The organism is Actinomadura violacea, from assembly GCF_017573465.1.
Lineage (GTDB): Bacteria > Actinomycetota > Actinomycetes > Streptosporangiales > Streptosporangiaceae > Spirillospora > Spirillospora violacea.
Genome location: NZ_JAGEPF010000025.1, coordinates 1 through 113,098, shown reverse-complemented (window position 1 = coordinate 113,098; position 113,098 = coordinate 1). Strand labels below are relative to the sequence as shown.

The following is a 113,098-nucleotide window of genomic DNA, read 5'->3' as shown; positions in this document are numbered from 1 at the left end:
GTCCTTCGGGATGCATACTCGGTATTGCGTCATGGATACCGAGTATGCATACTCGTGATCATGTCCATACGTCACGGCCTGCTGGCCCTGCTGTCCCAGGGCCCCCGCTACGGCTACCAGCTGCGCGCCGAGTTCGAGGCGTCCACGGGGTCGTCCTGGCCGCTCAACATCGGCCAGGTGTACTCGACGCTGTCCCGGCTCGAGCGCGACGACCTGGTCACCCGCGTCGGCGCCGACGACGAGGGCCGGTTCGTCTACCGGATCACCGCGGCCGGCCGCGACGACGTGCTGGCGTGGTTCGCCACCCCGGTCGCCCGCGCCGACCGGCCCCGCGACGAGCTGGCGATCAAGCTCGCGATGGCCGTCACCACGCCCGGTGTGGACGTCCGGCAGGTCGTCCAGGCGCAGCGCACCGCCACCCTGCGCACCCTCCAGGACCTCACCCGGGTCAAGGCGGCGGCCCCGGCCGAGCCGTCCGACCAGGGCGACCGCGCCTGGCGGCTGGTCCTCGAGTCGATGATCTTCCAGGCGGAGGCCGAGGTCCGCTGGCTGGACCACTGCGAGGCGTTCGCCGTCCGCACCGCCCCCGCCGCGCCGCCCGGCGCTCCACAGGACGCCGCGCCGCAGGACGCCCCGATCGAGGAGACGAGCCGGTGAGCGTGCTCGCGATGCGGGACGTGTCCCGCGACCACGGGACCGGGGCCGGGCTCGTGCACGCCCTGCGGAACGTGACCCTGGACGTCGCGGAGGGCGAGTTCGTCGCCGTGATGGGCCCGTCGGGCTCCGGCAAGTCGACGCTGCTGACGCTGGCCGGCGGCCTCGACACGCCGACCTCCGGGCGGATCGCCGTCGCGGGCGCCGACGCCGGCGCGCTCGGGCCCGCCGCGCGGGCGGCGCTGCGCCGCCGCGCCGTCGGCTACGTCTTCCAGGACCTCAACCTCATCCCCGCGCTCACCGCCGTGGAGAACGTGATGCTGCCGCGCGAGCTCGACGGGGTCCGCGCGCGCCGCGCCCGGCGCGAGGCGCACCGGGCGCTGGAGGCGACCGGCATCGGCGACCTGGCCGAACGCTTCCCGGACGAGCTGTCGGGCGGCCAGCAGCAGCGCGTCGCGATCGCCCGCGCGCTCGTCGGCGACCGCCGGCTCCTGCTGGCCGACGAGCCGACCGGCGCCCTCGACAGCCACGCCGGCGAGGAGATCATGCGTGCGCTGCGGGCCCGCTGCGACGAGGGCGCCGCCTGCCTGATGGTCACGCACGAGTCGAGGCACGCCGCGTGGGCCGACCGGGTCGTGTTCCTGCGGGACGGCCGGATGGTCGACTCCACCCCCGGCCGCACCGGCCCCGAGACGCTGCTGGACGCGCGGTGAGCGGCCGCCGCGCCGCGCTGCGCCTCGCCCGCCGCGACGCGCTGCGCGCCAAGGGCCGCACCGCGCTCGTCGTCTGCATGATCGGCCTGCCGGTGATGGCGGTCGTCGCGCTCGCCGTGCTGTTCAAGACCGGCGACTGGTCGCCGCGCGAGTCGCTGCCGTACGAGATCGGCGCCGCCGACGCCCGGCTCACCGGCGCCGGCCGCGCCCCGGTCCAGCAGACCTTCGACGACCAGGGGTTCTCCAGCGCGCCGGGCACGTCCGGCGGGGACGCGGCGTCCGCCGACGACGCCGGGCGGCCCTGGACGACCCCGGAGATCACCCGGCGGGTCGCCGCGGCGTTCGGGCCGTCGGCGCGCGTCCGGCCGCTGGAGACCGGCGGGCGCGTCGCCCTCAAGACCGCCCGCGGCTACCGCGCCGCCGACCACATCGGCCTCGACCTGCGCGACCCGATGGCCCGCGGCATCCTCGAGATCACCGGCGGCCGGGCGCCCGCGAAGCCCGGCGAGGTGGCGCTCGCGCCCTCGCTCGGCTTCCCCGTCGGCGCGACCGTCCAGATCGACCGGGCGGGGACGACCGCGCAGGTGGTCGGGCACGTCCGGGACCCGCGCGAGCCCGGGAAGGCCGTCGCGCTCACCCTGCCCGGCGCGGTGCCGGGCGCGCCGTCGCCGCGCCCGCAATGGCTGGTCGCCGGGGCCGGCCCGGTGACCTGGGACGCGGTGACCGCGCTGAACAAGAGCGGGATCACCGTGCTGTCCCGCGCGGTCGTCTCCGACCCGCCGCCGCAGGCCCGGGCGGTGACCGAGGAGGGCGGGGGCCCGGACGGCGCCGCCGCCGCGACCGTCGCGATGGCCGTCGCCATCGTCGTGCTGGAGGTCGTGCTGCTCGCCGGGCCCGCGTTCGCGGTCGGCGTGCGGCGGCAGCGGCACCGGCTCGCGCTGGTCGCCGCGTGCGGCGGCGACGCCCGGCACCTGCGCACCATCGTGCTGGCGGGCGGCGTGGTCCTCGGGGGCGCCGCCGCGGTGGCCGGGGCGCTGCTCGGCCTGCTCGTGGTGGCCGCCGCGAAACCGCTGGCCAAAGCGTACTTCGGCGTCGTCCTCGGCCCGTACGAGGTGCCGTGGACGCTGGTCGGCCTGACGATGCTGCTCGGCGCGGGCAGCGGCGTCCTCGCCGCCCTCGTGCCCGCCCTGCAGGCCGCCCGGATGGACGTCGTCGCCGCGCTCGCCGGGCGCCGCGAGGCCGGGCGGGCGCGCCGCGGCTGGCCCGCCGCGGGCGCCGTCCTCGTGCTGGCCGGCATCGCCGCCTGCCTGTTCGGCACCGCCGCGCTGCACGAGCTCGGCGCCGCGCTGGGCGCCGCCGCGATCGTCCTCGGCTGCGTCATGGCCACGCCGTGGCTGGTCGGCGCGGCCGGCCGGGGCGCCCGGTGGCTCCCGCTGCCGCTGCGCCTCGCCGTCCGGGACGGGGCCCGCAACCGGGGCCGCGCCGCCCCGGTCGTCGCCGCGATCATGGCGGCGGTCGCCGGGATCACCGTGTTCGCGATCGGCGTCGCCAGCGACGCCCGGCAGGAGCGCCTCGACTACGAGGCCACGCTGCCGCTCGGCTCCGCGACGGTCAGCACGCCGCCGGGGCGGGCGGACGCCGTCAAGGCGGCGGTCGAGCGGGAACTGCCCGGCGTGCCGGTGCTCCCGCTGCGGGTGCTGCCGGGGGAGGGGGCGGTGTGCGGGCAGGCCGACACCGCTAAGTGCCCGGCCGTCGCGTTCGCGGCGGGCCCGGCGCCGACCCGGACGATCCGGTTCGACAACGTCGTGGGCGGCGCGCGGGAGGCCCGCATGCTCCTCGGCCGCGACGACCCCGCCGTGACGGCCGCGCTCGCCGCGGGCAAGGTCGTCGTCTTCGCGTCCCGGCCACTCCCCGGCGGCACCACGACCGCGGCCGTCACGTACTGGAAGGACGACCGGCAGCACACGCTGCGCAAGGTGCGCGGCATCCCGGCCGTCGCCGTGCCCGAGGACCCGCACGTCCAGGCGATCGTGCCGCCGTCGGCCGCGGCCCGGGTCGGGGTGCCCGCGCGGACCGAGGCGCTCGGCATCGACCGGGCCGACCACCGGGTCACCCGGGCGGAGCAGGCCCGGCTGGCCGAGGTGGTCGCCGGTTTCAGCGCCGACGGCGCCGTCTACGTCGAGCGCGGCCCGAGCCGGTCGCGGCCGCCGATGCTGCTCGCGCTCGCCGTCGCCGGAGCCGTCCTCGCCTTCGGCGGCACGATGATCGCCACCGGGCTCGCGGCCGCGGACGCCCGCCCCGACCTGGCGACGCTCGCCGCGATCGGCGCCCGCCCGCGCACCCGCCGCGCGCTGGCGATGGGCCAGGCCGGGTTCGTCGCCGTCCTCGGCTGCTGGCTCGGCATCGCGGCCGGGTTCGTGCCGGGCGTCGCGGTCGCCCGCCCGCTCACCGCGGTGGCGACGATCCCGGCCCGCCCGGACGGGACGCCCGCGGTGCCCGGTCACGGTCCGACCCTGGACGTGCCGTGGCCGATCCTGCTGATCGTCGGCGTGGCCGTCCCGCTGCTGGCGGTGCTGGCCGCCGCCGTGTTCACCAGGCGCGGCCTGCCCCTGACGCACCGGCCCGCCGACTGACGGCTGGGGGGCTGGTAGCGTCCGGCGCGTGGCGGAGGCGGGTGCGGTCGCGGTGCGGGAACCGGCGGACGGCGGCGGACGTACCGGCGTGCTGGCGCGGCGGCGCGCGTGGGCGCTCGCAGCGCTGGTCCTGGCGAGCGCCGCGCTCGACTCGGGGTACGCGCTGCTGCGCCTGCGCGCCTTCCGGGACAGCACCTACGACCTGGTGATCTTCGACCAGGCGGTCCGGTCCTACAGCCGGTTCGGGGCGCCGGTCGCGATCGTCAAGGGCGTCCACAACGGGTTCGGGCCGGGCTTCTCGGTGCTCGGCGACCACTTCTCGCCGATCCTCGCGGTGCTGGCGCCGCTGTACTGGATCCATGACGGCCCGGGGACGCTGCTGGTCGCGCAGGGCGTGCTGTTCGCGCTGGCTATCGTGCCGGTCTGGCGGTTCACCGAGCGGCGGCTCGGCGCGGGCGCCGCGTACTGCGCGGCGGCGGCGTACGCGCTGTCGTGGCCGGTCGCGGAGGCGCTGGCGTTCGACTTCCACGAGGTCGCGTTCGTCCCGCTGCTGTCGGCGGTGATGATCGAGCGGTACGACGCGGGGCGGCGCGGCCGGGCGGCGCTCGCCGCGTTCCTCCTGCTGCTGGTCAAGGAGGACATGGGGCTGCTGCTCGCGGGGTTCGGGCTGTACCTGCTGACGCGCCGCGGCGAGCGGCGCGCGGGCCTGGCCTACGTGGCGGCCGGCGCGGTCGCCACCGCGGTCTGCTCGAAGGTCGCCATCGCGGCCTTCGGCGGCGACAACGACTACTACTGGGCCTACACCTCGCTGGGGCGCGACCTCCCGCACGCCGCCCTGCACGTGCTGACGCATCCGTGGGACGCGGTCGCGGAGCTCGGGACCCCGCCCGCCAAGCTCGCCATGATGGGGCTGCTCGTCGTGCCGCTGCTGCTGCTCCCGCTGGCGTCGCCGCTGACGCTGGTCGTGCTGCCGCCGCTGGCCGAGCGGATGCTCGCCGACCGCTTCGCCAACTGGTGGGCGCCGCACTACCACTACAACGCGTTCATCGTCGCGGCGCTCGTCCTGGCCGCCGTGGACGGCGCCGCGCGCCTGCGCGGGAACCGGTGGCTGCGCGACCGCGTCCGGCGGGAGGGAGGGCTGCCGGCGAGGGTGCTGGGGCCGCGCTGGGTCCCGGCGGCGTGCCTGCTGGCCGCGGCGGTCCTCACCGTGCCGTTCTTCGCGTTCGGTGATCTCGCCGATCCCGCGATGTACCGGCGCAACGCGCGGGCGTCGGCCGCCGCCGCGGCGGCCGCGAAGGTCCCGGACGGGGCGCTGGTGGAGGTCGCCAACGGCGTCGGGCCGGGGCTCACCGCCCGGACCCGCGTGCTGCTGTGGGACTGGCAGCCGCGCAACGCGCCGTGGGTCGTCGCGGACGTGCTGCGGCCCACGTTCCCGTTCCCGTCGGTGGCCGAGCAGCAGCGGCGGGTCGCGCTGCTGACGGCGTCCGGGTACCGGGAGGTCTTCCACCGGGACGGCTACGTCGTGCTGCACCGGCCCGGCCGCGACCCCTGGTGAGGGCGGCGCCCGTCCAGGCCGGGAAAGGCCGCAGTCGTTTGGACGGATTGTCCAATGACCTTTGCGCGCGGAGGCGGTCAGAATGCCGGTGGAGATGGCCGCGAAGAGTACAAGAACCTATCCTTTTCGCCCACCTTGTCGGATACTTGAAGAAAGTCGCGACGGCCGTGGCCGGCGCGGGAGCCCCTGCGCGAACACTCACGTGACCACCGCCGGAGCGGCGTTGGGGCGCGTACATGAGTGGTGATCGGCTGTCAGGGACCGGCCCGGGGCGGCCGTCCGGGCGCGCGGCGCGATTCCTCACCGGCGCGGCAATGCCGCGGCCGGGAAAACGCCCGGCCCGCATTGGCGGTGACCGGCCCGGCAATGGCGCGGAGAGATGACGTGCGGGCGCGGGAGGACAACGGCGTCCGGCGCTTCGAGACGTGCGGGCGGGCCTGGATCGGCGTCCTGCGGCACGTCTGGACGGCCGGCGTCGCCGGCATGGAGGACGCGGGGCCCATCATCGAGGGGCCCCCGCTGCTGTTCGAGATCGACTCGCTGAGCTGGGAGGATCCGATCCTGCGCGAGCACGGCGACCGGGCGCTGATCGCGCACCGGGCCCGCGAGCGCGGCGCGGACGCGGCGGCCGGGCGCCGCCGCCCCCGGCTGCACGACCCCGCGGGCGCCGACCAGCTGCGCTGGGTCGCGGGCCTGCTGCGGGCCCGGCCGTGGACGACCAGCGCGTGGATCTCGCTGGCGCTGCCCGGCGGGGACCCCGCCGCGATGCCGTGCCTGACCGCGCTGTCGTTCCGCATCCGCGGCTACCGGCTGATCATGACCGGGATGTTCCGCTCGCAGGACGTCCACCGCGCCTACCTGGCCTACGTCCCGCTGCGCGAGGTCCAGCTGCACGTGGCCGAGGAGCTGGGGCTGCCGGCCGGGCCGCTGCGGGTCTTCGTGGACGTCCCGCACGTCCGGGTGGCCGACGCCGAGCGGGTCGCCGCCGTGCTGGCCGCGATGCCCGAGCCGAACGCCGCCTGACCGGACCCGGACGCCCCCGCGCCCGCGCCCGGCGTGATCCACAGGCCCCGGACCGGCCGGAGGTAAGGGCCGCGCGGGCGTGGCGGACACCGCGTAGTTACCGGCCGGTGTTTGCCTGTCGCGAACCCGGCCGCCCCCTGGGGGATAGACTCGCCGCCGGGGGCGAGGGCACGACGAGGTGACTCGCGCACTTCACCTGCACACCAGCCGAACATCCGACTTCCGAAGGACTGTTTCCTTGAGCAAGCCCGTCGTCCTCGTCGCAGAAGAGCTCTCCCCGGCCGGCATCGCCGTGCTGGAATCCGACTTCGAGGTCCGTCACGTCGACGGCAGCGACAAGTCCAAGCTGCTGCCCGCCGTCGCGGACGTCGACGCCCTGATCGTCCGCAGCGCCACCAAGGTCACCTCCGAGGTCTTCCAGCACGCCAAGAGGCTGCGCGTGGTCGCGCGCGCCGGCGTCGGCCTCGACAACGTCGACGTGGAGGCCGCCACCAAGGCCGGCGTCATGGTCGTCAACGCGCCGACCTCCAACATCGTCACCGCCGCCGAGCACGCGATCGCGCTGCTGCTCGCCACCGCCCGGAACGTTCCGCAGGGCCACTCCGCGCTCAAGCAGGGCGAGTGGAAGCGGTCCAAGTACACCGGCGTCGAGCTGCAGGGCAAGACCGTCGGCGTGCTCGGCCTCGGCCGCATCGGCGTGCTGGTCGCCCAGCGCCTCGCCGCGTTCGACATGAACGTGATCGCGTTCGACCCGTACGTGCAGGCGGCCCGCGCCGCGCAGCTCGGCGTGAAGCTCGTCACCCTCGACGAGCTGCTCGAGCAGAGCGACTTCATCACCGTCCACCTGCCGAAGACCCCCGAGACCCTCGGCCTCGTCGGCGACCGCGAGCTGCACCGGGTCAAGCCGAGCGTGCGGATCGTCAACGCCGCGCGCGGCGGGATCGTCGACGAGGAGGCGCTCGACCTCGCGCTGAAGGACGGCCGCGTCGCGGGCGCCGGCATCGACGTGTTCACCAGCGAGCCCTGCACCGACAGCCCGCTGTTCCACCACGACAACGTCGTGGTCACCCCGCACCTCGGCGCCAGCACCCACGAGGCGCAGGAGAAGGCGGGCACCCAGGTGGCCCGCTCGGTGAAGCTTGCGCTGTCCGGCGAGTTCGTGCCGGACGCGGTGAACGTCCAGGGCGGCGCGGTCGCCGAGGACGTCAAGCCGGGCCTGCCGCTGGCCGAGAAGCTCGGCCGGATCTTCACCGCGCTCGCCGGCGGCGTGCCCGTCCGGCTGGACGTGGTGGTGCGCGGCGAGATCGCCGAGCACGACGTGAAGGTGCTGGAGCTGGCCGCGCTCAAGGGCGTGTTCGCCGACGTGGTCGAGGAGTCGGTGACGTTCGTCAACGCGCCGCTGCTGGCCCGCGACCGCGGCGTCGAGGTCACCCTCACCACCAGCGAGGACAGCCCCGACTGGCGGAACGTGGTGCAGGTGCGCGGCACGATGGCCGACGGCGGCGTGGTGTCGGTGTCCGGCACGCTCACCGGCCCGAAGCACGCCGAGCGGATCATCGAGATCAACGGCTACAACATGGAGCTGGTGCCGACCGCGCACATGGCGTTCTTCTCCTACGTGGACCGCCCGGGCATCGTCGGCGCCGTCGGCAAGCTGCTCGGCGACGCCGGGGTGAACATCGCCGGCATGCAGGTCGGCCGCGACGCCAAGGGCGGCAAGGCGCTGATCGCGCTGACCGTCGACTCCGGCATCCCGCCGCAGCTCGTGGACGCGATCACCGCCGAGGTGGGCGCCGACATGGGCCGCCGCGCCGACTTGGACTGAGCGAGCGGAGACCGCTGTGGGCGGGTGTCCGGCTGGGGCCGGGCGCCCGCCCGTCGCGTTGGTGAGCACGGTCACGTCTCATATGTTGAGATTTTACGCCACGGGTCGGGACAGCCGCCCGGACCGCGGGTAGCGTTGAGGCATCATGCGGCGTTTCGTGGTAACCCTTCACCGCCGCAGCGGGGCCTGAACTCGGCAGGCCGGCACCGCTGCGGAGGTTCCGCCCGGCCATGAGCCCGATTCCGCGCCCGGACCCGTGCGAACCACGGTCCCGGCGGCCCTCCGGCACTCACGCCTCGGCGATTCGGAGCGATCATGAACGACACCACCCGGACCGGTACGCCCGCGGACGACGCCGCGGAGGAGGCGGCCCGCGCCCTGCAGACGGCGCTGGACCGCCGCGACAACGGCGGCCACCCCTCCCGGTAGCGCCCGCCCCTCACGTCCTGGGGCGGCCCGTGGCGAGCCGGTGCGGCATGGCAGGGTGAGCGCCATGCCGCCGCCGATGCCCGCCGGGGCCGGGGAGGTCGCGGACGCGCTGCGCGCCGCCGCCCGCCTCGGCCCGTACTTCGCGATCACCCTGGACGCCGACGGCCTCGGGGACGCGGGCCGTCCGCCCTCGGACGGCGCGGAACCGGCCGAGGAGGCCGACCGGGCGTGGCGGCCGCTGCCCGAGCGCGATCCCGGGCGGCTCGCCCGCCTCACCGACCTTTACGCCGGACGGCTCGGCACCCGCGAGCGGCGCGTCGCCGCGTCCATCCTGTTCCAGGGCCTCGCGTCGCGCCTGTGGTCGCCCGTCGTCGCGGCGGCGGCGCGGGGCGTCGTGCCCGACCTCTCCGGCCTGCACTGGCGCTGGGCGCCCGGAGCCCCCATCGCGCTCAGGCTGGCCGAGCCGCGGGGGCACCGCGCCGCCGGTCCCGCCGAGGCCGCCGGCCTCGTCCATGACCAGGTCGTCACCGGGCAGCTGGAACCGCTGCGCGAGACCATGCTGACCTTCGTCGGCCTCGCGGACGGCCTGCTCTGGGGCAACGCGGCGTCCGCCCTGGCCGGAAGCCTGAACGTGGGCCCGCGCGACGCCGTCCGCGCCGCGCTCGTCCGCGAACTGCTGGCCCGTCCGCCGCTCGCGGGCGCCGGGGCGTTCGGCCCGCACGGGTTCGTCCGGCGCAACTGCTGCCTGTACTACCGCGTGCCGCCCGGCGGCGAGATGTGCGGCGACTGCGGCCTGCGCCGTCCGCCGCGCCGCGGCGGGCCGCCGCCACGGTGACGTCCGTGGCGGCGGCCCGCCGGGATCAGGCGGGGACGGGGACCCGGCGGCGCGCCGCCGAGCGTTCCGTCAGGTAGCCGAACAGCAGCCCGATCGTGCCCCACAGGACCAGCTGGACGCCCAGGGACGCCAGCCGGAAGTCCCACAGGACCGTCGCCGGGAAGTGCGCGGGGACCGCGTCCGGCTTCGGCGTGAGCCGGTACACGACCGCGAGCAGGACGGCGTAGCCGACCGCGGTGACAGTGATCGCGTTCCAGGCGCCGAGCCGGGGGACGAGGCGGCGGCACACGATCACCGCCGCGGTCGTCGCCAGGATCCCCAGCGCCATCATGCAGAAGTACAGCGCCGTCCGGCTCCCGATCGTGGTCGGGTTGCCGACCGCCGGGGGAGTCGCGGGGTACTTCAGGAACGGGACCAGCTCGATCGCCACGAACCCCGCGAGGGCGACCAGGGCGGCGGTGGCGCGCGCGCCGAGCCGTCCGAGCCGTCCCGACGCGAAGGCGAACGCGATCGAGAACAGCCCGCCGAGCGCCGCCCCGTACACCGCCATCGCGGTGATCAGGCCGGCGGTCTTCTGCACGGTGCGGCTGACGACCTCGGGTTCGTGCCCGGCGTGCTCGGCGTGCGCCTTCGCCTCCTCGAACGCGATGGCGTGCCCGACCTGCGGTTCCCCGTACAGCCAGGCGACGACCAGCGCCAGGGCGGCCGCCGCCAGGCCCGCGAGCATCCCGCGGACCAGCAGTGCTCTCATCATCGGCTCGTGAACCCCCGGCCTAGTGGCAGGGGAAGCCGAGCAGGTGCCGGCCGTCGTGGGTGAACTCGTGCACCCAGGTGCCGCCGAAGATCGAGGTCGCGCCCTGCTCGGCGCCGACGAAGTAGATCAGGACGGCGGCCAGCACCACGGCCAGCACCGCCCACGGGACGATGTCGCGGATCGGCAGGCGCAGCGGCGCTGCGGACGGGTCGGCCTGCGGGGACGCGGCGGACGGTACGGCGGTCTCGGCCATGTCGGGTTCTCCTCACGGGGTGCACTCGCCCCGGTAGCGGGAGGACGACGGGTCAGTGTCCTGACTCCCAGATCGCCGTCTCCCCGCCGACCTTCCCGCCGGTGCGTCCGGCCGTGGTCGTGCGGTGGGGGGAGACTCCCTGGTCACAGTGGCGGGACCGTCCCGGACTCGCACCGGGTTCCTGCGCACCGTCGCCTCGATGTGAACTTGTCGGACAGAGCGTCTCCTCTCCCTTCGGGCGAGTCAACCCCGCGAAGCGTGACAAAGGTGACGTTCGCCGCCGCAGGCGCGCCCCCAGAGCGCCGACGGCGGCGAACGCCACGGCTCAGGCCGCCGGGCTCGCGGCGGGGGCGCGGCGCAGGTCGGGCGCGATCAGCGCGAGCATCACCGCGGAGACCGAGCGCAGCGCGGCCACCGCCCACAGCCGGCCGCGGCCGCCGCGCCAGGCGAGCGCCACGGCCGCCAGCGAGGCGGCGCCGAGGGCGGTGGCGGCGACGATCGCGGGGACCGGCGGACCCGGACCAGGCGGCCCGGCTGGTCGCCGAGTTGCGCGAGGAGACAGCCCCGGCCGTCGACGACATCCGCCGCCTGGTCTACGACCTGCGCCCGCCCGCGCTGGACGACCTCGGCCTGGCCGGGGCCGTCCGGCAGCGCGCCGGGCAGCTGGCCGTGCGGGGCGTGGCCGTCACGGTGGACGTGGCGCCGCCGCTGCCCGCCGCCGTGGAGGCCGCCGCGTACCGGATCGCGGTGGAGGGGATGGCGAACGCCGTCCGGCACTCGGGCGGCGCCCGGGTGGAGGTGCGGATCCGCGCGGACGGGCGGCTGCGGGTCGAGGTCGCCGACGACCATCCGGTGGTGCGCGGCGGGCTGCGCGCGCTGCTCGGGTACTTCGCGGCGCCGCCGCCGGCGGCCGAGCCGTTCCCGGAGCTGACCGCGCGGGAGCGGCAGGTGCTGGACCTGATCGCGGCGGGCCGGGCGAACGCGCAGATCGCGCGGGCGCTGGCGATCGCGCCGAAGACGGTGGCCGACCACATCTCGGCGATCTTCACCGAGCTGCGGGTGGCGGACCGGTCCGCGGTGATCGTCCGGGCCCGGCGGGCCGGGTTCGGCCTCGGCGGCGGGCCGCGGGGGCCGCGGGGGACGGTCCGGGACGTCCCGGACCGAGACACCGATACCGGGATGTGAGACGAAAGCCCAAGCAGTGAGACGTTTGCAGTACAGTACGCGCATGGCTTCCCGCAGCATTCGTCTGGCCGTCATCCCCGGTGACGGGATCGGCCCCGAGGTGGTCGCCGAGGGGCTGAAGGTCCTCGAGGCCGTCGCCCCGTCCGGTGACCTCGCGTTCGAGCAGACCTCCTACGACCTGGGCGCCGCCCGCTGGCACCGGACCGGGGAGACCCTGCCCGACTCGGTGCTGGAGGAGCTGCGCGGCCAGGACGTCATCCTGCTGGGCGCCGTCGGCGACCCGAGCGTGCCGAGCGGGACGCTGGAGCGCGGCCTGCTGCTGCGGACCCGGTTCGAGCTCGACCACTACGTCAACCTGCGCCCGGTCAAGCTCTTCCCGGGTGTGAAGACCCCGCTCGCCGACGTCACGCCCGAGGACATCGACATGGTCGTCGTCCGCGAGGGCACCGAGGGCCCCTACACCGGCGTCGGCGGCGTCCTGCGCAAGGGCACCGAGCACGAGGTCGCCACCCAGGAGAGCGTCAACACCGCCTTCGGTGTCGAGCGGGTCGTCCGGTACGCCTTCGAGGTCGCGGCGTCGCGGCCCCGCAAGAAGCTCACGCTGGTCCACAAGGACAACGTCCTCACCTTCGCCGGTGATCTCTACCAGCGCACCCTCAAGCGGGTCGGTGCGGAGTACCCGCAGGTCAGCACCGACTACTGCCATGTCGACGCGGCCACCATGTTCTTCGTCGGCCAGCCGCAGCGGTTCGACGTCGTCGTCACCGACAACCTGTTCGGCGACATCATCACCGACATCGGCGCGGCGATCGCCGGCGGCATCGGGCTCGCCGCGTCCGGGAACGTCAACCCGGACCGGACGGCGCCGTCGATGTTCGAGCCGGTGCACGGCAGCGCCCCCGACATCGCCGGGCAGGGCAAGGCCGACCCGACCGCCACGATCCTGTCGGTCGCGATGCTGCTCGACCACGTCGGCGCGGCCGAGGCCGCCCGCCGCGTCGAGCAGGCCGTCTCCGACGACCTGGCCGAGCGCGGCGCCCTCGGGGCGCGCTCGACCTCGCAGGTCGGCGACGCGATCGCCAAGCGAGTATCGGGCTGAGGGCGCGCCTCTCCGGCCACGAGCAGGAACACTCCGGGCGCGCCTCGCGGCGCGCCCGGTTTTCCGTATGCGCCGCGTGCGAGGAGTGGAGTCGAGGAACGAAGTACGACAATAGGGATTAAGAGCCGTCGAGCGGCAACGGGGCCGCAGCGGCGACCGGGAGAGGACGAACGGCGATGAGCGACACCCTGGACTTCGAGATCACGCTGACCGAGCGGCCCGCGGCGGCCGCCGAGCGCGAGCGCGTCCTGGCCGATCCGGGCTTCGGCCGGTACTTCACCGACCACATGATCACCATCCGGTACTCGGCGGACCGCGGCTGGCACGACGCGAAGCTCGAACCGTACGGGCCCATCCCGATGGACCCGGCCAGCCAGGTGTTCCACTACGCCCAGGAGCTGTTCGAGGGCCTCAAGGCCTACAAGCAGCCGGACGGCTCGATCGTCACCTTCAGGCCGTACATGAACGCGGCGCGGATGAACCGGTCCGCCAAGCGGATGGCCATGCCGCAGATCCCCGAGCAGCTGTTCGTCGACGCCGTCGAGCTGCTCGTCGCCACCGACAAGGCGTGGGTCCCCGACACCGAGGGCCACAGCCTCTACCTGCGGCCGTTCATGTTCGCCACCACCCGCGCGCTCGGCGTGAACAGCCCGGCGCACGAGTTCCTCTTCATGATCATCGCCTCCCCGTCCGGGCTGTACTACCCGCGCGGGATCAAGCCCGTCTCGGTGTGGCTGTCGCAGGACTACACCCGCGCGGCGCCCGGCGGCACCGGCGAGGCCAAGTTCGGCGGCAACTACGCCGCGTCCTTCGCCGGCCAGGCCGAGGCCGTCCAGCAGGGCTGCGACCAGGTCGTCTGGCTCGACGCGGTGGAGCACCGCTGGGTCGAGGAGGTCGGCTCGATGAACCTGATGTTCGTCTACGGGTCCGGCTCGCAGGCCCGGCTGCTCACCCCCGCGCTCACCGGCACCCTGCTCGCCGGCGTCACCCGCGACTCGATGCTCAAGCTCGCCCCCGACCTCGGCATCCCCGCCGAGGAGGGCAAGATCAGCATCGACGACTGGCAGGCCGGCTGCGCGTCCGGCGAGATCACCGAGGTGTTCGGCTGCGGCACCGCCGCGATCATCAGCCCGGTGGGCCGGGTCAAGGGCCGCGACCGCGAGTGGACGATCGGCGACGGCGAGCCCGGCGAGATCTCCATGAAGCTGCGGCAGGAGCTCGTCGGCATCCAGTACGGCACCCGTCCCGACCCCTACGGCTGGGTCCACAAGATCGTCTGATCGTGGAAGCGCCCGATGGCGCGCCCGTCCCCGGGTGCGCGCCATCGGGCGCCGTCATGCCCGGCCGTTTCGGCGGACGAGGCGGGACCGCCGCGTCAGCGGCCGGAAGGGGGCCCCGGCGTCAGTGCCCGAAGCGCACCGAGGTGGTGACCGCGGAACCGGCCGTCTTCGGGCTCACGCCCCGCGCGTCCGGGTTGATCGCGTAGTGGAACGCGAACCCGACGAAGGCCCGGCCGGGCCTCCCGCCGACCTGAACCGGGAAGGTGCAGGTGCCCGAGAGCGTGTAGACCTTGCGGACGCGGTGCGGCTTGACCGTGGAGTGCCAGACGTAGCCCACCGGGATCACGTGCCGGTCGTGGTAGCGGCCGTTCAGCCGGGTCGCGGTGCAGACCGCCCGGCCCCGCGCGATCGCCCGGAGCTTGCCGCTGGTGATCTGGAACGACCACGGCATCGGGTACTGCCGCGAGTGCCGCCCGGTCAGCCTCACCTGCGCGTGGAACGCGCCGATCCGGTCCCGGTGCGCGAAGCCCTGATGCCGTTTGGTGAAGACGAAGTAATGGGCCGCCGCGACGGGGGCGTGGTGCCCCGGACGGCTCGCCGCGGACGCGGCGCCGGCGGCGCCGAGCGCCATTGCCAGAGCCGTTCCGGAGATCACGGCCGTCCGGCCGAATGTGTGCATGCGCATGACAGGCATTCCCTTCGGAAATGGTCGCCGTCCGCCGGGACCGGCGGGCGGCCGTGCCGGGTCCGCCGCCGGGGTGCTCAGCTCCGGCCGGCCCGCCGCACGTCCAGCGCGCGGTAGGCGTAGCCGTCCTGCTCGGCTTCCTCCCAGGTGAACAGCACGCTCTCACCGGGATCCAGGGAGGCGAAGCCGCCGGGGGCGGTGCGGACGGCGGAGAAGTGCGCCCAGACCTCGCCCGGGACGTCCGGCGAGACGAGCACCCCCCAGCCGGTCTCGTCGTCCCAGGACGCGACCGTTCCGCGAACCGGATCACCGCTCATCGCAATCCCCTTCTACCGGCGGACAGCGCGATCCTCGGTCATTTGCCGAGCATTGCGCAAGCGCGTTTACGCGATGAAAACCTTACTTAACCTTGGGAGATCATTTCCCGCACTTCTATAAAGCGTTATCGCCTGAAATGACGGATGACTTCGCGATGTGTACCGGATGTATACCGGCGCGTCCTAGGCTGACCTGCCGTCCGGAACGAGCCGAAGGGAGGACGGTGGGCGATTCAGCGACCGCGCGCACGATCGAGCTGGAAGACGGGACGCTCGGCGCCGTCCGCGGCGAGCACTCCGGAGGGCGGTGGTCCTGGCGGTTCTCCGCCGGGGACGTCGACTTCGAGGACGACGGCCTCGCGGACCTGCCGGCGGACGTGCCGGAGGAGACCGTCCGCGAGCGGGTCGCCGAGCTCGCCGCGATCACGCGGCGGATCGCGGAGGCCGAGCCGCCGCTGCGGCGGTTCGCGGCCGAGCGGCTGCTCGACGCGGCGTACGACTGGACGCACGACGCCGCGGCCGAGGGGGCGTGCGGCCCGGAGGAGGTGGTGAACGAGCCGGCCGACATCGAGCGCCGCATCACGCTGACCTCGATGAGCTGGAACGCGGTGGAGGGGGAGGGCCGCCTCTGGTACGGCGACGACATGATCTTCCTGAACCACATCATCAACGTCGACTTCGCGTTCGCCGCGGACGGGACGCTCGTCCCGAAGGATGCGAACTTCCAGGGCTGACGTCTCAGCATCCGAGACGGGTGTCCCATGCACGAGGGGCGGTGTGGCAGACTGGGCCGCATCATGCGCCTCAGCCTCGTCATTATCGGCTGGCGCGCCGGCAACTAACGGGACACCGCCGGCGCGCAGACCTCTCACGTCCGTGAGGGGTCTTTTTTGTGCCCTGGCGCTGATCGCCCATCCCTGGGGGGACCCACACCATGCACGGCGACGACTTCCACGTCTACGACACCACGCTCCGCGACGGCTCGCAGCAGGAGGGGCTGAACCTCTCCGTGGCCGACAAGCTCGTCGTCGCCCGGCACCTCGACGACCTGGGCGTCGGCTTCATCGAGGGCGGCTGGCCCGGCGCCAACCCCAAGGACACCGAGTTCTTCAGGCGGGCTCGAACCGAGCTGGACCTGAGGCACGCGCGGCTCACCGCGTTCGGCGCGACCCGCCGGGCCGGTGTGAAGGCGGCCGACGACCCCCAGGTCGCCGCACTGCGCGAATCCGGCGCGTCCGTCGTGACCCTGGTCGCCAAGAGTCACGACAGGCACGTCGAACTGGCCCTCCGCACCACCCTGGAGGAGAACCTCGCGATGATCCGCGACACGGTCTCCCACCTGCGTGCGGAGGGCCAGCGAGTCTTCCTGGACGCCGAGCACTTCTTCGACGGCTACAAGGCCAACCGCGCCTACGCGCTGGAGGCCGTCCGGACCGCCGCCGAGGCGGGCGCCGACGTCGTCGCGCTCTGCGACACCAACGGCGGCATGCTGCCCGACGAGCTGGCCGACGTCGTCAACGAGGTCGTCGGGCTCGGCGTCCGCGTCGGCATCCACTGCCACGACGACTCCGGCTGCGCGGTCGCCAACTCGCTCGCCGCGGTGAAGGCCGGCGCGACCCACGTCCAGGGCTGCGCGAACGGCTACGGCGAGCGCAGCGGCAACGCCAACCTGTTCACCGTCATCGGGAACCTGCAGCTCAAGCGGGGTATGGACCTGGTGTCGGACGCGCAGCTGGGGGAGATGACCCGGATCGCGCACGCGGTCTCCGAGGTCACCAACGTCGCGCCCGGCTCGCAGCAGCCCTACGTCGGCCTGTCGGCGTTCGCGCACAAGGCGGGGCTGCACGCCTCCGCCGTCAAGGTCGACCCGGACCTCTACCAGCACATCGACCCGTCCGCCGTCGGCAACGACATGCGGATGCTGGTGTCGAGCATGGCGGGCCGCGCGTCCGTCGAGCTGAAGGGCCGCGAGCTCGGCTACGACCTGTCCGGCGACAAGGCCAAGGCCGTCGTGGACAAGGTCAAGGAGCTGGAGTCGACCGGCTACACCTTCGAGGCCGCGGACGCCTCGTTCGAGCTGCTGCTGCGCGAGGAGCTGACCGGCGTCCGCCAGCGGCACTTCGAGGTCGAGTCGTGGCGGTCGATCGTGGAGCGCCGCCCGGACGGGTCCATGGTCAGCGAGGCGACCGTCAAGCTGCACGCCAAGGGGGAGCGGATCATCGCGACGGGCGAGGGCAACGGCCCCGTCAACGCGCTGGACAACGCGCTGCGCATCGCGCTCGGCCGGCTCTACCCCGAGCTGGCGCGGCTGGAGCTCGTCGACTACAAGGTCCGCATCCTGGAGGGCGCGCACGGCACCGACGCCCGCACCCGGGTGCTGATCGAGTCGGCCGACGGCGAGCGCGAGTGGGGCACGGTCGGCGTCGAGGACAACGTCATCGCCGCGTCCTGGCAGGCGCTGGAGGAGGCCGTCACCTACTGCCTGCTGCACGCCGGGTACGAGGCGGGCTAATCCCTCTCCTGTCGGGCATGATCGGGGAATGAGCACCGAGATCACCGACAACGCCGGGGAAGGCCGCTACGAGATCCGGGTGGACGGCGGCCTCGCCGGGTTCGCCGAGTACGAGCGGCGCGACGGCGCGGTCGTGTTCACCCACACCGAGGTCGACCCCGCCTTCGAGGGCAAGGGCATCGGCAGCGCCCTCGCGCGGGGCGCGCTGGACGACGTCCGCGCCAAGGGCGACCCGGTCGTGCCGCTCTGCCCGTTCATCAAGAAGTGGATCGACAAGCACTCCGACTACCAGGACCTGGTGAAGGGGTGAGCACGTGACGAGCGCGGGCCCCGGCTGGGACCCGCGCTCGTCGCGTCCGGTCAGCCCTGCTTGGGGCCGGCGCTCTGGACGACCTCGAAGCCCCACAGCTCCGAGCCGGCCGCGGCGGGACCGCCGTGCCCGTGCCCGTGCCCGTGGCCATGGCCGTGGCCGGCCTCGCGGTCCTTGGCGGCCTCGGCGTGCCCGCGCTGGAAGGACTGGCTCTGCGTCCAGCGCTGGAAGTCCTCCTCGCTGCGCCACTTGGTGTAGACCAGGTACCTGTCCTGGCCCTCGACGGGACGCAGCAGCTCGAAGCCCTCGAAGCCCTCCGCGGACTCCACCAGCCCCGCCCGCCCGGCGAAGCGCTTCTCGATCTCCTCGCGCATCTCCGGGTTCACGGTGAGGACATTGATCTTCACGACGGACACGCCCGACCCCCTTCACGTCTTGTCGTGCCCACGGTACTCACCCCGCCCCGGGCCGCGCCGCGCACCCTCCGGCGGCACGTCGCGGCGGGCCCGGGCGTTCGCGTGGACGACCGACTTTTCACTCCTGACAGGGGCGTCTGGCAGAAATTTCAACAAAACCGGCTAAAGCGGTGGCGGATTTCGGGCGCCGGCGCCACCATGGGTCGCGCACGGCACGCGTGCCGCATCCGCGCGCCGTGGTCCCACAGCCGAACCACCGGAGTGATCGCATGCCTGTCCGACCCTGGAGTCCCGAGGACCTCGGGCGTCCCACGGACGGAACCTGGGCCGACGTCGCGTTCGGGCTGGGCGAGATCTACGAGTGCGAGGGCGACCTCGGCCAGGCCGCCGACTGGTTCCGGCGCGCCGCCGAGTCCGGGCACGCCGCGGCGGCGCTGCGGCTCGGCGCGGTGCTCGGCCGGATGGCCGACGACGGCGCCGACGGGTCCGCCGAGGACCTGCTCGCCGAGGCCACCCGCTGGCTCAGCGGCGCCCAGGACATCGCCACCCCGGACGCGATCGAGCTGATCACCGACATGCTCAACCGGCACCAGCGGCAGGCGGCCCGGCGCGGGCTGGAGCCCGCCGTCGCCACCGGCTGAACGCCACATTTCCGGCGTTTTTCCTGAACCTGATCGCTCCGCCCATCGTCGGACTCCATGTGACCGGCCGCAGGGAGGCGAGGAGTTGAGCGACGAGCCCGGCTACGTGCCTCCGGACCACACGACCACCGTCGAGTTCCCCCGTCCCGCCGGCGCCCCGGCCGAACCGGCCGGACCGGAGGACGCCGCCGCGGAGCCGTCCGCCACGGCCGTCGACGTGCCCGAGCCCGCGAGCGCCGACCCCGACGCCACGGCTCCCGACCTCGCCAGCGAGCCGGACGAGCCGACCGAACCGGACGAGCCGACCGAACCGGACGAGCCGGAGGCGCTGGTCGAGCCGGAGACGCCCGCTGAGCCAGAGGTGCCTGCGGAGCCGGAGGCGCCGGGGCCTGAGGAGCCCGTCGCGGCGGAGGAGCCGGTGTTCGCCGAACCGGGGCCGGCCCCGATGGCGGACCCGGTGGTCGCGGGATTCCGGGCGCAGCCGCCGTCCGCGACGCGCACCGCGCGGTCGCGGCTCCCCGCGCTGCTGATCCCCCTGGTCGGGGCTGTAGCGATCATGGCCCTGGCGCTGGGCGCCGTCTCGCTGCTCAGCGGAAGCGGCTCGGACGGGGACGACCCCGCGTCGCGCCCGACCGCCGCTCGCACGCCCGCGAGCAGGACGCCCGCCGGCGGAGCGGCGACGGGGCGTCCGGCGCCCGGCGGCCCCGCGCCGTCCGGTCGGCCCGCGCCTTCCGGCGGGCCGCCGCAGGGGGCGGAGCCGACCGCGCAGGCCCCCGCCGCGCCGATCGGGCCCGTCGTGACCGGCGACGGCATCACCTACCGGCTCGTCCAGCAGGACGACGGCTACTACGAGGGCGTCCTGGTCATCACCAACCGCACCGCCCAGCCCATGGACTCCTGGCGGATCAGCTTCGACGCGCCCGGCGCGGACGTCCGCAACGTGTGGGGCGGCCGGCTCGTCCAGGGCGGGTCCCATCCGGTGATCGAGAGCGGCGACGAGGACCCGATCCCGCCCGGCGGCACCATGGACGTCCAGTACGGCGCGGCGGGCTCTCCGGCGACGCCGCGAGGGTGCCTGTTCAACGGCGCCGCGTGCGGGTTCTGAGCCGCGTACTAGGCTCTCGGCCATGCGTATCGCCAGGTTCTCCACCGACGAGGGCATGTCCTTCGGCGTGGTGGAGGAGAACACCATCGCCGCCGTCGCGGCCCACCCGTTCGGTGAGCTGACCTTCACCGGGCAGCGCTTCCCGCTCGCCGACGTGCGGCTGCTGGCCCCGATCCTGCCCAGCAAGGTCATCGCGATCGGCAAGAACTACGCCGACCACGCCCGCGAGATGGGCGGCGAGCCGCCCGCCGAACCGGTGATCTTCGCCAAGCCGTCCACCGCGGTGATCGGGCCCGGCGAGGCGATCGCCTACCCGGAGAGGCTCTCCGAGCGCGTCGACCACGAGGGCGAGCTGGCGGTGGTGATCGGCCGCATGTGCCGCGAGGTGCCCGCCGCCCGCGCCGCCGACGTCATCCTCGGCTACACCTGCGCGAACGACGTCACGGCCCGCGACCTGCAGAAGAAGGACGGGCAGTGGACGCGGGCGAAGGGCTTCGACACCTTCTGCCCGCTCGGCCCCTGGATCGAGACCGAGGTCGACCCGGCCGACCTCGCGATCTCCACCACGGTCAACGGCGAGGTCCGGCAGGAGTCCCGCACGTCGCTGCTGCTGCACGACGTCCCGAGCCTGGTCGAGTACGTCAGCCAGGTCATGACGCTGCTGCCCGGCGACGTCATCCTCACCGGCACGCCCGCCGGCGTCGGACCGCTCCAGATCGGCGACGAGGTCACCGTCACGATCGAGAACGTCGGCTCTCTCAGCAACCGGGTCGTCGCCCGCGACTGACCTCCGCTGTCGTACGGCGTCCCTAAGCTGAGGGGCGCCGTACGGAAGGGGAGGTCATGACGTTCACCGGGTTCCGCGGCGAGGCGTTCGAGTTCTACGAGGGCCTCCTCGCCGACAACAGCAAGTCCTACTGGACGGCCCACCGCCAGGTTTATGAAGACCACGTCCGCGGCCCGATGGCCGAGCTGTGCGCCGAGCTCGAGGAGGAGTTCGGCGCGGTCAAGCTGTTCCGGCCGTACCGCGACGTCCGCTTCAGCAAGGACAAGACGCCCTACAAGACCCACCAGGGCGGCCACAGCGGCGGCTTCTACGTCCAGATCGACGCCGACGGCCTGATGGTCGCCGGCGGCATGTACGCGCCCACGCCCGAGCAGCTCCGCGGCTACCGCGCCGCCGTCGACTCCGACACCTCAGGCAAGCGCCTCCAGGCCATCGTGGACGATCTGCGCGCCGCGGGCCTGGAGATCGCCGGGGACCGGCTCAAGACCCGCCCGCGCGGTACCCCCGAGGACCACCCCCGTCTCGACCTGCTGCGCCACCGCTCCCTCTACGCCCACGAGGGCTGGCCCGCAGACCCGTGGATGGCGACGCCCGAGGCCGCCGACCGGGTCCGGGCGGCCTGGCGGCGGCTGCGGCCGCTCGTCGACTGGGGCCACGAGCACGTCGGCCCGCCCGACTTCACCCGCTGATCGCGCCCGGTACGGCAATCGTTTTGGCCGCTGACGCCCTGTCCTGTATTCTCATCGAGGCGCGAGCGACCAGCCGGAAACGGCCGGGAAGCCCGTACCGCACTGGGGTATGGTGTAATCGGCAGCACGAGTGATTCTGGTTCACTTAGTCTAGGTTCGAGTCCTGGTACCCCAGCTCCGTCCACTCCGGTGGACAGGCCCCCGTCGTCTAGTGGCCTAGGACGCCGCCCTCTCAAGGCGGTAACGGCGGTTCGAATCCGCTCGGGGGTACGTTGCCAAGGTCGTGGCCGGTGAGTTCCCGCTCGTCGGCTCCTGCCGAGGCAGACAGTCCAGCCCCCGTCGTCTAGTGGCCTAGGACGCCGCCCTCTCAAGGCGGTAACGGCGGTTCGAATCCGCTCGGGGGTACATCAGGCGCAACGACCGCGGATCCGTTCGGATCTGCGGTTTTTCTGTTCATGAGGCCCGGCGCCTGCGGCCGGAGCCGGTGCGGATCCCGAAGAGCACCACCACGAGCGCGACCACGATGACCGCGGCGATCCCCGTCCGCCCGGTCACGAACGCGCGCACCGTCCCGGACGTCCTGGCCCACACCCCGTTGTCCGGCGAGCTCGCGGAGTCGCCGAGCCAGATCGAGCCGTCGGACGCGGTCGCCGGCGCGCTCGCGGACGCCTTCACCGTTCCGGCGAGCCCGGGGTGGTCGCGGTTCATCAGCGCGGCGCTGACCGGGCTCATCGGGATCTTGCTGAAGTCGACGCCTCCGGTCACCAGCTGGCGGGTCACGCGGACGTTGCCCCGGTCGACGGTCTGGGTGTACGTGAAGTCGCCGTTCTGGATGGAATGGACATAGGCGTCGTACACCTGCCGGGGCGTCCAGCCGTCCCGCAGTTGCACCGGGCCGAGGTTCCCGGAGCCGATGAGCTTGTCGAACGACGTGCGGTGGCCGTCCTGGTGCCGTTTCCGGATCCATTGCGCGATGATCCGGGCCAGGAACGCGCGGCGGATGGGGGCGTATTCCGGGGCGGTGTTGACGGCCTTGACCACCGCGGGCACGATCATCCGCTGTTCCAGCTGCTCGTTGCGCTCGTCGCTCGCCGGGTCGGAGACGCAGGACAGCTTTCCGGTGTTGGCGACGTGCTGCGCCTTCGCCTTCACGGCGAGGTCGGCCTTGAGGATGTAGAGGGACGAGCCGTCCTCGCGCACCTCGACGTCGCCGGGGACGATCCACATGCGGGACGAATAGCAGGCCTTGTCCGAGCCGTTCATCAGCGCGTCCCAATATCTCGCGCCGAGGTCGGTCTTCGGGTCCAGCAGTCTCCCTTCGGTGCGCTTCATCAGGTAGTCGGCTTCGAGCAGCGCCTTGCCGGCGTCGGTGCGGCCGAGCGCGGGGTCGATGATGCGGTCGGGCTCGTCCGGGTTGAGGTTCACCCAGAACTTGCTCGGATCGAGCACCAGCCACGCCCGCAGGTCGGCCGTGCTGTTGGTGAGCGCGTCGAGGCCGGACGCGGGGTCCTGCCCCGTCGAGGAGCCGGCGGCCTGCCCGGAGAAGGCGTACTTCACCCCGCCCGAACCGGCGTCGTCCGACATGTACCGCATCTGCAGGGTGGTGAAGTCGACGCCGCCAAGCTTGCCGGACGCGATCGAGCGGGCGAGCCCGCTCTCCTCGCCGCCGCACGGCTTCGCCATGGGGAGCGCCGCCACGGCCATGGCGCGCACGGCCGGTGCGTTCCGTCCGGGCCTGCCGAGCGTTTTCGTGGTGGTGCAGCCCGCGGGCAGCCCGATGTTCTTCTTCTGCTTCTCCTCCGCCTCCTTGGACTGCTTCCGCTGGAGTGCGTCGAGGGCCAGGGGAAGGAACGCGCGGACCTGGGCCGCCGACCGGGACGCCTGCGGCTGCCCTTTCCAGCCGTATTCGGTGTAGGAGAACTTGTGCTGGGCCTCTTTGGTGGCCGCGACGCAGGTGTCGTAGCAGAAGCCGTTCTCGCTCGCGGCTCCCGCCATGCTGCGCTGCAGGACCTGCCTCGTGTAGATCGTGGCCTTCTTGGACCCGAAGGGCTTGCCGGTCAGTCCGTTGAGGACGCGCGGGATCGCCCATTCCAGCCGGGCCCGGATGATCTGCTCGGAGTCCAGGCTGTGGTAGATGTTCGTTGACGCGAACTGGAGGACCCGGCCGTTCTGGGCGATGCCGAGTTGCTTGAAGAGGGCCGGGTTCTTCGCGTACGGGAGCTGGACCGCGTTCACGGCGTACTTTCCCGTGATGGTGGGAAAAGCGGACGGGGGAGCCGCGACGGTATTGGTCAGGCGCTGGTCGAACTCGTCCCAGTCGATCCCTTCGAGACCGGGGATGCCGCGCGCGCGGCTCAGGTCGAACCACAGCTCCGCGACGTTCCCCGAGGCGGGGTTCCCCTGGTCGAGGGAGGACTGGCCGGGCGACTTGGGCGCGCCCCGGCGGCGGCTCCGGCGGACCACGGGGTCGTGCTCGAAGTACTGGCGGGCCTCCAGGAGCGACAGGCCCATGGGATTGCCGAACAGCTCCGGGATCTTCTGCTTGAGGGCGTCGAGGTCCTTCGGGTCCGTGGCCGGCGGCAGCAGCATCGGGTAGCCGCCCGCGCCCGGGGGCGGCGGTTTCGGTGCCGGCGCTTCCGGGGCCGCGGCGGCACCGGGCGCGGTGAGGCTTACTAGCAGGACGAGCGCGGCGAGGGGCGCGGCCGGGGCCGCGACGGCCCGGTCACGGAGCCGGTGGCGCATTGCCGTCTCCTGGGAGGCGCTCCTGTGGGGGTGCCGGGCGGGGAGCGGGCGGACGCGAGGGCGGTCGCTGCGGCCGGACGTTCGGGGCTCCCGGCGCGGGTCCTTGCGGAGGTCCGGGGCGCGGGGGAGGCCCGTACGCGGGTGGCGGGCCGTACGCGGGCGGACGCTGCGGTGGGCCGGGCGGGTACTGCGGCGGGTGGTGCGGCTGTTGGCCAGGGCCCGGGTAGGGCGGTCGCGGTGGGCGGGCCGGTGGGGCGGAGGGCGGGTGGTTCGCCGGTTTGGGGCGGAGGTCGAGGCCCGTCGCCTGGAGGTAGGCGGCCAGCGTGGGCGACGGGCCCGACCCGCTCGCGGGGGCGCCCGCCGTCGCGACACCGCGCCGGTAGGCGGCGGCTCCGGCGGCGGCGAGGGCGCCGAGGGCGAGGACCGCGACGATCGCGGCGCCGCCGAGGGAGGTGGACGACGAGCAGGTGCGGGCGTGCCCGAACGAGTGCTTCAGGTCGATGGACGGCTTGTAGCCGTAGCTGACGTCGCAGGCGGACGCGCTCTGCGGGGCGAGCGGCAGCAGGAGCCCGGCGGTGAGGACGGTCCCGGCGGCGAAGCGGAGGAGGCGGCGGTTCATGGCGTCGCCTGCCCGGGACGGGGCGTCGCTTGCCCGGGACGGGGCGTCGCCTGCCCGGGACGGGGCGCAGCGGGGGCGCCGGTGCGGGTCTTCAGCCGCATGACCTTCGCGCGCAACGCGTCTCCCTCCTCGCGGGCGGGGCCGCCGGCGTCGTCCAGGTGCCGCCAGCGCCAGGCGGCGAGGTCGAGCTGGGCCATTTGGAGGCGCCGCAGGGTGCGCAGCCCGGTCCAGCCGTGCAGGCGCCAGGTGCCGGTGAGGGTCCAGAGCCGCAGCGCGGGGTCGATGAGGAACGGCGCCTCCTGCCGGGTGATGGCCGGCCCGGACGCCGTCTCGGCGGACACGGCGGTCCGCGCGGCGGCGGCCCTGGCGCGCGTCCCGAGCACCAGCAGCACGACGGCGACCAGGGCGAACGGCACCTGGGGGAGCAGCCAGAGGAACGGCGAGACGACCAGGGTGTCGAAGGGGCCGCCCATGTCGATGTGGTCGTGCACGAGATGGGAGAGCCACGCGGACAGGACCTCGGTGGCGATCGCGCCCGCGATCGCCGCGGCGAGGGCGGTCAGCGCGGCGCGCCTGCGCTCGCCGGGCCGCCGCGCCTGCGCGGCGACGCCGATCCCGGCGCCGAGGAGCGCGCCGAACGTCGCCTGCCCGCCGAGCAGCCCGGCGGACTGCCGGACCCAGTACTCGAACCCGCCGGTCGTGCCGTTGAACGCGCTGAACGACCCGAACAGGCGGATGAACATCGCGCTCTCGACGAGGTTGTAGCCGAGGCCGACCGCGGCGCCGAGCACGAGGCCGGTCACGACGTCGGTGACGCGGTGCCGGAACAGCACCAGCAGCAGGACGACGCCGGCCGCGACCAGCAGCGCGTTCACGACGGCCAGGTGCACGATCACCAGGTCGATGACGTGGTACTGGCTCTTGATCTGCGACGTCAGCGACGCCTTGCCGCCCTTGGCGAGGAAGCCGTTCGCCGTGCCGAACGCGAGGCCGCTGGCGGCGCGTCCGAGACCGAACACGATGAGCGCGCCCCAGCCGAACGCGACGAGCAGCATCGCCAGGGGCACCCGCGAGAACCGCTGGCCGTGGTGCAGCAGCCACAGCACGAACGCGGTGCCGGGGACGCACGCGAGCGACTGCGCCGGGTACTCGACGACGACGGTCACCGGGATCAGCCCGAACGGCCCGAGCATCGCCGCGATCGTCGCCCAGGTCAGCGCCCTGGCGCGGCGCTCGTCCGGCCGGGTGGCGAGCACGACCGCCTGGATCAGCGCGCCGATGACGATGCCGGCGAGGACGGTCCAGAACACCAGCCGGGGCGTCCCGAGCAGCCGCCCGACCGAGCCACCGCCGGACGCCTTCTGGAAGATCGACAGGATGGGGTCGTTCTGTCCGGTGTGCGGGCGGACGAGGTTGAGCAGCAGTTCGACCAGGTACAGCGCGATGGCCAACCGGACGACGAGCAGCGCCCGCCCGCGGGCCGCCGGGTCGTCGCGGACCGCGGCGCGCAGGGCCGCGATCGGCGCCGGCGCGGTATTGGCCGTCATGGCGCGCCTCCCGGCATCTGCGGAATGCTGGGCAGGTCCGTCGGGAACGACGGCATTTGCGTCGGGAAATCGGTGGGGAGTTGCGTCGGCAGGCCGGATCCGCCGGGCGGGACGGTCGGGAACGTCGTCGGAAGGGACGGCATGGTCGGGCGCACCGGGGTCGGCATCGCGGGGGTCTGCGGGTCGTTCGCGCCGGTCAGGTCGACAACCAGCGCCGCGGCGAGCAGGACCGCGCCGATCACGGCGCCCGCCGTCAGGAGCAGCAGTTGCGGGCGCGGCGCGCTGGGCGGGCGTTTTTCATCCATTGTCCTTATCACTTCATGCGATGTGAAAAAGGTGGCGGGGGATGAGACGCCCAGAGGGTAAGCAGCGCCGGTATATTTTCGGAATACGCGCCGCCGGCGGCCCGCGCCCGCCCGGCGTGCGGGCGCGAGCCGTCCGGGTCAGGGCTTGCGGGCGACGCCGCAGAACTCGTCGATCTCGGTGACCTCGCCGATCTCGGTGGCCGGGGGGTGCCACAGCGGGCACGACACCACGCCCGGCGGGAGGAGTTCCAGGCCCTCGAAGAACCCTTCGAGCTGCGCCGGGGTGCGCAGCGCGTACGGCGGCTCGGCGGACCGGTTCCAGATCTCGATGGCGGCGGCCGACGCCGGGTCGACGACGTTGGTGGCGTCGTACAGGGCCAGATAGCTGCCGCTCGGCAGGGCGTCCATCAGCCGCCGGACGATCGAGCGGGCCTCGGCGTCGTCGGTGATGTGGCCGAGGATCCCCATCAGCATCAGCGCGACCGGCTCGCCGAGGTCGAGGGTCTCCGCCGCGCCCGCGAGGATCTTCTCCGGGTCGCGCAGGTCGGCGTCCAGGTAGGCGGTCCCGCCCTCCGGCGTGCCGGTGAGCAGCGCGCGGGCGTGCGCGAGGACCAGCGGGTCGTTGTCGACGTACACGACCCGCGCGGACGGCGCGGCGCGCTGCGCGACCTGGTGGGTGTTGTCGGCGGTCGGCAGGCCGGTGCCGACGTCGAGGAACTGCCGCACGCCGAGGTCGGCGGTCAGGTGGTGCACGGCCCGCTGGAGGAACCGGCGGGTGGCGCGGGCGAACAGCGCCATGTCCGGGATGACCTTCAGGATCTCCTCGCCGACCTGCCGGTCGACCTCGAAGTGGTCCTTGCCGCCGAGCCAGTAGTTCCAGATGCGGGCGGTCTGCGGGACGGCGGTGTCGATCGGGTCCTTCTGCTCGGTCACGGTGGCTTCCTCGTCCGGGGGCACGATGTCCGGAACCATCCAACATCGGTGATCCACTTTTGGGAACCCGTTGACGCCCGCGCCCGCCGGCCGGGCGCCAGGCCCTCGGCCGCGGGTTCCGGTTCTGCTGCGTGACCGGGCCGACACGCCATGGAATGATCTGCGTGTCCTTGGCTGACGGCGGCGTTCGCGGTCAACTAAAGTCGTTGGCGTCGGTGAGTTCGGGAGGGGCCGGGATGAGCAACGAGACGGAAGAGGTCGCGCCGGGCGCGACGCTGGCGGACAAGGTCGAGTGGCTGATCCGCAACCTGTGGCCGTCGGACGACCACCCGCCCCGCAACAACGTCGAGACCGCGGCCGCCATCGCGAGCGCCACCGGCGAGGACATCTCGTCCACCACCGTGTGGAAGCTGCGCACCGGGCGGCAGGAGAACCCGCAGCTCAAGACCCTCCGCGCGCTCGCCACCTTCTTCGGCGTGCCGATCGGCTACTTCGGCCGGCCCAGCGAGACCGCCCCCATCGACGAGGACATCACGCTCAAGGCGCTGCGCCGCGACGTCGAGCACGGCATCATCCGCCCCGAGGTGCTGCGCGCCCTGGTCGACCTGTCGCCCGAGGCCCGCTGGGTCGTCGACGAGATGATCCTCGGCGCCGCCGAGGCCGACCGGCGCCGGCAGGCCGCCTCCTGACCCTCCCCGGTGCCCCCGGTCAGGGGACGGTCGTGTGCCACAGGGTCGGTGTGTCGCCGTCCATGCCGGTCGCGACCAGGCCCGGGCCGAGCGCGGCCAGGCCGGTCGGGCGCTGGCGGCCGTTCCCGGCCAGGCGGGCGCCGCGCGGGCGGGTCGTCCGCCACGTCGCGCCGTCCGCCGAGCTCCACAGCGCGACGTCGTCGGTCCCGGCGGGCGTCCCCGCGAGGACGAACCCCTTCGGCGTCGCCAGGCTCGCCGCCAGCGCGGACGCTTGGACGGTCTGCGCGCGCCACGTCCGGCCCGCGTCGGACGAGACCGCGACGGCGTTCCCCGCGCCCGTCGCGACCAGCGTGTCCCCGCGCGCCACGACATGCGTGAGCGGGCCCTGCACCTGCGGGGCCTGCACCGACGTCCACTTCGCGCCGTCGTCGGACGTCCAGACGGCGGGCGCGCCGTCGCGCTCGCCGACGGCGACGTAGCCCTTCGTCACGGCGGCGACGTCGTGCATCCGGCCGTCCCGCAGGTCGCCGGAACCGGCCGTCCAGTGGACGAGGTCGTCGGAACGCCATGCGATGGGCGAGGACCCGGCTGATCCGACGACGACGTAGCCGGCCTGGCCGTAGGCGGCGCCGGTCAGCTCGCCGTCGTCGCCCGCGGGAGGCGTCACCGGGTTCCATGCGGCGGCATCGGGCGAGGTGAGGAGCAGCGGCTTCGCCGCGCTCCGCCCCGCCGCGACCCAGCCCTTCGGCCCGTACGCCGCGGCCGCGAGGCGCTGCACGCCCGGCCCGGTCAGCCCGGTGCCGCCCGCCCGCGTCCACGCCTTGCCGTCGCGCGTCGACCAGACCGCCGCCTCGCCGGCGCCGCTGCCGATCGCCAGCGTCACCCCGTTGCCCGAGACCAGCCGTTCGATGGTCCGGTCGGGCGTCACCGCACCGGGGACGGACAGCAGGTCGATGTCGCCGTGGCGCGCGCCCGGCGCCGCCAGGTACGCGCCGGTGTTCTGGTGGCCCGCGACGAGGACGCCCTGCGGGAGCGCCGCCGCCGACTCCGCCTTGCGGCCCTGGTCCGTCCCGAGCCGCTCCACCGAATCCCAGTTCACGCCGTCCTTGCTGCGCTGCGCGGCCACGCGCCCGTCGGTCAGCGGCGTCAGCGCGGCCAGCCCCGCGTCGGACCCGCCGAGCGCCGCCAGGCCGGCGTAGGTGCGCCGGTCGATGGTGCTCGACCGCGTCCAGCCCACGCCGTCCGCCGACCGGAAGAACACCGCGAGCGCCCGCTTCTTCGGGTTCTTCGACGACCCGCCCGTGCGGCGGCCCTCCCGCGCCGCGAAGAACCCGCCGGGGCCCGCCGTCAGCGCGACGACCGGCCCGTACGACCCGTCGCTCTGCGGGACCTCCGCGCGCGCCCATGACCGGCCGCCGTCGGCGGTCCGCCACAGGTCGCCCTTGTCGTTCCGTACGACGAGCGTGCTGCCGCTCGCCGCGACGCTCTCGGGCTTGCCTTGCAGGATCGTCGGCTGCCGCTGCCATTCGGTGCCGTCCGGGGACGTCCACAGCACTCCCGTGCCCTGGTTCGTCCCGACGGCGGCGAACCCGGCCGAGGTGGCCGCGACGCCGGTGACCTGGTCGCCTGCCTTGAACGCGCCCGTGCCGCCGGCGCGGTGCGTCCAGGTGCGGCCGTCGGCGCTCGTCCACACGGCGACGCCGCCGGGGCCCTGGCCCAGCGCCGTCCAGGCCCGGTCGCCCGCCGCGACGGCCACGGGCACGTCCTCGCCGCTCCCGCCCTCGTCCTTCACCTTCGCGGCGCTCCACGCCTTGCCGCCGTCGGACGAGACGAGGATCTGCCCGCGCGGCGCGTCCACGGTCTCGCTGCCGACCGTCACCGCCGTGTCGCCGTGCACCGCGACCGCGGTGATCGTCTGCTCGTGGCCGTCGTAGAGCGCGGCCGGCACCGCGAACACCTTGTCGGCGGCCTCGGCGCCCGGCGCGTCCCCGTTCCCGCCGCCGTTCCCGTCGCCGCGGACGAGGTACGCCACGCCGCCGGCCGCGAGCACCAGCACCGCCGCGACCGCGATCCCCGACCGCAGCCCGGGCCGGAACACCCTGGTCCCGCCGCCTTCCGGCGGCGTCGGCGCGCCCTGCGGCCGCTCGAACACGAGGGCGTCCGCACCGGGGTCCTGCGTGCCGTCGGTGTCCGGTGCCTGGACGCGCACCTGCTCCATCGCGGCCGGTCCAGGGCGTCCCGTGCCTCGCGGGTTCGCGGCGGGCGGCCGCGGGGCCGTGGCCGGAACCGGACGAGGCGGCGCGGGAGCTGCGGAAGGCGCGGGCGGCGGCGGGACGGGCGGCGCCGCGGCGGCGAGTGGTCCGGCGGACGGCGCCGCCGGGGCGGCCGGCGTGCGGAGGGGCGGCCGGGCGGCCCTGGTCTGCTCGGCGGACGCGACGGCGGGCGGTTCGGGCTCGGCCGCGGCCGGCGCTTCGGGCGGCGGCGACGCGGGCTTCGGATCGCGTGCCGGTGCAGGTGGGGCGGGTGGGTTCCGCCAGCTCGCCACGAGCCTGTCGCCCTCGGCGGGCGCGGGGCGGCGGGCGCGGCCCCGGGGCGGCGGTGGAGGGGCGGAGGCACCCGACGGGTCCCGGTCGTCAGGCCGGTCGGCCGTGCTCATGTTCGCCCCCCTCGCGACAGCACAGATGCGAAGTGTACGGAATCGCGAGGGATCGGAGGAAGGTCCGCGGCGCGGTTCGAGCGGGGCCTGCGCGGACGGTCCGGACGAATCTCCGGGCCCGCGGAATAGATACCCCTAGGGGGCATGTTAGGGTCCGTCGCAACGTACCCCCAGGGGGTACCCGGTTCCGAGTGGAGGGGTGGACCGTCATGTCCGCAGACCCGAGGCGGTGGTGGGCGCTGGCCGTGCTCGCCACCGCCCAGTTCATGGTGATCATGGACACGTCGATCATCGGGGTGGCGCTCCCCGACATGCAGGGCGCCCTCGGCTTCGGCCAGAGCGGGCTGCAGTGGGTGTTCAACGCGTACGTCGTCGCGTTCGGCGGGCTGCTGCTCCTCGGCGGGCGGCTGTCGGACCTGCTCGGCGCGCGCCGGGTGTTCGCCGCCGGCTGGGTCGTGCTGCTCGCGGGCTCGGTCGTCGCCGCGGCCGCCACCGGCGCCGCGGCCGAGATCGCCGGCCGGGCCGTCCAGGGCATCGGCTCGGCGCTCATCGCGCCGTCCGCGCTGACCCTGCTGATGGTGCTGTTCTCCGCCCGGCCGAAGGAGCTGGCCAGGGCGATGGCGTTCTACGGCGCCGCCGCGCCGGCCGGCGGCACCGCCGGGGTGTTCCTCGGCGGGGTCATCACCGAGTGGCTGAGCTGGCCGTGGGTGTTCATCATCTACCTCCCGATCGGGCTGGTCACGCTCGCGCTGGTCCCGGGCGTCCTGCCGAAGGTGCCGGGCCGCCGCGCCGGGCTCGACGTCGCCGGGGCGGCGGCGGTCACGGCCGGGCTCGGGCTCGCCGTCTACGCGATCGTCCAGGCGCCCGGGCGCGGCTGGGGCGCGCCCGCCACCGTCCTGCAGCTCGGCGGAGCGGTCCTGCTGCTGGCGCTGTTCGTCGCGTGGCAGCGGATCGTCCGCGGCCCGCTGATGCCGCTGTCGGTGTGGCGCACGCCCGGCCTCGCCGGCGCGAACGCGGCGATGGCGCTGCTCGGGGCCGCGTGGATCCCGATGTGGTACTTCCTCAACCTCTACCTGCAGCAGGTGCTCGGGTACGGGGCGTTCCCGAGCGGCGCGGCGCTGCTGCCGATGACCGCGCTGATGATGGTGCTGATGGTCGGCGTCACCGGGCGGCTCATCGCGCGGTTCGGCACGAGGCCGCTCATCGTCACCGGGCTGGTCGTCCTCGCCGCGGGGCTGCTCGTGCTGTCGACGATCGACGCGGGCGGCGGCTTCCTCACCGACGTCCTGCCGGGCTCGCTGATCTCCGCGGTCGGGATGTCGCTGGTGTTCATCCCCGCCACGATGGCCGCGATCGGCGGCGTCGCGCCGGAGCAGGGCGGGCTGGCGTCCGGGATCGTCAACACCACCTACCAGGTGGGGTCGGCGATCGGCCTGGCGGTGATGACCGCCATCGCCACCTCGCAGGGCGCCGGGAGGCTCGGCGACCTGCCCGGCCTCACCGACGGGTTCCGGGCCGCGTTCATCGGCGCCGCCGTCGTGGCGCTGGCCGGCGCCGGTCTCGCACTGGTGACGCTGCGCGCGCGCTCGGCGCGGCCGGTGGAGGAGAAGGAGAGCGTCGGCGCGTGAGCCGCGCTCCAGGGAGCCGCCCCGCAATCGGGCGGCTCCCTTCCGCGTCTGGGGACGTCGCTCCCGGTGCGGGGGTGTAAGCGGATTGTAAGACGGGTTGATTACGTTCCTTCTCGATCGCAAAACGAGGAGGCACGTTGCTCAGCATGAACGGGGCGCTGCGGCGGAAGGCCGTGGCGGGTGCGGCCGTGATCGGGGCCGCGGCGGCGGTGCAACTGGGGGTCGCGGGGACGGCGCAGGCGGCGGCGGGGGACTACGACGTCTACTCGTCGCCGGGCGGCTCCCACGCTTGGGGGACGGTCTACTGGCGGGGGCCGACGGGATCGGCGTGGAAGGTGTACGCCTACGTCCGGCTGAAGGACAACAAGGCGGACGGCCATCCGGCGGCGGTGCAGTTCGCGGCGGGGAGCCTCTCCCCGTACCTGGTGAATTTCGGTGGAAACGGAAGCATCCTCACGGAGTACCCGAATCTGGTGGACCGGGACGTGAGCTACGTGCGCGTCCGGGCGTGCCTGGTCCGCGGCGACGGCAAGACGCTGTACGGCTGCGGGGCCTGGCACCGCGTCAACCGGCACTGAGCCGCACCGGGCCGCACCGTGCGGGGCGGTGCGGGACCGGTGCTCGCGGGCGGCCGGGCGTTCGATCCGGCCGCCCGCCTTCGGGCGATTTACCCCCCGGAGGTTTCCTGCGGCGGTGATCAGGTACACCTCCCGGGAGTGGACGCCGGGAGCGGGGAGGAGCGATGCCGCCGTACGCCGTGGTCCTCTCCGTCCTCGGGCTGGTCGGCGCGGTGGTGGCGGCCGTCTACGCGCTCTCGTACGCGATGGCGCCCGAGACGCTGGAGGCGGGGCCGTTCCTGTCCGGCGGACGTCCCCGCGAGCACGCCTTCTCGCGGTACCACGTGCGCTGGTACGCGGTGACGATGGTGTTCCTCGCCTTCGACATGGAGATGGTCTTCATGTACCCGTGGGCGCTCGTCGTGGCGTCGGTGGGCGTGAAGGCGGTCGTGGAGATGTTCGCCTTCCTCGTGCTGCTGCTGGTCGGGGTCCTGTACGCGTGGCGCGAGGGGGCTCTGCGGTGGGCCTGAGGGAGCGGCTGCGGGGGTTCGCGGCGCGGAGCCCGCGCCCGTTCGTCGTCTCGGCGGCGGACGGGACCGGCGACCGGCTCGCGGTGGAGGCGGGGCTGCGCGCGCGCCGGTGGCGTCCGGCGGTGTCACCCGCGGAAACCGGTGTGCTGGTGGTGTGCGGGCATCCGGGCGAGGCCCTCGCCGAGGCGATCGACGTGGTGTGGTCGGCGATGCCGGGCCCGCGGGCGAGGATCCGGCCGGACGAGCTGGACGGCATCGAGCCTGACGGTCTTGAGTCTGACGGTCTTGAGTCTGACGGGGCGCCGCGCGGCGCGGCATCCCCGTCCGATGACGTCGGCATGGCCGACCGCGCCGACGACCGGGACGGCCTGCGGCTCGACGTCCTGCACGTCCCGCTCGGTCCCGTCCTGGCGGACTGGCCCGCCGGCCTGCGCCTCGACCTCGCTTTGCAGGGGGATGTCGTGCAGTCGGCCGAGGCCGTCATCGTCGACGCGGGCGGCGGGTCGTTCTGGGCGGGGCGGGAGGCGGCGCGCCGGCTCGACGGCGCCGCGCGGTTCCTGCGGGTCGCGGGCTGGGCGGACGCGGCGCGGCGCGCGGCCGTCCTGCGCGACGACGTCCTGGACGGGCGGCCGGTCCGGGACCGGTTCGAGGCGTTAGAGCGGACCGTCCGGCGGTCCAGGCTGCTGCGGTGGATGACCAGGGGCGTCGGGAACCTCGCGCCGGACGCGGTGGAGCGCCACGGCGTCCCCGCGTGGTGCGTGGGCGACGTCGCCGGCCGTCTGGACGGGTGGCTCCGCGAGATCGGGGCCGCCCTCGACGGTGGCGGGACGCCCGGCGGGCATGACCGCGACGAGGCGCTCGTGTCCGTGCTGCCCGAGCTGGTGACGGGCGCCGACCTAGGGCAGGCCCGGTTGATCGTCGCGAGCCTGGACCCGGACCTGGCGGCGGTGACGGCCCGTGCTTGAGGTGGTCGTCCTCGGCGTGCTCGCGGTCGCGGCGGCGTCGCTGGACGCGGTGCTGGCCGGCGGCCCCGGGCCGTTCCGCGAGGCGGCGCGGCTGCTGGTGCTGGAGCGGCGCACGACACCGCAGGCCGACCGGCTGCTGGCGCGGATCGGTGCGATCGCGCTGCCCTTGGCGGCGGCGCTGGCCGCGCTCGTCGTCCCGTTCGGCGGGCACGCCGCGCTGGACACCCGCGTCGGCGTCGTCTGGTTCAACGCGATGGAGGTCGTCGGGTGGGCGGCGGTGTGGCTGGTCGGATGGGGCGCGAACTCGGCGTTCGCGCTGGTCGGCGGGTACCGGTTCATCGCGCAGGGGCTGGCGTACGAGCTGCCGCACATGTTCGCGCTGATCACCGCGGCGCTGGCGGCGCACTCGCTGGACCTGCGGGCGATCGGCGCGGCGCAGGGCGGGCTGTGGTTCGGGGTCTGGATGCCGGTCGCGTTCGCGGTCTACCTGGTGTCCGCGCTCGCGATGGCGTTCTGGGGGCCGTTCGGCGCTCCGCTCGGCGCGGACATCGCCGGGGGAGCGGCGCTCGAACTGCCGGGCCCGGACCGGCTGGTGTTCCTGGCCGGGCGGTACGGGCTGCTCGCCGTCGCGTCGGCCGTGGCGGTCCCGCTGTTCCTCGGCGGTGGCGGCGGGCCGGTGCTCCCGGCGTGGCTGTGGTCGCTGGTCAAGACGTGCGCGGTGCTCGCGCTGCTGGTGTGGGCGAGGCGGCGGCTGCCCGTCCTGCGGATGGACCGGTTCGTGCAGGCGGCCTGGGTCGTGCTGATCCCGGCCGTGCTGCTGCAGATGCTCGTCGTCGCCGTCGTCGTCGTGGACTGAGGAGGTTCCCGTGACCGTCCTGTTCTGGGTGCTCGCCGTCGCGGCGGTCGCCTCCGGCGCTGCGGTGTTCGCCGTCGGATCGATGGCCCGCGCGACGTTCGCGCTGCTCGCGTCGTTCCTGTGCGTCGGCGGCGAACTGCTCCTGGCCGGGCAGCACTACCTCGGCGTGCTGGTCGTGCTCATGATGATCATGGAGATGCTGGTGATGGCGGTCTTCATGGTCATGTACATGATGGACCCGGCCGGGCTGATGCCGATGTCGATGGTGCACAACCGGCGCGGCGCGCTGATCGTCTCGGGCGCGGTGTTCGCGGCGCTGGCCGCCGGGGTCTTCGCGGTCCCGTGGCCGGCGCGGCGGGGCGGCCCGCCCCGCGACCCGGCGGCCGCCCTCGGCCAGGCGATCATGGGCCCGAAGATGCTGGTCATGATGGTGATCGGCATCGCGATCCTGGCCACGATGATCGCCACGGTCGTGCTCGCCACCCGCACCGGACGCTACGGGGAGGACGGCGCGCGATGACCCTCCAGGCGTTCCTGCTGCTCGCCGCCGCCCTGTTCTCCGTCGGCCTGTACGGCGCCCTCTCGCAGCGGTCGATCGTGATGCTGATGATGGGCCTGGAACTGATGATCAACGGGATCGTCGCCGCCGCGGCCGGCTTCTGGCACCAGGTGTCGCCGGGCGCGGCGGACGGCCAGGTCCTCGTGCTCGTCGCCATCACGGTCATGGCGCTGGAGATGGCGATGGGGTTCGCCGTGGTCACCGCCCTGTTCCGCGCGCGCGACGTGGACATGGCCGACGACGCCGGAGACCTCAAGGGATGATCGCCGCGCTCGCCGGGACGCCGCTGCTCGCCGGGGCGCTGCTGCTGCTCGCGGGGCGCCGCACCGGCCGCGCGGCCCCGGCCTTGGGCGTCCTGGTGGCGGCGGCCGTACTGGCGCTGGCGGTCGCGGCGGCGGTGACGCGTCCCGCGACCCGGTTCGCCCTGCTGCCCGGATGGCCCGGCGGGACGGCCATCGACGGGCTGTCGGGCGTGCTCGTCGTGACCGTCGCGTCCGTCCTGCTGGCGATCCTGCTCTTCGCCGCCGGGGGCGGGTACGGCGCCCGGTTCTTCGGCCTGATGCTGCTGTTCGCGGGCGCGATGCTGGTGACGGTCACCGCGACCGACCTCGTCCTGCTGCTGATGGGGTGGGAGGTCATGGGCGCGATGTCGTACGCGCTCATCGGCTACGAGTGGCGCGAGGCGGAGCCGGTGCGCTCGGCGGACGTCGCGTTCCTCACCACCCGCGCCGCCGACCTCGGCCTCTACGCGGCGGCGGGCTTCGCCGTCGCCGGGGCGCACTCCCTCGCGCTCCCCTCGCTGGCAGGTGCGGCGGAGCCGTGGCGCGGCCTCGCGGCGGGCGGGATCGTGCTGGCCGCCCTCGGGAAGTCGGCGCAGCTTCCGTTCTCGTTCTGGCTGTCGAGGGCGATGATCGGCCCGAGCCCGGTGTCGGCGCTGCTGCACTCCGCCACGATGGTCGCGGCCGGCGCCTACCTGCTGCTGCGCATGCATCCGCTGCTCGCGGCGACCGGATGGGCCGGCACGCTCGTCGCTTGGGTCGGCGCCGTCACCGCGCTGGTGCTGGGCGCCGTGGCGCTGGCGCAATCCGACCTGAAGCAGCTGCTCGCCGCGTCGACCTGCGCGCAGATCGGCTTCATGGTGCTGGGAGCCGGGGCCGGGTCCGTGTCCGGCGGGACGGCGCAGCTCGTGGCGCACGCGGCGGTGAAGAGCCTGCTGTTCCTGTGCGCGGGCGCATGGCTGACCGCGCTCGGCACCAGGCGGCTGGACGAACTGCACGGCGCGGCACGCCGGTACCGGCTGGTCGGCGCCGCGTTCGGCGCGGGCGCGCTGGCCCTGGCCGGGCTTCCGCCGCTGGCGCTGTGGGTGACGAAGGACGAGGTGCTGACGGCCGCCGGGGACCGCTCGCCCGCGCTCCTCGCGGTCGGGCTCGCCGCGTCCGTCCTGTCCGCCGCCTACTCGACCAAGGCGCTGTTCGCCGTGTGGCGCGGCACGCGCACGGACGGCGCCCCCGTGCCCGTGCTCGCACGCGTCCCGCTGGTCGTCCTGGCGGTCGCGGCGTGCGTGCTCGGGGTCCTCGGGTCGCGCGGTGTCGCCGACGCTCTCGGGATACCGGGCGGGACGCGGGTGAACGGCCTGGAACTCGCGGTCTCCGGCGCTCTCGCAGCGGTGACGATGGTCGCCGTCCGGTTCGCGCGGACGGTACCCGCGCCCGCGTGGGCAGTGGACTGGCTGTTCCTCGAACGGGCCGCGCGGGCGGGCGTCGTCCGTCCGGCGTTCGCGGCGGCGCGGGCGCTCGCCCGCTTCGACGACCGGGTCGTGGACGGCGCCGTCCGCGCGGTCGCACGGTCCGGGCCGTGGGCGGCCGGGCTCGCCGGACGCGGCGCCGAACTGCGGCTCGACGGCCTGGTCACCGGGGTCGGCCGCGGTGCGCGGAGGCTCGCCGCGCTGGCGCGCCGGCCGCAGACCGGGCTCGTCCACACCTATTACGCGCAGGCGGCGGTGCTGCTCGCGGTCCTCGTCGCCGTCGCCCTGCTGGCGGGGTGGTGACCGTGCTCTCGCTGGTCGTGTTCCTGCCGCTCGCCGTCGCGCTCGTCCTGCCGGCCGTGCCACGTCGCGCCGTGCCGTGGGTCTGGATCGCCGTCACCTTCGCCGACCTCGCCCTCGTCGCGGGCATGTGGGCGGCGCACGGCACCCGGCCCGGCGTCGCCTACGAGGCGCACATGCGCTGGATACCGTCCGTCCGGGCGGGCTACCACGTGGGCCTGGACGGGCTGTCGTTCCCGCTCGTCACGCTGACCGCCGTACTGTTCGCCGCCTGCGCCGTGTACTCCGTCCGGCACACGCACCGGGTGCGGGCCTTCGCGATCCTCTTCCTGTTCCTGGAGACGGTGTGCCTGGGCCTGTTCTCGGCCCTCGACCTGCTGCTGTTCTTCGTGTTCTTCGACCTGTCGATCGTCGGCATGTACTTCGTGATCCTGCTGTGGGGGCACGGCGACCGGGCCGCGTCGGCTCTGAAGTTCTTCCTCTACACGTTCCTCGGCTCGCTGGTCCTGCTGCTCGGGTTCATCGGCCTCTACCTCGGCGCCGACCCGCACACTTTCGACATGGTGGAGCTGACCAGGCATCCGCCGCTCGCCGGCTCGCCCGGCCTCGCCGGGCTGACGCTGCTGGCCGTCGGCATCGGCCTCGGCATCAAGACGCCGGTCGTCCCGTTCCACACCTGGCTGCCGCCCGCGCACACCGACGCGCCCGCCGCCGGGTCCGCGATCCTCGCCGGGGTCATGCTGAAGATGGGCGCGTACGGGTTCGTGCGGATCGCCATGCCGATGTTGCCGGACGCATGGCGCCGCTACGCGCTCGTGTTCCTCATCGTCGGTCTGGTGGGCGTCCTCTACGGGGCACTGGTGGCGCTCGCCCAGGACAACGTGAAGCGGCTCGTCGCCTACACGTCCGTCAATCACATGGGCTACATCGTCCTCGCGCTCGGTGCGGCCGGGTACGCCTCCGGTGACGCGGCCGCGCGCAGGCTCGCCGTCACCGGCGCCGTCACGCAGATGGTCTCGCACGGGCTCATCACCGGCGCGCTGTTCCTGCTGTGCGGCGTCCTCCACGACCGGGCGGGCAGCTACGACCTCGGACGGTTCGGCGGCATCGCCCGCACCGCGCCGGTCTACGCCGGGATGCTCGCGCTCGCCGCGTTCGCCGCACTCGGGCTGCCCGGACTGTCCGGGTTCATCGCCGAGTTCCAGATCTTCGCCGGGACGATCGGGACCGGCGCCACGGCCGCGGCCGTGACCGGCGCGATCGCCGTCCTCGGCATCCTCGTCACCGCGGCGCTGTTCCTGCGCGTCCTGCACCGGGCCGTGCTCGGCCCGCCCGGCGAGCTGTCGGCGCGGGTCGGGGACGTGCGGCCGCCCGAACTCGCGGCGATCGTCCCGCTGCTGGCGCTGTCGCTGCTGATCGGCGTCGCGCCGCGCGCCCTGCTCGACACGATCGAGCCGCTGTCGGCGGCCGTCACCGCGCTGGCCGGCCGATGAACGAGAACCCCGCCGACGTCGCCCCCGAGCTGTGCGTGCTGATCGCGGCCGTCCTCGGCCTGGTCAACGGGCTGTTCCTGCCCCGGACCCGGCAGTGGCGGGTCGCGGTGATCTGCGCGGCCGGGCTCGTCGCGGGCCTCGCCGTCGCCGCCGTCGACGCCACCCGTCCCGACTTGGTCGTGTTCGACGCGTTCTTCGTCGACCCGATCACCCACGTCACCCGGATCACCGTGCTCGGCGCGACGCTGCTCGTCCTCGCGCTGGCCGCCGGGCCCGTCCGCGACCACCCGCGTGAGAGCGAGCACTACGTCCTGATCCTGCTGTCGGCGCTCGGCGCGATGATGCTCGGCGCCTCGTCCGACCTGCTCGTCGTCGTCGCCGCGTACCTGCTGGCGAGCATCCCCGCGTACGCGCTCGCCGGTTTCGGCAAGGACGCGCACGGCACGGAGGCCGCGCTGAAGTACTACCTGATGGGCGCGTTCCTCGGCGTCGTGATGCTCGCGGGCGTCACGCTCCTCTACGGCGTCGGGCGCGGCACCGCCTACGGGACGCTCCGCGCGGGCCTGGCAGACGCGCCGTCGGCCGCCGTCTCCGCCGGCGTCGTCGCGCTGCTGGCCGGGCTGCTGTTCAAGGCGGGCGCCGTCCCCGGCCAGTTCTGGGTCCCGGACGTGACGGAAGGGTCGCCGCCGGCCGTCGCCGCGTTCGTCACGACCGTCCCGAAGATCGGGGCGTTCGCGGCGCTGCTGCGGTTCGGCTCGGAGGCGCTGCCGCCCGGCGGCGGCTGGCCGGCGCTCGTCGCCGTGATCTCCGCGATCACGATGACGCTCGGCAACCTCGCCGCGTTCGGGCAGGACAACGTCCGCCGGCTGCTCGCCTACTCCACCGTCAGCCAGGCCGGATACCTGCTGGTACCGGTCGCGATGGCGGGCCGCACCGACCTTGCGCGGACCGCGCTGCTGTTCTACGTCGCCGCCTACGCGGTGACGAACCTCGGCGCGTTCGCCGCCGTCCTCGCGACCGGACGCGACGACCTCGCCGCCTACACCGGCCTGCTCCGCGCCTCACCGCCGCTCGGGATCGCGCTGGTCGTCTGCCTGCTCGGCTTCGTCGGGACGCCGCCGACCGCCGTGTTCGTCGGGAAGGTCCTGATGTTCGGTGCCGCCATCGACGGCCGCTACGCCTGGCTCGCCGCCGTCGCCGCGATCAACACGGTCGCGAGCGTCTTCTACTACCTGCGCTGGATCGTCCCGCTGTTCCGGCGCCCGGACGGCGCGCTCCGGCCCGCCCGCGCCGCATCGGCCGTCGCCGTGGCGGCCGCCCTGTTCTCCCTGGCCCTCGGCATCGGCGCCGGGGTCGCGCTCACCGCGTGACCCACAGCGCCAGCATGAACCCGTCCGTCAATGATCCGGCGAGCCTTCCGTGCGCCCGCCCAGCCAGGCGACGTAGTCGGCCACGGCGCCGTCGAGGTCGTGGGCGGGTGTGAAGCCGGTGTCGTCGCGGAGGCGGGTGACGTCGAGCCGGTAGTCCTCGTCCGGCGCGTCCGGTGCGCGGCCCTCGGCCAGATCGAGCGGGGCGTCCGGGAGGGCCTTCCGGATCGCGGTCGCGACCTGCGCATTCGTGGTGACGTGTCCGGAGCCGATGTTGTACACGGCGTGGTGGAGCGTCCCTGCCGTCTGGAGGAGGGCGACGGCGCGGCCGCAGTCCGGCGCGTACAGCGCGTCGATGCCGTCGCCGGCGTACACCTTCTTCGGGTACGTCTCGCCCCGCACCGCGGCGTTGACCAGGCCCGGGATCGCGAAGAACGGCGAGTCGGCGCGTCCGCGCGGTCCCCAGACGGCGCCGATCCGCAGGCATACGGCCTCGAATTCCGCGTGCCCGGCGATGGCGGACGCCAGCGCCTCCGCGCTCCGCTTGAACGCGGGGATCGGGTGCGGCACGCCCGGCGGCAGCGGCGCGTCCTCCCGGAACGGGCTGTCGCGCACGCCGGCGTAGACGCCGATCGTACTGGCGACGCAGACCCGGCGGACGCCCCAGGCGCGCGCCGCCTCGAACGCGTTGAGCAGGCCGGAGGTGTTGGCCCGCATCTCCGCGACCACGTCGGTGCCGCGCAGCGGGGTGCTCGCCAGATGGACGATCCCGGTGACGTCGTACCGGTCGCCGAGCGCGAGGAACGCCTCCCGGTCGGCCATGTCGAGCCGCTCCGCGACGGCCCCGTCCGGGACGTCGCGCGGCGCCGCCGAATGCCGGGTGAGCAGGCAGGACTCGCCGAGGTCGAGCAGTGCCCGCGCGACGTGCGAGCCGATGAATCCGAGCCCGCCGGTCACGAGGATCATGGGCTCCTCCTTTCGTTAGCGTGCTAATGGAACGTTAGCGGCGAGATCGCTAGCATGCAAACGATTACTAGGATCGGGGCATGGACGACCTGCTCCGGCTCTCCACCCGCGCCCACAAGCTGCTGCGCGCGGCCTCCGACGAGGCGATGAGCGAGCACGGCGTCCGCGTCGGGCAGAACCTGCTGCTGGAGGTGCTCTGGCAGGAGGACGGCCTGACCCCCGGCGAACTGGCCGGGCGGCTGAGGCTCACCACCCCGACCGTCGTCAACACCGCGACCCGGATGGAGGCGGCGGGCCTGGTCACCCGCCGCCGCGACCCGTCCGACGCCCGGCTCGTCCGGCTCTACCTGACCGAGCGCGCCCGCAGGGCGAAGGAGCCGATCCGGGAGGCGCGGCGGCGGCTGGAGGAGCGCGCCACCGCCACCCTCACCGACGACGAGCGCCGGCACCTGCGCAGCGCGCTCGAGAAGATCATCGCCGAGCTGTCCTGAACGGCGCGGCGCGCCGGCCGCCGGGCGTCAGCGGGCGTCGAAGGGGTCGCCCGCGCTCCGCGGACGGGAGGCGTCCGAGCCCGGCTCGGGGACTCCGGCCCGTCGCGCCGCGATGCGCTCCTGGAACTGGGCGTCGGCCCGGATCTCGTCCTCGCTCGGCGCCATCGCGATGATGACCAGCAGCGTGATCGACACCGCCGCGATGCCGCCGATCAGCGGGATCAGGAAGTCCGACGCCGTGGCGCCGGTCGGCGCGGGCATGCCCGGGTGCATGGTGATCCGCATGGCGGCCATGCCGGTGTAGTGCATGCCGGTGACCGCGACGCCCATGATGAGCGCGGCCCCGGCCGTCGCCCACAGGCCCCGCACGCGCAGGCAGAACCACAGTGCCGCGGTGGCCGCCACGAGCGCGATCACCACGGACAGCGCCACCAGGCCGGGCTGGTAGCCGATGTGCCCGGACATGTTCATCGCGGCCATCCCGGAGTAGTGCATGCTCACCACCCCGATCCCCATGACCACCCCGCCCGTGACGATCACGCCCGTGCCGGACCCGCCGAAGCCGATGATGAACAGCCCGACCGCGACGACCACGATGGCGGTCAGGCAGCTCAGCAGCGTCACCGGCACGTTGTAGCGGATCGGCATGCCCGAGACGCTGAAGCCGAGCATCGCGATGAAGTGCATCACCCAGATGCCCGTCCCGCCGATGGCGAGCGCCGCGAGCGACAGCCAGGACGCGCGCGACCGCCCGGTGGACGCGCGGGCGCGCGACGTGCACAGCAGCCCGAGGAACGAGCCGACGAACGACATCAGGTACGCGGCCGCGGGCGTGAGCGGCCCGTAGGAGAAATGGTGCACGTGCGCCATGCGGGGCCCCGGATGTGAGGAGATCTCGGATTCAGCCGGATCCTAACGGGGTCCGCCCGCGAATTGGCGTGATTCGGGCGATGCTCAGCCGATCAGGCCGTGGGCCAATGCCAGATCGAGCGCCGACCGCGACGCCGGCGCGAGCAGATGCCGGTCGGACGGCGCGAGGTAGAGGTACTCGTCCACCTCGCCGGACGCCGCGATCGGCCCGCGGCACGCCGCGGTGAAGCACGCCATCCGCGCGTGCGTGTAGTCCGGCTGGTCGTGCGCGGGCGCGCGGACCACGCCCAGCTCGCGCAACGACGCCCGGTCCAGCTCGACGCCCAGCTCCTCGCGGACCTCGCGGGACAGCGCCGCCCAGTCGTCCTCGCCCGGCTCGCGCTTGCCGCCGGGCAGGTACAGCAGGTCGCGGCCCCGCGACCGGACGGTCAGCAGCCGCCCGTCCACGACCCGCACCCACGCCACCACGTCCAGATCCGCCACAGCGCCCAGCCTAGAGCCGGCGCGATTCGAGGACGCGGCGCAGGAACTCGCGGGTCCGCGGTTCGGCGGGGTCCTCGAAGATCTGCTCGGCCGGGCCGCGCTCCAGCAGCACGCCGTCGGACAGGAAGCAGACCGTGTCGGCGATGTCGCGGGCGAACCCCATCTCGTGGGTCGCCAGGACCATCGTCATCCCGGACTCCTTCAGCTCCCGGATGATCCCCATCACCTCGGTGACCAGCTCCGGGTCGAGCGCGGAGGTCACCTCGTCCAGCAGCAGCAGGCTCGGCCGGGTCGCCATCGCCCGGATGATCGCGACGCGCTGCTGCTGGCCGCCCGACAGCCGGTCGGGGTACTCGCCGGCCTTGTCGGCGAGCCCGAACCGCTTCAGCAGCTCGCGGGCCTGCTCGGTGGCCTCCGCCTTCGGCCGCTTGTGCACCCGCACGGGCGAGAGCGTGATGTTGTCCAGCACCGACATGTGCGGGAACAGGTTGTAGGACTGGAACACCATCCCGATCCGCTTGCGGACCTCGTCGGGGTCGGCGTCCGGGTCGGTGATGTCGTCGCCCTCCAGGAAGATCGCGCCGTCGTCCACCGTCTCCAGCACGTTCACGCAGCGCAGCAGCGTCGACTTGCCCGACCCGGACGCGCCGATGAGGCAGACGACCTCGTGCGCCGCGACGTCCAGGTCGACGCCGCGCAGCACCGGGTGCGCGTGGTAGGTCTTCCAGACGCCTTCGACGCGCAGCAGCGGACCGATCATGTGCCGCCTCCGGGGGCGCGGCGGCGCTCGGCGCGCGCCGCGAGGTGGTCGGTGAACCGGGCCATCGGCACCGTCAGCGCGACGAACAGCACCGCCGTGGCCAGGTAGGGCGTGTAGTTGAAGTTCGTCGCCGAATGGATCTGCGCCTGCCGCAGCGCCTCCAGCGGGCCGAGCACCGCGACGAGCGCGGTGTCCTTCTGCAGCGACGCGAAGTCGTTCAGCAGCGGCGGGACGACCCGGCGCACCGCCTGCGGCAGCACCACGAACCGCAGGCTCTGGGTCTTGCTGAGGCCGAGCGACCGGGCCGCGGCGCGCTGGCTCGGATGGATCGAGTCGATGCCCGCGCGGAACACCTCCGCGACGTACGCGCCGTAGGACAGCACGAGCGCGAACCCGCCGAGCACCGCCGGGCTGTCCGGGACGCCCTGCAGCCGCAGCGCCGGCAGCCCGAACCCGACCAGGTACACCAGCAGGATCGTCGGGATGCCGCGGAACACGTCGGTGTAGGCGACGGCCAGCGCCCGCAGCGGGAAGAACAGCGGATTGCGCAGCCCGCGCGCGAGCGCCACGAGCAGGCCCAGCACCAGGATCACCGGCTCGGCGATCAGGAAGATCCGTACGTTCAGCCAGAAGCCGCGCAGCACGTCCGGGAACGCGTTCGTGAACTCGCCCCAGTTGAAGAACGTCTCGTGCACGCGCGGCCAGCCGGGCGACGTCACCACGACGACCAGCACGACCGCCACGAACAGCACGGTCGAGGCCGCCGCGACGGAGCCGGACCGGACGCCGGCGCGGCGGCGCCGGGCCTCCCGGTCCAGCTGCCGCTCGCTCTTGACCCAGGCGGCCTCGCCGCCCGCCTGCGCGGTCACCGGGCGGTCACTTCAGGACGGGCGCGCCGGCCGACGAGGTCAGCCATTGCTGCTGGATCTTGGCCAGCTCGCCGGACGACTTGAGCTGGCCGATCGCCTGGTTCAGGCACCCGACCAGCTTGCTGCCCTTCTCCATCAGCAGCCCGAAGTGCTCGGTGCTGCCGCCCTCGGTCTGCGGCAGCTGCCCGACGATCTTCGAGCCGTCGATCTGCGCGGCGGTGACGTAGAACGCGGTCGGCAGGTCCACCAGCAGCACGTCGACCTGCTTGTTCTTCAGCGCGTTCACCGCGTCGATCTGGGTGTTGAAGATCTTCGGCTGGGAGTCCGGCTTGATCTGGTTCTGCACCGCCTGCAGCGCGGTCGTGCCGACCTGCACGGCGATGCGGGCCTTCTTCAGCTCCGCGATGCCCGTCGCGTTCGCGTACTTGCCGTTCTTCAGCGCCACGACGCCCTGCTGCACGTCGTAGTAGCCGTCGCTGAACGTCACGGCCTTCTCGCGCGCCGGGGTGGCGGAGATCTGGTTGATGTCGAAGTCGAAGTTCTTCGGCCCCGGCGCGTAGGACGACTCGAACGACTGGGTCGTCCAGGCGACCTGGTCCTTGGTGAAGCCGAGCTTGCCGGCGACCGCGTAGGCGACCGCGCTCTCGAAGCCCTGCCCGTTGGACGGGGCGTCGTCCTTGAACCAGGGCTCGAACGCCGGCTTGTCGGTCGCGACCGTCAGCTTGCCGGCGGTCTTCAGCGGCAGCGTGTCCTTGGTGCAGGAGGCGGGGCTCTTGCTCGCCGAGGCGTCGGAGCCGCCGTCGTCCTGCGGGGCGCAGGCGGTGACGGCGAGGGTGAGCGCGGCGATGCCGGTCAGGGCGGCCACGAGGGGGCGGCGGGTCACGGGGGTGCCTCCAGCGGTGGGGTGTTGCGTGGTCAAGAACGCGGGCCGGTGAGGGTGCGCAGGGTGAGGGTGCGCGCGCCGGTCAGACCGAGGACGTCCGCGGCCCGGCCCTGGTTGACGCCGAGGCCGAGCCAGCCCGAGGAGTCGGTCCACAGCAGCGGCTCGCCCACGGCGACGCTGCCGAAGGTCAGCTGGAACGGGACGCGGGCGGTCCGCGGCGTCCCGTCTGGAACGCTCCACTCGACGTCGAGGGGCGTGCCGGGCTCCAGCGCGCCGAACGCGGCGGCGAGATCGTCGCGCTCCGCGCCCAGCACGAGGCTGCCGAACCGGTCGGTGTACAGCACGGGGACGGTCAGCTCCCCGTCGCCCGCGACCGGCGCGGGCAGGTCCAGCGGCAGCGGCTCGACCGCCGGGCCGAGGTCGGCCACGGCCACGCCCGCCGCGACGTGCGCGGCGGCGGGGGAGAAGATGTCCCGCCCGTGGAACGACGTCGACACCCGCGGCAGCCGGTACGCCGGGTTCTCCAGCGCGTGCGCCCGGACGATCCCGCCGAGCGCCTCCGCGGCCGGCACCAGCAGCCCGTTGTCCGGGCCGACCAGCACGTCGCCGCGCCCGGTCTCGATCGCCACGGGGCGGCGCGGCGTCCCGACGCCCGGGTCCACGATGCCGGTGTGCACGCCGACCGGCAGGTACGGCAGCGCCTGCCGCAGCAGCATGGCGCCCTCGACCACGTCGAACGGGGTGATCTCGTCGCTGAGCACCAGCACGTTCGCGTCGGGCGCGATCGTGTACACCACGCCGGCGCAGATCGAGGTGTAGGCGGCGCCGAAGTCGGTGGCGATGCTGACGAACGGGCGGCTTCCGGACATGGGCGACCTCGGTGGGACCTGCGGGAACGTGGAGAGGAGCGTCAGCCTACCAAGCGGGATCTCGTGACCGAACCGGCCCGTATGCTCCGGGGATGCGCGCCGATTCGCTCGATCCGCTGCTGCTGCGCACCTTCGTCGCCGTCGCCGACCTCGGCTCGTTCACCGCCGCCGCCTCCGCGGGCGGCTACACCCAGTCGGCGGTGTCCCGGCAGGTCGCCGCGCTGGAGGACGCCTGCGGCGTCGAGCTGTTCGCGCGCGGCGCCCGCGGGGTGCGGCCGACACCCGCCGGCGAGCACCTGCTCCCGCACGCCCGCGCGCTGCTCGACCGGCTCGCCGACACCGTCCAGGCGATGGAGGGGCTGCGCCGTCTCGACACCGGGACGCTGCGGCTCGGCGCGTTCCCCACCGCGAACGCGGCGCTGGTCCCGCAGGCCCTCGCCCGGTTCCGCGACCGGCACCCCGGCGTGCGGCTCGCGCTGCGCGAGGGGACCACCGACCGGCTGCTGGCGATGCTGGACGGCGGCGACCTCGACATCGCCGTCGTCAGCACCCACGTCGTCCCCGCGCTGCCCGCCGGCGACCTGGTGCCGCTGCTGGACGACGCGCTGCTCGTCGCGCTGCCGTCCGGGCACCCGCTCGCCGCGCGGCGCCGCGTCCCGCTGGACGGCCTGGCCGGCGACGCGTGGATCGTCGCCGACGCCCCCGAAGCGGTTGCCGCGCTGCGCGCGCGCTGCGAGGCGGCCGGGTTCGAGCCGCGCACCCCGCTGCGGGTCGCCGAATGGATCTCCAAGCTGGGCCTGGTCGCGGCCGGGTTCGGCGTCACCCTCGTGCCCGCGCTCGCGGCGGCAGCGGCGGCGCGCGACGGCGTCGTGCTGCGGCCGCTCGCCCCCGAGCAGCCGAGCCGCGCCGTGCACGCCGCCGTCGGGCGGCACGCCCGCAGGTCCCCGGCGGTCACCGCCTTCCTGGACGACCTGCGGGCCGTCGCCGCCGAGCTCGGCTAGGGGAGGGCGGCGACCACCTCGACCTCCAGCAGGGCGTCCGGGTGGAACAGCCGGGCTACCTCGACGGTCGTGCTGGTGGGCGCGGCGCCCGGGAAGAACCGCTGCCGGACGGCCCCGTACTCGGCGACCCGGCCGAGGTCGGTGACGAACGTCCGGACGTTGACGACGTCGGCGAACCCGGCGCCGTGCGCCGCCAGGATCCGCTCCAGCAGCGAGAAGATCACCTCGGACTGGCGGGCCATGTCGCCGGGCGCGTCGACCTTGCCGTCCTCGGTGAGCGCGATCTGCCCGGACACGTACAGCATCGATCCGGCCGTCACGTGCGCGGTGTGCGAGTAGAAGGGGTTCGGCGGCGGCGGGACGGAGGCCGGGTTGCCGAGCGTGACGCGCATGGGGGAGTCCTTACCTGCGTGGTCTGCGAGTGCGATGAGGTCGTGCGGGCCGAGGCCGTCGGCCAGGGCGGCGGACGTGCGGGCGTGCGCGGCGGCGAGGACGCCCGCGTCCGGGGCGCCCGGGACGTCCAGCGCCAGGCCGAGGTCCTTGGCGGCGAGCGCGAGCGTGAACCGCGGCTCCGCGCCGGGTTCCGCGTCCCGCACCCGCCGCGCCTGCGCGCTCGTGCGGGACAGCACGTCCAGCACGAGCCCGCGGTCGAGGCCGAGGCGGCCGGCGAGCGCCAGCGCCTCGCCGAGCACGGCGAAGTTCGCGACCAGCGTCCCGTTCGCGACGAGCTTCAGCGCGGCGCCGGACCCGGGCGGGCCCACGTGCCGGACCCGTCCGAGTACCTCCAGCGCGCCGGCGCAGCGGGCGAGGTCGTCGCCGGTGCCGCCCGCGAGAACCTCCAGCTCGCCCGCCTTCGCCTGCGGGACGCTGCCCAGCACGGGCGCGTCGAGGTACCCGACGCCGTCCGGCAGCCGGTCCCGCACGCGGCGCGCGGCGTCCGGGCCGATCGTCGACAAGTCGGCGACCACCGCGCCGGGCTCCAGCGCGGGCGCGGCCCCGCCGGGGCCGAACAGCACGTCCTCGACGGCGCTGCCGTCGGTGAGCATCGTGATGACGAGGTCGCGGCCGGCGGCGGCCGCCGCGGGCGACGCCGCGAGGACCGCGCCGAAGTCCGCCGGAACCCGGCTCGCGGTCCGGTTCCACACCGCCAGGTCGTGCCCGGCCGCGATCAGCCGGCCGGCCATCGGGACGCCCATGCGCCCCAGTCCGAGAAAAGCGATTCGTGTCATGGTGCGACCGACGCTAGGCGCCGCCGAGCCATGCCACCAGCGCAGGTTTCGCAGACCTGTCATGCGCGGGCCGCATGGCCCGCGGGCGCCTCAGCCGAAGCGGCGGGCGGACGCGTCCTCCTGCGCCAGCCGGTGCAGCGCTGTCAGGACCTGCTCGTACAGCACGGTGGAGACGAGCAGCGTGTGGACGGTCCGGACGCGGGGCGCGCCGTCGGCCACCCGGCCGATCTCGTGGTCGGCGACCTCGGCGGCGGCCTTCACGTAGGGCCGCAGATCGGTGAGCGTGATCGGGAAGCCGAGTCGGCGCAGCGCGACGAAGGTGTGCGCGAGCAGGTCGCGGGCGGGGGAGCGGTCGCCGACCGTCCAGCCGAGCTCGCGGACGAGCGCGTCGACGTCCTGCCGCGCGGCCCGCCAGTGCGGGTCGTACGGCGCGGCGACGTGCGGGCCGATCGCGTACTGGGCGGTGCCGAACAGCTCGTGCATGCTGACCCGCTCGTCCTCGATCGCCTCGACGATCCGCTGGATCGCCGCGACCGGCAGGTCGCCGACCTCGCGCAGCGCGCTGATCAGCCGCAGCCGCTCCAGGTGCCGGTGGTCGTACTCCGCGCGGGTCGCGCTCACCACCGAGCCCTTCGGGAGCAGCCCCTCCCGGATGTAGAACTTGATCGTCTGGACCGTCAGGCCGCTGCGGTCGCTGAGCTCGGAGATCTGCACCGCGCACCTCCTTGTCCGGAGGACACGCTATCCAGCGCGTGCGCGCCGATTCCGGCACTCGTCGAAGGTGGCCCGAGATGCGGTGCTTTGTCGGGCCTGGTCGGCGGCGGTGGACCGGGTGTGGGGCCGTGCCGGGCCGTGCGGAGCGCCCCCGCACGGCCCGGCACGGCCCCGATCCCGATCCTCAGGCGGTCAGCCGCAGGTCCGCGATCGACCGTCCCGCGCGCACCGCGCACCCGCCGGGCAGCCGCTCGTCCAGCGGGACCCGGACGGTCACCCGCTCGCCCGCCGCGGCCTCCGCGACCGCGAACCCGGCGAGCCGCAGCGGCACCGCGTCCGACGAGGCGTAGCACTGGACGACCTCGCGCCCCGGCCGGTCACCGGCGTTGCGGACCGTCACCTCCGCCGTCCCGTCCGACACCGCCAGCGACTCGTACTCCCACGCCGTGTACCCCAGGCCGTGCCCGAACGGGTACGCGACCTGCTCGGGCGCGTAGTGCCGGTAGCCGATCGCAGCGCCTTCGGCGTACGGCAGCGTCCCGTCCTCGCCCGGGATCGGCGACAGGATGCCGTCCTCCGACACCGGGAACGTCGTGGGCAGCCGCCCGCCCGGCTCCGCCGCGCCGGTGAGGACGTCGGCGATCGCGTCGCCGCCCTCCTGGCCCGGCAGCCACGCCCACAGCACCGCCGCGACCTCCTCCCGCCACGGCATCAGCACGGGCGCGCCCGCGTTCACCACCACGACCGTGCGCGGGTTGGCGGCGGCCACGGCGGAGACCAGCTCGTCCTGGCGGCCGGGCAGCGCGAGCGTCGTCCGGTCGAAGCCCTCGCTCTCCACGTCGTCGTTCGTGCCGACGATCACCACCGCGACGTCGGCGGCGCGCGCGGCCTCGACCGCCGCGGCCAGCTCCTCGTCCTCGGGCAGGTGCGGCGCGTGGTAACCGATCCCGAACGCGGTCAGGAACGACCCGGCCTGGTAGGTGCGCCGCAGCTCCACCGGGACCGCCCGCCCGGCCGCGAGCTCCACCTCGACGCGGTGCTCCGGCGGGCGCATCATCGCCTCGACCGGGTCGCCGCCCGCCAGCGCCAGGGTCACCGTGGCGGTGGCGTCCGCCACCCGCACGTCGTACTCGCCGACGCCCGCGACCGCGAACGTGTGCACGCCGTCCGCCGCCGGCGTCACCCGCGCCCGGACGACGATCTGCGCCGTCCCCTCCGGGACGCCCTCGAAGAACATGAACCGGGCGGCCTCGCGGTGCTCGGAGTCGAGGATCGCGCCGTCGGCGTCGATGAACTCCAGCCGCACGCCCGGCTCGCCCGTCTCCGGGTCCGCGGCCATGTCCAGCGGCAGCGCCGCCAGCCGCTCGTGCGGGTACACGCCCGCGTGCACGGTCAGCTCGGTGTCGCCGCCGAGCGCGCGGCGCAGCCCGTCCACCGGCGAGACGACGTGCTCGGGGTTCACGTGCGCGCTGCCGCCGCCCTGCGCGCTGAACCGCACCGCGTTCGGGCCGATCAGCGCGAGCCTGCGCGGCACGTTCAGCGGGAGCGCGCCGCCCTCGTTGCGCAGCAGCACGCACGCCCGCGCCGCGAGCGCGCGCAGCTGCGCGGGCGCGTCCGGGGGCGTCGTCACCGGCGCCGGCTCGGGGAACCCCTCCAGCGCGCCGACCCGCGCCGCCAGCCGCAGGATCCGCAGCACCTTGTCGTCGATCAGCTCCTCGGCGACCTCGCCGCCGCGGACCGCCTCGACGAGCCTGTCCCGCCACGCGTTGCCCGGCATCCCGGGCATCTCCAGGTCCATGCCGGCGTTCGCGCTCGCCGCCGTCGACCGGATCGCCGTCCAGTCCGACATCAGCACGCCGTCGAAACCCCAGCGCTCCTTCAGCACGCCCGTCAGCAGCGCCTTGTTCTCCGTCATGGTCGTGCCGTTGACCCGGTTGTAGGCGGCCATCACGGCCCACGCGCCCGCCTTCACCGCGTCCTCGAACGGGCGCATGTACACCGCGTCCAGCGCCTCGTCGCCGATCTTCGCGTCGTACGACATCCGGGCCGTCTCGGAGTCGTTGCCGACGAAGTGCTTCACCGTCGCCGCGACCCCGGCCGACTGCACGCCCTTGACGAACCCGACGCCGATCCGCGCGGTGAGCAGCGGGTCCTCGGAGTAGTTCTCGAAATGCCGGCCGCCCAGCGGGGTCCGGTGCAGGTTGATCGTCGGCGCCAGCTGGACGTGCACGCCCTTGTCCCTGGCCTGCGCGCCGTTCAGCCGCCCCGCCCGCTCGGCCGCCTCCGGGTCCCAGGTCGCGGCGAGCGCCGTCGGGCTCGGGAACAGCAGGCTCGTGCTCCGCTCGTCCCAGGCCGTGCCGCGGATGCCGGACGGGCCGTCCGACAGCACCACCTTGCGCAGCCCGATCCGCGGGATCGGGCGCAGCGACCAGAAGTCGGCCCCGCTCAGCAGATGCACCTTCTCCTCGAGCGTCAGCTCCGCGAGCCGCTTGCGCAGGCCGGACTCGTCGACGGACATCGAACCTCCTCTGGACGTCTCCGAACGCCGCCCACCCTAAGTCTCGATACCGAGTGGTCGGTAGGTTTGTTACTTGTACGTTATCTTCGGATCTGCGTAGAGTGAGGTGCCGTGGGGACCAGCACGGAGCGGCGGCGCGGCTACGCCGCGGGCGACGCCAGGCGCGAGCGCATCCTGCACATCGCGACCCAGGAGTTCGCCGAACACGGCTACCGCGGCACCTCGCTCGCCCGCGTCGCCGAACGCGCCGGGCTCTCCCAGCCCGGCCTGCTCCACCACTTCCGCACCAAGGAGCAGCTGCTCGTCGCCGTCCTCGAACTGCGCGACCGGCGCGACATGGAGCGCTACTTCGACGGCGGCGACGCCTCCGGCGGACTCGACCTGCTGGCCGCGCTGGTCCGGGTCGTCGAGCACAACAGCCGCACCCCCGAGCTCGTCCGGCTGTTCGTGGTGCTGACGAGCGAGGCCGTCACCGCCGACCACCCCGCCCGGGACTGGGCCCGCGCCCGCTACGCGCGCCTGCGCGCCTGGGTCGCCGACGCCCTCCGCCGCGCCGCCGCCGGCGGCGACCTGCGCCCCGACCTCGACGCCGACGCCACCGCCGCCCGCATCATCGCGATCATGGACGGCCTGCAGACCCAGTGGCTCCTCGACCCCGGCGCCATCGACATGCCCGCCCTCTTCCGCGCCCACATCGACGACCTGCTGTGTTCATTGGCGGCGCCCTCGGCGTCAGGCCGTTAGACGGCCTTCCTTCAGCGGGCGCCGCGTGCGATCGCTGCATCGCTCCGACTCGGCCCTGGGGGCCTCGCTGCGCGATCGGATTCTCGCTTCGCTCGCGATCGCAACAGTCCAGGTCGCCGCGGGGTTGCGGAAACCGGCCGGTGCGGACACTGATCAGCTGCGGCGCATGCCTTCGCTGATCTTGTCGGCGGCGGCGACGACGGGGGCGGCGTGCAGGCGGCCGGGGGAGCGGGTGAGGCGCTCCAGGGGGCCGGAGACGGAGACGGCGGCGATCACGCGGCCGCCGGCGCCGCGGATCGGGGCGGAGACCGAGCCGACGCCCTGCTCGCGCTCGCCGACGGACTGGGCCCAGCCGCGGCGGCGCACGGACGCGAGGGTCGTGGCCTCGAACTTGGCGCCGCGCAGCCCGCGGTGCATCCGGTCGGGCTCCTCCCAGGCGAGCAGGATCTGCGCGGCGGAACCGGCGGACATCGGGAGGGCGGCGCCGACGGGGATGGTGTCGCGCAGGCCGCTGGTGCGCTCGGCGGCGGCGACGCAGACGCGGACGTCGCCCTGGCGGCGGAACAGCGAGGCGCTCTCGCCGGTGTGGTCGCGCAGCTGGGCGAGGATGGGCTGCGCGATGGCGAGCAGGCGGTCCTCGCCGGCGGCGACGGCGAGCTCGGCGAGCCGCGGGCCGAGGATGAAGCGGCCCTGGGTGTCGCGGTGGACGAGGCGGTGGTGCTCCAGCGCGACGGCGAGCCGGTGGGCGGTGGGGCGGGCGAGGCCGGTGGTCTGCACGAGCTGCGCGAGCGAGGCGGGACCGGCCTCCAGCGCGTTCAGCACGAGAACCGCTTTGTCAAGTACGCCGACTCCGCTAGAGTTGTCCATGTCTTGATATTGCCGTCTCGTAATTTGAGATGCAAATCAGGCGGACAAGGACCGCGGCGCGACGGCGCGCCGGACGATCATGACAGGTGAGGTGGGTGTGATGGGCCGTACATTGGCCGAGAAGGTGTACGACGCGCACGTCGTGCGGCGTGCCGAGGGAGAGCCCGACCTCCTCTACATCGACCTGCACCTGGTCCACGAGGTCACCAGCCCGCAGGCGTTCGACGGGCTGCGGATGGCCGGCCGCCAGGTCCGCCGCCCCGACCTGACGATCGCCACCGAGGACCACAACGTCCCGACCACCGACCTGCTCAAGCCGATCGCCGACCCGGTGTCGCGCACCCAGGTCGAGACGCTGCGCAAGAACTGCTCCGACTTCGGGATCCGGCTGCACCCGATGGGCGACGACGGCCAGGGCATCGTGCACGTCATCGGCCCGCAGCTCGGCCTGACCCAGCCCGGCATGACCGTCGTCTGCGGCGACTCGCACACCTCCACGCACGGCGCGTTCGGCGCGCTCGCCTTCGGCATCGGCACCAGCGAGGTCGAGCACGTCCTCGCCACCCAGACGCTGCCGCAGATCCAGCCGAAGACGATGGCCGTCACCGTGAACGGCGGACTGCCCGAGGGCGTCACCGCCAAGGACCTGATCCTCGCGATCATCGCGAAGATCGGCACCGGCGGCGGCCAGGGCCACATCATCGAGTACCGCGGCGAGGCGATCCGCTCGCTGTCGATGGAAGGCCGCATGACGGTCTGCAACATGTCCATCGAGGCCGGCGCCCGCGCCGGCATGATCGCCCCCGACGAGACCACGTTCGACTACCTCAAGGGCCGCCCCAACGCCCCGCAGGGCGCCGACTGGGACAAGGCCGTCGAGTACTGGACGTCGCTGCGCACCGACGACGACGTCGTCTTCGACACCGAGGTCGTGATCGACGCGGCCGAGCTGACCCCCTTCGTGACCTGGGGCACCAACCCCGGCCAGGGCCTGCCGCTCGGCGAGACCGTGCCGGACCCCGCCGCCATCGACGACCCCGTCAAGCGGCAGAACGCCGAGCGCGCCCTGGAGTACATGGGCCTCACCGCCGGCACCCCGCTGCGCGACATCGAGGTCGACACCGTCTTCGTCGGCTCCTGCACCAACGGCCGCATCGAGGACCTGCGCGCCGTCGCCGGCGTGCTGGAGGGCCGCAAGGTCGCCGACGGCGTCCGCATGCTGGTCGTCCCCGGCTCCATGAAGGTCAAGCAGCAGGCCGAGCAGGAGGGCCTCGACCAGGTCATCTCCGCCTCCGGCGCCGAATGGCGCGAGGCCGGCTGCTCCATGTGCCTGGCGATGAACCCCGACAAGCTCACCCCAGGCGAGCGCAGCGCCTCCACGTCCAACCGCAACTTCGAGGGCCGGCAGGGCCCCGGCGGCCGCACCCACCTGGTGTCGCCCGCCGTCGCCGCCGCCACCGCCGTCACCGGCCGCCTGGCCGCTCCCGCCGACCTCTGAGGAGACCGAGCCATGGAAGCCTTCACCACCTACACCGGACGCGCCGTCCCGCTGCGGCGCAGCAACGTCGACACCGACCAGATCATCCCGGCCGTCTGGCTCAAGCAGGTCAGCCGCACCGGATTCGACAAGGGCCTGTTCTCCGCCTGGCGCGAGGACCCCGGCTTCGTGCTGAACAAGCCCCAGTACCAGGGCGCCGGCATCCTCGTCGCCGGCCCTGACTTCGGCACCGGCTCGTCCCGCGAGCACGCCGTCTGGGCCCTGCAGCAGTACGGCTTCCGCGTCGTGATCGCGCCGCGCTTCGGCGACATCTTCCGCAACAACTCCACCAAGATGGGGCTCCTGCCCGTCATCCTCACCGGCGACCAGGTCGAGGCCCTGCAGAGCGCCGCCGAGAAGGACCCCGCCCTGGAGATCACCGTCGACCTGGACAAGCGCGAGGTCCGCTGGGGCGCCGACACCGCGTCCTTCGAGATCGACGACTACACCCGCTGGCGCCTCATGGAGGGCCTGGACGACATCGGCCTCACCCTCCGCCACGGCGACGCCATCACCGCCTTCGAAGCCGACCGCCCCGCCTGGCTCCCCGCCACGGTCTGATGCCGCACGCCCCGGCCCCGGTCACCGCCTTCGGTGACCGGGGCCTCGGCCTACCCCCGGCCAGGGTCGCGTAGCCTCGCGCGGGAGAATTCCTCGTAGGGGACGAGGACGCCCGAGCGTTGGGGGGCTTTTGTGAACGCCACGCCGTGGAGCGGGCCGGAGTGGGACGATCCGGCGCTGACCCGGCTCGCGCGGCAGTTGCGCGACGCGCACCGGGCCGTGGCGCCGCTGCCGCCGCAGTCCCGACAGCGGCTCATCCGCCACCTCCTGGCGATCACCGATCTGGCGAAAAGGGACTCCGACCTGGCCGCCCGCAGGCTGGAGGCGTTCCTGGCCGATTTCCACGAGGCGCCCGACGTCCGTTAGCGTGCCCAGTGGCCGGATCCGGTCCGGTCACCCGGCGAGACGGGGGCGAGGCCGACAAAAACGCCAGCGACACGGCAACTCTTGCGTGCAGGTGATTGTGTCCATGCTGAGGGTCCCTTAGTTTCGTTCGGGCAAGGGGGGAACTAGAGGAGTAACCCATGAACAAGCGTGAGCTGGTCGACGCCATCTCTGACCGGCTGGGCAGCAAGAAGGCCGCAGCCGAGGCCGTCGACGCGATCCTGGAGGCGATCCAGTCCGCCGTCGCGAAGGGCGACAAGGTGGCGATCACCGGGTTCGGTTCGTTCGAGAAGGCCGACCGGCCTGCCCGTACGGCCCGCAACCCCGCAACGGGCAAGACCATCGAGGTTCCCGCGACGTCCGTGCCGAAGTTCAAGGCCGGGGCGGACTTCAAGAACCTGGTGGCCGGCAAGAAGTAGCTCGCCGAAGCAGCGCCCGGGACCGTGCGAACGGTCCCGGGCGCTGCCGCGTTCAGCCCGGGTTCTCCAGCGGGAACGTCGAGAGCGTCACCACGCAGATCCGCCCGCCGTCGGTCGCCAGGTTCACGCGCTGCCCGAAGCGCAGCAGCCGCAGGCCCCCCGCCGCGAACGCGTCCGCGTCGAACGGCAGCTCCGTCCCGTCGTCGAGCAGCACGCTCCCCGTCCGCGCGGCCGCGTCGAAGTCCTTCACCGTCCCCTGCATGCGCGCACCCTATCCCCGGCCGTGCCCGGCGGACGGCGCGAAATCCGGGAGCAGGGCGGCGACGGCCGCGGTGCGGGGGCCGGTGCCGAGGACCAGGGCGGCGCGCAGGTCGTCGGGGGTGTCGACGTCGCGGCGGACGCTGTCGGTGCCGGGCAGCAGCAGCTCGCGGGCGCCGCGCGCGCGGTGCGCGGCGCGCGAGTCGCCGCCGAACGCGGGGGAGAACGGGACGCCGGGACGCGCCGTGTAGAGGGTGGTGCCGATGCCCGCCGCGTCCGGGACGAACGCCTCGGGCGCCCGGGCGGCGGCGTCGAGGACCGCGGCGAGTTCGTCCGGGCGCAGAGCGGGCAGGTCCGCGGAGAGCGCGCCGACGCCCGAGTCCGGGGCGAGGGCGCGGCCGCGGCCCGCCCCGTGGACCAGGGCCGGGTTCAGGCCGGCGTCCGGCTCGTCCGGGACGATCCGGGCGCCGAGCGCGGCCAGTTCGGCGGCGGGGACGGGATCGTCGGTGACCACTATCACATCGCGGACGCGGGCGCAGCGCAGCGCCGCCGCGACCGTGTCGGCCGCCACCGCCAGGGCCAGCGCCTCGCGGTGCGGCCCGGCCGCCGCGGACATGCGCGTCTTGGCCCTGGCCAGCACCTTGACCGGTACGACGAGCGACCACTGGGGATGAGGCGCGCTGGGCGCTGGGGTAGACATGGCAACTCGACACTATGCGCAGACAACCGCGACACTTGAGGACACCCCGCGTTCACGCCGGGTACGGATGGAGGAGGGACGGATCATGGGCCACGGGTACTCGCCTGGCTGGCGCAAGCTCACGATCGTCGTCCTGCGGCCCCTGCTGTTCGGGCTGCTGAGACGGGACTGGCGCGGCCGGGGCAACGTGCCCGGGACCGGCGGCGTGATCATCGCCGCCAACCACATCTCCGAGTCCGACCCGCTGGCCCTCGCGCACTTCGTCTACGAGTCCGGCCGCTACCCCGTCTACCTCGCCAAGGCGGCGCTGTTCAGCACGCCGGTCGTGGGGGCGGCGATGCGCGGCACCGGCCAGATCCCGGTGTACCGCGACAGCGCCGACGCCGCGCTGGCGCTGCGGGACGCCGAGAAGGCGCTGGTGGACGGCGAGTGCCTGATGTTCTACCCGGAGGGCAGCTGCACCCGCGACCCCGAGCTGTGGCCGATGACCGGCCAGACGGGGGTGGCGCGGATGGCGCTGACGACGGGTGCGAAAGTCGTCCCGGTCGCGACGTGGGGCGCGCACGAGCTGCTGCCGTACAAGAAGGCCGAGCAGCGCGGGCTCGCCGGGAGCCTGAAGAAGGGCTTCCACCCGTTCCCGCGCAAGACGATGAAGGTGATCGCGGGCCCGCCGATCGACCTGTCGAAGTACGAGGGGCTGCCGCTCGACAAGGAGACGCTGCACGCCGCCACCGAAGAGATCATGGACGTGATCAGCGAGCTGCTCGGCGAGCTGCGCGGCGAGAAGCCGCCGGCCGAGCGCTACGACCACCACCGGGTGCTGGAGGAGCGGCGCCGCGCCGCCAAGGCCGCCGCCGGCGAGGTGCCCGAGCCGGCCGGGCCCGCGGACGGCGTCGCCGCCCCGGACGCCGCCGTGTCGGACGCGGCCGCGTCCGAAGCGGCCGAGGCGCCGCGGCCGGACGAAGCTCCCGGAACGACCGGTGCTTCTGAAACGTCCGGTGCTTCCGAAACGACGAAGGCGGGTGACTCGTGACCTACCGCACCGCGGTGATGGGCGCCGGGTCCTGGGGGACCACGTTCGCCAAGCTGCTGCACGACGCGGGCGGCGAGGTCGTCCTGTGGGGCCGCCGCCCCGAGCTCGTCGAGACGATCAACGAGCGGCACGAGAACGCCGACTACCTGCCGGGCGTCGGGCTGCCCGCGCCGATCCGCGCGACGCTCGACCCCGCCGAGGCGCTGGACGGCGCCGACTTCGTGGCGCTCGCCGTCCCGGCGCAGAGCCTGCGCGACAACCTCTCCGGCTGGGTGCCGCTGCTGCCGTCCGGCGCCGTCCTGGTCAGCCTGATGAAGGGCGTGGAGCTCGGCACCACCCGGCGGATGTCGGAGGTGGTCCGGGAGGTCGCCGACGTCCCGGAGGAGCGGGTCGCGGTGTTCAGCGGCCCGAACGTGGCGCGCGAGATCGCGACCGGGGAGCCGAGCGCGGCGGTCGCCGCGTGCGTGGACGAGCAGGCCGCGGTGGGGCTGCAGGCCGCGACCATGACGCCGTACTTCCGCGTCTACACCTCCACCGACGTGATCGGCGTGGAGCTGGGCGGGGCGATCAAGAACGTCGTCGCGCTGTGCGTCGGGATGTCGGTCGGGCTCGGCTTCGGGTCCAACACGCAGGCGGTGCTGATGACGCGCGGCCTGGCCGAGATCACCCGGCTCGGGATCGCGCTCGGCGCCGACGAGCACACCTTCGCGGGGCTCGCCGGGATGGGCGACCTCGCCGCGTCCTGCATGTCGCCGCTGGCGCGGAACCGGACGTTCGGCGAGAACCTCGGCCGCGGGATGACGCTGGAGCAGGTCATCGCCGTCACCAAGCAGACCGCCGAGGGCGTGAAGTCCTCGGAGGCGGTGCTGGAGCTGGCCCGCAAGCACAACGTGGAGATGCCGATCACCGAGGCGGTCGTGTCGGTGCTGTACCACGGCACCCCGATCACGGAGGCGGCGATCTCGCTGATCTCTCGCTCCCCGAAGCCGGAACGGTACGGAGTGTGATGTTCCGGCGATGCGACGGTGCGCCCGGCGGCCGGGGCGCGCCCGGATCGTTCGTGGCCGCGCCCTGCTGATCACCGATAGAGTCGGGAATCATGTCCCAGGTTTCCAAGATCCGCGTGGCCGTCGTGTTCGGCGGGCGCAGCTCCGAGCATGCGATCTCGTGCGTCACCGCGGGCGCCGTGCTGGCCGCGATCGACCGGGACCGCTACGAGGTGCTGCCGATCGGCATCGCCCGCGACGGCCGCTGGGTGCTCGCGCCGCAGGACCAGCGCCTCGCGATCCAGGACGGCCGGCTGCCCGAGGTGTCCGGCGGCGGGAGCCCGCTCGCGCTGCCGTTCGACCCCGACAGCCGCGGCCTGATGGTCGTCGAGCCCGGCAAGGTCCCCGCCACCCTCGGCGAGGTCGACGTCGTGCTGCCGCTGCTGCACGGCCCGTACGGCGAGGACGGCACGATCCAGGGGCTGCTCGACCTGGCGGGCGTCCGCTACGTCGGCGCCGGGGTGCTGGCCAGCGCGGTCGGCATGGACAAGGGCTTCATGAAGCTGGTCTGGCAGGCGCGCGGGCTGCCCGTCGGCCCGTACGTGCTGATCGGCGACCGGGAGTGGCGCCGCGAGCGCAAGCGCAAGCTCGACGAGGTGAAGGAGCAGCTCGGCCTCGCCGCCGGGCGCGCGGTGTTCGTCAAGCCGGCCCGCGCCGGGTCGAGCATGGGCATCACCCGGGTCGCCGACGAGGCGGACCTGGAGGCGGCGGTCGAGACGGCCCGCGAGCACGACCCGAAGGTGGTCGTGGAGGCCGCGATCGAGGGCCGCGAGATCGAGTGCGGCGTGCTGCAGGGCCTGGACGACGGCCCGCCGGAGGCGAGCCTGCCCGCCGAGGTGCAGATGGCCGGCGACCACGACTTCTACGACTTCGAGACCAAGTACCTCGACGGCGGCACCCGGATGGCGATCCCGCCGGACCTGCCCGCGGAGGCGATCGACGAGGTCCGCGCCATCGCGGCGCAGGCGTTCGAGGCGCTGGACTGCGAGGGCCTCGCCCGGGTGGACTTCTTCCACACCCCGGACGGCCGCTGGATCCTCAACGAGATCAACACGATGCCGGGGTTCACGCCGGCGTCGGCGTTCCCGAAGATGTGGGCCGCGACCGGCCTGGACTACCCGTCCCTGGTGGACCGCCTGATCCAGACGGCGCTGCGGCGCTCCACCGGCCTGCGCTGAGCACGGGCCGGGGCGTCCTCACGCCCCGGTGAAGCGGATCCAGGCGCCGCCGCGCAGGGCGGTGGCGTCGGTCGCCCGGGCGCCGTCGTCGGAGAACGTCCACAGGGTGTTCCCGACCATGACGGACCGGCGGACGGCGCCGCCGAGGTCGCCGGCGGGGTGCTGGATCGTCCCGGCCTCGCGTATCCCGGTGCCGTCGATCTTCAACGCGAGCGCCTCACCGCGTCCGCCGTTGCGGGACGTCACCGGGACGACGACGAGCCCGGACGGCGCCCAGTACAGGAACGCGTGCGGTTCGAACTCGCTCTCGGACGTCGCGCCCGCGAGCTTGTGGACGCCGACGCGGCGCGGCGTGCCGGAGACGTCGAACAGCGACACCTGGAGGCCCTCGGGGCGGCCCGCGCGGGTGGCGTCCTGGCCGATGCCGAGGAGCCGCCCGTCCGCCAGCGGATGCAGGTACGCCGAGTAGCCGCTGATCTTGAGGGCGCCGGTGACGCGGGGCCGGCGCGGGTCCTTCAGGTCGACCGCGTAGAGCGGGTCGATCTGCCGGAACGTGACCGCGTACGCCATCGTCCCGATGAACCGGACGGCGTACAGCCGCTCGCCCTTGCCGAGGCCGTCGACGCGGCCGATCCGGTCGAGGCGCGCGCCGTGCTGGGCGAGGACGAACACCGAGCTCTGCGACGCGGACCCGTCCGGTTTCGTGCCGGTCGAGGTGGTCGCGAGGCGTAGGTCGCCGTCGTACTCCGATAGCGAGTACTGGTCGGGGAGCCGCCCCGGCACCTCGCCCGAGGCGACGTAGCGGGGACGTCCCGCGCCCCTGATGTCGAACTTGTAGACGTCCGTGGACTCCTGGAACGGTGCCGCCCAACGTCCGGTGGCGAGGGGGCGCGCGGGAGCGCCCGTCACGTAGAGGCTGGACCCGTTGCCGTAGACGGTGGTGCCGTCGGCGGCGACCCCTATCGCGGACGGATCGCCGAGCCCGCGCGCGAGGTCGACCGTGAGGACGGTCAGCATCGACGTGCCCGTGTACGAGGCGGGGCGGCTGACCTGCTCGCACGGCGTCCGGAACGTCCTGGCGGGGCCGCCGCCCGCGCTCACCTGGAAGGCGGGCAGCCACGCGTCGAGCGGCGCCTTACGGACCGTCTCGCGGTTGCGCCGGACGGCGTCGTCCTGCGACCCCGCCGGCCCCTTCGGCGGCGGGAAGTCGATGTCGGGCGTTGAGCGGACCACGATCCGCGCCACCGACCCGGTCTGCCGCGCGTCGACGTAGGCGGTGCCGGACGTCATCGTGCCGACGACCTTCGGGGTGCCGGCGAGGTCGATCAGCGTGAGGTCGGTCTGCGGGGTGATCGCGCCGCCCGGGACGATGCCCGGCCGCGGGCCGCGCAGCAGGGGCCGGATCGGCATCCGCTGCGAGAGCACCAGGACGCGGTCGCCGCTGAGCAGGAGCTGCGCGTCGCCCGTCCACGCGGTCTTGCCGGGCGGGCTCACGGTGTGCACGACCTTGCGGGACGCCGCGTCGATGACCTGGAGGCGGCCGCGGGCGAGCGCGACGATCCGGCGGCCGTCGGTCTTGACGATGTCGGGCTCGTCGGCGCCGGGTTCGTGGGCGTTGGTAGTGGAATGCTGCGGGGCGGCCGCCTGGGCGTCCGGCGTCGCCCCGTTCGGCGCGGCGCCTTCCGCCTGGTTCTCCGGGAGCACGCCCTTGCGCAGCAGCGGGACGGCGCCGCCGAGCCCGTACGGGCCGACGCGCGCGGCGGTCGCCTCGCGCAGGCCGTCGAGCAGCGGGGCGCAGCCGTCGTAGGCCACAAGGCGGACGGGGGAGTCGGGCCGGGCGGGGGAGCCGGGGGAGCCGGCGCATCCGGCCAGCAGCGACGCCGCCGCGACCGGTGCGATCGTGCGAGCACGCATTGGCCTTGGACGCGCCCGGCGCCGCCCCGGTTCCCAGCGACCCCGCGCGGCGGCCGCGTCAGGCGCGGAACACCTCGCCGCCGTCCACGTTCAGGATCTGCCCGGTGATCCACGCGGCGTCGTCCGACAGCAGGAACAGGCAGGCGCCGACCATGTCCTCGGGGGTGCCCATCCGCTTGAGCGCCATCTTCTGGTCGACGATCTTCTGCGACATGTTGCCCGGCACGACCTTGCGGTTCGCCTCGGTGTCGGTCGGGCCCGGCGCGATCGCGTTCACCCGGATGCCCATGCTGCCGAGCTCGTGCGCGAGCTGCTGCGTCAGCCCGTTGATGGCGACCTTCGCCAGGCCGTAGAAGCCGGAGTACTGCCAGGCGGCGGTGGACGACTGGTTCACGATCGACCCGCCGCCGCGCGCCTGCATGTGCGGCTGGCACGCGCGCGCGCAGAGCAGCGCGCCGTCCATGTTCACCGCCATGAACTTCTTGTAGTAGTCCCAGTCGACGGTGAACAGGAAGTCCAGCTTCATCGTCCCGAAGATGGCCGCGTTGTTCACCAGGTGGTCGATGCCGCCGAACCGCTCCACGGCGGCGGCGGCCATGGCCTCGGTGGACGCCGGGTCCGACACGTCCGTCTTCACGAACAGGCCCTTGACGTCGTCGGCGACGGCCTGCCCGCGCTCGTCGACGTCCGCGACGACGACGGACGCGCCCTCGGCCGCGAGCCCCCGCGCGTACGCCTCGCCGATCCCCTGGGCCGCGCCGGTGACGATCGCGACCTTTCCCTCGAACCTCATGCTCACAGTCCCTTCGCGCGCGACCGTCCGGCCGTTGTTCTGGACAGGTGTCCAGACTACCGTTCAGTACCGTCCGCGGCGCAAGGGGCGATCCGGCCGTTCTCCGCATCCGCCGCATCCGGGATGTCCGGGGTGCGCCTCCTGATCCCGGGACGAAATGATCTAGGGTGAGCGCCGGGGTCATGGTGGTGCTGCAGCGGATCAAGGTCGGGGCCGTCTACGGCGGCGCGCTGCTCGGCCCGCTCGGCGGCGGGGTCGTCTCCCCGATGCTCCCGGAGATCGGCCGGTCCGTGCACGCCTCGGCGGGCGCCGCGGCCGCCTCGCTGACCGCCTACTTCGTGCCGTTCGCACTCGTCCAGCTGGTGTCCGGGACGCTGGGGGAGCGGTGGGGGCGGCACCGGACGGTCCGGATCGCCTACCTCGTCTACGCGGCGGGCTCGCTGGTGTGCGCGCTCGCGCCGACGCTGGCGCTGTTCCTCGGCGCCCGGGCCGCGCTCGGTGCGGCCAACGCGTTCACCTCGCCGCTGCTGCTGGCGGGGCTCGGCGACATCGTGCCCCGCGAGCGCCTCGGCCGGGCCGTCGGGGTGTACTCCAGCTGCCAGGCGGCCGGGCAGTCGTTCGCGCCGCTGGTCGGCGGGCTCGCGGCGGCGTCGTGGCGGCTCGGGTTCGTGGTGGTCGCGGCCGCCGCGGTGCTGCTGGCGTTCGCGCCGCCGCCCGGCGAGCCGCGCCCGGCCGCGTCGGCGCCGCCCTGGCGGCCGCTGCTGAGCCGGCGGATGGGCCTGCTGTCGGCCGCCGCGTTCATGTCCTACCTCGGCGCGTCCGCGCTGCCGTTCCTGGTCGCGCTGTACGCGCGGGAGAAGCTGGACGTCAGCGCCGACCTCACCGGCGTCGCGCTGCTCGGGTTCGGGGTCGCGGGGCTGGTGCTCGGCGCGGTCTGGGGACGCGTCGCCGAGCGCGCCGGGGCGCGGCTGTGCGGCGGCGTCGCGGCGGTGGTGACCGCGGTGTTCGTCGCGGTGGTGGGGACGTCGGGGTCCGTCGGCGCGCTCGCGGTGTGGTGGACGCTGGCGGGCGCGGGCGCGTCGATGATGACCGTCGCGCTGCAGAGCCTGACGATGCGGGCGGTGCCGAGCAACCGCGGCGGCGCGCTGTCGGCGGTGTCGGCGTTCCGGTTCGGCGGCGGGGCGGTCGCGCCGTTGGTGTGGCTGCCGGTCTACCACGCCGGCGCGGCGGGCGCCTTCGCGGCCGCCGCCTGCTCGCTGCTGCTGGTCGTCCCGGCGCTCGCCCTCACCGGCGACGGCGCGGGGTGACGATGCTCACCGGTCCGTGCCATTGTTGGGCGCCGGAACCGCCGGTAATTTACTGGACGTCTCGTCAATAGCCCGTCGGCGCACGGGAGGGAAGCCCATGTCGGTCCAGCGTCCGCCCGTGCGGCCCCCGGAACCGGAGAACATCGTCCTGCAGGCGCGCGACGTCCGGTTCGACTGGTCGGACGTCCCCCTGCACTGGATCCCCCGCGACCCGGTCGCCACCCACCTCATCAACGTGCTGCACATGCTGCTGCCGGCCGGCGAGGAGTGGTTCGTCAAGGTCTTCAAGGAGGCCGTCCCGTACGTCCGCGACGACCGGCTCCGCGAGGACGTGCTCGGCTTCATCGGCCAGGAGGCCATGCACGCCTCGTCCCACGACGCCGTCCTCGACCACTTCGTCGAGCAGGGCCTGGACGTGCGGCCGTTCGTCCGGCAGGTCGAGTTCGTCTTCGAGGACCTGCTCGGCGACCGCGGCCTGACGGGCGACCGCAAGCGCGCCTGGCTGTTCGAGCGGATCGCGCTGATCGCCGCGATCGAGCACTTCACCGGCGTCCTCGGCGACTGGATCCTCAACGCGAAGGCGCTGGACGAGGCGGGCGCCGACCCGATGATGCTGGACCTGCTGCGCTGGCACGGCGCCGAGGAGGTCGAGCACCGGCACGTCGCGCACGACCTGTTCATGCACCTCGACGGCTCGTACGCGGCCCGGCTCCGCGCGATGGGCGAGACGATCACCATGCTCGGGGCGCTGTGGCACCGCGGGCACCGCTTCCTGATGGCCCGCGACCCGATCGTCCGGGGCCGGATCAAGGGCGGGATGCGGCACCTGCGCCGCACCGGCCCGGCGGGCCTCACGCCCTCCGGGCGGATGGTCGGCGCGTCGGTGCGGCGCTACCTCAGCCGGACCTACAGCCCGCTGAACGAGGGGTCCACGAGCCAGGCGCTGGCCTACCTCGCCGCGTCCCCGGCCGCCCGGGCGGCGCTGCGGTGATCCCGCCCGACCTGCGCGGACGCCGCGAGCGCGACCCGTTCTGGGTCGCGGTGAACGCCGCGTTCAACGGCATCCAGCGGTTCCGCTCGCTGCGCGCCCCCGCCCTGCCGGCCGTCAGCCCCGTCGACCGGACGATGCGCCTGACCGTCCTGGAAGTGCGCCGCGAGGCCGACGACGTGGTGAGCCTGCGGCTCGGCGCCGCCGACGGCCGCGTCCTGCCCGGCTGGCAGCCCGGCGGCCACCTGGACGTGCTGCTGCCGTCCGGGCGCCGCCGCCAGTACTCGCTGTGCGGCGACCCCGCCGACCGGCGCGCCTACCGGATCGCCGTCCGCCGGCTGCCCGAGGGCGGCGGCGGGTCCGTCGAGATGCACGAGCTGCGGGAGGGCGACGCGGTCGCCGTCCAGGGGCCGCGCAACGCGTTCCCGTTCCTCGCGCACGAGCGGTACGCGTTCGTCGCGGGCGGCATCGGCATCACGCCGATCCTGCCGATGGTGACGGCCGCCGACCGGTTCGGCGCCGACTGGAGCCTGGTCTACACCGGCCGGACCCGGGCGTCGCTGCCGTTCCTGGACGAGCTGCCCGCCGGCCGCGTGACCGTCCGCACCGACGACGAGGGCGGCGCGCCGTCCGCCGCGGACCTGCTCGGCGACGTCCCGGACGGCACCGCCGTGTACTGCTGCGGCCCCGCCCCGATGATCGACGCCGTCCGCGCCTCGGTCGGCCTGGACGCGACCCTGCACTACGAGCGCTTCGCGCCGCCGCCCATCGTCGGCGGCCGGCCGTTCGAGGTGGAGCTGCGGCGCAGCGGCCGCGTCCTGCCGGTGCCCGCCGACCGGTCCGCCCTCGACGTGATCAGGGACGCGCTGCCGGACGTGGCCTACTCCTGCCGCCAGGGCTTCTGCGGCACCTGCCGGACCGGCGTCCTCTCCGGCGCCGTGCACGACCGCGCGCCGTCCGACCAGGGCGACGACTCCATGCTGGTCTGCGTCTCCCGCGCCACCGGCGGGCGGATCACGCTCGACCTGTGATCCGGGGGAGACCCGGCCGCCGTCGGGATATGCCAGGCTTGGGGGACCTGGTTCCGTCCTGAGGAGAATGCGCCGTGCCGCCAGCCGACCTGCCGGATCGCATCGGCCCTTACCGGGTGGCGGACCGGCTCGGCGAAGGCGGGATGGGCACGGTCTACGTCGGGCTGGACGCCACCGGCCGCAAGGTCGCCATCAAGGTGATCCGCCGCGAGTACGCCGCCGACCGGCAGTACCGGGCGCGGTTCCAGGCCGAGGTCGCGGCGGCGCAGCGCGTCCGCCCCTTCTGCACCGCGCCGGTGCTCGACGCCGACCCGGCCGCCGACCCGCCGTACCTGGTCACCGAGTTCGTCAACGGCCCCAGCCTGGACGCCGCCGTCGCCAAGGACGGCCCGCTGCGCGGCGCCGACCTGGAGGCCGTCGCGGTCGGCATCGCGACCGCGCTGACCGCGATCCACGACGCCGGCGTCGTGCACCGCGACCTCAAGCCCGCGAACGTGCTGCTGTCCACGTTCGGCCCCCGCGTCATCGACTTCGGCATCGCCCGCTCGCTGGACGGCACGCGCCTCACCGCGACCGGCGGCATCGTCGGCACGCCCGCGTTCATGGCGCCCGAGCAGCTGGACGGCCGCGGCGCGGCCCCCGCGTCCGACGTGTTCGCCTGGGGCGCGACGGTCGCGTTCGCGGCGCGCGGCGGGCCCTGCTTCGGCGGCGACTCGATCCCCGCGGTCATCCACCAGATCGTCAGCGGCCGGCCCGACCTGACCGGGCTGAGCGGGACGCTGCTGGAGGCGGTCGAGGCCGCGCTGGCGAAGGACCCGGCGCGCCGCCCGTCCGCGCAGGCGCTCCTGGACCGGCTGATCTCCAGCGGCGCGCCCCGGCAGGCCCCCGCCGGGGCGCCGCCGGCCGGGGCGGGACTGACCGGGACGGGGCTGACGGGGGCGGCGCGGCACGCCGCGCCCCAAGGCGGCCCGCAGACCCCGGCGCCCGCCCGCCACGGCGGCCTCACCGCCGCGCCGCCTCCGTCGCAGGTCCCTGCCCCGCAGCCCGCCCCCTCGGCCGCGCCCGCCGCGCCGGCCGGGCTCGCGGCGGGCGAGGCCGACGCGCTCGTCGAACGGCAGTACCGGCAGGCCGCGCAGGCGGGCGACCCGCTCGCGATGCGCAACCTCGCGGTGATGCTGGGCATGCAGGGACGCACGGCCGAGGCGCAGTCGTGGGAGAAGTACGCCGACGCGGTCGCCGCGCGCGGGACGGCGTACCCGCCGTCCGGCTACGGCTACTCCCCGGCGACCCGGCCGGCGCACGCGGCGCCCGCCTCCCAGGGCCGCGCCGACCCGTACGGCAAACCGTCCTACAACCACGCGTCGATCTACGCGCTGACCTGCGGCCTCATCGGGCTGATCTCGTGCGGCCTCACCTCGATCCCGGCGATCGTCGCCGGGCACATCGCGTGGGCGCGGGTGCGCCGGTCCCGGCAGCGGGGCCTCGGCTTCGCGATCACGGGGATCGCGCTCGGCTGGCTCATGGTCGGCCTGTGGGTGCTGCTCCTCATCGGCTGGCTGGTGCCGGACGACTCGTCCGGCACCTGAGCCCCGCCCCCGGGCCCCGCGATAAATGCGTTGCGGGCCCCGCGGCCTCGATGGCACCGTGGAACACGTCAGCCCGTCGAAGACGGTGACACGAGACCTCGAGAGGAGGACCGGCCATGGCGATGGAGCAGCTACGACTTCGACTGCCCTCGGCGTCGCACGCCCGCCCCGGCCGGTATCCCCTCTCCTAGAGGCCCCCTGGCCGAGCCGCCGCGAGCGACGCCTCGCACCGACCTGCGGCTCTACCCCAACAGGCAGAGGGGCCATCCCCAGATGGTGGACGTTCCGGGTTCGAATCCCGGGAGCCGCACGCAAGCCTCCGTAGTCCAACGGTAGAGACAGCGGCATGAGGTGCCGTGTGCTGGGGGTTCGAATCCCTCCGGAGGTACGAAGCGGGCCATGAGCCCGCGCATGGGGCGGCGCCGACGCGGGAGAGTCGGGCCTGTCTGTAAAACAGGTGCAATGTCTGAGTGGGTTCGAATCCCACCCGCCTCGCAAGCCGCGTCTAGCGCTGGCGCTCGTGGATGTACAGCTCCTTGCGGCCCGCCGGCCCCACGGAGCGGTGGTCCGGCACCGGCAGCTCGTAGCGGACCTTCCGCTGATGGTCGCCGTACTGCCGGCCGGCGTTGTAGACCGACCGGAACTTCCAGATCGACCTGGCGAAGTTCGTCTGCCCGTGCCACAGGTGGCGGCCCATGATGCCGAGCGTCTGCGCCGCCGCCGCGACGCCGAGATGCTTGCGGTTCATCACCGACTGCGTCTTCACCAGCTCGCGGTAGAACTCGTACAGCGGCAGGTTCGTCGGGACCACCGCGTGCTGGATGTCGAAGAGCCGGTAGTCGCGCGTCGTCAGCTTGCGGGACTCGGTGTGCCAGATCTCCGTGCCCGGATACGGCGTCATCACCGTGAGGTTGACGATCTCCGGCACCGACAGCGCCCACTCGCGGACGAGCTTGAACTGCCGCGCGTCCCAGGTCGGGTCCACGATCAGGTTGACGGCGACGGTGAGGCCCATCTTGCGGGCGAGCTCCAGGGCCTTGACGTTGGTGTCGGGGCTCGTCCGCTTGCGGTACCGGTCGAGGCCCTCCTCGTCCAGCGCCTCCATGCCGAGGAACATGTAGTTCAGGCCGAGCCGCCGCCACCGCTCGAACACCTCGGGGTGGCGCAGCAGCACGTCCGCGCGGGTCTCCAGGTAGTACTCCTTGCGGATGCGGCGCCGCTCCACCTCGGCGGCGATCGCGTCGCCGTGCTCGGGCTTGATGAACGCGACGTCGTCCACGATGAACAGGCCGGGCTCGCGGATCGAGGCGATCTCCTCGGCCGCGGCCTCCGCCGACACCTTCCGGTACGTGCGGCCGTAGAACGTCCACGCGCTGCAGAACGAGCAGTCCCACGGGCAGCCGCGGGTGAACTCGATGGACGCCGCCGGGTCCAGGACGCCGATGAAGTACTTGTGGCGGCGGCGGGTCAGGTCGCGGGCGGGGCGGGGCGCGTCCAGGCTGTCGAGCAGCAGCGGCACCTTCTTGCAGGTGCCGTCGGCGGTGACCGCGCCCGGCACCTCGCCGAGGCCGCCGTCGCGGGCGGCCTCCAGCAGCATCGGCGCCGCGACCTCGCCCTCCCCGCGCAGCACCGCGTCCAGCGCCCCGTTGGCTTGGTCGAGGACGTGCGCGGCGATGAACGAGACGCTGTGCCCGCCGGCGAACACGAAGCACCGCGGCAGCCGCCGCTTGACCTCCTTGGCCAGGTCGATCATCTCCGGCACGTTGGCCAGGTAGTTCACCCCGAACCCGACCGCCTCCGGCTGGAACTCGCGCAGCTCGCGGCGCAGGTCCTCGTGCGTGAACACCTGCAGGTCCAGGAGCCGGACCTCGTGGCCCGCGGCGCGCAGCGCCCCCGCGACCCGCTCGACGCCGAGCGGTTCGAGCCGCAGGAAGATCTCCGAGTACATCAGTCCGCTGGGATGGACCAGGAGAGTGCGCATCGGTTCCCTTCCCAGGCGCCTCGGTCGTTGCGTGGCGGTGACGGGGATGATCCGCACCGGACAGCGGAGTGTTACCCGTGACAACGGAGAGTTAACGAGTTGCCGGAGCGGGGCCGCTGAACTAATGTCTGGACATGTGTCCGGGGAAGTGTCGACCGAGCCCACCCGCCGCCGCCTCACGCCGCGGCAGGCCGACACCGTGCGGCGGCTCACCGACGCCGCCGTCGAGGAGGTCCGCGACACCGGCTACGAGGGGCTGACCGTCCGCAACGTCGCCCGCCGCGCGGGCGTCGCGCCCGCCACCGCCTACACCTACTTCGCGTCCAAGAACCACCTGATCACCGAGGTGTTCTGGCGGCGGCTCAGCGCGCTGCCGCCCCTCGAGACCGGCGGGGACCCGGACGTCACCGGCCGCGTCGAGCGGGTCCTGCGCGAGATCGCGCTGCTGGTGTCCGACGAACCGGAGCTCGCCGCCGCGTGCACCACCGCGATGCTCGGCACCGACCCCGACGTCCGGGAGCTGCGCGCCCGCATCGGCGTCGCGATCCGCACCCGGCTGCGCGACGCGCTCGGCGGGCACGCCGACCCGGCCGTCCTCGGCGCGCTGGAACTGGCCTACTCCGGCGCGCTCCTGCACGCCGGCATGGGCTACACCTCCTACGCGCGCATGGCCGACCGGCTCGCCGAGATGGCGCGGCTCATCCTGCCCGGCGGGGGACAGGGCGGCGTCCGCTAGTTCCGGTTCCGGCCGGTTCCGGTGCCCGCTAGATCTGGCCCTCGGGCTTCGCCGGGATCGTCGACTTGATCGCGGGCGTCAGCTCGATCAGCACGTCCCCGGCCGGCCGGTACTTCGCCGGGACCGTCACCTCGACGTACGCCTGCCGGCCCACCGCCGTCCAGGTCACCGGGCGGTCCACCGGCTCCCCGAACCAGCTGATCCCGTTGATGTCGACCAGCTGCGACGTCTGCCGCAGCGCGGCCGGGACCGGCACGCCGCAGCGCAGCGCGATCGCGGGCGACCCCCACGCCGCCGTCAGCTGCGAGTCCGGTGTCGTGTCGCGCAACGACTGGCCGTGCACCTTCGCGGGCAGCCGCAGCCCCTCGCACAGGCGCTGCGTCGCCGCGTCCGGATGCGGGACCGGCACCTCCACCGCGCCGTCCCCGCACGCGGCGGGCAGCAGCACCAGCGGAGCCAGCAGTACCGGCGCCCAGCGGAACCGGAACCTAGATGTGGACAATGGGGCAGGTGAGGGTGCGCGTGATGCCCTGGACCGTCTGGATCTGCGCGACGACGAGCTTGCCCAGCTCGTCCACATTCCGCGCCTCCGCTCGGACGATCACGTCGTAGGGTCCCGTGACGTCCTCCGCCAGGGTCACCCCGGGCACGCCGGAGATGTGCCCCGCGACCTCGGCCGCCTTGCCCACTTCGGTCTGGATGAGGATGTAGGCCTGCACCATCACGTCCTCCCCTGGGCGGAGAAATAGCCGTCGGACGGTCACCGTATCGTGTTAGGCGGCGCCGTGGGCGTCCGGGGGGCGCACTGCGCGTGCACGGCGCGTGCACGGCCCCGGGCGAGGCCGGCGGGCCGCGGTCGGCGGGCGGGCACTGGGTGGGGAACGGGGCGGGGACGGGGCGGATGGGCACCATCGGGGAACTGGGCGAGTTCGGGCTGATCGGCCGGCTGACGCGGCGGCTCCCGCAGGGGCCCGCCGTCCGGCTCGGCCCCGGCGACGACGCCGCGGTCATCGCCGCCCCCGACGGCCGGGTCGTCGCCACCACCGACCTGCTCGTCGAGGGCCGGCACTTCCGCCGCGACTGGTCCGCCCCCTACGACATCGGGCACAAGGCCGCCGCGCAGAACCTCGCCGACGTCGTCGCCATGGGCGCGCGCCCGACCGCGCTGCTCGTCGGGTTCGCGGCACCGCCGTCCACCGGCGTGGCCTGGGCCGAACGGCTCTACGACGGCCTCGCCGCCGAGTGCCGCCGCGCCGGCGCGTCCGTCGCGGGCGGCGACGTGGTCGGCGCCCCCGAGGTCACCCTCGCCGTCACCGCGCTCGGCGACCTCGCGGGAGGGGAACCGCTGACGAGGTCCGGCGCGCGTCCCGGCGACCTCGTCGCGGTGCGCGGCCGGCTCGGATACGCCTCGGCCGGGCTGGCGCTGCTCGCCGACGGGCGGGACGGGCCCGCCGGGCTGCTCGCCGCGCACCGCCGCCCCGAGCCGCCGTACGAGGCGGGCGCCGAGGCGCGGGCCGCCGGCGCGACCGCGCTCCTCGACGTCAGCGACGGCCTCGTCCAGGACCTCGGGCACATCGCTGCGGCGAGCGGGGTGCGGATCGACGTCGACTCCGCGACACTGGTCGTCCCGGAGGTCCTCGGCCCGGACGGGCTGCGGCACGTGCTCACCGGCGGCGAGGACCACGGGTTCGCCGCGACCTTCCCGGCGGATTCGCCGCCGCCCCCGTCCTGGACGGTGATCGGAACCGTAGGAAGGGGTGCGGGTGTGCGCGTCGACGGCCGCGTTCCGGACGCCACCGGATGGGACCATTTCCGGGGGTGAACGGTGCATTGTCAAGGATGTGCTTTCCCGCATCCGGTAGGCATGTTTGGTACTGATTTGGTATACATCCTGTGATCGAAGAGGAATGGGATGGGACGACACACCAAGCGCGAGCAGTCCGATGAGGAGCCCGTGCCGGACGATCCGGCGCCCGCGGGTTCGTACCTCGGCGCTCCTCCCGGTCCGTCCTTCGAGGCCTTCTCCGGCCCGACCGACGACCAGGTGTTCTTCTCCTCCTACGAGCCGTTCCCTCCCGCCTCCTCCGCCGGCCCTCCGCCGCCCGGGGCGCAGGGCGGGCACGGGCCTCCCCAGCGCCGTTTCGAGCCGTATCCCGGGGACTATCCCGGCGACGTCCCCGCGGGCCCGGCTGGACGAGACGACCGCGTCGCCGACGACCGCATCGCGGTCGGCGCGGCGGCCCTCCAAGCACAGCCCGTGACCGGATCCGGCGGCGACTCCGCCACCGCCGGCGCCGGGCAAGGCGCCTCCCCCCGGGCCAGGATGGCCCGGCTCGTCTCCGCGCTCCCCGTCCCGATGCTCCCGATCGTCGCGCTCGTGATCGCCGTCGGCGTCGTCGCGTACGCGCTGAGCACCCAGCAGATCTCCCTCAACTTCGCCGGCGGCGCCCCCAAGAACCCGACCGGCACCGACCCGCGCGACAGCCAGGTCTCCCAGCGCGGGCCGGGCCAGCGCGCCAGCCGGGCGAGCCGCCCCGACGGGCTCGTCCTCGCCTTCCACGTCACCTCCCGGACCGCCACGGCGTTCCGGGCCACCGGCACGGTCACCAACCGGGGCCCGAAGCCGGTCTCCCGCTGGGCGCTCGCCTTCAAGATCCCGAACGTGACGGTCGGCGCGGTCAGCGGCGCGATCGTCGTGAAGACCGGGCAACTCGCCTACGTCCGCGGCCGCGCGGGCCTCGCGCCCGGGGGCTCCGCCCGGTTCGTCTTCACCGCGACCGGCAAGCCGCACAAGCCGACGTACTGCATCATGAACAGGCTGGCCTGCGCGATCCTGTGAGCCCGGGCCGGACGCCGCGCCGCGCCGTACGACAGATCACCATAAAGTGGATGTCATGCAGCAGAACGCGTCCGCGCCGCGCCAGGCCCCGCCCCTCGTGCTCACCATCGCGGGCTCGGACTCCGGCGGCGGCGCCGGGATCCAGGCGGACCTGAAGACCATGCTCGCCCTCGGCGTGCACGGGATGAGCGTCATCGCCGCCGTCACCGCGCAGAACTCCCTCGGCGTCCAGGGCTACTGGGAACTGCCCGCCGAGGCCGTCCGGGCGCAGCTCGACTCCGTGCTCTCCGACATCGGCGTCCACGCGATCAAGACCGGGATGCTGGCGTCGACCGCGCTGGTCGAGACCGTCGCCGAGGCGCTGGCCGCCTCGGACGCCCCGTCCGTCGTGGACCCGGTCGGCGTCTCCAAGCACGGCGACTCGCTGCTCGCGCCCGACGCCGTCGACGCCGTCCGCTCGGTGCTGCTGCCCGCCGCGACCGTCGTCACCCCGAACCTGTACGAGGTCGAGCAGCTCACCGGCGTCAAGGTGGTCGACGAGGGGGGCCTGCGCGAGGCCGCCGAGGCGGTCAGGGCGCTCGGCCCCCGCTGGGTGCTGGTCAAGGGCGGCCACCTGCCCGGCGAGCCCGCCGACCTGCTGTTCGACGGGGAGCGCGAGTACCGCTTCACCGCGCCGCGGCACGACAACCGGCACACCCACGGCACCGGCTGCACCCTCGCGTCCGCGATCGCCTCGCACCTCGCGCTCGGCGACGACGTCCCCGCGGCGGTCGGCAAGGCCAAGGAGTACGTCACCGGCGCGATCGCCGCGGGCTTCGCCCTGGGCAGCGGCATCGGCCCCGTCGACCACGGCTGGCAGTTGCGTTCACCGCAATCCCGGTCCGAGGGCCTCGCCTAGCGGCTCGTCCCTCGACCGTGTTCGTGCGGCGCGGCATCGCTTCGCGATCTTCCCGGTGGAGGCTCGCCTCCACCGGCCAGGTCACGCGCTCGCGTGACGGCCGGGCGCCGTCCGACGAAAAGGGGTCCGGGCATGCGAAAACCGGTTCATCGGGCAGTCCCGATGAACCGGCTCAGGCTCGCGTCCCGCGGTTCAGACGGTCGGCTTGACGATCTTGCCGGCCTTGATGCACGAGGTGCAGGCGTTGATCCGCTTGGTGCTGCCGTTCACGACGGCGCGCACGCGCTGGATGTTGGGGTTCCAGCGGCGCGGGGTGCGGCGGTGCGAGTGGGAGACGCGCATGCCGAAACCGGGTCCCTTGCCGCAGACGTCGCAGACGGAAGCCACGGGAAACTCCAAGTGGTGTCGATGCTCTACCGGAGCGCCGCCCGTCGCCGCCTCGGGCGGGGCCGGGCATCGTGGGCGCTCACTGATCGCGCCTCGGACGAGGCGCACGGATCAGACTAGCCGAACGGTCCCTGACTAAGCGAATCGGTGCCGCGGTCAGTGCCCTCGCGGGGCGCGGTCGGGCGTCTGGCGCCCGGCGGGGAACGCACTGCAAGATGACCCGATGGTCCTTGATGCGGCGGTGGTGCGGCGGTGGTGCAGGCTCGCGGCGGACGCGCTCGGCCGCACCCGCGGGGAGATCGACGCGCTGAACGTCTTCCCCGTCCCCGACGGCGACACCGGCACCAACCTGCACCTGACCGTCCTCGCGGCGGCGGACGCGGCCGGCGGCCTGCCCGACGGCGCGGGCGAGGCGGACACCTGGCGGGCGGTCTCGCAGGCCGCGCTGCTGGGCGCGCGCGGGAACTCCGGTGTGATCCTCAGCCAGGTGCTCCGCGGCATGGCCGACGTGCTCGGCGCGCCGGCGCGGCCGGGCGGCGCGGCGCTCGCGGAGGCGCTGGAACACGCGTCCGTGCTGGCCAGGGCGGCGGTCGAGCATCCCGTCGAGGGCACGATCCTCAGCGTGCTGGGCGAGGCGGCGGCGGCCGCGTCGGCGGCGTCCGGGACGGACCTCGCCGGGACGGCCCGAGCGGCGGCGGACGGGGCGCGGCGGGCGCTGCGCCGCACCACCGGCCAGCTCGACGTCCTGGCCCGCAGCGGCGTGGTGGACGCGGGCGCCGCCGGGCTGTGCGTGGTCCTCGACGCGCTCGCCGCGGTGGTCACCGACGAATACCCCGAGCACTACGACGTCCCGGCCCGTACCGCCGGCGCGGCGCCGCCGCCCGCCGGGCACGCGGAGCCGCCGGGTCCCGGATACGAGGTTATGTACCTGCTGGACGCGCCGGACGGTGCCGTCCATGACCTGCGCGAACGGCTCGACGACCTTGGAGACTCCCTCGTCGTGGTGGGCGGCGACGGCCTGTGGAACGTCCACGTGCACGTCGACGACGCGGGCGCCGCGATCGAGGCGGGCCTGGCCGCCGGGCGCCCGCACCGCATCCGCGTCACCTACCTGCACGCCGCGCCGCACCGGCCGCACGCCGGCCGCGCCGTGATCGCGGTGACCGCCGCCGACGGGCTGGCCGCGCTGCTCGAGGAGGCCGGTGCCCGGGTCGTGCGGCGCGAGCCGGGCGCGGTGCCGCCGCTGGCGGTGCTGGCCGAGGCGATCCTCGCGGCGGGCGAGGAGGTGGTGGTGCTGCCGGACGAGCCGGAGGTGCTCGCGCTCGCCGAGGCCGCCGCCGAGCGCGCCCGCGACGGCGGCGCCCGCATCGCGGTGGTGCCGGCCAGGGCGTCGGTGCAGGGGCTCGCGGCGCTCGCGGTGCACGACCCGCTGCGCCGCTTCGGCGACGACGTCATCGCGATGACCCGCGCCGCGGGCGCGACCCGGTTCGGGCACCTGGAGGTGGCGGCGGAGGAGGCGGTGACGAGCGTCGGCCTGTGCCGTCCCGGCGACGTCCTCGGCCTGATCGAGGGCGACGTCGCGACGATCGGCGGCGATGTCGCGCAGGTCGCCCGGCGCGTCCTGGACCGGATGCTGTCGGGCGGCGGCGAGCTCGTCACGCTGATCGCCGGGCGGAACGCCCCGCCCGGACTGGCCGAGCGGCTGGAGGACCACCTGCGCGGCGGGCACCCCGACGTGGAGGTCGGCCTGTACGACGGAGCGCAGCGCCGCTACCCGCTGCTCATCGGAGTCGAGTGATTCGTGTCCCCGCCATGGGCTAGAAAGGAGTCCGTGGCGAATCTCGACGAGCCGTTGCACAAGGTTCTGGGCGACAAGACGGCCAAGGTGCTGGAGAAGGGCCTCGAGCTGAGGACGGCCGGCGACCTGCTGCACCACTATCCGCGCCGCTACGCGACCCGGGGCGAGCTGACGCCGCTGAACGAGCTGCTGGACGGCGAGCACGTCACGGTCATGGCGGAGGTCGTGAAGGTGCAGGGCCGCACGCTGACCCGCAGCCCCGGCTACGTCCTGGAGATCACCGTCACCGACGGCACCGGGCAGCTCAAGCTCAGCTTCTTCGGCCGCAAGGGCTCCTACCGTCCCGAGAAGGACCTGTCGCCGGGCACCCGCGGCCTGTTCGCCGGCAAGATCAGCACGTACCGGCCGCGCAGCGGGAACGTCCAGCGCCAGCTCACGCACCCGCAGTACAAGGTGGTCGCGGAGCGGACCGCCGAGCAGGCCGCGCAGGAGTGGGCGGACGAGATCATCCCGATCTACCCGTCCACCAAGGGCCTGGACATCGAGACGATCGGCAAGTCGGTCGGGATGGTCCTGGACCAGCTCGATCTGCCCGGCGACCCGATGCCGGAGGAGCTGCTGCGCCGCCGCGGTCTGACCGGCCTGCGCGAGGCGTACGAGGGCATCCACCGGCCGAAGTCGTGGGACGAGCTGGGCCGCGCCCGCGCCCGCCTCAAGTGGGACGAGGCGTTCGTCGTGCAGGTCGCGCTGGCGCAGCGCCGGCTCGCCGCCGCGGCCCTGCCGGCCAAGCCGCGCCCGCCGTCGTTCGGCGGCGTCCTCGCGGAGTTCGATGCGCGGCTGCCGTTCGAGCTGACGAAGGGCCAGCACGAGGTGGGCGACGAGATCGCCGCCGACCTCGCCCTGGAGCACCCCATGCACCGCCTCCTCCAAGGCGACGTGGGAGCCGGCAAGACCGTGGTCGCGTTGCGGGCGATGTTGCAGGTGGTGGACGGGGGCGGGCAGGCGGCGCTGCTCGCGCCGACCGAGGTGCTCGCCCAGCAGCATTACCGGTCGATCACCGGGATGCTCGGCGACCTCGCGCAGGCGGGGCAGATCGGCGGCGCCGAGCACGCGACCCGGGTGGCGCTGCTGACCGGGTCGCAGGGCGCGAAGGCGCGCAAGGCGGCGCTGCTGGACGCGGCGTCCGGCACGGCCGGGATCGTGGTCGGCACGCACGCGCTGCTGCAGGAGACCGTGCAGTTCGCCGACCTCGGGCTCGTGGTGGTGGACGAGCAGCACCGGTTCGGTGTCGAGCAGCGGGACGCGCTGCGCGAGAAGGTCGACGGCGGACGCCCGCACGTCCTGGTGATGACGGCGACGCCGATCCCGCGGACCGTCGCGATGACGGTGTTCGGCGACCTGGAGACGTCGGTGCTGGGGCAGCTGCCCGCGGGCCGCTCGGAGATCCAGACGCACGTGGTGCCGCCGGAGCGGCCGAACTTCCTCGCGCGGACGTGGGAGCGGATCCGGGAGGAGGCCGCGCAGGGCCGGCAGATCTACATCGTGTGCCCGCGCATCGGGGAGAAGGAGGGCGACGAGGGCGACGCCGTCGCCGCCGACGAGGACGGCCGGCGGTCCCCGCTCGGCATCATGGAGCTGCTGCCGAGCCTGGAGGAGCTGCTGCCCGGGCTGCGGATCGGGGTGCTGCACGGCAAGCTCCACCCGGACGAGAAGGACGCGGTGATGCGCCGCTTCACCGACCGGGAGCTGGACGTGCTGCTCGCGACCACGGTCATCGAGGTCGGCGTGGACGTGCCGAACGCGACCGTGATGGTGATCATGGACGCGGACCGGTTCGGGGTGTCGCAGCTGCACCAGCTGCGCGGCCGGGTCGGGCGCGGGTCGCTGCACGGGCTGTGCCTGCTGGTGACGGACGCCGAGCCGGGGAGCAAGGCGCGCGAGCGGCTGGACGCGGTGGCCTCGACGACCGACGGGTTCAAGCTGTCGCGGCTCGACCTGGAGCAGCGGCGGGAGGGCGACGTGCTGGGCGCCTCGCAGGCGGGCCGCGCGTCGAGCCTGCGGCTGCTCACGCTGCAGCGCGACGAGGACGTCATCCGGGACGCCCGGGACGAGGCGACGGCGCTGGTCGAGGCCGATCCGGAGCTGGCGGGCCATCCGGGGCTGGCGACCGTGCTGGCATCGCTGCTGGACGAGGACCGCGCCGGCTTCCTGGAAAAGACGTAATTCCTACCTATTAAGTTGACTTTTCGCCGGTTCGCGGACACGATGGGCACGTGACCCCGAACTCGGCCCTCGTCGCCCGGCTGCACGTCGACCTGCGGCGCGTGGCCAGCGCCCTGTGTTCCCGTCGCTGATCCCGCCCGCGGCCCGGGCTCCCGCCCGGCCGCCCAGGACCGACGGCTTCCAGGAGGCCACACCATGACGATCACCCGGCTCGACGACGTGGAGGAGTCCCTCCGCGCCACCGACCCCGCCACCCGCGCCGCCGCCGTCACCGCGCTCACCGCCGCCGTCCGATCCGGCGACGCGCCGCGCGGCGCCGGCGACACCCTCGCCTGGGCGCTCGCCGACGAGGACGGCGACGTCCGCGGCCGCGCCGCGCACGCCCTGCGCCGGCTCCCCGAGCTGTACATCGGCGAGGACGGCATCGGCGCGCTCCGGCTCGCCGCCGCCCGCGGCCGCGACCGGCTCGTCCGCGACACCGCCGCCGAACTGCTCGCGCTCCTCGCCCGCGGCGCCGGCGAACTGTACGCGCAGGGCCTGCAGGACGACGAGCCGCAGGTCCGCACCCAGGCCGTGCTCGGGCTCGTCGCGCTCGGCGCGCTGCCCGAGGTCGCCGAGGCCGCCGACGACCCGTCCCGCGAGGTGCGGGTCGCCGTCGCCGAGGGCCTCGCCCGGCTCGCCGGCCCCGCCGCCCTCACCGCGCTGGAGCACCTGCTCGCCGACCACGACCCCGTCGTCCGGATGGCGGCGCTCGACGCGGCGGCCGACCTCGGCGTCCCCGGACCGCTGGAGGGACGCGTCGTCACCGCGACCGCGCACGCGAGCTGGCAGGTGCGGCGCCGCGCCGTGCGCGCGCTCGGCCGCGCCCGCGCCGAGGCCGCCGTCCGGCCGCTCGTCCGCGCCCTCGGCGACCGCGTCGTCGACGTCCGGCGCGCCGCCGTGCAGGCCCTCGAGCAGTGGGCGGCGGACCGTCCCGAGGTGGTCACGGCCCTCACCGAGTCACTCACCGACCCGGACCCGGGTGTGCGCACCCAGGTCCGCTGGGCGCTCGCGTAGGCGTACGCGAGCCCGCGGACGGGCCGCCGGCGTGGCACGGCGCCGGCGGCCCGTCCCACTTCGCACCGCGCAGGTCTCGATGCGGGCGGGACGTTCTGGGGTGGGGCGCCCCGCCCGCTTCAAGCCCTGCGCGGACGGCCGGGCACAGCGACGCACCGGAATCGAGAACTCACGGACGATCACCGACGTCTAACGTGATACCGGAAGGTAAGGGCCGGACGGTGCCCGCGCGGGTAGGTGTTCCCGTGGCGGGTCCACGCGACGGAGGAGTGCCGATGACGCCCGTTGCCCCACTGCGGCCGGACGACCCGGGGCGGCTGGGGCGCTACGAGCTGCTCGGCCGGCTCGGCGAGGGCGGGCAGAGCGTCGTCTACCTCGGCCGCCGCGACGACGGCATGCACGGCGCGGTCAAGCTGCTGCGCGCGCAGCTGAGCCGCAGCCCCGAGTGGCGCGCCCGGTTCGAGCGCGAGCTGAAGCTGATCGAGCGGGTCGCCGGGTTCTGCACCGCGCAGGTCGTCGACGCCGACGTCTCCGGCGCGACGCCGTACGTGGTCAGCGAGTACGTGCCGGGGCCGTCGCTGACCGGGCTGGTCGGCGAGCACGGCCCGCGCGCCGGCACCGGCCTGGACCGGCTCGCCATCGGCACGGTCACCGCGCTCGCCGCGATCCACCGCGCCGGGATCCTGCACCGCGACTTCAAGCCGTCGAACGTGCTGATGGGGCCGGACGGCCCGCGCGTCATCGACTTCGGCATCGCGCGCGTCATCGGCGCGTCGGCGGCGCGGGGCAGCGGCGTCGTCGGGACGCCGTCCTACATGGCGCCCGAGCAGGTGACCGACGCCGAGCTCGGCACCGGCGTCGACATGTTCACCTGGGCCGCGACGATGCTGTTCGCGGCGACCGGCCGGCACCCGTTCGGCAACGACTCGATCTCCGCGGTGTTCAACCGGATCCTGCACCACGAGCCGGACCTGTCGCCGCTGCCTGGGACGCTGCGCGGCGCGGTCGCCGCGTGCCTGGCCAAGGACCCGGCGCGGCGTCCCGAGGCGCAGCAGGTGCTGCTCGACCTGATCGGGCGCGACGTCCCGCCCGCGGACGGCGGCGCGCTGAGCACCGGCGCGCACCTGGCCGGCGACCAGCGCACGCCCCCGGCCGCCCGGTTCGCGGCGGCGGGCACCGGGCCGGAAACGCCGACCGGGTCGTCCACCGGCACCCCGGAGACGCTGCCGCGCCCGCCGCGCCGCATCGGCCGCCGCGTGGCGCTCGCCGCGGCGCCGCTGGTCGTCCTCGCGGGCGGCGGGACGGCCTGGGCGCTGCTCGCGAACGGCTCGCCGGACGCGCCCGCCAAGGCGTCCACCGAGCAGGCGGCGCCGCCCGCGGCGGCGACGGCGGCGGTCGCCCCGGCCGCGCAGGCGGTCCGGTCGGTGCTCAGCTTCGACCACGCCTCACTCGACCGGAACGTGGCGGCCGCGCACCAGGTGTCGACTCCGCGCTACGGCGCCGACTACGACCGGCAGCTCACCGCCAGCGGCTACCGCAAGGAGCTCCAGGACAAGAAGGGGTCGGTGACGACGGACGTCGTCGACTCAGCGGTCGTCGGCGCGGCGTCCGACAAGGTGACGGTGCTGGCGTTCGTCAAGCGGACGGTGCGCGCCGAGGACGCCTCGCCGCGGCTGCTGTCGGACCCGATGCGCGCGACGATGGTCAGGCAGGACGGCCGGTGGCTCCTCGACACCCTCTACACGCTCAAGGCGGGGTCGCAGCGCGCCGACACCTCGGGCCTGCCGTGGCCGGGCGCGCAGGCGCGCGGGGCGCTCGGCGCCGTCTACCGGGACCGGGCCGTCGCGTCGGGGACGCCGGTGGAGGCGGGCCTGCGCGCCGGCGGCGGGTCCGGCGCGCTGACCGCGCTCGTCGCCGTCGGCGACTGCAAGGGCGCGTGCACCGACAAGGACCCGGTCTCGTTCCACCGCCTGCTGCTGCGGCGCTCGGGCGGCTCGTGGACGGTCACGTCCTCGCAGCCGCTCTGAAAAGGGAACGGTCCGGGCGCGCCCCTCGGCGGGACGCCCCCGGACCGTGGACGCGGGTCAGGACTCGCGAGCGGCGGACCGCCTGCGGGTCGCGGCGATCGCCGCGCCGCCGGCCGTGATGGCGGCCAGGCCGAGCGCGGCGATGGGCAGCGCGTCGGTGCCGGTGAACGGCAGGCCCTTCGGCGGGGCGAACGCCGACGCGGTCGCCCCCGACCCGAGCCCGCCGCCGTGCGCGGGCGGCAGGTCGGGCAGCAGCGGCGCCGACGGCCCCGCGGGCGGCACCGGTGACGGGCTCGGCGGGGTGGTCGGGCCCGTCGGCGGCGACGGCGGGGTGGGCGGCGACGGAGGCAGGGGCGACGTCGGCGGCGGGGTCGGCGGGCTCGGCGGCGTCGGGGCCTGCGCGCAGCCGCCGCCGACGCAGGCGCCGAGGTTCAGGTGCGCCGACACGGGCGTGCCGCCCGCCGGCGCCAGCCCCGCGTCAAGCCCGACGTTGCCGCGGATCAGCCGCTGCCCGGCCGACAGCGTGCCCCCGGCCTGCACCTTCAGGTTCGCGCTCCCGGCGGGCGTCCTGACGCGGCCGTCCACGCGGGCACCCGCCTTCAGGGTGGCGTCGTTCAACCCGACGCTCGCGCCGGTCCGCACCCGGAGCCCGGCCTCGCCGTCCGGCGTCCTGACGCCCGCGCCGAGGTCCAGGCCGACGCCGGCGGTGTTCGTGCGCCGGTCGTAGGCGAGGGTGGCGTTCAGCCGCAGGTCCAGCGCGGGCGCCGCCGGCTTGGCTTTCGCGGCCGGCTTCGCGGTCGCCTTGGCGCGCTTCACCTTCACCTTGTGCCCGCCCGCCTTGCGCGCGGGACTCTTCACCCGATGCCGCACCTTGGCCGGATGGGCGGGATGCTCGCGGGCCTTCAACGGATGCTCGTGGGTTCCCGCCGGATGCCCGGCGGACGCGAGCCGTAAGGGGGACCGGTCGGCGGGGGGCCGGGAGGCGTCGGCGTTCGACACGCCGCTCATGGCGGCGATGCCGAGCACCGTCGCGCCGGCCGTCACCGCGATTCTCCTACCGTGGTGCACAGGGGCTCCTGAGGGGTACGGGTTGCACAACCTGCGAGCACGTTTACACGACAAGTAGTCGATGTGAACCGCGGTCACCGTATTTAGGGAGACGTTCACAACGGTACGAGTGGTCGTTTGTGCACCTTCCGCAACGACCCGCGTCGGCCGGGCGAGTCAGACGGCCGGTCGAGCCGTCCGGCGCCGTACGCGGGAGCCGGTTCCGCCGGCGGCACGGTGCGGCCCCGGGTCCTGGGAGACTGGACCGATGACCAGGGTCATCGCGGGGAGCGCGGGAGGACGGCGGCTCGCCGTCCCGGCGGGACGGGACACCAGGCCGACGAGCGACCGGGCGCGGGAGGGCCTGTTCTCCACCGTGCAGGCGCTGCTCGGCCCGCTCGACGGGCTGCGCGTCGCCGACCTGTACGCCGGGTCGGGCGCGGTCGGGCTGGAGGCGCTGTCGCGGGGCGCCGCGCACGCGCTGCTCGTCGAGTCGCACCCGCGCGCGCTGAAGGTCGTCCGGCAGAACGCCGGCGCGCTCGGGCTGCCCGGGGCCGTCCCGCTGGGGGACAAGGTGGAGCGCCTCGTGCGCACCGCGCCGGACGAGCCGTACGACCTGGTCTTCGCCGACCCGCCGTACGCGCTGGCGGACGCCGCCGTCACCGGCCTTCTGGAAGACCTGCGCGACCACGGCTGGACGGCCCCGGACGCGCTGGTCGTCGTCGAGCGGTCCGTCCGCGGGCCCGACCTCGTCTGGCCGGACGGTTACGAGGGCGAACGGGACCGGCGCTACGGCGAGGCCGTGTTCTGGTACGGCAGGGCGCTCGGCACATGAACCTCCGTAGCTGAACGCCCGCTGAACGGCCGCCGAGAAACGGCTGCGAGCCGGCCGCGAAGAAGGTCGTTCGGCGTCCGCCGGGGTAATGGTGGAGGAATGAAACCGGGGATCGACCGAGCCGTGGCGGCCACCTGGGTCATCGCCCTGGCGATGACGATCGCCCTGCTCGCCAACGTCACCTACGTGCAGGGCTTCCAGGGACAGGAGCTGCGCGACAGCAGCCTCAACCCGCGCCGCCTGCTGGACCGCAACACGGTCGAGCGCGGCCCCATCGTCGCCGACGGCCAGCGGCTCGCCTGGTCGCAGCTCACCTCGGACGGCAAGACCTACCAGCGGCACTACGCCGACAGCGAGATCTTCTCGCCGATCACCGGGTACTTCTCGCCGTTCGCCGAGACCGGGCTGGAGAGCGCGGAGAACCACTTCCTGGACGGCAGCGACGGGCGGCTCGCCACCACCAACCTGATCGACAAGCTCGTCGGCAAGCACGTCCCCGGCGGCACGGTCGAGGCCACGATCAACGTCAAGGCGCAGAAGGCCGCCTACGCGGCCCTGCAGGCCACCGGCGCGCGCCGGGCCGCCGCGGTCGCGATCGACGCGAGGACCGGCGCGATCCTGGTGATGGCGTCCACGCCTTCCTACGACGCCAACGACGTGTCGGTGCTCAGCGGCGGCAAGGCGCAGAAGGCGTTCGACCAGCTGAACTCCGAGCCGCTCAAGCCGCTGCTGAACAAGGCGACCGGCGAGGTGTACCCGCCGGGCTCGACGTTCAAGACGATCGTCGCCTCCAGCGCCCTGGACGCGGGCAAGAGCGAGGACTCGCAGGTCCGCGCCGGGCGCAGCTACCAGGCGCCGGGCGGCGGGCAGCCGATCAACAACGACGCCGGCGACATCGGCGGCGAGTGCGACCAGAACCCGATCCCGCTGATCGACGCCTACGCCCAGTCCTGCAACACCACGTTCGCCTACATGGGCGCCGAGAGCCCCGGCAACGCCGCGGTGCGCGAGCAGGCGGGCAAGTTCGGCTTCGGCGACCGGATCAAGATCGAGGGCGGGGCGTCCGCCGCGCCCAGCTCGTTCCCGCGGACCGGCCAGCCGGTGCTGAGCGCGCTCGGCTCGATCGGCCAGGGCAGCACCGTCGCGACCCCGCTGCAGATGGCGCTGGTCGCCGCGGGCGTGCTCAACGACGGGAAGATCATGAAGCCGTACCTGGTGGACAGGCTGCGCGCCGCCGACGGGTCAGTCGTCGACCAGGCCCACCCCGGCGAGATGGCCCGGCCGCTCACGTCCGACCAGGCGAGCCAGATGCGCGACCTGATGAAGGCCGTCGTCACGAAGGGCACCGGCAAGACGCTGAAGGGCACCTCGGTGCTCGGCGGCAAGACCGGCACCGCGGACGTGGCGAACGCCTCCTACAACGACCGCTGGTTCATCGGCTTCGGGCCCCGCAGCGACGCCCGGTACGCGATCGCGGTGATGACGGAGAAGTCCGGCTACGGCATCGAGTCCGGCCCGATCGCCGCGAAGATCCTCGACGCGCTCGGCGGCTGACGGGTTGGGGCGGAGCAGCCCGGGTGAAAGCGGGCCGAACCGGATTTGGTACGTTCGCGCCGCAGGTCAGAAACCGGGACCGAAGGGGTTCGCGCCGTGCGCCGTGTCGTCTGTCCGGGATCGTTCGACCCCGTTACCAACGGGCACCTCGACATCATCAGCCGCGCCTCCCGTCTGTATGACGAGGTGGTCGTGGCCGTCCTGATCAACAAGAACAAGAAGAGTCTCTTCACCGTCGACGAGCGCGCCGACATGATCACGGCCGTGACCGAGGAGTACGGCAACATCAAGGTGGACAAGTTCTACGGGCTGACCGTGGACTACTGCAAGGAGCAGGACATCCCGGTGATCGTCCGGGGGCTGCGGGCCGTCAGCGACTACGAGTACGAGTTGCAGATGGCGCAGATGAACCACCGCATCGCGGGCGTGGAGACGCTGTTCATGGCCACCAACCCCGAGTACGCGTTCCTGTCCTCCAGCCTGATGAAGGAGGTCGTGAAGTTCGGCGGCGACATCTCCGGCCTCGTCCCCGACATCGTGCACGACCGCCTCGTCGAGCGGCTGCAGCAGCAGACCTGACCGGGGGCCGGGCGGGCGGCCCGGCGGGGGCGCGAGTTGGGGCATCGCCCGGTGTTCGGTACCCTGGGACTTCGGCCATCACCGGCCGCGGTTCGCCATGCCTCACGAAAGCAGGACTCCGCTGTCTCGCCTCGATCCCAACGCCCCGCTCGTGCTCGACACCCGAGCTCTCAGCAGGCAACCCGGGTCATCGCGGGAGATGCGCCTGTCCGTGCCGGCACCGGAGGACTTCGGCGTCGAGATGGTGGGCGTCCCCGAGGGCGCCGCGATCGAGCTGGACCTCCGGCTCGAGGCGGTGCTGGAGGGGGTGCTCGTCACGGGCACGGCGACGGTCCCCCTGGAGGGGGAGTGCGCCCGCTGCCTGGACCCGATCGCCTCGTCCTTCGAGGCGGACTTCCAGGAGCTCTTCGTCTATCCTGACACCCGCTCCGGCGGGAACGCCGAGGACGACGAGCTCCGCCTCGAGGACGATCTGATCGACCTCGAACCGGTGCTCCGGGACGCGGTGCTGCTCGCGCTGCCGCTCTCGCCGCTGTGCCGGGACGACTGTCCCGGGCTGTGCGCGGAGTGCGGCGCACGGCTGGCGGACGACCCGGACCACCACCACGACGTCGTCGACCCGCGCTGGGCGGCGCTGCAGGACCTCGCCGGCGAACCGTCGCCGGAGCCTCCCGAGGGGGGACGCGGGGACTCCGGTCCCCGTGGATCAGTCGACCAACAAGGAAAGCAGGAGGGCTGACGTGGCCGTCCCGAAGCGGAAGAAGTCGCGCAGCAACACGCGGCACCGGCGTTCGCAGTGGAAGGCCACGGCGCCGACCCTCGTCGAGTGCCCGACGTGCCGCGACAAGAAGCTGCCCCACACCGCGTGCGCGACGTGCGGCACCTACGACCGGCGGCAGGTCATCGCCCCGTCGGCCTGAGCCTTTTCGCATCCCGGGGGGCGGACCCGCCGGCGGCGCGCCTCGCGGCGCGGCGCCGGCGCCCGCCCCTCGCGGATGCGCGGCAACCCGACCACCCCGGCGCGTGACGTCGGCGTGGTGAGCGGCGCGGACCCTGCGCCCGGAGCCGTGGTGCACGCCGGGATCAACCGAACCGGCGCGCACCTCGTCTTCGCGGACGGCGTCCTTCCGGGCCCGCCCGGACGCGTCGTGCTTGCTCGCCGTCGCGGCCTCCCCGGCCGCCGCGCCCTTGCGGCGACCGCGCCCTGCGCGGTGCCCGGCCTGCGAGGAGGGCCTGTGAGCAAGAAGTCGTCCGAACCCGCTCCCGACCGTGCGGAGCTGAGCGCCGCCCTCGGCGTCGAGGTCACCGCCGACCTGCTCGAGCGCGCGCTGACGCACCGCTCGTACGCCTACGAGAACGGCGGCCTGCCCACCAACGAGCGCCTGGAGTTCCTCGGGGACTCGGTGCTCGGCCTGGTCGTCACCGACACCCTGTTCCGCGGCCACCCCGACCTGCCGGAGGGGCAGCTGGCCAAGCTGCGCGCCGCGGTGGTGAACATGCGGGCGCTGGCGGGCGTCGCGCGGGCGCTCGGCGTCGGCGCGCACATCCGGCTCGGCCGCGGCGAGGAGGGCACCGGCGGCCGCGACAAGGCCTCGATCCTCGCCGACACCCTGGAGGCGCTGATCGGTGCCGTCTACCTGGACAAGGGCCTGGACGAGGCGTCCGCGCTCGTGCACCGGCTGTTCGACGCGCTGATCACCCGTTCGGCGGGCCTCGGCGCCGGCCTGGACTGGAAGACCTCGCTGCAGGAGCTGACCGCGGTCGAGGAACTGGGCGTGCCCGAGTACCACGTCGCCGAGAGCGGCCCCGACCACCAGAAGACGTTCCGCGCGTCGGTGCGGGTCGCCGGGACCGCCTACGGGTCCGGTGAGGGCCGCAGCAAGAAGGAGGCCGAGCAGCACGCCGCCGAGGCCGCCTGGAACGCGATCCGCGAGATCGTGGTGCAGCGGGAGGCGGCCGAGCAGGCGGGCGCCGCCGCGGAGGCCGCGGAGCCCGCGGAGGAGCCGCAGGCCAGTGCGAAGGGTTCGCGTCCCGCCGGGCTCGCCGGTGCCTGAGCTTCCCGAGGTCGAGGTCGTCCGGCGGGGGCTGGAGCGCTGGACGTCCGGCCGGACGATCGCCGCGGCGGAGGTGCTGCACCCGCGGTCGGTCCGCCGGCACGAGGCCGGCGCCGCCGACTTCGCCGGGCGGCTCGCCGCCCGCACCGTGCTCGCGCCGCGCCGCCGCGGCAAGTACATGTGGCTGCCGCTGCGCGCCGAGGCGGAGGACGAGCCGGGGGAGGCGCTGCTGGCGCACCTCGGGATGAGCGGGCAGCTGCTCGTCGGCGAGCCGGACCGCGAGCGCGAGAAGCACCTGCGGGTCCGGATGGTGTTCGACGACGGCGGCCATGACCTGCGCTTCGTCGACCAGCGGACGTTCGGCCACCTCATGGTGTCCGACCTGGTGCCGGACGCGTTCGACGCGGGCGCGCTCGTCCCCGAGCCGATCGTGCACATCGCCGCCGATCCGCTGGAGGACGCGTTCGACGCGGAGGTCTTCTACCGCGCGCTGCGCCGCCGCAAGACCGGCATCAAGCGGGCGCTGCTCGACCAGTCGCTCATCAGCGGGGTCGGCAACATCTACGCCGACGAGGCGCTGTGGCGGGCGCGGCTGCACTGGGCGCGGCCGACCGAGACGATGACCCGCGCCGAGGCCGCACGCGTCCTGGAGGCGGCCAGGGAGGTCATGGGGGCGGCCCTGGACGTCGGCGGCACCTCGTTCGACAGCCTGTACGTCAACGTGAACGGCGAGAGCGGCTACTTCGAGCGGTCGCTGGAGGCGTACGGACGCCGGGACGAGCCGTGCAGCCGCTGCGGGACGCCGATACGCCGCGACGAGTTCATGAACCGTTCGTCCTACAGCTGCCCGGTGTGCCAGCCGAGACCCCGCCGCGCGCGCTACTAGGCTGCCCGGGTTCACGATCCGAGGGGGACGCGATGGGCGACGCGGAGCAGGAGACGGTGCGGCTGACCGCGTGGGTGCGGGGCCGCGTGCAGGGCGTGGGTTTCCGCTGGTGGGTGCGGTCGCGGGCGCTGGAGCTCGGCCTCGCCGGCAGCGCGACGAACCTGAGCGACGGCCGGGTGGAGGTCGTGGCGGAGGGTCCGCGCGAGCGCTGCGAGCGGCTGCTGGAGCTGCTGGACGGCGATGCGTCCGGCGGTGTGCCCGGGCGGCCGGGGAAGGTGACCGGGGTGGCGCGGCGGTGGAGCGAGCCGCGCGGGGAGGCCGCCGGTTTCCTGGAACGGTGACCGGGTAGGGGGTTCCGGTTTTTACCTGCTAAACTAGTAGAGGAAGGTTGTTACCGGCCTGTGATGTGCGTCTTGACCAGGACACCGGCCGGTGCGACTCTAGACGATACGCGCACCGACTTCAGATGCTTCTCGTGCGCGATCCCTGCTGGTTACTCAGCGTGGAGGACCCTTAGTCATGGCGAAGGCTCTACTCGGCCACGTCGGCGGTCCCGACCCCCGGATGGTCGCGGAGATGCGGCGCCTGCAGCAGCGCGTACGGGACCTGGAAGCCGAGCTCGTACGGCTTCAGGCGGAGAACGACGCGCTTGCGACGGCGACCGACGACGACGTGATGTCGCTCGCGGTGAAGGACCGTGAACCTGCGCTGACCTGATCGGCGCCTTTTTTCTGATACTGGACAGGGGACGCCGTCATCAGGCGTCCCTTCTGTTTTGCCCACCGCATCCGGTGACGGGCGTCTCGGCCCGCCGCCGGGCGGTCGATCTCCGGTCAAGCCTCGGTTCTCTTTTGGTCTGACCGAGTTCGGACTCCATGCGGCATTCGCCGTATTAACGGGCGTACGTCCGGCGTACCGGGCCGTGCCCCGAATCCGCCTCCCATCCGTGCGGGTGCCGTGCCCGCACCGCCTGCGGCCGGTATCGTTCGTTCGGATTCCCGGAGCCGGCAGCGCAGGAGGAGGACGGCGGGCGCGTGTACCTGAAGACCCTGACGCTGCGCGGCTTCAAGTCCTTCGCGTCCTCGACGACGCTGAAGTTCGAGCCGGGCATCACCGCCGTCGTCGGCCCCAACGGGTCGGGCAAGTCCAACGTCGTGGACGCGCTGGCCTGGGTGATGGGCGAGCAGGGCGCCAAGTCGCTGCGCGGCGGCAAGATGGAGGACGTCATCTTCGCCGGCACGGCGAACCGGGCGCCGCTCGGCCGCGCCGAGGTCGTGCTGACGATCGACAACTCCGACGGCGCGCTGCCGATCGACTACACCGAGGTCACGATCAGCCGGCTGATGTTCCGGTCCGGGTCCAGCGAGTACGCCATCAACGGCGACTCGTGCCGGCTGCTGGACATCCAGGAGCTGCTGTCGGACTCCGGCATCGGCCGCGAGATGCACGTGATCATCGGGCAGGGGCAGCTCGACCGCGTCCTGCACTCGGGGCCGGAGGGCCGCCGCGCGGTCATCGAGGAGGCGGCCGGCGTCCTCAAGCACCGCAAGCGCAAGGAGAAGGCGCTGCGCAAGCTGGACGCGATGCAGGCGAACCTGACCCGCGTCCAGGACCTCACCACCGAGCTGCGCCGCCAGCTCAAGCCGCTCGGCAAGCAGGCGGAGATCGCCCGCCGCGCCGCCGTCATCCAGGCCGACCTGCGCGACGCGCGGCTGCGGCTGCTCGCCGACGACCTGGTCACGCTGCGCACCAAGCTGGAGCAGGAGGCCGCCGACGAGGCGGCGATCCGCGAGCGCCGCACCGAGACCGAGCGCGCGCTCGGCGAGGCGCAGGAGCGCGAGGCGGTCCTGGAGGCCGAGGAGGCCGAGCAGGCGCCGAGGCTCGCGCAGGTGCAGGACACGTGGTTCCGGCTGTCGGCGCTGAAGGAGCGGCTGCGCGGCGTCGCCGACCTTGCCGCGGAGCGGCACCGCAACGCCTCCGAGGCGCGCGAGGAGGAGCGGCGCGGCCGCGACCCCGAGGACATGGAGCGCGAGGCCGCCGAGATCCGCGAGCAGGAGGAGATGCTGCGCGCCGCGCTCGACGAGGCGCAGGACGGGCTGGCCGACGCGGTCGAGGAGCGCACCGGCGCCGAGGAGGCGCTCGCCGGGGAGGAGCGCCGGCTGCAGGCCGCCGCGCGCGCCGCCGCCGACCGCCGCGAGGAACTGGCGCGGCTGCGCGGCCGCGTCGAGGCGCTGCGCAGCAAGGCGCAGGCGGGCCGCTCGGAGATCGGCCGGCTCGCCGACGCCCGCGACGAGGCCGGGCAGCGCGCCGAGACCGCGCAGGCCGAGTTCGAGGCGTTCGAGGCCGAGGTCGTCGAGGACCCGGCGCTCGCCGCCGAGCACGAGGCGGCGCAGGAGGCACTGGCGACCGCCAAGGACGCCGCCGAGGAGGCGCGCGCCGCCGTCGAGGGGCCGCGCCGCGCGCTGCAGGAGGCGCGCTCCGCCGTCGCCGCCGCGCGGACCGCCGACCAGGCCGCGCAGAAGAAGGCGACCGCGCTGCAGGCGCGGATCGAGGCGCTGAACCTGACCCTCGCCAGCGCCGCCGACGGCGGCGAGGCGCTGCTCGCGGCCGGCGCCGACGGCTCGGTCGAGGGCGTGCTCGGCACGGTCGCCTCGCTGCTGACGGTCCGGCCGGGCTACGAGACGGCGGTCGCGGCCGCGCTGGGCGACGCGGCGCAGGCCATCGCGGTCGGGTCGCTCGACACCGCCGAGGCCGCGCTGGCGCTGCTGCGCTCCCGCGACGCGGGCCGCGCGGGCCTGCTCGTCGGCGGGGGAGCCGCCCGCCCGCCGGAACGCGTGCCCGGCGTCGACTACGCGGCCGACGCGGTGACGGTGCCCGACGCGGTGCGTCCCGCCCTCGACCATCTGCTGGGCGGCGTCGCCGTGGTCGACGACGTCCCCGCCGCCGCCGCGCTCGTCCGCCGCGAGCCCGCGCTGCGCGCCGTCACCCGCGACGGCGACCTCGTCGGCGCGCACTGGGCGCAGGGCGGCGCCGCCGGCGGCGGGCAGAGCCTGCTGCAGATGCGCGCCGCACTCGACCAGGCCACCGAGGACCTCGCCGCCGCCGAGACCGCCGCGGAGACCGCCGCCGGGGAGCTGACCGCGTCGGCGGACGCCGAGCAGTCCGCGCAGGCGGCGCTGGACGCCGCGCAGGCCGCCGCCAACCAGGCGCAGAACGGGGTGAACCAGGCGCAGTCCGACCTCGACCGCGTCCGCGCGCGGCTCCGGGAGTTCGACGCGCAGGCCGCGCAGGAGGCCAAGCGCGCCGCGCGGCTGGAGGCCGACGTCCGCGCCGCGCGCGGCGAGGCCGAACGGCTCACCAAGGCCCTCGACGCGGCGAACGAGTCGCTGGAGCGCGACACCGAGGCCGCCGAGGAGCTGGCGGTGCGGCTCGCCGAGTCGGAGGAGGCCGCCGAGGTCGCCGACGAGGCCGGGCACGACACCGACGCCCGCGACGAGCTGGCCGCGCGCTGCCAGGCGCTCCGCTCGACCGAGATGGAGGCGCGGCTCGCCGTCCGCACCGCGGAGGAGCGCGTGCAGGCCATCACCGGACGCGCCGACGCGCTGGAGCGCGGCGCACGCCGCGAGCGCGAGGAGCGCGCCCGCGCCGCCGAGCGCCGCGCCCGCCGGGAGGTGCAGGCCAGGACCGCCAGGGCCGTCCTGAAGGGTGCGCGCGCCGCGCTGGACCGGATCGAGCTGTCGCTGGCCGCCGCCGTCCGGCAGCGGGAGGCCGCCGAGGCGGCCAAGTCCGCCCGCGAGGCCGAGCTGAAGGTCGTCCGCACCCAGGTCCGGGAGCTGTCGGGCACGCTGGAGCGCCTCGTCAACGTCGTGCACGGCAACGAGGTCGCGCGCGCCGAGCAGCGGCTCCGCCTCGAACAGCTGGAGCAGCGCGCGCTGGAGGAGTTCGGCCTGGAGGTCGAGTCCCTCGTCAACGAGTACGGGCCCGACCAGCCCGTCCCGCCCGACCCCGACCAGGGGGAGGACGCCGAGCCCGCGCCGTACGTCCGGGCCGTCCAGGAGAAGCGCGCCAAGACCGCCGAGCGCCAGCTCAACCAGCTCGGCAAGGTGAACCCGCTCGCGCTGGAGGAGTTCGCGGCGCTGGAGGAGCGGCACGCGTTCCTCACCTCCCAGCTCGACGACCTGAAGAAGACCCAGCGCGAGCTGCTCGCCCTGGTCAAGGAGGTCGACGACCGGGTGCAGCAGGTGTTCGCGGCCGCCTACGACGACACCGCCCGCGAGTTCGAGCGGATCTTCGCGCGGCTGTTCCCCGGCGGCGAGGGCAGCCTGTCGCTGACCGAGCCGGAGGACATGCTCGCCACCGGCGTCGAGGTCGCGGCCCGCCCGCCGGGCAAGAAGGTGAAGCGGCTGTCGCTGCTGTCGGGCGGCGAGCGGTCGCTGGTCGCGATCGCGTTCCTGGTCGCGGTGTTCAAGGCCCGCCCCTCGCCGTTCTACGTGCTCGACGAGGTCGAGGCCGCGCTCGACGACACCAACACCCAGCGGCTCATCACCGTGTTCGAGGAGCTGCGCGAGTCGTCGCAGCTCATCGTCATCACGCACCAGAAGCGCACGATGGAGGGCGCCGACGCGCTCTACGGCGTCAGCATGCGCGGCGACGGCGTCACCCAGGTCGTGAGCCAGCGGCTCCGCGACCAGGAGTCCGCCTGATCTTTCATTTGCCCACAAATTTGGACCATTCCAAATGGGCTGTGAGGCAGACCACCGTCTCATTCCGTGGACGTGCACGATCTTCTGCCGAAATATTTCGCGTCCAATAACGCATTGCGGGCCCCGCATTTTCCCCGGTGACGGGTGAACGGCGCGGACGCGAGCACCGACCGTGATCCGGCGGCGACGCTGACGGGCTTGTGCGTGCCCGGTCGTTCCACTAGTCATGTGCCCCGTGGTTCTCCGGCTCCCCTCCCGGACACCCCGCCCGGGCTCGGAGAACCGCTGGAGAGGACACCGTGGACCCGCAGAAACTCAAGGACAATTTCGCCCAGGTCGGCTCGAACGGCATTGTCGTCGCCGAGTATTTCTACGCCGATCTGTTCGCCCGGGAACCGCAGCTCAGGAGCATGTTCCCGGCCTCGATGAACAAGCAGCACGAGGTGCTGCTCGGCGCGCTGTCGCAAATCGTGTCGACGGTCGACGACACCGGCGAGCTCGTCCCGTTCCTGCAGGACCTCGGCCGCCGGCACCACGGTTTCGGCGTCGCCGCCGAGCACTACGCGCCCGTCGGCGCCAGCCTGCTGGCGACCCTCGCCTACTTCAGCGGCCCCGACTGGAACGAGGACCTGGAGCGCGACTGGACCGCCGCCTACGGCCTGGTCGCCCAGGTCATGACGGAGGCCGCCGCCGAGCCCGTCGGCTGACCGCGGCGTGGACGCCCAGCGCCTCAAGGACAACTTCGCCGCCGTCGCCGGGCAGGGCGACGCCGTCGCCCTGTTCTTCTACTCCGACCTGTTCGTGCGCAACCCGCACCTGCGCGACATGTTCCCGATCGGGATGACCGGGCAGCGCGACAAGCTGCTGCGCGCGCTCGGGCAGATCGTCTCCCAGGTCGACGACCTGCCCGCGCTCGTCCCGTTCCTGCGCCAGCTCGGCCGCGACCACCGCCGGTTCGGGATCGTCGCCGAGCACTACCCGAACGTCGGCGCGAGCCTGCTCGCCACGCTCCGGCACTTCTCCGGGCCCGCCTGGACCGACGACGTCGAGAGCGACTGGAACGCCGCCTACAGCCTGGTCGCCAAGGTCATGCTGGAGGCCGCCGACCAGGACGCGCTGTCCAGCCCGGCCTGGTGGAACGGCCAGGTCGTCGCGGCGGAGCGGCGCCGCTTCGACATCGCCGTGCTGCGCGTGCAGCCGGACCGCCCGCTGCCGTACGCGCCGGGGCAGTCCGTCGCGCTGGAGGTGCCGTCGCGGCTGCGGCACTGGCGGTACTACTCGATGGCGAACGCGCCGCGCCCCGACCACACCATCGACTTCCACGTCCGGCTGGTGGACGGCGGGCCCGTCAGCCCCGTGCTCGTCCGCGCCACCCAGCCCGGCGACCGCGTCCGGATGGGCGCGCCCGTCGGCACGCTCACGCTCGACGAGTCGTCCAACCGGGACGTGCTGCTCGTCGCGGGCAGCACCGGGCTCGCGCCGCTGAAGGCGATCCTGGAGCAGATCGCGGGCCGTCCCGTCCCGCCGCGCGTGCACCTGTTCTTCGGCGCCCGCGACCGCGACGGCCTGTACGACCTGGAGCACCTGAGCAAGCTCGCCGCCGAACTGCCCTGGCTGACCGTCGTCCCCGCCGTGTCGGACGAGCCCGTCCAAGACGACTCGGGCGGGCACGGCTTCTCCGCGCTGCTGCGGTCCGGCGGCGGCCGCGGAACCGGCCACGAGGGCCCCGCCGACGAGGGTATCGAGCACGGCGACCTGCCCGACGTGGTGGCCCGGCGCGGTCCCTGGCCCGGCCACGACGCCTACGTCTGCGGGCCGGCGGCGATGGCGGAGGCCGCCGTCGAGCGGCTCGCCGCGTCCGGCGTCGCGCGCGACCGCATCCGCCTGGAAACCTTCGCCGACGCACAGAGGTGACCGCCGTGAACTCCCCGAACCTGCCCGTCGTGCCCGACGGCTCCCGGCTGACCCCCGGCGAGCTGCAGTCGGTGGTGTTCGCGCGGGCCGCCCTCGGCCGCCGCGGCTACGACGAGGACCAGGTCCGCGACTTCCTGCAGTACGTCGAGCGGGAACTCGTCCAGATCCTCAACCAGAAGGCCGCGGCGGACGAGGAGGTGAACCGGCTGCGCGCCCAGGCGGGCCGCGGCGCCGGCGGCGTCATGGCCCCCGAGGACGCGCACTTCCAGGCCGTCCGGATCCTGTCGCAGGCCCAGCAGACCGCCGACCTGTACGTCGCGGACGCCGAGCGCTACACCCGCGAGCTGGCGCACGAGGCGCGGCTGCACCGCGAGGCGATCCTGTCCGACGCCAAGGGGCGCGCCGAGCACATGCTGGAGGACGCGCACCGCAAGGCGGCCGAGGTCGCCGACGCCGCGGTCCGGGCCGCGCCGCCGCCCGTCCCGGCGGCGCCCCCGGCACCGGGCGCGCCGGACGAGCCGGGCGACGAGAGGCGGCGCGAGCTGGAGCGCGAGATCGCCTACCTGCGCACCTACAGCGAGGTGTACCGCACGCATCTGCGCTCCTACCTCGAGGCCCTGTTGCGCAACGTCGACGAGTGGGAGGGTTCAGAGCGGGAATCGGTACCGGGGGAGTCCCCGGGGCCGCCGCTCCGGGGCTGATCGGGCACGCCTGCGGCGGGCGTGCCTTTCGCGCGCGTGCCTTTCGCGCGTGGGGAGGTTCGCGCGCGCGGGCAGGCGGGCGCGTGATCGGCGGGGTGTTCGGTTCGGCGCCGGCGGTCTGGAAAACTGGGGACGCTATGGAATATGTGATCGTCATCGTCGCGCTGTGCGCGGTCGCGCTGATCATCGGCGGGGTCATGCTGCTGCGCCGCCCGGTCCGCCGCCGCCGTCCGCCGGTCCCGCCCGCCGAGCGGCCGCCCGCCGAGCAGCACGGCGCGACCGCCGTCGACGAGGCGGAGGCCGCCGCCCCCACCCTCGAACGGGCGCCGCCGACCGAGGCGCCGGCGCCGCCGCCCACCATCGAGATCGAGCAGCCGCCGCCCGGCGCGGGCCGGCTCGTCCGGCTGCGGGCGCGGCTCGCGCGCTCCCAGTCCGCGTTCGGCAAGACCCTCCTCGGGCTGCTGTCGCGCGACACCCTCGACGACGACGCCTGGGAGGAGATCGAGGACACCCTCATCACCGCCGACATGGGCGCCGCCGTCGCCCGCCAGGTCACCGACGACCTGCGCACCCGGGTGCAGGTGCTCGGCACCCGCAGCCCGGAGGAGGTCCGCGCGCTGCTGAAGGAGGAGCTGGTCAAGCAGATCGGCGCCGACCTGGACCGCTCGCTGCGCACCGAGCGGCACGGCGACCGGCCCGCGGTGCTGATGGTCGTCGGCGTCAACGGCACCGGCAAGACCACCACCTGCGGCAAGCTCGGCCGCGTCCTGGTCGGCGACGGCAACACGGTGCTGCTCGGCGCCGCCGACACCTTCCGCGCCGCCGCCGCCGACCAGCTGGAGACCTGGGGGTCGCGGGTCGGCGCGCAGGTCGTCCGCAAGGACGAGGGCGCCGACCCCGCCAGCGTCGCCTTCGACGCGGTGAAGCAGGGCATCGACACCAGGGTCGGCGTGGTGATCATCGACACCGCGGGCCGGCTGCACACCAAGACCGGGCTGATGGACGAGCTCGGCAAGGTCAAGCGGGTCGTGGAGAAGCAGGCCGAGGTGGACGAGGTGCTGCTCGTCCTGGACGCCACGACCGGGCAGAACGGCATGCAGCAGGCGCGCGTGTTCGCCGAGGTCGTCAACATCACCGGCGTGGTGCTGACGAAGCTGGACGGCACCGCCAAGGGCGGCATCGTCGTGCAGGTGCAGCGCGAGCTGGGCGTGCCGGTGAAGCTGGTCGGGCTGGGCGAGGGCCCGGACGACCTGGCCCCGTTCGAGCCCGAGGCGTTCGTGGACGCGATCCTCGGCGACTGAGCCTCCCGGCGTACCGGCGCCCCGCGACCCTTTGCGGTCGCGGGGCGCCGTCTTTTCCGGGCGCCCCTTCGCCCGGACCTGACCGTGACCGGCGGAAAAGGAATCCGTCACCGCGGGCGGGTAAGACGGTGAGGGTTCCGAAACAGCCGCGAAACACCCCGTAGCGGGGTTTCACACTCCGGAAACACGGGCGGATCCGGGGTGAAACGGCCGCACGGGAATCTCTGGGCATCCACGTTTCCGGTCGAGGAGGGGCACTCTCCGAGATGAAGATCGATACGGGCGCGACCGCCTGGATGCTGACCGCAGCGGCGCTGGTCCTGCTCATGACACCAGGGCTCGCCTTCTTCTACGGCGGCATGACGCGCGCCAAGAGCGTCCTCAACATGATGATGATGTCGTTCGGCGCCATCATCAGCGTCACCATCCTCTGGGTCCTCTTCGGGCACTCCATCGCCTTCACCGACAACGGCAGTTCGTTCGTCAACAAGTTCATCGGCGGATTCGACGCGGTCGGGCTGAAAGGCGTCGCGACGCAGGTCTCCGAAGGGCTGCTGAAGGACCAGAGCGACAACATCCCGACGATGGTGTTCTCGATGTTCCAGCTGACGTTCGCGATCATCACGGTCGCGCTCATCAGCGGCGCCATCGCGGACCGTGCCAAGTTCGGCGCCTGGATGACGTTCACCGTCGCCTGGGCGACGCTGGTGTACTTCCCGGTCGCGCACTGGGTGTGGGGCACCGGCTGGCTGAACAAGCTCGGCATCGAGGACTTCGCGGGCGGCACCGTCGTGCACGTCAACGCCGGTGCCGCGGGCCTCGCGCTAGCGTTCGTCCTCGGCAAGCGGCGCGGCTGGCCGAAGGAGCCGATGCGGCCGCACAACCTGCCCTTCGTGCTGCTCGGCGTCGGGCTGCTGTGGTTCGGGTGGTTCGGGTTCAACGCCGGCTCCGAGCTCGCCGTCGACGGCACCACCGGGCTGGCGTTCATGAACACCCAGATCGCCACCGCCGTCGCCGCGGGCGCCTGGGCCGTGGTCGAGAAGCTGCGCGACGGCCACGCCACCACCCTCGGCGTCGCGTCCGGCGCCGTAGCGGGCCTCGTCGCGATCACTCCGGCGTGCGGGTTCGTCGACCCGTGGGCCGCGATCGTCCTCGGCGCCATCGCCGGCACCGTCTGCGCCTACGCGATCGGGCTGAAGTACAGGCTCGGCTACGACGACTCCCTCGACGTCGTCGGCGTCCACCTGGTCGGCGGCGCGATCGGCGCGCTGTCGCTCGGCTTCCTGGCCGCCTACCCGTTCCTGCCGAGCCAGCACAAGGGCCTGTTCTACGGTGGCGGCGTGCACCAGCTGGGCCTGCAGGCGCTCGGCCCCGTCGTGATCGGGCTGTACTCCTTCGCCATGGCCTGGGTCATCGGGAAGATCATCGACAAGACCATCGGGTTCCGGATCTCCGCGGACGACGAGGCCGCCGGGATCGACGTCACCGCGCACGCGGAGACGGCGTACGATCTCGCTCCCGCGGGGGCCGGCGGCATCCGCGCCGCCGTCCCCGGCACCGCGGCAGCCCGCGCGGTGCAGCCCGACAGCAAGCCCGACAAGAAGGTGGAGGCCGACGCGTGAAGCTGATCACCGCCGTCGTCAAGCCGTTCAAGCTCGACGAGGTCAAGGCGGCGCTGGAGACCTTCGGGGTCAAGGGGATGACCGTCAGCGAGGCCAGCGGCTACGGCCGCCAGAAGGGCCACACCGAGGTCTACCGCGGCGCCGAGTACAAGGTCGACCTCGTGCCGAAGCTGCGGGTCGAGGTGCTCGTCGACGACGAGGACGCCGACGACATCATCGACGTCATCGTCAAGGCGGCCCGCACCGACAAGATCGGCGACGGCAAGGTCTGGGCGGTCCCGGTGGACACCGTGGTCCGCGTCCGGACCGGCGAGACCGGCCCGGAAGCCCTCTAGGAGCGGTGTGACGTCCGTCCATCCTCCGGCCGGAGACGGGGCTCCCGGGTCCGCCCGCGCCGCGCTGGCGGCGGCGCGGGCCGCCCGCGCCGCCGAGCTGGACCGCCGCCTGGCGGACCTGCTCGCCGCCGCCGGCGCCCCCGGCCGGCCTGCGCCCCCCGCCACCCCGCTCCCCGGCGCCGTACCTGCCGATGCCGCGCCTGCCGATGCCGTGCCTGTGGGCGTCGCCCTTGCCGCCGTGGGCAGCCACGGGCGGCGCGAGCTGACCCCCGGCGGAGACCTCGACCTCGTGCTGCTGCACCGCGGAGACCCCGGCATAGGCGAGGTCGCCGACCGCGTCTGGTACCCGATCTGGGACTCCGGCCTGCGCCTCGACCACTCCGTCCGCACCGTCGCGGAGGCCAGGACCGTCGCCCGCGCCGACCTGAAGGCCGCGCTCGGGCTGCTGTCGGCGCGCGGGATCGCCGGGGACCTCGCCCTCGTCGACGAGCTGCGCGCCGCCGTCCTCGCCGACTGGCGCGCCGACGCCCGCGCCCGCCTCCCCGAACTGGCCGCGCTGTGCCGGGAGCGCTGGGAGAAACAGGGCGAGCTGGCGTTCCTGCTCGAACCCGACCTCAAGGAGGCCCGCGGCGGGCTGCGCGACGTCCACGTCATGCGGGCGGCCGCCGCGTCCTGGACCGCCTCCGCGCCCGACGGGCGCGTCATGGCCGCCCACGACCTCCTCCTCGACGTCCGGCACGCCCTGCACGAGACCACCGGACGCGCCACCGACCGCCTCGTCCAGCAGGAGCAGGAGGGCGTCGCCCGCGCCGTCGGCCTCCCCGACGCCGACGCGCTGCTCAGCGCGATCGCCGAAGCCGCGCGCACCGTCACCTACGCCGCCGACCACCTGTGGCGCCGCGTCGCACGCACCACCGGGCCGCGCCGCACGCCCGTCGAACGCCGCCCGGTGGGGGACGGCGCCGTCGAGCACGACGACGAGGTCGTCCTCGCCCGCAACGCCGACCTGCGCGACCCCGCGCTCGTCCTGCGCGTCGCGGCCGCCGCCGCCCACGCGGGCCTCCCGCTCGCCCCCGCGACCGTCGCGCGCCTCGCCGCCGACGCCGCCCTCCCCGCCGCGCCCTGGCCGCCCGAGGCCCGCGACGCGCTGGTCGCGCTCCTCGGCGCCGGTCCCGCCGCCATCGCCGTGTGGGAGGCCCTCGACCAGGCCGGCCTGATCGTCCGGCTGCTGCCCGCGTGGGAGCACGTCCGCAACCGCCCGCAGCGCGACCCCGTGCACCGCTTCACCGTCGACCGGCACCTCGTCGAGACCGCCGCCGGCGCCGCCGCCCTCGCCCGCGAGGTCGCCCGGCCCGACCTGCTGCTGACCGGCGCGCTGCTGCACGACATCGGCAAGGGCCGGCCCGGCGACCACTCCGCGACCGGCGCGGACATCGCGCGGGAGCTGGCCGCGGCGCTCGGCTTCCCCGACGGCGACGCCCGGGTGCTCGAGGCCGTCGTCCGGCACCACCTCCTGCTGCCCGAGACCGCCACCCGCCGCGACCTCGACGACCCCGTCACCATCGAGACCGTCACCGCCGCCGTCTCCGCCGTCCCCGGCCGCGAGCGCGAGACCCTCGAACTGCTCGCCGCCCTCGCCGTCGCCGACGGCAACGCCACGGGCCCAGCCGCCTGGGGATCATGGAAGGCCCGGCTCGTCGCCGAACTCGCCCGCCGCGCCGCCGCCGCGCTGTCCGGCGGCACCCCGCCGCCCCCGCCCGACCTCGGCCCCGACCGGCTCGCCCTCGCCCGCCACGACGGCGCCGCCGTCCGCGTCGCCGGCTCCCGCGTCACCATCGCCGCCCCCGACCGACCCGGCCTGCTCTGGCGCGCCGCCGGCGTCCTCGCCCTGCACCGCCTCGCCGTCCGCACCGCCCGCACCGTCTCGTCGCAGGCCGCCGACGCCGGGACCGCCGTCCTCGACTTCACCGCCGTCCCCGAATACGGCGCGCCGCCGGACCCCGCCGCCCTCGAAGCCGACCTGCGCCGCATGCTCGCCGGCCGGCTCGACGTCGCCGGCCGCCTGGACCGCCGCGCCCGGTCCGTCCGGATCCGGCCCGGCGCCGCCGTCGCGCCGCCGCGCGTCATGATCCTGGACGACGCGTCCGACACCGCCACTGTCGTCGAGGTCCGCGCGCACGACCGGCCCGGCCTGCTGTGGCGGATCGGCCAGGCCCTCGGCGCCCGCGGCCTGCACATCCGCGCCGCCCAGGTCGACACGCTGGGCGCCGAGGCCGTGGACGTCTTCTACGTCGTCGGCGAGGACGGCGCCCCGATCACCGACCCGGACGCGCTCGCGGCCGTCCGCGAAGGGGTCCTCAAGGCGCTCGGCTGACGGCGCGGGCGCCGCCGGCGCGGCCGGTTCGCGGCGACCGGGCGGGGACCGGCCGGTGACCCTATACGCTGATAGGCGATCCCAGAAGCTTTCCAAGGACGGTCCAGACACGTGTTCGAGACGCTCTCCGACCGGTTGACAACGGTCTTCTCGTCGCTGCGCAGCAAGGGCCGGCTCTCCGAGGCCGACATCAACGCGACGGCCCGCGAGATCCGCATCGCGCTGCTCGAGGCAGACGTCGCGCTGCCCGTGGTCAAGGACTTCATCGCGCAGATCAAGGAGCGGGCGCGCGGCTCGGAGGTCTCGCAGGCGCTGAACCCGGCGCAGCAGGTCGTCAAGATCGTCAACGAGGAGCTCATCAACATCCTCGGCGGCGAGACCCGCCGGATCCGGTTCGCCAAGACCCCGCCGACCGTGATCATGCTCGCCGGCCTGCAGGGCGCGGGCAAGACCACCCTCGCCGGCAAGCTGGCCCGCTGGCTCAAGGCCGAGGGCCACACCCCGATGCTCGTCGCCGCCGACCTGCAGCGCCCGAACGCCGTCCAGCAGCTCCAGGTCGTCGGCGAGCGCGCCGGCGTCGCGGTCTTCGCGCCCGAGCCGGGCAGCGGCGTCGGCGACCCCGTCGACGTCGCCCGCCGCTCCCTCGACCAGGCCCGGCACGCCCAGCACGACATCGTCGTCATCGACACCGCCGGCCGCCTCGGCATCGACGCCGAGATGATGCAGCAGGCCATCGACATCCGCGACGCCGTCAAGCCCGACGACGTGCTGTTCGTCGTCGACGCCATGGTCGGCCAGGACGCCGTCAACACCGCCCAGGCGTTCATGGACGGCGTCGGCTTCGACGGCGTCGTGCTCACCAAGCTCGACGGCGACGCCCGCGGCGGCGCCGCCCTGTCGGTCCGGCACATCACCGGCCGTCCGATCATGTTCGCCTCGACCGGCGAGAAGCTGGAGGACTTCAGCGTCTTCCACCCCGACCGGATGGCCGGCCGCATCCTCGACATGGGCGACATCCTCACCCTGATCGAGCAGGCCGAGCAGGCGTTCGACGCCGAGCAGGCCGAGCGGATGAGCACCAAGTTCGCCTCGGGCGAGGACTTCACCCTCGAGGACTTCCTCGAGCAGATGATGATGATCCGCAAGCTCGGCCCGATCGGCAACCTGCTCGGGATGATGCCCGGCATGGGGCAGGTCCGCGACCAGATCAGCCAGATCGACGACAAGGACCTGGACCGGATCGCCGCGATCATCCGGTCCATGACCCCGCAGGAGCGCGCCCAGCCGAAGATCATCAACGGCTCCCGGCGCGCCCGCATCGCCAAGGGCTCCGGCGTCGGCGTCGGCGAGGTCAACAGCCTCGTCACCCGGTTCTTCGACGCGCAGAAGATGATGCGCCAGATGGCCGGCGGCATGGGCCTGCCCGGCATGCCGGGCGGCCGCCGCAAGGCCGCCAAGGCCGCGAAGGCCGCCAAGAACAAGAAGGGCAAGCAGCGCAGCGGCGACCCGCGCAAGCGCGCCGGCGGCGGCAACAACCCGCAGGAGCAGCAGCCCGCGGCCGACGGCATGCCGAAGGGCCTGCCGCCCGGCCTCGGCGGCCCCGGCGGCGGCCTGCCCCCGGGCCTCGGCGGCCAGCTGCCCCCCGGCTTCCAGATGCCCGACCTCGGCAAACTCCAGAACCGCAAGAACAAGTGACCGCGCCCGACGCACCGTCCTGACGGCGGTGCGCCGGGCCGTCGCGGGACGTGCGGGCCACCGGGCGCGGACCGGCACGACAGGGCGGCACGGCCGGGGCGACAGGGCGGCACGGCCGGAGCGACACGGCGTGCGCCGATTGCGCGTTCACGCGGACGATCTGGCAGAATGACAGGCTGGAAACCCGGACTCGCGAGGCGCCCTCTCTCGTCCTGCGCGGCCGGAGTCCATCGGGCGGCGGTGAGCCGGTGTTCCCCACCTGGCACGGGCCGCCCACCCTGTAATGAAGTCTGGAGTACACCACACCCGTGGCAGTCAAGATCAAGCTCAAGCGTCTGGGGAAGATCCGGAACCCGCAGTACCGGATCGTCGTCGCCGACGCCCGCACCAAGCGTGACGGGCGGGCCATCGAGGAGATCGGGCTCTACCAGCCCAAGCAGGAGCCGTCGCTCATCCAGATCGACTCCGAGCGCGCGCAGTACTGGCTCGGCGTCGGCGCGCAGCCGACCGAGCCCGTGCTCACCCTGCTGAAGATCACCGGCGACTGGCAGAAGTTCAAGGGCGAGCCCGGCGCCGAGGGCACCCTCAAGGTCGCCGAGCCCAAGGCCGACAAGAAGGCCGCCTTCGAGGCCGCCGTCAAGGAGTCGATGGGCGACGACGCCGGCGAGGCCCCCGCCGCGCGCGGCAAGAAGAAGGCCGAGCCGAAGAAGTCCGAGGCGAAGGCCACCGAGACCGACGAAGCCAAGAGCGAGGGCTGACGTGCTCGAAGAAGCGCTCGAGCACCTGGTCCGCGGGATCGTGGAGAACCCGGACGACGTCCGGGTCCGCGCCCGCCGGATCAGGGGCGGCCGGGTCCTGGAGGTGCGCGTGCACCCCGAGGACCTCGGCAAGGTCATCGGCCGCAGCGGTCGTACCGCCAAGGCCCTGCGCACCGTCATCAGCGCCCTGTCCGGGGGCCGGTACGTGCGCGTGGACCTGCTCGACGTCAACGAGGTCCGCTGAGTGAGCCCCTGGCATCGCGCATGCCGGGGCACGCTCGCCCCGCCGGCGGCCGTCCCGGCCGCCGGCGGGGGCGGCTCACCGGCGGGCCCGCGGCCCGCCGGTCCTCGCGGCCCCGCCCCCCGCGGGCGGGTCCGATGAGCGACCCGCTGGCCGTCGGGCGCATCGGCCGCCCGCACGGCGTCCGCGGCGAGGTCACCGTCGACGTCCGCACCGACGACCCGGAGGGCCGGTTCGCCACCGGCACCCGGATCGCGACCGATCCCGCGTCCACCGGCCCGCTCACCATCGAACGGGCCCGCTGGCACTCGGGACGCCTGCTCGTGCGCTTCGCCGGAATCGACGACCGCGATGCCGCGGAGACCCTCCGCGGCACCTGGCTGGTCGTCGACTCCGGTGACATCCCCCCTTCCGACGACCCCGACGAGTACCACGACCAGGAGCTCATCGGGCTCGCCGTCGTCACCACCGGCGGCACCGCCGTCGGCGAGGTCGCCGACATCCTGCACCACGGCCAGGACCTGCTGGTCGTGCGCGGCCCCGGCGGCGAGACGCTCGTCCCGTTCGTCGCCGCGCTCGTCCCCGAGGTGGACGTCCCCGGAGGCCGGCTCGTGATCGACCCGCCCCCCGGACTGCTCGACGAGACATGAAACTCGACATCCTCACGATCTTCCCCGAGTACTTCGCCCCGCTGGAGATCTCCCTGCTGGGCAAGGCCCGCCGCACCGGCCTGCTCGACGTGCACGTGCACGACCTGCGCGACTGGACCCACGACCGGCACCGCACCGTCGACGACACCCCCTACGGCGGCGGCCCCGGCATGGTCATGAAGCCCGAGCCCTGGGGCGAGGCCCTCGACGCCGTCGCCCCGGCGGGCGCGGCCCCCCGCATGATCATCCCGACGCCCAGCGGCCGCCCGTTCACCCAGGCCCTCGCCGCCGAGTACGCCGCCGAGCCGTGGCTGCTGTTCGCCTGCGGCCGCTACGAGGGCATCGACTCCCGCGTCGCCGCGGAGGCCCGCACCCGGATGCCCGTGGACGAGGTCAGCCTCGGCGACTTCGTCCTGGCCGGCGGCGAGGTCGCCGTCCTGGTCATGGTCGAGGCCGTCGGCCGCCTCCTGCCCGGCGTCCTCGGCAACGCCGACTCCGTCGCCGACGACTCCTTCGCCCCCGGCGCGATGGAGTCCCTGCTCGAAGGCCCCGTCTACACCAAGCCGCCCGTCTGGCGGGACCGCGCCGTCCCGGACGTGCTGCTGTCCGGCCACCACGGCGCGATCGCCCGCTGGCGCCGCGACGAGGCCCTGCTGCGCACCGCCCGCAACCGCCCCGAACTGCTGCCCCGGCTGGCCGCGGGCGGGCTGGACGACCATGATCGCCGGGTGCTGCGCGAGGCCGGTTTTCCGGTTGACGCCGAAGATATGGCAGACTGAAGCGTCCGTGCGCTCGAACGCGCGGCTTCGAAGACCATTCTCCGCGGCGCGACGCCCCCACCGAAGTCCCATGGGGCCTCTCGACGCCCGCGTTCGACCCAGAGGAACCGCTGCGATGCACACCCTGATCCAGGAGATCGAGAAGGCCGCCATGCGCGCCGACGTCCCGGACTTCCGTCCGGGCGACACGCTGAAGGTGCACGTGCGCGTCACCGAAGGCAACCGGAGCCGTATCCAGGTCTTCCAGGGCGTGGTGATCCGGCGGCAGGGCGGCGGCGCCCGCGAGACCTTCACCGTCCGGAAGGTCAGCTACAGCGTCGGTGTCGAGCGGACCTTCCCGCTCAACAGCCCCTCGATCGACAAGATCGAGGTCGTCACCCGCGGCGACGTCCGCCGCGCCAAGCTCTACTACCTGCGCAACCTGCGCGGCAAGGCCGCGCGCATCAAGGAGAAGCGCGACTTCTGAGTCCGGTGAACGCCGACGCCCCGGGAACCCGCTGCGGTGCCCGGGGCGTTGCCCGTTCCGGGTGGGTTCGCCGGTCGGGCGCACGGCGACACGCCCAGCCGACCGGTGATGGGGGCCGGTCGCCGCTAGGCTTTGTCCCTGATGACTGACGAGGACGATCGGAGAGACGTGCGATCCGAGGCCGAGGGCGCGGTGCCCGAAGAAGAGGAGACCGTGGACTCCGCCGAGGAGACGGCCGACGACGACTCCGGCGACGGCTCCGCCGACGGCGAGAAGAAAAAGAAGAAGCCGGGCTCGTTCTGGAAGGAACTGCCCGTCCTGATCGTCGTCGCGGTCGTCCTCGCCCTCGTCATCAAGGCGTTCGCGGTCCAGGCGTTCTACATCCCGTCCGGGTCCATGGAGAACACCCTCCAGATCGGCGACCGGGTCCTCGTCAACAAGATCGTCTACCACACCCGCGACATCCACCGCGGCGACGTCGTCGTCTTCAACGGCCTCGACTCCTGGGACCCCGAGACCCACATCTCCAAGCCGACCAACCCGTTCTCCAAGGCGCTGCGCGCCGTCGGCACCGCGTTCGGCGTCGCGCCGAACGAGAAGGACTACATCAAGCGCGTCATCGGCATCCCGGGCGACCACGTCCACTGCTGCGACGCCCAGGGCCGCGTCACCGTCAACGGCGTCCCCCTGAGCGAGAAGTCCTACCTGTACACCGACCCGGTGACCCACGAGCAGAACAAGCCGTCCAACGAGCCGTTCGACGCCACCGTGGGCAAGGGCCAGCTCTGGGTCATGGGCGACCACCGCGAGCTGTCCTACGACTCCCGCTCGCACCGCGGCGACCCCGGCGGCGGCACCATCCCCACCGACCGCGTCATCGGCCGCGCCTTCGTCATCGTCTGGCCGCTGAACCGCATCGACACGCTGCCGATCCCCGACACCTTCAAGCAGGCCGGCTTCAAGACCGCGTCCATGGCGGCCCCCGCCACCCCCGCGGCCCTCGGCATCATCGGCACCCTCCCCCTCGCCTACCTGCGCCGCCGCAAACACCACCGCCCCTGACCCCCAGGGCCCCGACCACAACCCGCTCCTGAGCCGTAGGCCCACGCCACGCCGACCCACCGACCGGGCTCCGAAGGCGCTCACTCCCGGGCCTGTCCCGGGAGCGGCCATCCGCAGCCTGGTCTGGCAGTGCTCGCGGCCGTCCACTTCGGCGACCGCCGTCCGCGGCTTGCTCTGGTGATGCTCGCCCGGGGACTTTCTCGGCAGCCTGCGGCCGGCACCGCGCTCTGAGGGCTCTGGCTTCCGTTCTGCCTCGGGAGCCGGACGCAGCGTGGCCCGAAGGTGCTCGCCGCGGGGTCTGTTCTCGGCGGTCTTTGCCCGGGACTGCGCCGGGGGCCTTGTGGCCGCGGCGTTTGCGGCCGGTGGGACTGGTGGGGTGATCGGGGACATGCCCGGAACAGTGGCATTCGGTGAGCGGCGGGGTGTTCGGGCGACGTACGCTGCGGAGCATGAAGGGTCGTCCACTTCGCTTCACGCCGCGCCGTGACGCGGGACTGCACGCCTACGAGCGCGCCTTGGAGCACGCCGGGCTCAGCCCCGTGGCGGGCGTGGACGAGGCGGGCCGCGGGGCCTGCGCGGGCCCGCTGGTCGTCGGCGCCGTGATCCTTCAGGGCGGGCGGGGCGGACGCATCGAGGGCCTCACCGACTCCAAGATGCTGACGCCGGCGCGCCGCGAGGAGCTGTACGCCGAGATCACCAGGCGGGCGCGCGCGTGGAGCGCCGTCATCATCCCCTGCCACGACATCGACCGGATCGGGCTGCACCGCTGCAACGTCACCGGCATGCGGCGGGCTCTGGCGGCCCTGGACACCCGTCCCGCGTACGTGCTCAGCGACGGGTTCCCGGTGCCCGGGCTGGAGGCGCCGGGACTGGCCGTGATCAAGGGCGACCAGGTCGCCGCGTGCGTGGCGGCCGCCTCCATCGTCGCGAAGGTCACCCGGGACCGCATCATGGTGGATCTCCATGAGCGCTACCCCGAGTACGGCTTCGACGTCCACAAGGGGTACGTGACGCGCGCGCATGGGGCGGCTCTCACCGAGCACGGACCTTGTCCGGAGCATCGCTTCTCCTACGTCAATGTCGGGCGTGCCTTGCGTAACAATGGGGAGACGGCCTTGGGGGAGGAGACCGAAGGGGAGGTCCCCGGCGAGGGCCGTACGGAAGGGGCACGCGCGTGAGCGCCGAGGATCTCGAGAAGTACGAGACCGAGATGGAGCTGCAGCTCTATCGCGAGTACCGCGACGTCGTCGGGCTTTTCACCTACGTCGTCGAGACCGAGCGGAGGTTCTACCTCACCAACTCGGTCGACCTGCAGGTGCGCGGCGCCGACAACGGCGAGACCTACTTCGAGGTCACGATGCAGGACGCCTGGGTCTGGGACATGTACCGTCCCGCACGCTTCGTCAAGAACGTGCGTGTCGTCACCTTCAAGGACGTCAACGTCGAGGAACTCGCGAAGAGCGACTTCGAACTCCCCTCCGATCAGTGATCCCGCGCCGCGGCGGCCGTTCGGCCCGCTCGCGGAACGGTTCGACGGGCATGGCGTGGTCCTGCTGTGCTCTTGGCTCCTTTCGTGTCGACGCGGGTGCGCTGTCGGTCGGCTGTGGGGCGGCTCCAGGTGCATGGCTCTTCGTAGGGGCCGGCGAGGTCGCCGCCTGCCTCGCCCGTAACTTCAAGGCCCAGGTCGCCGCCATCGGCAGGGACGGCTGTTCTCTCCCTCGTGGGAATGGGTGCGTCAGCGGGGGGACTTGGCGGACTTGGTGAGGCGCCAGCCGGCGGGGGCCCGTTCGATGAAGCCCGACGCGGCGAGCAGGCCGAGCTTGGCGTTGACGGTGGTCAGGTCCATGCCCGCCTTGGCGGCCAGGGCCGCGGGACCGGTCGCGCCGCGGGCGGGGAAGGACTCCAGGACGGCGCGGGTGACCGGTTCCAGGCGGTCGCGGGGAAGGACGGGGGTCTCCGGCGGCGGGGCGAGGTCGGTGCCCAGCCGTCCGACGGCCTCGATGATCTCCTCGGTGCGGCTGACGAGAACGGTGTCCACTTGGCGCAGGAGCTGGTGGCAGCCCACCGACGACCGGGACGTGACCGGCCCCGGCATGGCCATCAGCACGCGGCCGAGCCTGCGGGCCCACGCGGCGGTGTTGAGGGCGCCGCTGCGGGCCTCCGCCTCGACGATCACCGACCCGCGGGACAGGGCGGCGATCACCCGGTTGCGCACGAGGAAGCGCAGCCGGTGCGGATGGGTGCCGGGAGGCGACTCGCTCACCAGCAGGGATCGGCGCGCCATCTCCGCGAACAGGCCCTCGTTCGAGGCCGGGTAGGGGACGTCCACGCCGTTGGCGAGGACGGCGACCGTGCGCCCGTCGGCGGCGAGGGAGCCGCGATGGGCGGCGGCGTCGATGCCGAGCGCTCCGCCGGAGACCACCGTCCAGCCGTCGTCGGCGAGCTCGGAGGCGAAGTCGGAGGCCATCCGCTGCCCGTACGGGGACGAGGCGCGCGAGCCGACCATGGCGACCGATCTCAGGCAGGCGTGGCGCAGGTCCTCGGGGCCGCGGAGCCAGAGCGCGTAGGGGCGTTCCCCGCCGAGGTCGTCGAGGGTGGTGGGCCATTCGGGTTCCCCGGGGCAGACCAGGCGGCCGCCGAACCGGTCGCAGACGGCCAGGTCCCGGTCGGGTTCGGCGGCGGCCAGGCGGATGCGCCAGTGCTCCAGCCGGTGCACCTCCTTCGGCGCGGCGCGCAGGTCGGCCGGGACGGCTCCGGAGCGGATCACGTCGAGCGCCCCTTCGGGGCCGCAGTGCCCGATGACGCGGTTGAGGAACGCGTCGCCGGGTTCGGCGATGGCGGTGAGCGCGGCGCGGGCCCGGCGCTCCGGTGTCATCGTGATCGTGGTCATGACCGCCCCGCGTGCCAGAGCGCCAGGGCGCCGCCGATGTCGTCCGCGTCGGGCTCGTCGTGGCCGCCGAGGTCGGCGATCGTCCACGCGACGCGCAGGACCCGGTCGAGCCCCCGTGCGCTGAGCGTCCCGCGCTGCAGCGACTCGTCGACCATCCGCATCGCCTCCGCGCCGGGGGTGAAGCGGCGGCGCAGCTCGGGCCCCGGGATCTCGGAGTTCGTCCGCCACGGTGTCCCGGCCAGGCGTTTCAGCGTCCGCTCCCGGGCGAGCATGACCCGGTCGGCGACCACCTTGCTGGCTTCGGCGAACTCCAGGTCGTAGCGGAGTTCGGCCCGGGTGGCGGGCGCCAGCTCCAGTTTGAGGTCGATGCGGTCGAGCAGCGGCCCGGTGACGCGGCTGCTGTACTTGCGGCGCACTCCGGGGGCGCAGGAGCAGTCGACCTGCTTGGCGGCGGCGCACGGGCACGGGTTGGCCGCGAGGACGAGGGTGAAGCGGGCCGGGAACCGCGAGGTGCCCTCGGCCCGGCTGATGCGCACCTCGCCCGCTTCGAGCGGCTGGCGGAGCGCGTCGAGCGTCCCCGCCATGAACTCGGGCGCCTCGTCCAGGAAGAGGATGCCCCGGTGGGCGAGGGAGACGGCGCCCGGCTGCAGCACCCGGCCCGATCCGCCGCCGACCATGGACGCCCGGCTGGCGGTGTGGTGCGGCGCGTGGAACGGGGGCTGCGTGATCAGCGGCTGGCCGGGCGGGAGCGTCCCCGCGACGGAGTGGATGGCGGTGACCTCCAGCGCGGAGTCGGGCTCCAGCGGCGGCATCAGCGTCGGCAGGCGCTCGGCCAGCATGGTCTTCCCGCAGCCCGGCGGCCCGGTGAAGTACAGGTGGTGCCCGCCCGCGGCGCTGATCTCCAGCGCCCGGCGCGCCTCGGCCTGGCCCCGGACGTCGGCGAGGTCCAGGTCGGCCGGGACGTCCGGCCGCCGGACCGCCGAGCCGCCGGCCGTCACGGACACCTCGGGCTCGGCCTCCTCGATGGGCGGTGGCTCGTCCCGCAGGATGCACAGCAGACCGCGCAGCGTGGCCGCGGAGACCACCTCCACGTCCGGCACGAGCTCGGCCTCGGCGGCGTTCGCCCGCGGGACGACGACCGTGCGGCAGCCGTAGTTGGCGGCGGCCAGCACCGCGGGCAGCACGCCCTGGATGGGCCGTAGCCGCCCGTCGAGGCCGAGTTCGCCGATCAGCACCAGCCCCGCGCAGGACCGCGCAGGGACGACCTCCGCCGCCGCGAGCAGGGCCACCGCGATGGCGACATCGAAGATCGACCCCTTCTTGGGCATGCTCGCCGGGAACAGCGAGACGGTGACGTGCCGGTTCGGCCAGTCCTCGCCGGAGTTGGCCTTTTCCCTATTGACTTAGCCTGTCGTAGCTGATCGAGAGAGGTGCTCCAGGTTGAGTTGGCGGGTGCGGTGGGTGCCGCAGGATGCGGTCCGGAGCGGCGTGCGGGAGGCGGTGCTGGCGGGGTGGGAG

Annotated in this window: 110 protein-coding genes, 6 tRNA genes, 1 pseudogene and 1 riboswitch; of the genes and pseudogenes, 83 read left to right on the top strand and 34 right to left on the bottom strand. The window is 74.0% G+C overall.

Annotated elements, in window-relative coordinates:
* The first annotated feature begins 60 nt into the window (after positions 1-60).
* The 7 genes from J4709_RS36700 (at position 61) to J4709_RS36670 (ending at position 9,667) form a co-directional block, all read left to right on the top strand.
* Positions 61-657, top strand: a complete 597-nt coding sequence (locus tag J4709_RS36700) for a PadR family transcriptional regulator (RefSeq protein ID WP_208247995.1) — start codon at positions 61-63, stop codon at positions 655-657.
* Positions 654-1,367: an ABC transporter ATP-binding protein gene (locus tag J4709_RS36695; protein WP_208247993.1), complete on the top strand. Its 714-nt coding sequence runs from the start codon at positions 654-656 to the stop codon at positions 1,365-1,367. The genes J4709_RS36700 and J4709_RS36695 overlap by 4 nt, the downstream gene beginning before the upstream one ends.
* Complete coding sequence (locus J4709_RS36690) at positions 1,364-4,000, top strand: FtsX-like permease family protein (RefSeq protein ID WP_208247991.1); 2,637 nt, start codon at positions 1,364-1,366, stop codon at positions 3,998-4,000. The genes J4709_RS36695 and J4709_RS36690 overlap by 4 nt, the downstream gene beginning before the upstream one ends.
* Positions 4,001-4,028: 28 nt before the next feature.
* Positions 4,029-5,555 carry a DUF2079 domain-containing protein gene (locus tag J4709_RS36685; protein ID WP_307801864.1) on the top strand — a complete coding sequence of 509 codons (1,527 nt, stop codon included), beginning with the start codon at positions 4,029-4,031 and terminating at the stop codon, positions 5,553-5,555.
* A 384-nt stretch (positions 5,556-5,939) separates the two neighbouring features.
* Entirely contained in the window at positions 5,940-6,578 is a 639-nt protein-coding gene (locus tag J4709_RS36680) for a thymidylate synthase family protein (protein WP_307801863.1), read from the top strand.
* A 238-nt stretch (positions 6,579-6,816) separates the two neighbouring features.
* On the top strand, positions 6,817-8,403 hold the full coding sequence (gene serA / locus J4709_RS36675; RefSeq protein ID WP_208247988.1) for a phosphoglycerate dehydrogenase: 1,587 nt from the start codon (positions 6,817-6,819) through the stop codon (positions 8,401-8,403).
* Between the two features lie 493 nt (positions 8,404-8,896).
* Positions 8,897-9,667 carry a (2Fe-2S)-binding protein gene (locus tag J4709_RS36670; RefSeq protein WP_208247986.1) on the top strand — a complete coding sequence of 257 codons (771 nt, stop codon included), beginning with the start codon at positions 8,897-8,899 and terminating at the stop codon, positions 9,665-9,667.
* A gap of 25 nt (positions 9,668-9,692) precedes the next feature.
* On the opposite strand, the gene J4709_RS36665 is transcribed toward J4709_RS36670, so the two are convergent.
* The 3 genes from J4709_RS36665 to J4709_RS55095 all read right to left on the bottom strand — a co-directional run bounded on the left by J4709_RS36665 (position 9,693) and on the right by J4709_RS55095 (position 11,131).
* The gene (locus J4709_RS36665) at positions 9,693-10,421 is read right to left on the bottom strand and encodes a CbtA family protein (RefSeq protein WP_208247984.1); all 729 of its coding nucleotides are present in this window, start codon (positions 10,419-10,421) and stop codon (positions 9,693-9,695) included.
* Positions 10,422-10,440: 19 nt separating this feature from the next.
* Entirely contained in the window at positions 10,441-10,674 is a 234-nt protein-coding gene (locus tag J4709_RS36660) for a CbtB domain-containing protein (RefSeq protein ID WP_208247982.1), read from the bottom strand.
* Positions 10,675-10,707: 33 nt separating this feature from the next.
* A riboswitch (cobalamin riboswitch) is annotated at positions 10,708-10,900 on the bottom strand.
* Positions 10,901-10,999: 99 nt separating this feature from the next.
* Positions 11,000-11,131, bottom strand: a complete 132-nt coding sequence (locus J4709_RS55095) for a hypothetical protein (protein WP_269757517.1) — start codon at positions 11,129-11,131, stop codon at positions 11,000-11,002.
* Between the two features lie 89 nt (positions 11,132-11,220).
* Here J4709_RS55095 and J4709_RS36655 point away from each other — a divergent pair, with 89 nt between their 5' ends.
* From J4709_RS36655 to J4709_RS36645, 3 genes are all read left to right on the top strand, one after another.
* Positions 11,221-11,859, top strand: a complete 639-nt coding sequence (locus tag J4709_RS36655; protein WP_232384587.1) for a helix-turn-helix transcriptional regulator — start codon at positions 11,221-11,223, stop codon at positions 11,857-11,859.
* A 43-nt stretch (positions 11,860-11,902) separates the two neighbouring features.
* Positions 11,903-12,958 carry a 3-isopropylmalate dehydrogenase gene (locus J4709_RS36650; RefSeq protein ID WP_208247980.1) on the top strand — a complete coding sequence of 352 codons (1,056 nt, stop codon included), beginning with the start codon at positions 11,903-11,905 and terminating at the stop codon, positions 12,956-12,958.
* A gap of 176 nt (positions 12,959-13,134) precedes the next feature.
* Positions 13,135-14,238 (top strand): branched-chain amino acid aminotransferase, encoded by a 1,104-nt coding sequence (locus J4709_RS36645; protein WP_208247978.1) that lies wholly within the window; start codon positions 13,135-13,137, stop codon positions 14,236-14,238.
* 121 nt (positions 14,239-14,359) lie between these two features.
* Here the strand turns inward: J4709_RS36645 and J4709_RS36640 are convergent, their stop codons facing one another.
* Positions 14,360-14,923, bottom strand: coding sequence for a hypothetical protein (locus J4709_RS36640; RefSeq protein WP_208247976.1), 564 nt, complete (start codon positions 14,921-14,923; stop codon positions 14,360-14,362).
* A 77-nt stretch (positions 14,924-15,000) separates the two neighbouring features.
* Positions 15,001-15,240, bottom strand: a complete 240-nt coding sequence (locus J4709_RS36635) for a cold-shock protein (RefSeq protein WP_173099453.1) — start codon at positions 15,238-15,240, stop codon at positions 15,001-15,003.
* Between the two features lie 224 nt (positions 15,241-15,464).
* On the opposite strand from J4709_RS36635, the gene J4709_RS36630 reads away from it, so the two are divergent.
* The 3 genes from J4709_RS36630 to J4709_RS36620 all read left to right on the top strand — a co-directional run bounded on the left by J4709_RS36630 (position 15,465) and on the right by J4709_RS36620 (position 18,062).
* Complete coding sequence (locus J4709_RS36630) at positions 15,465-15,974, top strand: DUF2262 domain-containing protein (protein WP_208247975.1); 510 nt, start codon at positions 15,465-15,467, stop codon at positions 15,972-15,974.
* Positions 15,975-16,174: 200 nt separating this feature from the next.
* Positions 16,175-17,752: a citramalate synthase gene (gene cimA / locus J4709_RS36625; RefSeq protein ID WP_208247974.1), complete on the top strand. Its 1,578-nt coding sequence runs from the start codon at positions 16,175-16,177 to the stop codon at positions 17,750-17,752.
* 28 nt (positions 17,753-17,780) lie between these two features.
* Entirely contained in the window at positions 17,781-18,062 is a 282-nt protein-coding gene (locus J4709_RS36620; RefSeq protein ID WP_208247973.1) for a GNAT family N-acetyltransferase, read from the top strand.
* Positions 18,063-18,112: 50 nt separating this feature from the next.
* On the opposite strand, the gene J4709_RS36615 is transcribed toward J4709_RS36620, so the two are convergent.
* The gene (locus J4709_RS36615) at positions 18,113-18,478 is read right to left on the bottom strand and encodes an antibiotic biosynthesis monooxygenase family protein (RefSeq protein ID WP_208247972.1); all 366 of its coding nucleotides are present in this window, start codon (positions 18,476-18,478) and stop codon (positions 18,113-18,115) included.
* Between the two features lie 269 nt (positions 18,479-18,747).
* Between J4709_RS36615 and J4709_RS36610 the strand changes: the two genes are divergently transcribed.
* The 7 genes from J4709_RS36610 (at position 18,748) to J4709_RS36580 (ending at position 22,105) form a co-directional block, all read left to right on the top strand.
* Positions 18,748-19,119 carry a hypothetical protein gene (locus J4709_RS36610; protein WP_173099457.1) on the top strand — a complete coding sequence of 124 codons (372 nt, stop codon included), beginning with the start codon at positions 18,748-18,750 and terminating at the stop codon, positions 19,117-19,119.
* Positions 19,120-19,204: 85 nt separating this feature from the next.
* Positions 19,205-20,224, top strand: coding sequence for a cellulose binding domain-containing protein (locus tag J4709_RS36605; RefSeq protein WP_208247970.1), 1,020 nt, complete (start codon positions 19,205-19,207; stop codon positions 20,222-20,224).
* A gap of 22 nt (positions 20,225-20,246) precedes the next feature.
* On the top strand, positions 20,247-21,011 hold the full coding sequence (locus J4709_RS36600; protein WP_208247968.1) for a fumarylacetoacetate hydrolase family protein: 765 nt from the start codon (positions 20,247-20,249) through the stop codon (positions 21,009-21,011).
* 56 nt (positions 21,012-21,067) lie between these two features.
* Positions 21,068-21,700 carry a DUF2461 domain-containing protein gene (locus J4709_RS36595; protein ID WP_208247967.1) on the top strand — a complete coding sequence of 211 codons (633 nt, stop codon included), beginning with the start codon at positions 21,068-21,070 and terminating at the stop codon, positions 21,698-21,700.
* Positions 21,701-21,803: 103 nt separating this feature from the next.
* A tRNA-Gln gene (locus J4709_RS36590) sits at positions 21,804-21,875 on the top strand.
* 22 nt (positions 21,876-21,897) lie between these two features.
* A tRNA-Glu gene (locus J4709_RS36585) sits at positions 21,898-21,970 on the top strand.
* Positions 21,971-22,032: 62 nt separating this feature from the next.
* A tRNA-Glu gene (locus tag J4709_RS36580) sits at positions 22,033-22,105 on the top strand.
* A 48-nt stretch (positions 22,106-22,153) separates the two neighbouring features.
* On the opposite strand, the gene J4709_RS36575 is transcribed toward J4709_RS36580, so the two are convergent.
* From J4709_RS36575 to J4709_RS36555, 5 genes are all read right to left on the bottom strand, one after another.
* Positions 22,154-24,442: a hypothetical protein gene (locus tag J4709_RS36575; RefSeq protein WP_208247965.1), complete on the bottom strand. Its 2,289-nt coding sequence runs from the start codon at positions 24,440-24,442 to the stop codon at positions 22,154-22,156.
* On the bottom strand, positions 24,423-25,061 hold the full coding sequence (locus J4709_RS36570) for a hypothetical protein (RefSeq protein ID WP_208247963.1): 639 nt from the start codon (positions 25,059-25,061) through the stop codon (positions 24,423-24,425). The genes J4709_RS36575 and J4709_RS36570 overlap by 20 nt, the downstream gene beginning before the upstream one ends.
* The gene (locus J4709_RS36565; RefSeq protein ID WP_208247961.1) at positions 25,058-26,608 is read right to left on the bottom strand and encodes a PrsW family glutamic-type intramembrane protease; all 1,551 of its coding nucleotides are present in this window, start codon (positions 26,606-26,608) and stop codon (positions 25,058-25,060) included. Before J4709_RS36565 ends, J4709_RS36570 begins: the two co-directional genes overlap by 4 nt.
* Positions 26,605-26,913 carry a hypothetical protein gene (locus J4709_RS36560; protein WP_208247959.1) on the bottom strand — a complete coding sequence of 103 codons (309 nt, stop codon included), beginning with the start codon at positions 26,911-26,913 and terminating at the stop codon, positions 26,605-26,607. Before J4709_RS36560 ends, J4709_RS36565 begins: the two co-directional genes overlap by 4 nt.
* Positions 26,914-27,051: 138 nt before the next feature.
* Entirely contained in the window at positions 27,052-27,885 is an 834-nt protein-coding gene (locus tag J4709_RS36555) for an SAM-dependent methyltransferase (RefSeq protein ID WP_208247956.1), read from the bottom strand.
* A gap of 197 nt (positions 27,886-28,082) precedes the next feature.
* Here J4709_RS36555 and J4709_RS36550 point away from each other — a divergent pair, with 197 nt between their 5' ends.
* Positions 28,083-28,535 carry a helix-turn-helix domain-containing protein gene (locus J4709_RS36550; protein WP_208247953.1) on the top strand — a complete coding sequence of 151 codons (453 nt, stop codon included), beginning with the start codon at positions 28,083-28,085 and terminating at the stop codon, positions 28,533-28,535.
* Positions 28,536-28,554: 19 nt separating this feature from the next.
* Here J4709_RS36550 and J4709_RS36545 read toward each other — a convergent pair whose 3' ends face one another.
* Positions 28,555-30,753 (bottom strand): hypothetical protein, encoded by a 2,199-nt coding sequence (locus J4709_RS36545; protein WP_208247951.1) that lies wholly within the window; start codon positions 30,751-30,753, stop codon positions 28,555-28,557.
* A gap of 647 nt (positions 30,754-31,400) precedes the next feature.
* Between J4709_RS36545 and J4709_RS36540 the strand changes: the two genes are divergently transcribed.
* The 10 genes from J4709_RS36540 to J4709_RS36495 all read left to right on the top strand — a co-directional run bounded on the left by J4709_RS36540 (position 31,401) and on the right by J4709_RS36495 (position 41,193).
* A complete protein-coding gene (locus J4709_RS36540) occupies positions 31,401-32,819 on the top strand; it encodes an MFS transporter (protein ID WP_208247949.1) in 1,419 nt (472 codons plus the stop codon).
* Positions 32,820-32,956: 137 nt separating this feature from the next.
* On the top strand, positions 32,957-33,397 hold the full coding sequence (locus J4709_RS36535) for a hypothetical protein (protein ID WP_208247947.1): 441 nt from the start codon (positions 32,957-32,959) through the stop codon (positions 33,395-33,397).
* A gap of 164 nt (positions 33,398-33,561) precedes the next feature.
* Positions 33,562-33,906: an NADH-quinone oxidoreductase subunit A gene (locus J4709_RS36530; protein WP_208247945.1), complete on the top strand. Its 345-nt coding sequence runs from the start codon at positions 33,562-33,564 to the stop codon at positions 33,904-33,906.
* Positions 33,897-34,871, top strand: a complete 975-nt coding sequence (locus tag J4709_RS36525; RefSeq protein WP_307801861.1) for a hypothetical protein — start codon at positions 33,897-33,899, stop codon at positions 34,869-34,871. The genes J4709_RS36530 and J4709_RS36525 overlap by 10 nt, the downstream gene beginning before the upstream one ends.
* Positions 34,864-35,727 carry an NADH-quinone oxidoreductase subunit H gene (locus J4709_RS36520; protein WP_208247942.1) on the top strand — a complete coding sequence of 288 codons (864 nt, stop codon included), beginning with the start codon at positions 34,864-34,866 and terminating at the stop codon, positions 35,725-35,727. The genes J4709_RS36525 and J4709_RS36520 overlap by 8 nt, the downstream gene beginning before the upstream one ends.
* A 10-nt stretch (positions 35,728-35,737) precedes the next feature.
* On the top strand, positions 35,738-36,247 hold the full coding sequence (locus tag J4709_RS36515) for an NADH-quinone oxidoreductase subunit J family protein (protein WP_208247940.1): 510 nt from the start codon (positions 35,738-35,740) through the stop codon (positions 36,245-36,247).
* Positions 36,244-36,549: an NADH-quinone oxidoreductase subunit NuoK gene (gene nuoK / locus J4709_RS36510; RefSeq protein WP_208247937.1), complete on the top strand. Its 306-nt coding sequence runs from the start codon at positions 36,244-36,246 to the stop codon at positions 36,547-36,549. The genes J4709_RS36515 and nuoK overlap by 4 nt, the downstream gene beginning before the upstream one ends.
* Positions 36,546-38,333: an NADH-quinone oxidoreductase subunit 5 family protein gene (locus J4709_RS36505; protein WP_208247935.1), complete on the top strand. Its 1,788-nt coding sequence runs from the start codon at positions 36,546-36,548 to the stop codon at positions 38,331-38,333. Before nuoK ends, J4709_RS36505 begins: the two co-directional genes overlap by 4 nt.
* Positions 38,327-39,823, top strand: coding sequence for a complex I subunit 4 family protein (locus J4709_RS36500; protein WP_307801860.1), 1,497 nt, complete (start codon positions 38,327-38,329; stop codon positions 39,821-39,823). Before J4709_RS36505 ends, J4709_RS36500 begins: the two co-directional genes overlap by 7 nt.
* Entirely contained in the window at positions 39,820-41,193 is a 1,374-nt protein-coding gene (locus J4709_RS36495) for an NADH-quinone oxidoreductase subunit N (RefSeq protein ID WP_208247933.1), read from the top strand. Before J4709_RS36500 ends, J4709_RS36495 begins: the two co-directional genes overlap by 4 nt.
* 27 nt (positions 41,194-41,220) lie before the next feature.
* Here the strand turns inward: J4709_RS36495 and J4709_RS36490 are convergent, their stop codons facing one another.
* Positions 41,221-42,156 (bottom strand): NAD-dependent epimerase/dehydratase family protein, encoded by a 936-nt coding sequence (locus J4709_RS36490; protein WP_208247931.1) that lies wholly within the window; start codon positions 42,154-42,156, stop codon positions 41,221-41,223.
* A gap of 80 nt (positions 42,157-42,236) precedes the next feature.
* Here J4709_RS36490 and J4709_RS36485 point away from each other — a divergent pair, with 80 nt between their 5' ends.
* The gene (locus J4709_RS36485) at positions 42,237-42,647 is read left to right on the top strand and encodes a MarR family winged helix-turn-helix transcriptional regulator (RefSeq protein WP_208247929.1); all 411 of its coding nucleotides are present in this window, start codon (positions 42,237-42,239) and stop codon (positions 42,645-42,647) included.
* 27 nt (positions 42,648-42,674) lie between these two features.
* Here J4709_RS36485 and J4709_RS36480 read toward each other — a convergent pair whose 3' ends face one another.
* The 6 genes from J4709_RS36480 to J4709_RS36455 form a co-directional block, all read right to left on the bottom strand.
* On the bottom strand, positions 42,675-43,517 hold the full coding sequence (locus J4709_RS36480) for an MHYT domain-containing protein (protein WP_208247926.1): 843 nt from the start codon (positions 43,515-43,517) through the stop codon (positions 42,675-42,677).
* 84 nt (positions 43,518-43,601) lie between these two features.
* Entirely contained in the window at positions 43,602-44,000 is a 399-nt protein-coding gene (locus tag J4709_RS36475) for an NUDIX hydrolase (RefSeq protein ID WP_208247924.1), read from the bottom strand.
* A gap of 10 nt (positions 44,001-44,010) precedes the next feature.
* Positions 44,011-44,760, bottom strand: a complete 750-nt coding sequence (locus tag J4709_RS36470) for an amino acid ABC transporter ATP-binding protein (RefSeq protein ID WP_208247922.1) — start codon at positions 44,758-44,760, stop codon at positions 44,011-44,013.
* The gene (locus J4709_RS36465) at positions 44,757-45,629 is read right to left on the bottom strand and encodes an amino acid ABC transporter permease (protein WP_208247920.1); all 873 of its coding nucleotides are present in this window, start codon (positions 45,627-45,629) and stop codon (positions 44,757-44,759) included. The genes J4709_RS36470 and J4709_RS36465 overlap by 4 nt, the downstream gene beginning before the upstream one ends.
* Positions 45,630-45,636: 7 nt before the next feature.
* On the bottom strand, positions 45,637-46,512 hold the full coding sequence (locus J4709_RS36460) for an ABC transporter substrate-binding protein (RefSeq protein ID WP_307801858.1): 876 nt from the start codon (positions 46,510-46,512) through the stop codon (positions 45,637-45,639).
* A 32-nt stretch (positions 46,513-46,544) separates the two neighbouring features.
* Positions 46,545-47,381, bottom strand: coding sequence for an SAM hydrolase/SAM-dependent halogenase family protein (locus J4709_RS36455; protein ID WP_208247917.1), 837 nt, complete (start codon positions 47,379-47,381; stop codon positions 46,545-46,547).
* 92 nt (positions 47,382-47,473) lie between these two features.
* Between J4709_RS36455 and J4709_RS36450 the strand changes: the two genes are divergently transcribed.
* Positions 47,474-48,382 carry a LysR family transcriptional regulator gene (locus tag J4709_RS36450; protein ID WP_208247914.1) on the top strand — a complete coding sequence of 303 codons (909 nt, stop codon included), beginning with the start codon at positions 47,474-47,476 and terminating at the stop codon, positions 48,380-48,382.
* Here J4709_RS36450 and J4709_RS36445 read toward each other — a convergent pair.
* The 3 genes from J4709_RS36445 to J4709_RS36435 all read right to left on the bottom strand — a co-directional run bounded on the left by J4709_RS36445 (position 48,379) and on the right by J4709_RS36435 (position 52,843).
* Positions 48,379-49,611: an NAD(P)-binding domain-containing protein gene (locus tag J4709_RS36445; protein WP_208247912.1), complete on the bottom strand. Its 1,233-nt coding sequence runs from the start codon at positions 49,609-49,611 to the stop codon at positions 48,379-48,381. The genes J4709_RS36450 and J4709_RS36445 overlap by 4 nt on opposite strands.
* A 90-nt stretch (positions 49,612-49,701) precedes the next feature.
* Positions 49,702-50,325, bottom strand: coding sequence for a MerR family transcriptional regulator (locus J4709_RS36440; protein WP_208247910.1), 624 nt, complete (start codon positions 50,323-50,325; stop codon positions 49,702-49,704).
* A gap of 184 nt (positions 50,326-50,509) precedes the next feature.
* Positions 50,510-52,843 carry a glycoside hydrolase family 3 protein gene (locus tag J4709_RS36435; RefSeq protein ID WP_208247909.1) on the bottom strand — a complete coding sequence of 778 codons (2,334 nt, stop codon included), beginning with the start codon at positions 52,841-52,843 and terminating at the stop codon, positions 50,510-50,512.
* A 111-nt stretch (positions 52,844-52,954) separates the two neighbouring features.
* Here J4709_RS36435 and J4709_RS36430 point away from each other — a divergent pair, with 111 nt between their 5' ends.
* A complete protein-coding gene (locus tag J4709_RS36430; RefSeq protein ID WP_208247907.1) occupies positions 52,955-53,587 on the top strand; it encodes a TetR family transcriptional regulator in 633 nt (210 codons plus the stop codon).
* Positions 53,588-53,740: 153 nt separating this feature from the next.
* On the opposite strand, the gene J4709_RS36425 is transcribed toward J4709_RS36430, so the two are convergent.
* Complete coding sequence (locus J4709_RS36425) at positions 53,741-54,454, bottom strand: IclR family transcriptional regulator (RefSeq protein WP_208247905.1); 714 nt, start codon at positions 54,452-54,454, stop codon at positions 53,741-53,743.
* Positions 54,455-54,554: 100 nt separating this feature from the next.
* On the opposite strand from J4709_RS36425, the gene leuC reads away from it, so the two are divergent.
* The 4 genes from leuC (at position 54,555) to J4709_RS36405 (ending at position 57,355) form a co-directional block, all read left to right on the top strand.
* Positions 54,555-55,952: a 3-isopropylmalate dehydratase large subunit gene (gene leuC / locus J4709_RS36420; protein ID WP_208247903.1), complete on the top strand. Its 1,398-nt coding sequence runs from the start codon at positions 54,555-54,557 to the stop codon at positions 55,950-55,952.
* Positions 55,953-55,964: 12 nt separating this feature from the next.
* Complete coding sequence (leuD, locus tag J4709_RS36415; protein ID WP_208247901.1) at positions 55,965-56,552, top strand: 3-isopropylmalate dehydratase small subunit; 588 nt, start codon at positions 55,965-55,967, stop codon at positions 56,550-56,552.
* Between the two features lie 132 nt (positions 56,553-56,684).
* Positions 56,685-56,918, top strand: coding sequence for an SCO5555 family protein (locus tag J4709_RS36410; RefSeq protein ID WP_208247898.1), 234 nt, complete (start codon positions 56,685-56,687; stop codon positions 56,916-56,918).
* 158 nt (positions 56,919-57,076) lie between these two features.
* Positions 57,077-57,355 carry an HU family DNA-binding protein gene (locus J4709_RS36405; protein WP_151542535.1) on the top strand — a complete coding sequence of 93 codons (279 nt, stop codon included), beginning with the start codon at positions 57,077-57,079 and terminating at the stop codon, positions 57,353-57,355.
* Positions 57,356-57,407: 52 nt separating this feature from the next.
* On the opposite strand, the gene J4709_RS36400 is transcribed toward J4709_RS36405, so the two are convergent.
* The gene (locus J4709_RS36400; RefSeq protein ID WP_208247896.1) at positions 57,408-57,617 is read right to left on the bottom strand and encodes a hypothetical protein; all 210 of its coding nucleotides are present in this window, start codon (positions 57,615-57,617) and stop codon (positions 57,408-57,410) included.
* Positions 57,618-57,626: 9 nt separating this feature from the next.
* Positions 57,627-58,313, bottom strand: a complete 687-nt coding sequence (gene cofC / locus J4709_RS36395; RefSeq protein WP_208247894.1) for a 2-phospho-L-lactate guanylyltransferase — start codon at positions 58,311-58,313, stop codon at positions 57,627-57,629.
* Between the two features lie 85 nt (positions 58,314-58,398).
* On the opposite strand from cofC, the gene J4709_RS36390 reads away from it, so the two are divergent.
* The 3 genes from J4709_RS36390 (at position 58,399) to J4709_RS36380 (ending at position 61,570) form a co-directional block, all read left to right on the top strand.
* Positions 58,399-59,346 carry a lysophospholipid acyltransferase family protein gene (locus J4709_RS36390; RefSeq protein WP_208247892.1) on the top strand — a complete coding sequence of 316 codons (948 nt, stop codon included), beginning with the start codon at positions 58,399-58,401 and terminating at the stop codon, positions 59,344-59,346.
* A gap of 17 nt (positions 59,347-59,363) precedes the next feature.
* Complete coding sequence (locus tag J4709_RS36385) at positions 59,364-60,353, top strand: NAD(P)H-dependent glycerol-3-phosphate dehydrogenase (protein ID WP_208248078.1); 990 nt, start codon at positions 59,364-59,366, stop codon at positions 60,351-60,353.
* A 92-nt stretch (positions 60,354-60,445) separates the two neighbouring features.
* Entirely contained in the window at positions 60,446-61,570 is a 1,125-nt protein-coding gene (locus tag J4709_RS36380; protein ID WP_208247890.1) for a D-alanine--D-alanine ligase family protein, read from the top strand.
* Positions 61,571-61,588: 18 nt separating this feature from the next.
* Here J4709_RS36380 and J4709_RS36375 read toward each other — a convergent pair whose 3' ends face one another.
* Both J4709_RS36375 and J4709_RS36370 read right to left on the bottom strand, forming a co-directional pair.
* Positions 61,589-63,484: a beta-propeller domain-containing protein gene (locus J4709_RS36375; protein ID WP_208247888.1), complete on the bottom strand. Its 1,896-nt coding sequence runs from the start codon at positions 63,482-63,484 to the stop codon at positions 61,589-61,591.
* Positions 63,485-63,542: 58 nt separating this feature from the next.
* Positions 63,543-64,277: an SDR family oxidoreductase gene (locus J4709_RS36370; protein ID WP_208247886.1), complete on the bottom strand. Its 735-nt coding sequence runs from the start codon at positions 64,275-64,277 to the stop codon at positions 63,543-63,545.
* A gap of 167 nt (positions 64,278-64,444) precedes the next feature.
* Between J4709_RS36370 and J4709_RS36365 the strand changes: the two genes are divergently transcribed.
* The 7 genes from J4709_RS36365 to J4709_RS36335 all read left to right on the top strand — a co-directional run bounded on the left by J4709_RS36365 (position 64,445) and on the right by J4709_RS36335 (position 69,684).
* Positions 64,445-65,584, top strand: coding sequence for an MFS transporter (locus J4709_RS36365; protein WP_208247884.1), 1,140 nt, complete (start codon positions 64,445-64,447; stop codon positions 65,582-65,584).
* 97 nt (positions 65,585-65,681) lie between these two features.
* Positions 65,682-66,575 carry a metal-dependent hydrolase gene (locus J4709_RS36360; RefSeq protein ID WP_208247881.1) on the top strand — a complete coding sequence of 298 codons (894 nt, stop codon included), beginning with the start codon at positions 65,682-65,684 and terminating at the stop codon, positions 66,573-66,575.
* A complete protein-coding gene (locus J4709_RS36355) occupies positions 66,572-67,603 on the top strand; it encodes a PDR/VanB family oxidoreductase (protein WP_208247879.1) in 1,032 nt (343 codons plus the stop codon). The genes J4709_RS36360 and J4709_RS36355 overlap by 4 nt, the downstream gene beginning before the upstream one ends.
* 74 nt (positions 67,604-67,677) lie before the next feature.
* Positions 67,678-69,189, top strand: a complete 1,512-nt coding sequence (locus tag J4709_RS36350) for a protein kinase domain-containing protein (protein ID WP_208247877.1) — start codon at positions 67,678-67,680, stop codon at positions 69,187-69,189.
* A 236-nt stretch (positions 69,190-69,425) separates the two neighbouring features.
* Positions 69,426-69,499 (top strand) — tRNA-Leu (locus J4709_RS36345).
* Between the two features lie 5 nt (positions 69,500-69,504).
* Positions 69,505-69,577 (top strand) — tRNA-Leu (locus J4709_RS36340).
* A gap of 25 nt (positions 69,578-69,602) precedes the next feature.
* Positions 69,603-69,684 (top strand) — tRNA-Tyr (locus J4709_RS36335).
* Positions 69,685-69,694: 10 nt separating this feature from the next.
* Here J4709_RS36335 and hpnR read toward each other — a convergent pair.
* Positions 69,695-71,170: a hopanoid C-3 methylase HpnR gene (gene hpnR, locus J4709_RS36330; protein ID WP_208247875.1), complete on the bottom strand. Its 1,476-nt coding sequence runs from the start codon at positions 71,168-71,170 to the stop codon at positions 69,695-69,697.
* Between the two features lie 136 nt (positions 71,171-71,306).
* On the opposite strand from hpnR, the gene J4709_RS36325 reads away from it, so the two are divergent.
* The gene (locus J4709_RS36325; RefSeq protein WP_307801857.1) at positions 71,307-71,906 is read left to right on the top strand and encodes a TetR/AcrR family transcriptional regulator; all 600 of its coding nucleotides are present in this window, start codon (positions 71,307-71,309) and stop codon (positions 71,904-71,906) included.
* A gap of 28 nt (positions 71,907-71,934) precedes the next feature.
* Here J4709_RS36325 and J4709_RS36320 read toward each other — a convergent pair whose 3' ends face one another.
* Together J4709_RS36320 and J4709_RS36315 are read right to left on the bottom strand one after the other, a co-directional pair.
* Positions 71,935-72,408 (bottom strand): DUF3515 domain-containing protein, encoded by a 474-nt coding sequence (locus J4709_RS36320; protein WP_232384585.1) that lies wholly within the window; start codon positions 72,406-72,408, stop codon positions 71,935-71,937.
* Positions 72,395-72,628, bottom strand: a complete 234-nt coding sequence (locus J4709_RS36315; protein WP_173099505.1) for an Lrp/AsnC family transcriptional regulator — start codon at positions 72,626-72,628, stop codon at positions 72,395-72,397. Before J4709_RS36315 ends, J4709_RS36320 begins: the two co-directional genes overlap by 14 nt.
* Positions 72,629-72,807: 179 nt before the next feature.
* Between J4709_RS36315 and J4709_RS36310 the strand changes: the two genes are divergently transcribed.
* From J4709_RS36310 to thiD, 3 genes are all read left to right on the top strand, one after another.
* Entirely contained in the window at positions 72,808-73,728 is a 921-nt protein-coding gene (locus tag J4709_RS36310; RefSeq protein WP_208247869.1) for a thiamine-phosphate kinase, read from the top strand.
* A 90-nt stretch (positions 73,729-73,818) separates the two neighbouring features.
* On the top strand, positions 73,819-74,745 hold the full coding sequence (locus J4709_RS36305) for a cellulose binding domain-containing protein (RefSeq protein ID WP_208247867.1): 927 nt from the start codon (positions 73,819-73,821) through the stop codon (positions 74,743-74,745).
* 55 nt (positions 74,746-74,800) lie between these two features.
* A complete protein-coding gene (gene thiD, locus J4709_RS36300) occupies positions 74,801-75,643 on the top strand; it encodes a bifunctional hydroxymethylpyrimidine kinase/phosphomethylpyrimidine kinase (protein ID WP_208247865.1) in 843 nt (280 codons plus the stop codon).
* 192 nt (positions 75,644-75,835) lie between these two features.
* Here the strand turns inward: thiD and rpmB are convergent, their stop codons facing one another.
* Positions 75,836-76,030 (bottom strand): 50S ribosomal protein L28, encoded by a 195-nt coding sequence (gene rpmB, locus J4709_RS36295; RefSeq protein ID WP_067632165.1) that lies wholly within the window; start codon positions 76,028-76,030, stop codon positions 75,836-75,838.
* Positions 76,031-76,253: 223 nt separating this feature from the next.
* Here rpmB and J4709_RS36290 point away from each other — a divergent pair, with 223 nt between their 5' ends.
* The 5 genes from J4709_RS36290 (at position 76,254) to J4709_RS36275 (ending at position 83,134) form a co-directional block, all read left to right on the top strand.
* Complete coding sequence (locus J4709_RS36290; protein WP_208247863.1) at positions 76,254-77,828, top strand: DAK2 domain-containing protein; 1,575 nt, start codon at positions 76,254-76,256, stop codon at positions 77,826-77,828.
* A gap of 33 nt (positions 77,829-77,861) precedes the next feature.
* Positions 77,862-80,051 carry an ATP-dependent DNA helicase RecG gene (recG, locus tag J4709_RS36285; RefSeq protein ID WP_208247861.1) on the top strand — a complete coding sequence of 730 codons (2,190 nt, stop codon included), beginning with the start codon at positions 77,862-77,864 and terminating at the stop codon, positions 80,049-80,051.
* A 50-nt stretch (positions 80,052-80,101) separates the two neighbouring features.
* Positions 80,102-80,182 carry a putative leader peptide gene (locus J4709_RS56235; protein WP_372442199.1) on the top strand — a complete coding sequence of 27 codons (81 nt, stop codon included), beginning with the start codon at positions 80,102-80,104 and terminating at the stop codon, positions 80,180-80,182.
* A 64-nt stretch (positions 80,183-80,246) separates the two neighbouring features.
* Positions 80,247-81,107 (top strand): HEAT repeat domain-containing protein, encoded by an 861-nt coding sequence (locus tag J4709_RS36280; RefSeq protein WP_208247859.1) that lies wholly within the window; start codon positions 80,247-80,249, stop codon positions 81,105-81,107.
* Positions 81,108-81,382: 275 nt separating this feature from the next.
* Positions 81,383-83,134, top strand: a complete 1,752-nt coding sequence (locus J4709_RS36275) for a serine/threonine protein kinase (RefSeq protein ID WP_208247857.1) — start codon at positions 81,383-81,385, stop codon at positions 83,132-83,134.
* A 57-nt stretch (positions 83,135-83,191) separates the two neighbouring features.
* On the opposite strand, the gene J4709_RS36270 is transcribed toward J4709_RS36275, so the two are convergent.
* Positions 83,192-84,178, bottom strand: a complete 987-nt coding sequence (locus J4709_RS36270; protein WP_208247855.1) for a hypothetical protein — start codon at positions 84,176-84,178, stop codon at positions 83,192-83,194.
* Between the two features lie 271 nt (positions 84,179-84,449).
* On the opposite strand from J4709_RS36270, the gene rsmD reads away from it, so the two are divergent.
* The 26 genes from rsmD (at position 84,450) to J4709_RS36140 (ending at position 110,179) form a co-directional block, all read left to right on the top strand.
* Entirely contained in the window at positions 84,450-85,016 is a 567-nt protein-coding gene (gene rsmD / locus J4709_RS36265; protein ID WP_208247853.1) for a 16S rRNA (guanine(966)-N(2))-methyltransferase RsmD, read from the top strand.
* A 99-nt stretch (positions 85,017-85,115) separates the two neighbouring features.
* Complete coding sequence (locus J4709_RS36260; protein ID WP_208247850.1) at positions 85,116-86,570, top strand: penicillin-binding transpeptidase domain-containing protein; 1,455 nt, start codon at positions 85,116-85,118, stop codon at positions 86,568-86,570.
* 96 nt (positions 86,571-86,666) lie between these two features.
* Positions 86,667-87,149 (top strand): pantetheine-phosphate adenylyltransferase, encoded by a 483-nt coding sequence (gene coaD, locus J4709_RS36255; protein WP_208247848.1) that lies wholly within the window; start codon positions 86,667-86,669, stop codon positions 87,147-87,149.
* A gap of 97 nt (positions 87,150-87,246) precedes the next feature.
* Positions 87,247-87,888: a YceD family protein gene (locus J4709_RS36250; protein ID WP_173099515.1), complete on the top strand. Its 642-nt coding sequence runs from the start codon at positions 87,247-87,249 to the stop codon at positions 87,886-87,888.
* Between the two features lies 1 nt (position 87,889).
* Positions 87,890-88,069, top strand: a complete 180-nt coding sequence (gene rpmF / locus J4709_RS36245; protein WP_151545395.1) for a 50S ribosomal protein L32 — start codon at positions 87,890-87,892, stop codon at positions 88,067-88,069.
* 315 nt (positions 88,070-88,384) lie between these two features.
* Positions 88,385-89,203: a ribonuclease III gene (gene rnc, locus J4709_RS36240; protein WP_307801855.1), complete on the top strand. Its 819-nt coding sequence runs from the start codon at positions 88,385-88,387 to the stop codon at positions 89,201-89,203.
* Positions 89,196-90,089 (top strand): bifunctional DNA-formamidopyrimidine glycosylase/DNA-(apurinic or apyrimidinic site) lyase, encoded by an 894-nt coding sequence (gene mutM, locus J4709_RS36235; protein WP_208247846.1) that lies wholly within the window; start codon positions 89,196-89,198, stop codon positions 90,087-90,089. Before rnc ends, mutM begins: the two co-directional genes overlap by 8 nt.
* 32 nt (positions 90,090-90,121) lie before the next feature.
* Positions 90,122-90,430: an acylphosphatase gene (locus J4709_RS36230; protein ID WP_208247845.1), complete on the top strand. Its 309-nt coding sequence runs from the start codon at positions 90,122-90,124 to the stop codon at positions 90,428-90,430.
* A gap of 178 nt (positions 90,431-90,608) precedes the next feature.
* Positions 90,609-90,806, top strand: a complete 198-nt coding sequence (locus J4709_RS36225; RefSeq protein WP_021598747.1) for a hypothetical protein — start codon at positions 90,609-90,611, stop codon at positions 90,804-90,806.
* A gap of 317 nt (positions 90,807-91,123) precedes the next feature.
* Positions 91,124-94,792, top strand: coding sequence for a chromosome segregation protein SMC (smc, locus tag J4709_RS36220; protein ID WP_208247843.1), 3,669 nt, complete (start codon positions 91,124-91,126; stop codon positions 94,790-94,792).
* A gap of 299 nt (positions 94,793-95,091) precedes the next feature.
* Positions 95,092-95,499 (top strand): globin domain-containing protein, encoded by a 408-nt coding sequence (locus tag J4709_RS36215; protein WP_208247841.1) that lies wholly within the window; start codon positions 95,092-95,094, stop codon positions 95,497-95,499.
* Between the two features lie 7 nt (positions 95,500-95,506).
* Positions 95,507-96,706: a globin domain-containing protein gene (locus tag J4709_RS36210; protein WP_208247839.1), complete on the top strand. Its 1,200-nt coding sequence runs from the start codon at positions 95,507-95,509 to the stop codon at positions 96,704-96,706.
* Between the two features lie 5 nt (positions 96,707-96,711).
* Positions 96,712-97,407 (top strand): DivIVA domain-containing protein, encoded by a 696-nt coding sequence (locus tag J4709_RS36205; protein ID WP_208247837.1) that lies wholly within the window; start codon positions 96,712-96,714, stop codon positions 97,405-97,407.
* Positions 97,408-97,544: 137 nt separating this feature from the next.
* Positions 97,545-98,708: a signal recognition particle-docking protein FtsY gene (ftsY, locus tag J4709_RS36200; RefSeq protein ID WP_208247835.1), complete on the top strand. Its 1,164-nt coding sequence runs from the start codon at positions 97,545-97,547 to the stop codon at positions 98,706-98,708.
* A 266-nt stretch (positions 98,709-98,974) separates the two neighbouring features.
* Positions 98,975-100,330 carry an ammonium transporter gene (locus J4709_RS36195; RefSeq protein ID WP_208247833.1) on the top strand — a complete coding sequence of 452 codons (1,356 nt, stop codon included), beginning with the start codon at positions 98,975-98,977 and terminating at the stop codon, positions 100,328-100,330.
* Positions 100,327-100,665 carry a P-II family nitrogen regulator gene (locus J4709_RS36190; RefSeq protein WP_173099525.1) on the top strand — a complete coding sequence of 113 codons (339 nt, stop codon included), beginning with the start codon at positions 100,327-100,329 and terminating at the stop codon, positions 100,663-100,665. The genes J4709_RS36195 and J4709_RS36190 overlap by 4 nt, the downstream gene beginning before the upstream one ends.
* 7 nt (positions 100,666-100,672) lie before the next feature.
* On the top strand, positions 100,673-103,039 hold the full coding sequence (locus J4709_RS36185) for a [protein-PII] uridylyltransferase (protein ID WP_208247831.1): 2,367 nt from the start codon (positions 100,673-100,675) through the stop codon (positions 103,037-103,039).
* A gap of 111 nt (positions 103,040-103,150) precedes the next feature.
* Positions 103,151-104,734: a signal recognition particle protein gene (gene ffh / locus J4709_RS36180; protein ID WP_208247830.1), complete on the top strand. Its 1,584-nt coding sequence runs from the start codon at positions 103,151-103,153 to the stop codon at positions 104,732-104,734.
* 308 nt (positions 104,735-105,042) lie between these two features.
* The gene (gene rpsP / locus J4709_RS36175) at positions 105,043-105,492 is read left to right on the top strand and encodes a 30S ribosomal protein S16 (protein WP_208247828.1); all 450 of its coding nucleotides are present in this window, start codon (positions 105,043-105,045) and stop codon (positions 105,490-105,492) included.
* 1 nt (position 105,493) lies between these two features.
* The gene (locus J4709_RS36170) at positions 105,494-105,736 is read left to right on the top strand and encodes an RNA-binding protein (RefSeq protein ID WP_021598307.1); all 243 of its coding nucleotides are present in this window, start codon (positions 105,494-105,496) and stop codon (positions 105,734-105,736) included.
* A 134-nt stretch (positions 105,737-105,870) separates the two neighbouring features.
* Positions 105,871-106,383 (top strand): ribosome maturation factor RimM, encoded by a 513-nt coding sequence (gene rimM / locus J4709_RS36165; RefSeq protein ID WP_208247826.1) that lies wholly within the window; start codon positions 105,871-105,873, stop codon positions 106,381-106,383.
* Positions 106,380-107,162: a tRNA (guanosine(37)-N1)-methyltransferase TrmD gene (trmD, locus tag J4709_RS36160; RefSeq protein WP_208247824.1), complete on the top strand. Its 783-nt coding sequence runs from the start codon at positions 106,380-106,382 to the stop codon at positions 107,160-107,162. Before rimM ends, trmD begins: the two co-directional genes overlap by 4 nt.
* A gap of 115 nt (positions 107,163-107,277) precedes the next feature.
* Positions 107,278-107,628: a 50S ribosomal protein L19 gene (gene rplS, locus J4709_RS36155; protein WP_067461562.1), complete on the top strand. Its 351-nt coding sequence runs from the start codon at positions 107,278-107,280 to the stop codon at positions 107,626-107,628.
* A 168-nt stretch (positions 107,629-107,796) separates the two neighbouring features.
* Positions 107,797-108,690 carry a signal peptidase I gene (lepB, locus tag J4709_RS36150; RefSeq protein WP_307801853.1) on the top strand — a complete coding sequence of 298 codons (894 nt, stop codon included), beginning with the start codon at positions 107,797-107,799 and terminating at the stop codon, positions 108,688-108,690.
* 449 nt (positions 108,691-109,139) lie between these two features.
* A complete protein-coding gene (locus tag J4709_RS36145) occupies positions 109,140-109,868 on the top strand; it encodes a ribonuclease HII (RefSeq protein ID WP_208247820.1) in 729 nt (242 codons plus the stop codon).
* Positions 109,865-110,179: a DUF2469 domain-containing protein gene (locus tag J4709_RS36140; protein ID WP_151539670.1), complete on the top strand. Its 315-nt coding sequence runs from the start codon at positions 109,865-109,867 to the stop codon at positions 110,177-110,179. Before J4709_RS36145 ends, J4709_RS36140 begins: the two co-directional genes overlap by 4 nt.
* Before the next feature lie 246 nt (positions 110,180-110,425).
* Here the strand turns inward: J4709_RS36140 and dprA are convergent, their stop codons facing one another.
* On the bottom strand, positions 110,426-111,580 hold the full coding sequence (dprA, locus tag J4709_RS36135; protein ID WP_232384584.1) for a DNA-processing protein DprA: 1,155 nt from the start codon (positions 111,578-111,580) through the stop codon (positions 110,426-110,428).
* Positions 111,577-112,956 (bottom strand): annotated as a pseudogene (locus tag J4709_RS36130) (YifB family Mg chelatase-like AAA ATPase); the annotation flags it as partial. The gene dprA and the pseudogene J4709_RS36130, both read right to left, overlap by 4 nt.
* Between the last annotated feature and the right edge of the window lie 142 nt (positions 112,957-113,098).

Coding starts and splice junctions, on each gene's coding strand:
- J4709_RS36700 (WP_208247995.1), top strand. CDS start 61: ATGTCCATACGTCACGGCCTGCTGGCCCTGCTGTCCCAGGGCCCCCGC.
- J4709_RS36670 (WP_208247986.1), top strand. CDS start 8,897: ATGCCGCCGCCGATGCCCGCCGGGGCCGGGGAGGTCGCGGACGCGCTG.
- J4709_RS36665 (WP_208247984.1), bottom strand. CDS start 10,421: ATGATGAGAGCACTGCTGGTCCGCGGGATGCTCGCGGGCCTGGCGGCG.
- J4709_RS36660 (WP_208247982.1), bottom strand. CDS start 10,674: ATGGCCGAGACCGCCGTACCGTCCGCCGCGTCCCCGCAGGCCGACCCG.
- J4709_RS36650 (WP_208247980.1), top strand. CDS start 11,903: ATGGCTTCCCGCAGCATTCGTCTGGCCGTCATCCCCGGTGACGGGATC.
- J4709_RS36645 (WP_208247978.1), top strand. CDS start 13,135: ATGAGCGACACCCTGGACTTCGAGATCACGCTGACCGAGCGGCCCGCG.
- J4709_RS36640 (WP_208247976.1), bottom strand. CDS start 14,923: ATGCGCATGCACACATTCGGCCGGACGGCCGTGATCTCCGGAACGGCT.
- J4709_RS36635 (WP_173099453.1), bottom strand. CDS start 15,240: ATGAGCGGTGATCCGGTTCGCGGAACGGTCGCGTCCTGGGACGACGAG.
- cimA (WP_208247974.1), top strand. CDS start 16,175: ATGCACGGCGACGACTTCCACGTCTACGACACCACGCTCCGCGACGGC.
- J4709_RS36620 (WP_208247973.1), top strand. CDS start 17,781: ATGAGCACCGAGATCACCGACAACGCCGGGGAAGGCCGCTACGAGATC.
- J4709_RS36610 (WP_173099457.1), top strand. CDS start 18,748: ATGCCTGTCCGACCCTGGAGTCCCGAGGACCTCGGGCGTCCCACGGAC.
- J4709_RS36600 (WP_208247968.1), top strand. CDS start 20,247: ATGCGTATCGCCAGGTTCTCCACCGACGAGGGCATGTCCTTCGGCGTG.
- J4709_RS36595 (WP_208247967.1), top strand. CDS start 21,068: ATGACGTTCACCGGGTTCCGCGGCGAGGCGTTCGAGTTCTACGAGGGC.
- J4709_RS36575 (WP_208247965.1), bottom strand. CDS start 24,442: ATGCGCCACCGGCTCCGTGACCGGGCCGTCGCGGCCCCGGCCGCGCCC.
- J4709_RS36570 (WP_208247963.1), bottom strand. CDS start 25,061: ATGAACCGCCGCCTCCTCCGCTTCGCCGCCGGGACCGTCCTCACCGCC.
- J4709_RS36565 (WP_208247961.1), bottom strand. CDS start 26,608: ATGACGGCCAATACCGCGCCGGCGCCGATCGCGGCCCTGCGCGCCGCG.
- J4709_RS36560 (WP_208247959.1), bottom strand. CDS start 26,913: ATGGATGAAAAACGCCCGCCCAGCGCGCCGCGCCCGCAACTGCTGCTC.
- J4709_RS36555 (WP_208247956.1), bottom strand. CDS start 27,885: ATGGTTCCGGACATCGTGCCCCCGGACGAGGAAGCCACCGTGACCGAG.
- J4709_RS36550 (WP_208247953.1), top strand. CDS start 28,083: ATGAGCAACGAGACGGAAGAGGTCGCGCCGGGCGCGACGCTGGCGGAC.
- J4709_RS36545 (WP_208247951.1), bottom strand. CDS start 30,753: ATGGAGCAGGTGCGCGTCCAGGCACCGGACACCGACGGCACGCAGGAC.
- J4709_RS36540 (WP_208247949.1), top strand. CDS start 31,401: ATGTCCGCAGACCCGAGGCGGTGGTGGGCGCTGGCCGTGCTCGCCACC.
- J4709_RS36530 (WP_208247945.1), top strand. CDS start 33,562: ATGCCGCCGTACGCCGTGGTCCTCTCCGTCCTCGGGCTGGTCGGCGCG.
- nuoK (WP_208247937.1), top strand. CDS start 36,244: ATGACCCTCCAGGCGTTCCTGCTGCTCGCCGCCGCCCTGTTCTCCGTC.
- J4709_RS36505 (WP_208247935.1), top strand. CDS start 36,546: ATGATCGCCGCGCTCGCCGGGACGCCGCTGCTCGCCGGGGCGCTGCTG.
- J4709_RS36495 (WP_208247933.1), top strand. CDS start 39,820: ATGAACGAGAACCCCGCCGACGTCGCCCCCGAGCTGTGCGTGCTGATC.
- J4709_RS36490 (WP_208247931.1), bottom strand. CDS start 42,156: ATGATCCTCGTGACCGGCGGGCTCGGATTCATCGGCTCGCACGTCGCG.
- J4709_RS36485 (WP_208247929.1), top strand. CDS start 42,237: ATGGACGACCTGCTCCGGCTCTCCACCCGCGCCCACAAGCTGCTGCGC.
- J4709_RS36480 (WP_208247926.1), bottom strand. CDS start 43,517: ATGGCGCACGTGCACCATTTCTCCTACGGGCCGCTCACGCCCGCGGCC.
- J4709_RS36470 (WP_208247922.1), bottom strand. CDS start 44,760: ATGATCGGTCCGCTGCTGCGCGTCGAAGGCGTCTGGAAGACCTACCAC.
- J4709_RS36455 (WP_208247917.1), bottom strand. CDS start 47,381: ATGTCCGGAAGCCGCCCGTTCGTCAGCATCGCCACCGACTTCGGCGCC.
- J4709_RS36450 (WP_208247914.1), top strand. CDS start 47,474: ATGCGCGCCGATTCGCTCGATCCGCTGCTGCTGCGCACCTTCGTCGCC.
- J4709_RS36445 (WP_208247912.1), bottom strand. CDS start 49,611: ATGACACGAATCGCTTTTCTCGGACTGGGGCGCATGGGCGTCCCGATG.
- J4709_RS36435 (WP_208247909.1), bottom strand. CDS start 52,843: ATGTCCGTCGACGAGTCCGGCCTGCGCAAGCGGCTCGCGGAGCTGACG.
- J4709_RS36425 (WP_208247905.1), bottom strand. CDS start 54,454: ATGGACAACTCTAGCGGAGTCGGCGTACTTGACAAAGCGGTTCTCGTG.
- leuC (WP_208247903.1), top strand. CDS start 54,555: ATGGGCCGTACATTGGCCGAGAAGGTGTACGACGCGCACGTCGTGCGG.
- leuD (WP_208247901.1), top strand. CDS start 55,965: ATGGAAGCCTTCACCACCTACACCGGACGCGCCGTCCCGCTGCGGCGC.
- J4709_RS36405 (WP_151542535.1), top strand. CDS start 57,077: ATGAACAAGCGTGAGCTGGTCGACGCCATCTCTGACCGGCTGGGCAGC.
- J4709_RS36400 (WP_208247896.1), bottom strand. CDS start 57,617: ATGCAGGGGACGGTGAAGGACTTCGACGCGGCCGCGCGGACGGGGAGC.
- cofC (WP_208247894.1), bottom strand. CDS start 58,313: ATGTCTACCCCAGCGCCCAGCGCGCCTCATCCCCAGTGGTCGCTCGTC.
- J4709_RS36390 (WP_208247892.1), top strand. CDS start 58,399: ATGGGCCACGGGTACTCGCCTGGCTGGCGCAAGCTCACGATCGTCGTC.
- J4709_RS36385 (WP_208248078.1), top strand. CDS start 59,364: ATGGGCGCCGGGTCCTGGGGGACCACGTTCGCCAAGCTGCTGCACGAC.
- J4709_RS36380 (WP_208247890.1), top strand. CDS start 60,446: ATGTCCCAGGTTTCCAAGATCCGCGTGGCCGTCGTGTTCGGCGGGCGC.
- J4709_RS36375 (WP_208247888.1), bottom strand. CDS start 63,484: ATGCGTGCTCGCACGATCGCACCGGTCGCGGCGGCGTCGCTGCTGGCC.
- J4709_RS36370 (WP_208247886.1), bottom strand. CDS start 64,277: ATGAGGTTCGAGGGAAAGGTCGCGATCGTCACCGGCGCGGCCCAGGGG.
- J4709_RS36360 (WP_208247881.1), top strand. CDS start 65,682: ATGTCGGTCCAGCGTCCGCCCGTGCGGCCCCCGGAACCGGAGAACATC.
- hpnR (WP_208247875.1), bottom strand. CDS start 71,170: ATGCGCACTCTCCTGGTCCATCCCAGCGGACTGATGTACTCGGAGATC.
- J4709_RS36315 (WP_173099505.1), bottom strand. CDS start 72,628: ATGGTGCAGGCCTACATCCTCATCCAGACCGAAGTGGGCAAGGCGGCC.
- J4709_RS36310 (WP_208247869.1), top strand. CDS start 72,808: ATGGGCACCATCGGGGAACTGGGCGAGTTCGGGCTGATCGGCCGGCTG.
- J4709_RS36305 (WP_208247867.1), top strand. CDS start 73,819: ATGGGACGACACACCAAGCGCGAGCAGTCCGATGAGGAGCCCGTGCCG.
- thiD (WP_208247865.1), top strand. CDS start 74,801: ATGCAGCAGAACGCGTCCGCGCCGCGCCAGGCCCCGCCCCTCGTGCTC.
- J4709_RS36290 (WP_208247863.1), top strand. CDS start 76,254: ATGGTCCTTGATGCGGCGGTGGTGCGGCGGTGGTGCAGGCTCGCGGCG.
- J4709_RS36280 (WP_208247859.1), top strand. CDS start 80,247: ATGACGATCACCCGGCTCGACGACGTGGAGGAGTCCCTCCGCGCCACC.
- J4709_RS36275 (WP_208247857.1), top strand. CDS start 81,383: ATGACGCCCGTTGCCCCACTGCGGCCGGACGACCCGGGGCGGCTGGGG.
- rsmD (WP_208247853.1), top strand. CDS start 84,450: ATGACCAGGGTCATCGCGGGGAGCGCGGGAGGACGGCGGCTCGCCGTC.
- J4709_RS36260 (WP_208247850.1), top strand. CDS start 85,116: ATGAAACCGGGGATCGACCGAGCCGTGGCGGCCACCTGGGTCATCGCC.
- J4709_RS36250 (WP_173099515.1), top strand. CDS start 87,247: ATGCCTCACGAAAGCAGGACTCCGCTGTCTCGCCTCGATCCCAACGCC.
- J4709_RS36230 (WP_208247845.1), top strand. CDS start 90,122: ATGGGCGACGCGGAGCAGGAGACGGTGCGGCTGACCGCGTGGGTGCGG.
- J4709_RS36225 (WP_021598747.1), top strand. CDS start 90,609: ATGGCGAAGGCTCTACTCGGCCACGTCGGCGGTCCCGACCCCCGGATG.
- ftsY (WP_208247835.1), top strand. CDS start 97,545: ATGGAATATGTGATCGTCATCGTCGCGCTGTGCGCGGTCGCGCTGATC.
- J4709_RS36195 (WP_208247833.1), top strand. CDS start 98,975: ATGAAGATCGATACGGGCGCGACCGCCTGGATGCTGACCGCAGCGGCG.
- rimM (WP_208247826.1), top strand. CDS start 105,871: ATGAGCGACCCGCTGGCCGTCGGGCGCATCGGCCGCCCGCACGGCGTC.
- trmD (WP_208247824.1), top strand. CDS start 106,380: ATGAAACTCGACATCCTCACGATCTTCCCCGAGTACTTCGCCCCGCTG.
- rplS (WP_067461562.1), top strand. CDS start 107,278: ATGCACACCCTGATCCAGGAGATCGAGAAGGCCGCCATGCGCGCCGAC.
- J4709_RS36145 (WP_208247820.1), top strand. CDS start 109,140: ATGAAGGGTCGTCCACTTCGCTTCACGCCGCGCCGTGACGCGGGACTG.
- dprA (WP_232384584.1), bottom strand. CDS start 111,580: ATGACCACGATCACGATGACACCGGAGCGCCGGGCCCGCGCCGCGCTC.